This window comes from Streptomyces mayteni, assembly GCF_054783955.1.
The window spans coordinates 1-112750 of sequence record NZ_BAAGPR010000005.1 but is presented as its reverse complement, the minus strand read 5'-3'; the positions used below and the strand labels follow the sequence as shown (position 1 = coordinate 112750).

Annotated in this window: 101 protein-coding genes, 1 tRNA gene and 1 pseudogene (1 of these 103 cut by a window edge); 38 read left to right on the top strand and 65 right to left on the bottom strand. The window is 72.3% G+C overall.

The annotated features are described in order from the left end of the window. Positions 1–441, bottom strand: partial view of a TetR/AcrR family transcriptional regulator gene (locus tag ACYVPE_RS04100; RefSeq protein WP_461031982.1) — the 5' portion only. The gene continues 198 nt to the left of window position 1, outside the view; only the first 441 of its 639 coding nucleotides appear in the window; it begins with the start codon at positions 439–441; its stop codon lies off the left edge, out of view. A 139-nt stretch (positions 442–580) separates the two neighbouring features. On the opposite strand from ACYVPE_RS04100, the gene ACYVPE_RS04095 reads away from it, so the two are divergent. After that, positions 581–1669, top strand: coding sequence for a zinc-binding dehydrogenase (locus ACYVPE_RS04095; RefSeq protein ID WP_461031981.1), 1089 nt, complete (start codon positions 581–583; stop codon positions 1667–1669). A gap of 27 nt (positions 1670–1696) precedes the next feature. Here ACYVPE_RS04095 and ACYVPE_RS04090 read toward each other — a convergent pair whose 3' ends face one another. From ACYVPE_RS04090 to ACYVPE_RS04065, 6 genes are all read right to left on the bottom strand, one after another. After that, a complete protein-coding gene (locus ACYVPE_RS04090; RefSeq protein WP_461031980.1) occupies positions 1697–4078 on the bottom strand; it encodes an ATP-binding protein in 2382 nt (793 codons plus the stop codon). A 278-nt stretch (positions 4079–4356) separates the two neighbouring features. Next, a complete protein-coding gene (locus ACYVPE_RS04085; protein WP_132817095.1) occupies positions 4357–4650 on the bottom strand; it encodes an STAS domain-containing protein in 294 nt (97 codons plus the stop codon). Positions 4651–4930: 280 nt separating this feature from the next. Next, positions 4931–5779 carry a 3-hydroxyacyl-CoA dehydrogenase family protein gene (locus ACYVPE_RS04080; RefSeq protein WP_461031979.1) on the bottom strand — a complete coding sequence of 283 codons (849 nt, stop codon included), beginning with the start codon at positions 5777–5779 and terminating at the stop codon, positions 4931–4933. Positions 5780–5953: 174 nt separating this feature from the next. Then, entirely contained in the window at positions 5954–7495 is a 1542-nt protein-coding gene (locus tag ACYVPE_RS04075) for a cellulase family glycosylhydrolase (protein WP_461031978.1), read from the bottom strand. A gap of 127 nt (positions 7496–7622) precedes the next feature. Next, complete coding sequence (locus ACYVPE_RS04070) at positions 7623–9215, bottom strand: FAD-dependent oxidoreductase (RefSeq protein ID WP_461032037.1); 1593 nt, start codon at positions 9213–9215, stop codon at positions 7623–7625. 5 nt (positions 9216–9220) lie between these two features. Next, a complete protein-coding gene (locus tag ACYVPE_RS04065) occupies positions 9221–10369 on the bottom strand; it encodes a LacI family DNA-binding transcriptional regulator (protein WP_461031977.1) in 1149 nt (382 codons plus the stop codon). A gap of 241 nt (positions 10370–10610) precedes the next feature. On the opposite strand from ACYVPE_RS04065, the gene ACYVPE_RS04060 reads away from it, so the two are divergent. Beyond that, positions 10611–11651 carry an acetylxylan esterase gene (locus ACYVPE_RS04060; RefSeq protein WP_461031976.1) on the top strand — a complete coding sequence of 347 codons (1041 nt, stop codon included), beginning with the start codon at positions 10611–10613 and terminating at the stop codon, positions 11649–11651. On the opposite strand, the gene ACYVPE_RS04055 is transcribed toward ACYVPE_RS04060, so the two are convergent. Next, complete coding sequence (locus tag ACYVPE_RS04055; RefSeq protein WP_461031975.1) at positions 11624–12265, bottom strand: TetR/AcrR family transcriptional regulator; 642 nt, start codon at positions 12263–12265, stop codon at positions 11624–11626. The two genes, ACYVPE_RS04060 and ACYVPE_RS04055, sit on opposite strands and share 28 nt — an antisense overlap. Positions 12266–12345: 80 nt before the next feature. Between ACYVPE_RS04055 and ACYVPE_RS04050 the strand changes: the two genes are divergently transcribed. The 3 genes from ACYVPE_RS04050 (at position 12346) to ACYVPE_RS04040 (ending at position 14599) form a co-directional block, all read left to right on the top strand. After that, on the top strand, positions 12346–13131 hold the full coding sequence (locus tag ACYVPE_RS04050; protein ID WP_461031974.1) for an ABC transporter ATP-binding protein: 786 nt from the start codon (positions 12346–12348) through the stop codon (positions 13129–13131). Positions 13132–13170: 39 nt separating this feature from the next. After that, positions 13171–13923, top strand: coding sequence for an ABC transporter permease (locus ACYVPE_RS04045; protein WP_461031973.1), 753 nt, complete (start codon positions 13171–13173; stop codon positions 13921–13923). A gap of 103 nt (positions 13924–14026) precedes the next feature. Next, positions 14027–14599: a cob(I)yrinic acid a,c-diamide adenosyltransferase gene (locus ACYVPE_RS04040; protein WP_461031972.1), complete on the top strand. Its 573-nt coding sequence runs from the start codon at positions 14027–14029 to the stop codon at positions 14597–14599. A 2-nt stretch (positions 14600–14601) separates the two neighbouring features. Here the strand turns inward: ACYVPE_RS04040 and ACYVPE_RS04035 are convergent, their stop codons facing one another. Genes ACYVPE_RS04035 through ACYVPE_RS04020 form a run of 4 tightly spaced genes read right to left on the bottom strand, consistent with a single transcriptional unit; the run spans position 14602 to position 19811 of the window. Then, the gene (locus ACYVPE_RS04035) at positions 14602–15438 is read right to left on the bottom strand and encodes an energy-coupling factor transporter transmembrane component T family protein (protein ID WP_461031971.1); all 837 of its coding nucleotides are present in this window, start codon (positions 15436–15438) and stop codon (positions 14602–14604) included. Further along, positions 15428–17182, bottom strand: a complete 1755-nt coding sequence (locus ACYVPE_RS04030; RefSeq protein ID WP_461031970.1) for an ABC transporter ATP-binding protein — start codon at positions 17180–17182, stop codon at positions 15428–15430. Before ACYVPE_RS04030 ends, ACYVPE_RS04035 begins: the two co-directional genes overlap by 11 nt. Next, a complete protein-coding gene (locus ACYVPE_RS04025) occupies positions 17179–18096 on the bottom strand; it encodes a hypothetical protein (protein ID WP_461031969.1) in 918 nt (305 codons plus the stop codon). The genes ACYVPE_RS04030 and ACYVPE_RS04025 overlap by 4 nt, the downstream gene beginning before the upstream one ends. A gap of 44 nt (positions 18097–18140) precedes the next feature. Beyond that, positions 18141–19811: an HAD family hydrolase gene (locus ACYVPE_RS04020; RefSeq protein WP_461031968.1), complete on the bottom strand. Its 1671-nt coding sequence runs from the start codon at positions 19809–19811 to the stop codon at positions 18141–18143. Between the two features lie 195 nt (positions 19812–20006). Here ACYVPE_RS04020 and ACYVPE_RS04015 point away from each other — a divergent pair, with 195 nt between their 5' ends. Further along, positions 20007–21026 (top strand): LacI family DNA-binding transcriptional regulator, encoded by a 1020-nt coding sequence (locus tag ACYVPE_RS04015; protein WP_461031967.1) that lies wholly within the window; start codon positions 20007–20009, stop codon positions 21024–21026. Here the strand turns inward: ACYVPE_RS04015 and ACYVPE_RS04010 are convergent. Beyond that, positions 20986–21408 (bottom strand): hypothetical protein, encoded by a 423-nt coding sequence (locus tag ACYVPE_RS04010; RefSeq protein ID WP_461031966.1) that lies wholly within the window; start codon positions 21406–21408, stop codon positions 20986–20988. The two genes, ACYVPE_RS04015 and ACYVPE_RS04010, sit on opposite strands and share 41 nt — an antisense overlap. After that, on the bottom strand, positions 21405–21932 hold the full coding sequence (locus ACYVPE_RS04005; protein ID WP_461031965.1) for an ATP-binding protein: 528 nt from the start codon (positions 21930–21932) through the stop codon (positions 21405–21407). The genes ACYVPE_RS04010 and ACYVPE_RS04005 overlap by 4 nt, the downstream gene beginning before the upstream one ends. Before the next feature lie 89 nt (positions 21933–22021). Between ACYVPE_RS04005 and ACYVPE_RS04000 the strand changes: the two genes are divergently transcribed. Further along, positions 22022–22858, top strand: coding sequence for a helix-turn-helix domain-containing protein (locus ACYVPE_RS04000; RefSeq protein ID WP_461031964.1), 837 nt, complete (start codon positions 22022–22024; stop codon positions 22856–22858). Beyond that, positions 22855–23058 (top strand): DUF397 domain-containing protein, encoded by a 204-nt coding sequence (locus tag ACYVPE_RS03995; protein ID WP_461031963.1) that lies wholly within the window; start codon positions 22855–22857, stop codon positions 23056–23058. The genes ACYVPE_RS04000 and ACYVPE_RS03995 overlap by 4 nt, the downstream gene beginning before the upstream one ends. A 279-nt stretch (positions 23059–23337) precedes the next feature. Here ACYVPE_RS03995 and ACYVPE_RS03990 read toward each other — a convergent pair whose 3' ends face one another. Further along, complete coding sequence (locus ACYVPE_RS03990; RefSeq protein WP_461031962.1) at positions 23338–23910, bottom strand: hypothetical protein; 573 nt, start codon at positions 23908–23910, stop codon at positions 23338–23340. A gap of 155 nt (positions 23911–24065) precedes the next feature. Between ACYVPE_RS03990 and ACYVPE_RS03985 the strand changes: the two genes are divergently transcribed. From ACYVPE_RS03985 to ACYVPE_RS03975, 3 genes are all read left to right on the top strand, one after another. After that, a complete protein-coding gene (locus tag ACYVPE_RS03985; RefSeq protein WP_461031961.1) occupies positions 24066–25313 on the top strand; it encodes a sensor histidine kinase in 1248 nt (415 codons plus the stop codon). Then, on the top strand, positions 25310–25978 hold the full coding sequence (locus ACYVPE_RS03980; RefSeq protein ID WP_461031960.1) for a response regulator: 669 nt from the start codon (positions 25310–25312) through the stop codon (positions 25976–25978). Before ACYVPE_RS03985 ends, ACYVPE_RS03980 begins: the two co-directional genes overlap by 4 nt. A gap of 217 nt (positions 25979–26195) precedes the next feature. Continuing rightward, positions 26196–27803 (top strand): glycosyl hydrolase family 18 protein, encoded by a 1608-nt coding sequence (locus tag ACYVPE_RS03975; RefSeq protein WP_461031959.1) that lies wholly within the window; start codon positions 26196–26198, stop codon positions 27801–27803. A gap of 159 nt (positions 27804–27962) precedes the next feature. On the opposite strand, the gene ACYVPE_RS03970 is transcribed toward ACYVPE_RS03975, so the two are convergent. From ACYVPE_RS03970 to ACYVPE_RS03855, 24 genes are all read right to left on the bottom strand, one after another. Further along, entirely contained in the window at positions 27963–28409 is a 447-nt protein-coding gene (locus ACYVPE_RS03970; RefSeq protein ID WP_461031958.1) for a DUF2550 domain-containing protein, read from the bottom strand. A 108-nt stretch (positions 28410–28517) separates the two neighbouring features. Next, a complete protein-coding gene (locus ACYVPE_RS03965; RefSeq protein ID WP_132818115.1) occupies positions 28518–28901 on the bottom strand; it encodes a F0F1 ATP synthase subunit epsilon in 384 nt (127 codons plus the stop codon). A 281-nt stretch (positions 28902–29182) separates the two neighbouring features. Next, entirely contained in the window at positions 29183–30637 is a 1455-nt protein-coding gene (gene atpD, locus ACYVPE_RS03960; protein ID WP_461031957.1) for a F0F1 ATP synthase subunit beta, read from the bottom strand. Between the two features lie 2 nt (positions 30638–30639). After that, on the bottom strand, positions 30640–31569 hold the full coding sequence (locus tag ACYVPE_RS03955) for a F0F1 ATP synthase subunit gamma (RefSeq protein WP_461031956.1): 930 nt from the start codon (positions 31567–31569) through the stop codon (positions 30640–30642). Between the two features lie 3 nt (positions 31570–31572). After that, positions 31573–33144 (bottom strand): F0F1 ATP synthase subunit alpha, encoded by a 1572-nt coding sequence (atpA, locus tag ACYVPE_RS03950; protein WP_461031955.1) that lies wholly within the window; start codon positions 33142–33144, stop codon positions 31573–31575. A 165-nt stretch (positions 33145–33309) separates the two neighbouring features. Next, on the bottom strand, positions 33310–34134 hold the full coding sequence (locus tag ACYVPE_RS03945; protein ID WP_461031954.1) for a F0F1 ATP synthase subunit delta: 825 nt from the start codon (positions 34132–34134) through the stop codon (positions 33310–33312). A 177-nt stretch (positions 34135–34311) separates the two neighbouring features. Then, positions 34312–34872: a F0F1 ATP synthase subunit B gene (locus ACYVPE_RS03940; RefSeq protein WP_461032036.1), complete on the bottom strand. Its 561-nt coding sequence runs from the start codon at positions 34870–34872 to the stop codon at positions 34312–34314. 46 nt (positions 34873–34918) lie between these two features. Then, a complete protein-coding gene (gene atpE, locus ACYVPE_RS03935) occupies positions 34919–35164 on the bottom strand; it encodes an ATP synthase F0 subunit C (RefSeq protein WP_461031953.1) in 246 nt (81 codons plus the stop codon). Between the two features lie 68 nt (positions 35165–35232). Continuing rightward, positions 35233–36027, bottom strand: a complete 795-nt coding sequence (gene atpB / locus ACYVPE_RS03930; RefSeq protein WP_461032035.1) for a F0F1 ATP synthase subunit A — start codon at positions 36025–36027, stop codon at positions 35233–35235. 240 nt (positions 36028–36267) lie between these two features. Next, a complete protein-coding gene (locus tag ACYVPE_RS03925; RefSeq protein ID WP_461031952.1) occupies positions 36268–36693 on the bottom strand; it encodes a hypothetical protein in 426 nt (141 codons plus the stop codon). 200 nt (positions 36694–36893) lie between these two features. Continuing rightward, positions 36894–38465 carry an MraY family glycosyltransferase gene (locus ACYVPE_RS03920; protein WP_461032034.1) on the bottom strand — a complete coding sequence of 524 codons (1572 nt, stop codon included), beginning with the start codon at positions 38463–38465 and terminating at the stop codon, positions 36894–36896. 31 nt (positions 38466–38496) lie between these two features. Further along, complete coding sequence (locus ACYVPE_RS03915; protein ID WP_461032033.1) at positions 38497–39159, bottom strand: arsenate reductase/protein-tyrosine-phosphatase family protein; 663 nt, start codon at positions 39157–39159, stop codon at positions 38497–38499. A 41-nt stretch (positions 39160–39200) separates the two neighbouring features. Then, positions 39201–39848, bottom strand: a complete 648-nt coding sequence (locus tag ACYVPE_RS03910; protein WP_461031951.1) for an L-threonylcarbamoyladenylate synthase — start codon at positions 39846–39848, stop codon at positions 39201–39203. Positions 39849–39865: 17 nt separating this feature from the next. Next, a complete protein-coding gene (gene prmC, locus ACYVPE_RS03905) occupies positions 39866–40789 on the bottom strand; it encodes a peptide chain release factor N(5)-glutamine methyltransferase (RefSeq protein ID WP_461031950.1) in 924 nt (307 codons plus the stop codon). Between the two features lie 7 nt (positions 40790–40796). Further along, positions 40797–41867, bottom strand: coding sequence for a peptide chain release factor 1 (gene prfA / locus ACYVPE_RS03900; RefSeq protein ID WP_461031949.1), 1071 nt, complete (start codon positions 41865–41867; stop codon positions 40797–40799). A 131-nt stretch (positions 41868–41998) separates the two neighbouring features. Beyond that, positions 41999–42223, bottom strand: a complete 225-nt coding sequence (gene rpmE, locus ACYVPE_RS03895) for a 50S ribosomal protein L31 (RefSeq protein WP_461031948.1) — start codon at positions 42221–42223, stop codon at positions 41999–42001. Positions 42224–42368: 145 nt separating this feature from the next. Further along, a complete protein-coding gene (locus tag ACYVPE_RS03890; protein ID WP_461031947.1) occupies positions 42369–43445 on the bottom strand; it encodes an LCP family protein in 1077 nt (358 codons plus the stop codon). Positions 43446–44158: 713 nt separating this feature from the next. Continuing rightward, positions 44159–46216 carry a transcription termination factor Rho gene (gene rho / locus ACYVPE_RS03885; RefSeq protein WP_461031946.1) on the bottom strand — a complete coding sequence of 686 codons (2058 nt, stop codon included), beginning with the start codon at positions 46214–46216 and terminating at the stop codon, positions 44159–44161. A gap of 453 nt (positions 46217–46669) precedes the next feature. Beyond that, entirely contained in the window at positions 46670–47596 is a 927-nt protein-coding gene (thrB, locus tag ACYVPE_RS03880; RefSeq protein WP_461031945.1) for a homoserine kinase, read from the bottom strand. Between the two features lie 251 nt (positions 47597–47847). Beyond that, entirely contained in the window at positions 47848–48930 is a 1083-nt protein-coding gene (gene thrC / locus ACYVPE_RS03875) for a threonine synthase (RefSeq protein WP_461031944.1), read from the bottom strand. Positions 48931–48939: 9 nt separating this feature from the next. Beyond that, entirely contained in the window at positions 48940–50232 is a 1293-nt protein-coding gene (locus ACYVPE_RS03870; protein WP_461031943.1) for a homoserine dehydrogenase, read from the bottom strand. A 91-nt stretch (positions 50233–50323) separates the two neighbouring features. Continuing rightward, positions 50324–51715 (bottom strand): diaminopimelate decarboxylase, encoded by a 1392-nt coding sequence (lysA, locus tag ACYVPE_RS03865; RefSeq protein ID WP_461031942.1) that lies wholly within the window; start codon positions 51713–51715, stop codon positions 50324–50326. Positions 51716–51736: 21 nt separating this feature from the next. Further along, positions 51737–52459, bottom strand: coding sequence for a hypothetical protein (locus ACYVPE_RS03860; protein WP_461031941.1), 723 nt, complete (start codon positions 52457–52459; stop codon positions 51737–51739). A gap of 30 nt (positions 52460–52489) precedes the next feature. Continuing rightward, positions 52490–52897, bottom strand: a complete 408-nt coding sequence (locus ACYVPE_RS03855; RefSeq protein ID WP_461031940.1) for a response regulator — start codon at positions 52895–52897, stop codon at positions 52490–52492. A 135-nt stretch (positions 52898–53032) separates the two neighbouring features. Here ACYVPE_RS03855 and ACYVPE_RS03850 point away from each other — a divergent pair. After that, positions 53033–53104: transfer RNA gene (locus ACYVPE_RS03850), tRNA-Arg, on the top strand. 90 nt (positions 53105–53194) lie between these two features. Here ACYVPE_RS03850 and ACYVPE_RS03845 read toward each other — a convergent pair. From ACYVPE_RS03845 to ACYVPE_RS03835, 3 genes are all read right to left on the bottom strand, one after another. Continuing rightward, positions 53195–54427, bottom strand: a complete 1233-nt coding sequence (locus tag ACYVPE_RS03845; protein ID WP_461031939.1) for an MAB_1171c family putative transporter — start codon at positions 54425–54427, stop codon at positions 53195–53197. Positions 54428–54443: 16 nt separating this feature from the next. Further along, complete coding sequence (locus tag ACYVPE_RS03840; protein WP_461031938.1) at positions 54444–54998, bottom strand: toxin-antitoxin system, toxin component; 555 nt, start codon at positions 54996–54998, stop codon at positions 54444–54446. Positions 54999–55072: 74 nt separating this feature from the next. After that, complete coding sequence (locus tag ACYVPE_RS03835) at positions 55073–55525, bottom strand: helix-turn-helix domain-containing protein (RefSeq protein WP_461031937.1); 453 nt, start codon at positions 55523–55525, stop codon at positions 55073–55075. A gap of 193 nt (positions 55526–55718) precedes the next feature. Here ACYVPE_RS03835 and ACYVPE_RS03830 point away from each other — a divergent pair, with 193 nt between their 5' ends. Genes ACYVPE_RS03830 through ACYVPE_RS03820 form a run of 3 tightly spaced genes read left to right on the top strand, consistent with a single transcriptional unit; the run spans position 55719 to position 57708 of the window. Beyond that, positions 55719–56516, top strand: coding sequence for an AfsR/SARP family transcriptional regulator (locus tag ACYVPE_RS03830; RefSeq protein ID WP_461031936.1), 798 nt, complete (start codon positions 55719–55721; stop codon positions 56514–56516). Positions 56517–56545: 29 nt separating this feature from the next. After that, positions 56546–56944, top strand: a complete 399-nt coding sequence (locus ACYVPE_RS03825; protein ID WP_461031935.1) for a nuclear transport factor 2 family protein — start codon at positions 56546–56548, stop codon at positions 56942–56944. Next, on the top strand, positions 56941–57708 hold the full coding sequence (locus ACYVPE_RS03820) for an SGNH/GDSL hydrolase family protein (RefSeq protein ID WP_461031934.1): 768 nt from the start codon (positions 56941–56943) through the stop codon (positions 57706–57708). Before ACYVPE_RS03825 ends, ACYVPE_RS03820 begins: the two co-directional genes overlap by 4 nt. A gap of 79 nt (positions 57709–57787) precedes the next feature. On the opposite strand, the gene ACYVPE_RS03815 is transcribed toward ACYVPE_RS03820, so the two are convergent. Genes ACYVPE_RS03815 through ACYVPE_RS03805 form a run of 3 tightly spaced genes read right to left on the bottom strand, consistent with a single transcriptional unit; the run spans position 57788 to position 60581 of the window. Continuing rightward, the gene (locus tag ACYVPE_RS03815; protein ID WP_461031933.1) at positions 57788–58453 is read right to left on the bottom strand and encodes a GDSL-type esterase/lipase family protein; all 666 of its coding nucleotides are present in this window, start codon (positions 58451–58453) and stop codon (positions 57788–57790) included. Then, complete coding sequence (locus ACYVPE_RS03810; RefSeq protein WP_461031932.1) at positions 58450–58755, bottom strand: acyl carrier protein; 306 nt, start codon at positions 58753–58755, stop codon at positions 58450–58452. The genes ACYVPE_RS03815 and ACYVPE_RS03810 overlap by 4 nt, the downstream gene beginning before the upstream one ends. A 44-nt stretch (positions 58756–58799) precedes the next feature. Beyond that, positions 58800–60581 (bottom strand): fatty acyl-AMP ligase, encoded by a 1782-nt coding sequence (locus ACYVPE_RS03805; protein WP_461031931.1) that lies wholly within the window; start codon positions 60579–60581, stop codon positions 58800–58802. Between the two features lie 208 nt (positions 60582–60789). Here ACYVPE_RS03805 and ACYVPE_RS03800 point away from each other — a divergent pair, with 208 nt between their 5' ends. Next, the gene (locus tag ACYVPE_RS03800) at positions 60790–62670 is read left to right on the top strand and encodes an acyl-CoA dehydrogenase family protein (RefSeq protein ID WP_461031930.1); all 1881 of its coding nucleotides are present in this window, start codon (positions 60790–60792) and stop codon (positions 62668–62670) included. 3 nt (positions 62671–62673) lie between these two features. On the opposite strand, the pseudogene ACYVPE_RS03795 reads toward ACYVPE_RS03800, so the two are convergent. Together ACYVPE_RS03795 and ACYVPE_RS03790 are read right to left on the bottom strand one after the other, a co-directional pair. Beyond that, positions 62674–62736 (bottom strand): annotated as a pseudogene (locus tag ACYVPE_RS03795) (hypothetical protein); the annotation flags it as partial. A 105-nt stretch (positions 62737–62841) separates the two neighbouring features. Next, positions 62842–63435: a DUF6506 family protein gene (locus ACYVPE_RS03790; RefSeq protein WP_461031929.1), complete on the bottom strand. Its 594-nt coding sequence runs from the start codon at positions 63433–63435 to the stop codon at positions 62842–62844. A 104-nt stretch (positions 63436–63539) separates the two neighbouring features. Here ACYVPE_RS03790 and ACYVPE_RS03785 point away from each other — a divergent pair, with 104 nt between their 5' ends. The 3 genes from ACYVPE_RS03785 to ACYVPE_RS03775 all read left to right on the top strand — a co-directional run bounded on the left by ACYVPE_RS03785 (position 63540) and on the right by ACYVPE_RS03775 (position 68234). Further along, positions 63540–66476, top strand: a complete 2937-nt coding sequence (locus ACYVPE_RS03785) for a BTAD domain-containing putative transcriptional regulator (protein ID WP_461031928.1) — start codon at positions 63540–63542, stop codon at positions 66474–66476. Between the two features lie 277 nt (positions 66477–66753). Beyond that, entirely contained in the window at positions 66754–66894 is a 141-nt protein-coding gene (locus tag ACYVPE_RS03780; RefSeq protein ID WP_461031927.1) for a hypothetical protein, read from the top strand. Between the two features lie 224 nt (positions 66895–67118). Then, the gene (locus ACYVPE_RS03775; protein WP_461031926.1) at positions 67119–68234 is read left to right on the top strand and encodes a cytochrome P450; all 1116 of its coding nucleotides are present in this window, start codon (positions 67119–67121) and stop codon (positions 68232–68234) included. Positions 68235–68265: 31 nt separating this feature from the next. On the opposite strand, the gene ACYVPE_RS03770 is transcribed toward ACYVPE_RS03775, so the two are convergent. Continuing rightward, positions 68266–69459, bottom strand: coding sequence for a cytochrome P450 family protein (locus ACYVPE_RS03770; protein WP_461031925.1), 1194 nt, complete (start codon positions 69457–69459; stop codon positions 68266–68268). A 133-nt stretch (positions 69460–69592) separates the two neighbouring features. Further along, positions 69593–69826: a hypothetical protein gene (locus ACYVPE_RS03765; protein ID WP_461031924.1), complete on the bottom strand. Its 234-nt coding sequence runs from the start codon at positions 69824–69826 to the stop codon at positions 69593–69595. Positions 69827–70138: 312 nt separating this feature from the next. On the opposite strand from ACYVPE_RS03765, the gene ACYVPE_RS03760 reads away from it, so the two are divergent. From ACYVPE_RS03760 to ACYVPE_RS03740, 5 genes are all read left to right on the top strand, one after another. After that, positions 70139–71431 carry a hypothetical protein gene (locus ACYVPE_RS03760; protein ID WP_461031923.1) on the top strand — a complete coding sequence of 431 codons (1293 nt, stop codon included), beginning with the start codon at positions 70139–70141 and terminating at the stop codon, positions 71429–71431. A gap of 211 nt (positions 71432–71642) precedes the next feature. Next, positions 71643–72374, top strand: a complete 732-nt coding sequence (locus ACYVPE_RS03755; protein ID WP_461031922.1) for a hypothetical protein — start codon at positions 71643–71645, stop codon at positions 72372–72374. Between the two features lie 251 nt (positions 72375–72625). After that, entirely contained in the window at positions 72626–73930 is a 1305-nt protein-coding gene (locus tag ACYVPE_RS03750) for a YeeE/YedE family protein (RefSeq protein WP_461031921.1), read from the top strand. 104 nt (positions 73931–74034) lie between these two features. Continuing rightward, positions 74035–74502 (top strand): AfsR/SARP family transcriptional regulator, encoded by a 468-nt coding sequence (locus tag ACYVPE_RS03745; protein ID WP_461031920.1) that lies wholly within the window; start codon positions 74035–74037, stop codon positions 74500–74502. Further along, entirely contained in the window at positions 74442–74909 is a 468-nt protein-coding gene (locus ACYVPE_RS03740; RefSeq protein ID WP_461031919.1) for a hypothetical protein, read from the top strand. The genes ACYVPE_RS03745 and ACYVPE_RS03740 overlap by 61 nt, the downstream gene beginning before the upstream one ends. Before the next feature lie 31 nt (positions 74910–74940). On the opposite strand, the gene ACYVPE_RS03735 is transcribed toward ACYVPE_RS03740, so the two are convergent. Next, positions 74941–76119 carry a damage-control phosphatase ARMT1 family protein gene (locus tag ACYVPE_RS03735; protein ID WP_461031918.1) on the bottom strand — a complete coding sequence of 393 codons (1179 nt, stop codon included), beginning with the start codon at positions 76117–76119 and terminating at the stop codon, positions 74941–74943. Between the two features lie 222 nt (positions 76120–76341). On the opposite strand from ACYVPE_RS03735, the gene ACYVPE_RS03730 reads away from it, so the two are divergent. Then, a complete protein-coding gene (locus ACYVPE_RS03730) occupies positions 76342–79599 on the top strand; it encodes an AfsR/SARP family transcriptional regulator (protein WP_461031917.1) in 3258 nt (1085 codons plus the stop codon). Here the strand turns inward: ACYVPE_RS03730 and ACYVPE_RS03725 are convergent. Further along, on the bottom strand, positions 79596–80381 hold the full coding sequence (locus ACYVPE_RS03725; protein WP_461031916.1) for an AfsR/SARP family transcriptional regulator: 786 nt from the start codon (positions 80379–80381) through the stop codon (positions 79596–79598). The genes ACYVPE_RS03730 and ACYVPE_RS03725 overlap by 4 nt on opposite strands. A gap of 302 nt (positions 80382–80683) precedes the next feature. Between ACYVPE_RS03725 and ACYVPE_RS03720 the strand changes: the two genes are divergently transcribed. Further along, entirely contained in the window at positions 80684–81379 is a 696-nt protein-coding gene (locus ACYVPE_RS03720) for a hypothetical protein (protein ID WP_461031915.1), read from the top strand. Positions 81380–81693: 314 nt separating this feature from the next. Here ACYVPE_RS03720 and ACYVPE_RS03715 read toward each other — a convergent pair whose 3' ends face one another. Beyond that, positions 81694–82410, bottom strand: a complete 717-nt coding sequence (locus ACYVPE_RS03715; protein ID WP_461031914.1) for a hypothetical protein — start codon at positions 82408–82410, stop codon at positions 81694–81696. Between the two features lie 224 nt (positions 82411–82634). On the opposite strand from ACYVPE_RS03715, the gene ACYVPE_RS03710 reads away from it, so the two are divergent. After that, the gene (locus ACYVPE_RS03710; RefSeq protein WP_461031913.1) at positions 82635–84089 is read left to right on the top strand and encodes a prenyltransferase/squalene oxidase repeat-containing protein; all 1455 of its coding nucleotides are present in this window, start codon (positions 82635–82637) and stop codon (positions 84087–84089) included. 8 nt (positions 84090–84097) lie between these two features. On the opposite strand, the gene ACYVPE_RS03705 is transcribed toward ACYVPE_RS03710, so the two are convergent. Beyond that, the gene (locus ACYVPE_RS03705; RefSeq protein ID WP_461031912.1) at positions 84098–84619 is read right to left on the bottom strand and encodes an NUDIX hydrolase; all 522 of its coding nucleotides are present in this window, start codon (positions 84617–84619) and stop codon (positions 84098–84100) included. 215 nt (positions 84620–84834) lie between these two features. Between ACYVPE_RS03705 and ACYVPE_RS03700 the strand changes: the two genes are divergently transcribed. Further along, positions 84835–85470: a radical SAM protein gene (locus tag ACYVPE_RS03700; protein WP_461031911.1), complete on the top strand. Its 636-nt coding sequence runs from the start codon at positions 84835–84837 to the stop codon at positions 85468–85470. Positions 85471–85674: 204 nt separating this feature from the next. Here the strand turns inward: ACYVPE_RS03700 and ACYVPE_RS03695 are convergent, their stop codons facing one another. Continuing rightward, positions 85675–86133, bottom strand: a complete 459-nt coding sequence (locus tag ACYVPE_RS03695) for an ATP-binding protein (RefSeq protein ID WP_461031910.1) — start codon at positions 86131–86133, stop codon at positions 85675–85677. 224 nt (positions 86134–86357) lie between these two features. On the opposite strand from ACYVPE_RS03695, the gene ACYVPE_RS03690 reads away from it, so the two are divergent. Together ACYVPE_RS03690 and ACYVPE_RS03685 are read left to right on the top strand one after the other, a co-directional pair. After that, positions 86358–87206: a helix-turn-helix domain-containing protein gene (locus tag ACYVPE_RS03690; protein ID WP_461031909.1), complete on the top strand. Its 849-nt coding sequence runs from the start codon at positions 86358–86360 to the stop codon at positions 87204–87206. An 11-nt stretch (positions 87207–87217) separates the two neighbouring features. Beyond that, a complete protein-coding gene (locus ACYVPE_RS03685; RefSeq protein ID WP_461031908.1) occupies positions 87218–87409 on the top strand; it encodes a hypothetical protein in 192 nt (63 codons plus the stop codon). A 48-nt stretch (positions 87410–87457) separates the two neighbouring features. Here the strand turns inward: ACYVPE_RS03685 and ACYVPE_RS03680 are convergent, their stop codons facing one another. From ACYVPE_RS03680 to ACYVPE_RS03655, 6 genes are all read right to left on the bottom strand, one after another. Further along, on the bottom strand, positions 87458–88438 hold the full coding sequence (locus tag ACYVPE_RS03680; RefSeq protein ID WP_461031907.1) for a hypothetical protein: 981 nt from the start codon (positions 88436–88438) through the stop codon (positions 87458–87460). Next, positions 88416–89528 carry an AAA family ATPase gene (locus ACYVPE_RS03675; RefSeq protein WP_461031906.1) on the bottom strand — a complete coding sequence of 371 codons (1113 nt, stop codon included), beginning with the start codon at positions 89526–89528 and terminating at the stop codon, positions 88416–88418. Before ACYVPE_RS03675 ends, ACYVPE_RS03680 begins: the two co-directional genes overlap by 23 nt. After that, positions 89525–90706 (bottom strand): DUF262 domain-containing protein, encoded by a 1182-nt coding sequence (locus ACYVPE_RS03670; protein ID WP_461031905.1) that lies wholly within the window; start codon positions 90704–90706, stop codon positions 89525–89527. Before ACYVPE_RS03670 ends, ACYVPE_RS03675 begins: the two co-directional genes overlap by 4 nt. An 85-nt stretch (positions 90707–90791) precedes the next feature. Beyond that, positions 90792–91691 carry a carbohydrate ABC transporter permease gene (locus ACYVPE_RS03665; RefSeq protein ID WP_461031904.1) on the bottom strand — a complete coding sequence of 300 codons (900 nt, stop codon included), beginning with the start codon at positions 91689–91691 and terminating at the stop codon, positions 90792–90794. Continuing rightward, on the bottom strand, positions 91691–92590 hold the full coding sequence (locus tag ACYVPE_RS03660; RefSeq protein ID WP_461031903.1) for a carbohydrate ABC transporter permease: 900 nt from the start codon (positions 92588–92590) through the stop codon (positions 91691–91693). Before ACYVPE_RS03660 ends, ACYVPE_RS03665 begins: the two co-directional genes overlap by 1 nt. Before the next feature lie 97 nt (positions 92591–92687). After that, the gene (locus tag ACYVPE_RS03655) at positions 92688–93980 is read right to left on the bottom strand and encodes an ABC transporter substrate-binding protein (RefSeq protein WP_461031902.1); all 1293 of its coding nucleotides are present in this window, start codon (positions 93978–93980) and stop codon (positions 92688–92690) included. A gap of 247 nt (positions 93981–94227) precedes the next feature. Here ACYVPE_RS03655 and ACYVPE_RS03650 point away from each other — a divergent pair, with 247 nt between their 5' ends. The 5 genes from ACYVPE_RS03650 (at position 94228) to ACYVPE_RS03630 (ending at position 99452) form a co-directional block, all read left to right on the top strand. Beyond that, a complete protein-coding gene (locus tag ACYVPE_RS03650) occupies positions 94228–95346 on the top strand; it encodes an ROK family transcriptional regulator (protein WP_461031901.1) in 1119 nt (372 codons plus the stop codon). Then, entirely contained in the window at positions 95343–96482 is a 1140-nt protein-coding gene (locus tag ACYVPE_RS03645; RefSeq protein WP_461031900.1) for a sugar ABC transporter substrate-binding protein, read from the top strand. Before ACYVPE_RS03650 ends, ACYVPE_RS03645 begins: the two co-directional genes overlap by 4 nt. Continuing rightward, positions 96479–97237: an ATP-binding cassette domain-containing protein gene (locus ACYVPE_RS03640; protein ID WP_461031899.1), complete on the top strand. Its 759-nt coding sequence runs from the start codon at positions 96479–96481 to the stop codon at positions 97235–97237. Before ACYVPE_RS03645 ends, ACYVPE_RS03640 begins: the two co-directional genes overlap by 4 nt. Next, positions 97234–98484 carry a sugar ABC transporter permease gene (locus ACYVPE_RS03635; protein WP_461031898.1) on the top strand — a complete coding sequence of 417 codons (1251 nt, stop codon included), beginning with the start codon at positions 97234–97236 and terminating at the stop codon, positions 98482–98484. The genes ACYVPE_RS03640 and ACYVPE_RS03635 overlap by 4 nt, the downstream gene beginning before the upstream one ends. Before the next feature lie 110 nt (positions 98485–98594). Continuing rightward, the gene (locus tag ACYVPE_RS03630; RefSeq protein ID WP_461031897.1) at positions 98595–99452 is read left to right on the top strand and encodes an SAM-dependent methyltransferase; all 858 of its coding nucleotides are present in this window, start codon (positions 98595–98597) and stop codon (positions 99450–99452) included. A 27-nt stretch (positions 99453–99479) separates the two neighbouring features. Here ACYVPE_RS03630 and ACYVPE_RS03625 read toward each other — a convergent pair whose 3' ends face one another. After that, positions 99480–102308: an alpha/beta hydrolase gene (locus ACYVPE_RS03625; RefSeq protein ID WP_461031896.1), complete on the bottom strand. Its 2829-nt coding sequence runs from the start codon at positions 102306–102308 to the stop codon at positions 99480–99482. Between the two features lie 191 nt (positions 102309–102499). Between ACYVPE_RS03625 and ACYVPE_RS03620 the strand changes: the two genes are divergently transcribed. After that, a complete protein-coding gene (locus ACYVPE_RS03620; RefSeq protein WP_461031895.1) occupies positions 102500–102907 on the top strand; it encodes a hypothetical protein in 408 nt (135 codons plus the stop codon). Between the two features lie 3 nt (positions 102908–102910). Here ACYVPE_RS03620 and ACYVPE_RS03615 read toward each other — a convergent pair whose 3' ends face one another. The 3 genes from ACYVPE_RS03615 to ACYVPE_RS03605 all read right to left on the bottom strand — a co-directional run bounded on the left by ACYVPE_RS03615 (position 102911) and on the right by ACYVPE_RS03605 (position 106897). Continuing rightward, positions 102911–104791: a hypothetical protein gene (locus ACYVPE_RS03615; RefSeq protein ID WP_461031894.1), complete on the bottom strand. Its 1881-nt coding sequence runs from the start codon at positions 104789–104791 to the stop codon at positions 102911–102913. Further along, positions 104788–106122 carry a hypothetical protein gene (locus ACYVPE_RS03610; protein WP_461031893.1) on the bottom strand — a complete coding sequence of 445 codons (1335 nt, stop codon included), beginning with the start codon at positions 106120–106122 and terminating at the stop codon, positions 104788–104790. The genes ACYVPE_RS03615 and ACYVPE_RS03610 overlap by 4 nt, the downstream gene beginning before the upstream one ends. A 304-nt stretch (positions 106123–106426) precedes the next feature. Then, positions 106427–106897 (bottom strand): hypothetical protein, encoded by a 471-nt coding sequence (locus ACYVPE_RS03605; RefSeq protein WP_461031892.1) that lies wholly within the window; start codon positions 106895–106897, stop codon positions 106427–106429. A 399-nt stretch (positions 106898–107296) separates the two neighbouring features. Between ACYVPE_RS03605 and ACYVPE_RS03600 the strand changes: the two genes are divergently transcribed. Further along, complete coding sequence (locus tag ACYVPE_RS03600) at positions 107297–109471, top strand: NACHT domain-containing protein (protein WP_461031891.1); 2175 nt, start codon at positions 107297–107299, stop codon at positions 109469–109471. 134 nt (positions 109472–109605) lie between these two features. Here ACYVPE_RS03600 and ACYVPE_RS03595 read toward each other — a convergent pair whose 3' ends face one another. Beyond that, positions 109606–110829: a beta-1,3-glucanase family protein gene (locus tag ACYVPE_RS03595; RefSeq protein WP_461031890.1), complete on the bottom strand. Its 1224-nt coding sequence runs from the start codon at positions 110827–110829 to the stop codon at positions 109606–109608. Between the two features lie 541 nt (positions 110830–111370). Here ACYVPE_RS03595 and ACYVPE_RS03590 point away from each other — a divergent pair. Beyond that, positions 111371–112561, top strand: a complete 1191-nt coding sequence (locus ACYVPE_RS03590; protein WP_461031889.1) for an SLC13 family permease — start codon at positions 111371–111373, stop codon at positions 112559–112561. Positions 112562–112750: the final 189 nt, after the last annotated feature.

The following is a 112750-nucleotide window of genomic DNA, read 5'->3' as shown; positions in this document are numbered from 1 at the left end:
GTGGTCGAGGAGGGTGCGGACCGAGGCCGCGAAGTGGTCGACGAGCAGGTTGTGCAGGATGGCGCTGCGCCGACCCACCAGGCCGGTGGTGTAGACGGGGTCGTACCGCTCCAGATGGTCGAGCAACGCGTGGGACGCGCGCTCCCAGACGACGTCGACCGGCAGTTCCCCGGCCGTGACGTCGGCGAGCCAGCCGACCCGCACCTGGTCGAGCTCCGCGTACAGCACCTGCGCCAGGACCTCGGCCGGACTCGCGGCGTGCTTGTAGAAGGTGGTGCGGTTGATCCGGGCGGCGCGGACGAGGTCGGCGACCGAGATGTCCTCCACCCGCTGTTCCGACGCCAGGCGGACCACCGCCTCGAACAGCCGCGCGCGGGTGCGCAGCACGCGGACGTCGAGCTCCCTGGGTTCCGTGGGGGTCTGTTCCTCGCGTGCCGGCATGCCCAGATCGTAGCGCCGGGCCGGGGCGCAACCCCTGGAACAGCATTAATCAACACCTGTCTCTTTTCTTTCCGGGTGCTCGGTGCCACACTCGGCCTTACCGCCAAAGGGACAGAAAGCGACGAAAAGAGACAGCACCATGAAGGCATCGGTCACCAAGGGGCTCGGTCAGGGCTTCGTCATCGAGGACGTCGACCTCGCGGACCCGATCGGTCACGAGGTCCGCGTCGAGGTCAGAGCCTCCGGTCTCTGCCACTCGGACCTGAGCGTCGCGACGTTCATCGGCGGGGAGTTCCCCGTCGTCCTCGGCCACGAGGTGGCCGGCGTGGTCACCGCGGTCGGCCCCGAGGTCACGCGGACGAGCGTCGGCGACCACGTGGTCGGCAGCCTGATCCAGTTCTGCGGCGCCTGCGCGAACTGCCTCGGCGGCCGCACGCACATATGCCTCGCTCCCGAGCTGACCCTGCGGACCGAGGGGCAGCCCCCGAGGATCAGCTGGCACGGCGACCCGGTCGCCCAGGGCATGGGGCTCGGCGGCTTCGCCCAGGAGGCGTTGATCCACGAGAACCAGCTCGCCGTCGTCCCCGACGCCATGCCGTGGGCGCCGGCCGCGCTCATCGGCTGCGGCGTGCTGACCGGCGCCGGCGCCGTGCTCAACAGCGCGCGGGTCCGGCACGGCGAGAGCGTCGTCGTGATCGGCGCCGGCGGCGTCGGCATGAACGGCGTCAGCGGCGCCCTGATCGCCGGCGCGGAGAAGATCGTCGTCGTCGACATCGAGGACGCCAAACTGGAGCGCGCCAAGGCGTTCGGCGCCACCCACGTGATCAACTCCCGGGCCACCGACCCGGTCGAGGCGGTACGGGAGATCACCGGCGGCGGCGCCGACCACGTCTTCGACTTCGTCGGCGCCCGCCCCGTCACCGCCCAGGCGCTGCGGATGCTGGCCAAGGGCGGCGGGCTCTACCTGATCGGCGTCGGCGGCACCGACGCCGGCGTCGAGGTCGACGCGATCACGACGCTGACCGGCTCGCACCGGGTCCAGGGCGTCTACATGGGCTCGTCGAACCTCAAGCGGGACATCCCCTTCTACGCCTCCCTCTACCTCCAGGGGCGGATGAACCTCGACGACCTCGTCTCCCGGGAGATCGGCCTGGGCGAGATCGACGCCGGCTACGAGGCGCTCAAGGACGGCAGCACGGCACGCGTCGTGATCACCGACTTCTCCTGACGGGCGGGCACCGCCCGCCGCCGGTCGCTACGCGGTCGGCGTCCCGGTGGACGTCGGAGTCGGACTGATGGTCCCGGCGGCCGTGGTGCCACCGTCGGTGGCACCGCCGGTGTCGGTGCCGCCTTCGGCGGCTCCACCGTCGTCCGTGCCTCCGTCCGCCCCTCCCGGGTCGGCGCCGCCGTCCGACGTACCGCCGTCGGACGTGCCACCGTCGGACGCACCGCCGTCTGACGCCCCGCCGTCGGAGGTACCGCCGGTGGGGTCGCCGGTGGATCCGGTGGACCCGCCCGTGCTCGCGTCGCCGCCCGAGTCGCCGGTGCCCCCATCGGTCGGATCACCGGTGGTGCCCGGGGTGGTGGGCTCCTCCGTCGTCGGCTCGTTCGTGGTCGTCGGGTCGTCCGGCTGGTACGTCGGGTCGTACGTCGGCGTGTCCTCGGTCGGGAGGGGCGTCGGGTCGACGGTGGGTTCGGCGGGGGGTTCCGTCTCGGTCGGCGACGGCTCGTCGGTCGGCCGCTCCGTGGGGTCGGCCTCCGTCGTCAGCGGCAGGTCGTCGTCGGTGGGCGCCGGGTCGGGGCGGCCGCCGCCGTCAGGGGAGTCGCCGTCGGAGCCGAGGCCGAAGGCCACCACCGTGCCGAGCACGGCCGCCAGCGCGGCCGTCGCGCCGGCCACCACGACGTTGCGGCGGGCGCCGCGCGGGCGGCGGCGGGGCGGCGTGGCGGGCGGCTCGGTGCCGATCCGGTGCAGCGGGGTGGTCACCCGGTCGACGGCCGGCGCCGCCGGCTCGGCGACCGCCGGCAGCTGGGCCGTGGTGGCGGCCGGCGGCAGGGCAAGCGGCTGGGTGAGGTCCTGGCTGCCCGGCGGCAGCGCCAAGCTGCCAGGCGGCAGCGCCAACGGCCGGCTCAGGTCCTCGACCAGGGCCAGCGCCCGCCGGCCGGCGACCGCGCCGCCCGCGTCGGAGAGCACCCCGCGCAGCGCGGTCGCGGCCTCCAACTCGGCCCTGGCCCGGTCGAGGCGGCCCTGGCAGATGGCCAGCACGCCCAACTCGTGGTGGAAGTACGCCTGTTGCGCCACCGCCCCGGCGCCGCGCGCCGACTCGGCGCCGCTGCGCAGCACCCGCTCCCAGACGTTCCACCGCAGCGAGGCGGCGAGCTCCGGGGCGGCGACGCGGGCGAGGTCGGCGACGGCCGCCGCGTGGCCGGCGCGCTGCGCGGCCTGGATGACGCTCGGCAGCACCTCGGCCTCGGCGGCCACCTCGACGGCGTCGACGCCGCGCCGCCCGTACCAGGCGGCGTAGTGCTGGGCGGCGGCCAGCGACCTGGCCTCCGCGCCGTCCGCGTAGCCGGCCCCCAGCAGGTCGGCGAGGGCCGCCGAGGTCAGCCGGTGCCGGTCGCCGACCGGGCTGAGCAGGCCGCTGGCCACCAGGTCGGCGTGGTGCTCGGCCATCACCGGATCGGCCACGAGCCCGATCAGCCGGTCGGGACCCGGCACGACGTCGCCGAGGGCGACCGCCAGCCGCAGGATCTCCCGCGCGCCCTCCCGCAGGGACTCGGCGAGTGCCAGCACCAGACCCGTGGGGTCCGGCAGTTCGGTGTCCGGGTCGGCGCCGGCCCGCCGCCGCAACAGGGCGGCGGCCTGGACGAAGCGCTGGGGCAGGCCCTCGACCTGGTGCCAGAGGTCGCCGGCCCAGCTCGCCTCGGCCTCGGTCAGCGGGCGGGCGACGCCCAGTTCGAGCAGTTCCAGGGAGGCAGTGCGGCTGAGCCCGCCGATGGTGACCTCGCGCACCTCGGAGCGCTCGGCGGGCGCCGGCACACCGGGGCGCGCGGATATCAGGAAGGCGCACTCCGGGGTGGCCTCCAGGATCTCGTCGAGCGCCGTGCCGCCGAACTCGATGTCGTCGATCACCACCACGGCGCCGACCCCGCGCAGCTGGGCCACCAGCTCGGTGGGCCCGGGGCGGTAGCCGGGCGTGTGGTGGACGGCGGAGTAGAGCTCGTGGAGCAGGTCCTTGGGGCCGCGGCGGTAGCCGCTGAGCCGGATGACGCCGTAGGGGGCGAGGTCGGCGCAGTCGCGGGCGACGGCGGCCAGCAGCGCCGAACGGCCGCTGCCCGCGGGGCCGACGAGGCGGACGGAACGGCCGCGGGCGAGCAGCCGGTAGAGGCGGTGCCGCTCCTCCTCGCGCTCCAGGAGCGGCCCCTCCTGCGCGGGTGCCGGGTCGGCGCCGCCGGGGGCCCGGCGCGGGGCCAGCGGGCGGCGGCCCGGCGGGCAGGAGACGATCTCGCTGCCGTCGACCGGGTTGACCGTGAGAAGGAAGTCCCCCGCGACCAGCTCGACCATCGCGCGGGGACCTTCGTCCGTTCCGTCCGGATCCCGGCGCGGCTCACCGTAGGGTACGGGCAGGTTGAGGTCCATCAGTCTCCTAGCGAGGGAACCACCGGCTTCAGCCGGTGCGGGAATCGCTTCCCTGGCTCGTGATATTTTCCTTACGCCCCGAAAGGGGTCGGTTCGGGCTGGACCGCAACCTTCGGGTTGGAAGCCCCCCACCTACAGGCGGGGGAGCGGAGTCACGGTCAGTGTCTCTCAGACGCTGCCCTGGGGGTTTTGTGGTCCCCACGCTACCGCCGCCGGCCGTGGAGACGACCGGCGGCATCCGGCAACCGCGCCTGGACACCGGCGCGGTCACCGTCGGCTCACGGCGCGATGGTGAGGACCCGGTGCAGCCGGGTGGCCACCAACACCCGCCGCATCCGGGGCGGGACGTCGTGCAGGACCAGGCGCCGGCCGCAGCGGCCGGCCCGCCGGTGGGTGCCCATGATGACGCCGAGCCCGGTGGCGTCCCACGAGTCGAGCTGTGCCAGGTCGAGCACCAGGTCGCCGTCGCCGGTGTCCACCGCGCGGTGCAGGGCCGATCTGGCGTCGGCCGCGCTGCGCACGTCGAGGCGCCCGGCGACGACCAGCCTCGCGTGGTCGCCCCTGATGTGCATGGATGACTCCCCCGGTTCCGTGTGATGGCGGCGGGCTGAAGGTGCTGAGGTTCGAGAAGGTGCTGAGGGTGCTGGGGATGCTGAGGGTGCTGGGGTGTCCGCGGATGCCGACGGTGCGGCCGGTTCGCGCGGTGCTGACGGTGATTCAGAGTTCAAGGGATCAGACTTATACAGCAGACAGCGCCGCGGGCGGCGGGGTTCCTAGCCGTGCTCAAACCGATACCGAATCGGGGATCCGAATCACCCGGCCGAGTGAGCGCGCCAGTGAACGCTGGCGCCGTCAGTACTGGTAGAAGCCGCGGCCGGCCTTGCGGCCGAAGTCGCCGGCGTCGACCATGCGGCGCATCAGCTCGGGGGGCGCGAACTTCTCGTCCCTGGTCTCGGCGTAGATGTTCTCGGTGGCGTGCTGGAGGATCTCGACGCCGGTGAGGTCGGCGGTGGCCAGCGGCCCCATGGCGTGGCCGAAGCCCAGCTTGCAGGCGAGGTCGATGTCCTCGGCGGAGGCGACGCCCGCCTCGTAGAGCTTCACGGCCTCCACCACCAGCGCCGAGATCAGCCGGGTGGTGACGAAGCCGGCCACGTCCCGCTCGACGACGACGCAGGTCTTGCCGACGGACTCGGCGAACTCCCGGGCGGTGGCCAGCGTCTCGTCGCTGGTCCGCAGGCCGCGGACCAGCTCGCAGAGGGCCATCAGCGGCACCGGCGAGAAGAAGTGGGTGCCGACGACGCGCTCTGGGTGGCGGGTGGCGGCGGCGAGCTTGGTGATCGGGATGGCGGAGGTGTTGGAGGCGAGCACGGTGGTGTCCCTGACCAGGCCGTCCAGGGTGCGGAACAGCTCCCGCTTGACGTCCACCCGCTCGAAGACGGCCTCCACGACGAGGTCGGCGTCGGCGGCGGCGCCGAGGTCGGTGCTGGTGGTGATCCGGCCCAGCGCGGCGGTGGCCTCCTCGCCGGTGAGCCTGCCCTTCTCGACGAACTTGGCCCAGGACGCCTGGACGCCCTCGATGCCCTTCTTCAGCGCGTCCTCGGTGGTGTCGACCACGGTGACCTGCCAGCCCGCCTGCGCGGCGACCTGCGCGATGCCGGCACCCATCAGTCCTGCGCCGATGACGGCGAGCTCCCTGGCCACGTGATCTCCCTCGATCCGGTGCGTGTCGCGGCTTCGGCCACCGCGAGCCGCGGGGTCAACGACCCTACTACCCACCGGTAGCCGATCGGCACGGCGAACGGCCCGGAAGAGACACGCGTCACGCGCCGGCGCCCAGGTGCGGGCGCCGGCGCGTGAGTGCGGTCGGGAGCGGGATCAGCCGACGGGCTCGAAGAGCGCGGCGTCGGCGATGGTGTACCCGGCCGAGGCGGCCGAGAGTTCGAGCCTGGCGTTGGACCCGGCCGTCAGCTCGTAGGTGCCGAGCAGGTTCCACTGGCAGCCGTTGGTGCGCTGGTCGACGGTCACGCCGGCGCTGCCGCCGCTACCGTCGTGGATGGTCACCGGCGCGGCGGTGGCGCGGTTGGCGTTGGGCGTCCACCGCAGGTAGACGTTGTAGGTGCCGGTGGCGGGGAGGGTGGGCTGGAAGACGGCGGTCTTGGCCGGTGAGGCGTTGGCGCTGCCGCTGTGCGCGTAGTCGGTGCCGTAGAAGCCGGCGGTCGAGGTCGACCTCGGCCAGTCACCGGTGTCGGTGTAGCCGGCGCCGCCGTTGTCCACGATGACGCCCTCAGGACCGGGGTCGGAGCCGAGCGCGTCGTCCGCGCCGGGCGCGTTGTCGCGGCCGGCCTGGTTGTGGTCGGCGAGGTCGGCCAGCCAGTCCTGGACGAACTGGCCCTGGTGCTCGCCGCCGAGCAGGTTCCAGTCCTCGTCGAACATCTGGGGCTTCCAGTAGTTGTCGAAGGTCCAGGCGGTCCAGCTGATGTGCGGGCGGGCGTCCAGGTAGTCGCGCAGCGGGCTGCCCCAGCAGCCGGTGGTGCCCTGGGTGACGGTGGGGTCGGAGTACGGGCCGGCCGGGTTCCAACCGAACTCGGTGAGGATGACGGGGATCTGCTGCGCCGCGTTACCGAAGCGCTGGTCGAGGTTGGCGGCGGTGGCCGCGCCCTGGTTGGGGTAGAGGTGGTAGACGTAGGCGGTGTTGGCGTCGTCGATGGGGTCGGCGGCGGCCTGGTTGACCATCGTGGACCAGTTGGGGCCGCCCATCAGGAGCAGGTTGTTCGGGGCCACGGCGCGGATACCGTCCACGACGGGCTGGATGTAGCTCTTCCACTGGGGCCAGGAGGCCGGGTTGATGGGCTCGTTGTAGACCTCGTAGATCACGTTGGGTATGTCGGCGTAGCGGGGCGCGACGTACTCCCAGAACTCCTGGACGATCTCGCCGGGCACTCCCCCGTTCTCGGTGCCGAAGTTCTGCACCCGGTGGAAGTCGACGATGATGTAGACGCCGAGGTCGACGGCCTGCTGGACATAGGGGTCGACGTGCCGCTCGATGTTCTCGGCCAGGGTCAGTGAGTCGTTGGGGGCCCATTCAGTGACCGGGAGGCGCAGCACCCGGGAGTTCCAGCCGGCGGTCTCGTCCACCGCCTGGTCGATGAGCTCCGCGGTGCTCCTGGGGGTGCAGTCGGTGCATTCGGCGCGGTGCCGGGGGCCGCTGAGGGACACGCCGCGCAGCGTGACGGGCCGGCCAGCGGCGTCGCGGATCTGGTTGCCGTCGACGCTGAGCCAGTCGACGGCGGCGGCCGGTGCCGGCTCGGCCGCGGCGGGCAGGGCGGGGAGGGTGAACATGGCGAGGACGAGGGCGAGGAGCGCGAGCAGGGGTCGGGTCGGTGAGATGCGGGGTGGTTTTCTCCGTACGGTGAGCATGCGGCTCTCCCTGGTTTCGGTTCCGTGGGGGTGGCGCTGCGTGCGGGTGGTTCGGTGGTGCGTCGGTGGTGCCTGGGGGATGGGTGGGTTCGGGGGTCGGTCGGGTGGCCCACCTCCTCTCGGGTGGTCAGTAGCCCCTGACCTCCGGCCAGGAGAGTTCGACCCCGTGGTCGGTCAGTTCGGCCTGGTAGTCGGCGAGCCGGCGCTCGTCCTCCAGGACCTGGTGCGGGGTGGCGTCCCGGCGCAGGCAGTGGGCGGCGAGCAGCCCTGCGGCCTCGCCGACGTTCCACTCGACCGGGTGCAGCCGGTAGCAGCCGTTGGTGATGTGGGTGGTGCCGATGTTCTTGGCGGCCGGCAGCAGGTTGGTGACGCGCTCGGGCAGCAGCGCGCCGAGCGGGATGCGGAACGGGCAGGAGCCGATGTCGAGGTAGTTGTCGCCGCCGGTCGAGGGGTGCAGGTCGATCCGGTAGGAGCCGATGCCGACCGAGTCGGGGTAGCGCACGGCGCCGTGTTCGCCGCGCACCGCGAGCGACACGTCCTGCTCGGTGACGGTGTAACGGGCCCTGATCCGGCGGGACTCGCGCAGGTAGGGGCCCATGGCGAAGCCGTCGGCGGTACCCAGCACGTCGGGCCTGGTGCGCAGCCCCGGTAGCCCAGAGCCGCCGTCGGGGCGCGGGAGTTCGGTCTGTAGCCAGTAGAGGAAGCTGCGGCTCATTCGCCGGGCGCCGGCCAGGTGCAGCGCGTCCGTCTCGGGGTCGCCGCCGAAGACCGGGCCTTCCAGGTAGTCGATCATCGGCCAGTTGACGAGGGTGACGTCACTGTCCAGGGTGCCCGGCGTGAAGGTGGCGCGGGCCAGCAGCCGGCGGAACGTCCACAGGTCGAGGTCGCCGGCCAGGCCGGCCGAGCCGGGGTCGTTCGGCTCCGGGTTGGGCTCGAAGCGGCGCCAGGTCGCTTCGAGGGTCTGCGGCTTGGGGGCCAGCATGCTGAACATCCGGTCGGGCCAGTACGGCGGCCGGTAGTCGCGCCACTGGGCGTAGTCGTCCGGCTTGTCGATGGTGTGGTCCTCGCCGGCCCGGTGCTCGACGGCGAAGCACCAGGAGACGGCCTGCATGTTGAGCGGCGCGGCGGTCGCGGGGGCGCTCGGCTCGCCGGTCACGTCGCGGGACTCGAAGCCGGTGACGAACTCGGTGCCGGTGAGCGGCAGCAGCTCGCCGGTCTCGGTCGCGTCGAGGAAGTAGGGGGCGGTGACGGTGAGTTCGCCGCCCCCGGCCAGGTCGAGGAGGGTGACGGAGGTGACGGCGTCGCCGTCGGCGGTGGCCGCGACGGGGCGGTGCCCGGTGCGAAGGTCGAGCAGTCCGGCGGCCCGGTAGGGGGCGAGCATCGCCTGGAGCACGTCCTGCGCGACGCGCGGCTCGGCGCAGAGCGCGCTCACCCGGCCCTGGCCCGGGTTGAGCGCCCGGTCGGCGCGAGCGGCCGCGGTGAGCGGGTACCAGCGCCGGTAGTAGTCCCGGATGCCGTCCCTGAGCTCCCGATAGGAGGCGGTGCAGCCGAACCGCTCGATCCACGGGTGCTCGTCCGGCGGGGTGGCCTGCACGGTGAGTTGGCCGCCGAGCCAGTCGTACTCCTCGGTGAGCACCACCCGCAGCCCGCTGCGGGCCGCCGCGAGCGCGGCGGCCACCCCGCCGAGTCCGCCGCCGACGACGGCCACGTCGGCCCTGATCTCGTTCACCCGTTCCCCCTCGGCGGCGCCGCGATCGTGCCGGCGCCTGGCGGGGTGCAGGGCAGTAGGACTTGGCGGACGATGTCGCCGCCCGAGCCGCCGGCGGCGGCCTGCGGCGCCGAGGCCGCCTCGCCGGCGGGGGCGTCGGCGCGGGCCGTGGTCTGGCCCTGCCGGGGCTCCGGCGGAGGCTGGAGCATGCTGATGAGCAGGCGGACGGCACCGCGGCCGATGTCGTTGCGCGGGATGCCGAGGCAGCTCCACGGCGTCCCCGGGTAGGGGCCGTTCGCGGTGTCGCGGAGGGTGACGACCGACAGGTCGTCGGGGATGCCCATCGCCCGCCCGGCCGCGAACTCGACGAGCCGGCCGGCCAGTCCCTCGTCCTCGGTGACGAACGCGGTGATGCCGGTGCCGACGGCGAGGTCGAACCACTCGGGCGTCAGCTCGGCGGCGTCCATCAGCACGGGCAGCGCCGGGATCCCGGCGTCGGCGCAGGCGGCGCGGTAGCCGGCCTCGCGGTCCACCAGCGACTCGACCCGGTGCGGGATGCCGAGGTAGCCGACCCGGCGGTGGCCGAGGGCGACGAGCCCGGCGACCGCGTCCCTGGTGCCGGCCGCGTAGTCCGCGCCGACGTACGGGATCTCCGCGCCCGGCACCTCCCGGCGGCCGATGTGGACGAACGGGTAGCCGTCGCGGGCGAGTCGGGCGAGGTCCGAGTGGTCGTGCGCGACGCCGAGCAGCACGCTGCCGTCGGCGACCTTGAGCCGGTTGGAGCCGTCCGTCTGGTAGAGGCGGCGCTGCCCGTTGGGCCCCTCGGTCGAGGTGAAGAGCACCAGGTCGTAGCCCTCGGCCACCGCCTGCTCCTCGACCCCGATGAGAAACTCGTGGTAGAAGTCGCGGCTGCTGATCGGGAAGACCGCCTCGAAGGTGTGCACCCCGAGCAGGCGGTTGCCCTTGCCCCTGAGGCTGCGCGCGGCCGGGTTGGCCGCGTAGCCGAGGTCCCGGACGGCGTCCTTCACCAGGCGCTCGGTTTCGGCCGGTATCCGGTTGGCGGCGGCGCGACCGTTGACCACGGCCGAGACCGTGGCCTGCGACACCCCTGCCCGGCGCGCGACATCGGCCTGCGTCGGCGCTTGCCGGTGGCGTTTGACTGGCACCAAGAATCCCCTAGCTGTTTCGTATCAGCAACTCATAAGCAGCACTGATGTGTTGACTGCTGATTCGTTGCAGCGACCGTAGAGACGGCCGGTGCACTGGTCAAGGGAGTGGTACGAAAAAAGGTCGTCGGTGGCACGGGCGGACCGCGTCCGCACCCTGGCGGAACCACCGGGGGCCGTGGCTACACTGCCTGGCCGTCCAGGGTGAACCGGCCGCCCACGACCGTCGTTTGGAGCACGGATGCCGCCCATCGTCTTGGCGAACGCGAACCCCAGGAGCGGCGCCCCGACCGCCGCGCTCCGGCACGACTTCCCGTTCGATCCCCGGTACGGCCGGGACCTCGCGGCGCTGCTCGCGGTGGAACCGCCGCCGGCCCCGGCCGACTTCGTCGCGTTCTGGCGCGCCCGGTACGCGGCGGCACGATCCGTCGAGGTCAGGCCGCGGTGGGGGCCGCCCGCCGAGCGGGTCGGCGACGTGCTGGTGCACGACGTCAGCTACCTCTCGGTGGGCGGGCGGCGGATCGGCGGCTGGCTGACGCTGCCGGCGGACGGCGTGGTCACCAGGGGCTGCGTCGCCACCCACGGCTATGGCGGTCGCGAACGCCCGAACCCCGAGCTGCCGCCGCCGGGCGCGGCGACCATCTGGCCCTGCCTGCGCGGCCTCGGGGGCCGCGGTCGGTTCCCCGACCTGCCGTCAGGCAGCGACGCGCACGTGCTGCACGGGATCGGGTCGCGGGAGAGCTATCTGCACGGCGAGTGCGCGGCCGACGTGTGGTGCGCGGCCAGCGCGCTGCTCGAACTGGTGCCGGCGGCGGCCGGCCACCTCGACTACCTGGGCGACAGCTTCGGCGGCGGCATCGGCGCCCTGGCGCTGCCCTGGGACGACCGGTTCGCGGCGGCCGCGCTGACCGTGCCGAGCTTCGGCCACCATCCGCTGCGCCTCACGCTGCCCTGCGTCGGCAGCGGCGAGGCGGTGCGCCGGCTGCACGCCCGCGCCCCGGAGGTCGCCCGGGTGCTCGGCTACTTCGACGCGGCCGTGGCGGCCGGCCGGATCCGGATCCCGGTGCAGGTGGCGGCCGCGCTCTTCGACCCCGCGGTGCCGCCGCCCGGGCAGTTCGCGGTGTACAACGCGCTCGCCGGGCCACGGGAGTTGGTGGTGCTGACCGCGGGCCACTTCGACCACCCGGGCGCGGCCGCGGAGACGGCGGCGCTGCGGGACGCGCGGCACGCCTTCCTCACCCGGGGCGACCGGGCTCAGGAGTCGGCCGGCCGCCGGGCGTAGTCGAGGACGCGGTCGCTCAGCAGCCACTCGGCGTCGTCCAGCATCTCCAGCATCCGCTTGGCGGCCTCGGCCGGCGGCTCGTCGTTCAGCAGGCAGGCGCCACCGGCACGCATCAGGCTGGCCTGGAGCATGATCAGGTGGTCCGCGATGAGCTCCGGGATCCGGTCGTCGGGGGCGGCGCCGGCCTCCTCGCGCAGCACCTGGGCGAGCCGCTGCCCCGTCTGGAGCTGCATCTCGCGCATCCGGTGCAGCAGCGCGGGGGAGGCGAAGGCGGTGCGCATGAAGCGCGCGTAGCCCTCGTTGAGGCCGGCCCAGGGGTTCCGCTCCTCGATGTCCCTGCGCAGCCCTCCCAGGACCGCCTCGGCCGCCGACTGACCGGGAGCACGCTCCAGCACCCGCCGGGCGGGGCGGTCGATGGTGGCGGTGGCCCGGTCGAAGAACAGGTCCTCCTTGGCCGGGAAGTAGTTGTACACCGTGTTGACGGAGACCTCGGCGACCTCGGCGATCTCCGCCACGGTGACCGCGTCGAAGCCCCGCTCGATGAAGAGCCCGGTGGCGACATCGGAGATGTGCTGCCGAGTCTGTCGCTTCTTGCGCTCCCTGAGGCCCGTCATGCTCACATCGTAGCCATCCTTGACCAAGTTAAAACTTGGAGGCATTGCAATCTTTCAGCGCCCCTGCTTTTCTGGGGGCCATGGCTCCGATCCTCACGACCCATGGCCTCGCCCGAACCTTCGAGACCAAGCGCGGCACGGTGGAGGCCGTGCGCGGCATCGACATGTCCGTCGAACCCGGCGAGATCCTCGGCTTCCTCGGCCCCAACGGCGCCGGCAAGAGCACCACGCTGCGCATGCTCACCACCCTCCTCGCGCCCACCAGGGGCAGCGCCACCATCGCCGGCCACGACCTGGCCAGGGAGCCCGAGGCCGTCCGGCGGGTCATCGGCTACGTCGCCCAGTCCAGCGGCGTCGCCCCGGACGAGCTCGTCCGCCACGAGCTGGTCTTCCAGGGCCGCCTCTACCGGCTGCCGCGCGCCGAGGCCGAGGCCAGGGCCGGCGAGCTGGCCGCCGAGCTCGACCTGACCGACCTACTCGACCGCAAGTGCTCCGAGCTCTCCGGCGGCCAGAAGCGCCGCCTCGACATCGCGCTGGCGCTCATCCACCGCCCCGAGGTGCTCTTCCTCGACGAGCCCACCACCGGGCTCGACCCCGGCAGCCGCGCCGACCTGTGGGAACTGATCCGCCGGATCCGCGGCCAGCAGGGCACCACCGTCTTCCTCACCACGCACTACCTCGACGAGGCCGACGAGCTCTCCGACCGGCTGGTCATCGTCGACGGCGGCCGGATCGCCGCCGAGGGCACCCAGCGCGAGCTGAAGACCCGGTACGGCGGCGCCGAGGACGCCACCCTCCAGGACACGTTCATCGCCATCACCGGGCGCGGCCCGCGGAAGGACGACCTCGCCCCGGTCGCCCTCTGACAGCCCGACGACCACCCAGAGAAGGAATCGACGCCCTCCATGTCCCACCTGCTCGCCGACACCCGCGTGGTCTTCGGCCGCTACGTCCGGCAGACGCTGCGCTCCCGGATCAGCCTGGTCTTCGGGCTGCTCCAGCCCATGCTCTTCCTCGCCTTCTTCGGACCGCTGCTCGACGACGTCCCGCTGGGCGGCAGCGGCGACTCCTGGCAGACCCTCGTCCCCGGCCTGCTCGTCCAACTCGGCCTGTTCTCCGCCGCGTTCGCCGGCTTCGGCATCATCATGGAGAAGCAGCTCGGCATCGTGGAGCGGATGCGGGTGACGCCGGTCAGCCGGCTCGCCCTGCTGCTCGGCCGGGTACTGCGGGACGCCGCCCAGCTCCTCGTCCAGTCCCTGGTGCTGGTGCTGGCCGGCACCGCCTTCGGGCTGCGCGCCCCCGTCCTCGGGGTGCTGATCGGCTTCGCGTTCGTCAGCCTGCTCGGCATCTCGCTGGCCTCGCTGTCGTACGCCTTCGCGATGCGCGTCAACACCATCCAGGAGTTCGCCCCGGTCATCAACTCCATCAACCTGCCCGCGATGCTGCTCTCCGGGATCCTGCTGCCGATGGCCCTGGCGCCGGTGTGGCTGGACACCGTCTCGCACTTCGTGCCCTTCCGCTACGTGGTGGACGCGGTGCGGGCCGCCTTCGTCGGCGACTACGGAAGCGACGTCGCCGTCGGCGCCCTGGCCACGATCGCCCTGGCCGCCGTCTCCCTCACCCTCGGCACCCGCATCTTCGCCAAGGCCGGCGCGTAGCGCCCCGAAGGGGCGCGGGGAACTGCGCGACCAGCCACGACGGCGCCGCACCCGAAGGACGGCCCGCCGCGGCTCTTCCAGCGGAGCGCCTACGCTCGGGGCCATGGTGAATCTCACGCGGATCTACACCCGCACCGGGGACGACGGCACCACCGCGCTCGGCGACAACAGCCGGGTGCCCAAGACGGACGCCCGCATCGCCGCCTACGCCGACGCCAACGAGGCCAACGCCGTCATCGGGACGGCGTTGGCCCTCGGCAAACTACCGGCCGAGGTGCGCGCCGTGCTGACGCGGGTGCAGAACGACCTCTTCGACGTCGGCGCCGACCTGTGCACTCCCGTCGTCGCCGATCCCGAGCACCCGCCGCTGCGCGTCGAGCAGAGCTACATCGACCGTCTTGAGGCCGACTGCGACCTCTTCCTCGCCGACCTCGAGAAGCTGCGCAGCTTCATCCTCCCCGGCGGCACCGCGGGCGCCGCGCTGCTGCACCAGGCGTGCACGGTGGTCCGTCGCGCCGAGCGCAGCACCTGGGCGGCGCTCGAACTGCACGGCGACACCATGAACCCGCTGACCGCCACCTACCTCAACCGGCTCTCCGACCTGCTGTTCATCCTCGCCAGGACGGCCAACAAGGCGACCGGCGACGTCCTCTGGGTGCCGGGCGAGAACCGCTGACGCTACCGCTGGCCGCCCCCGTACAGCGGCCAGGCAGCGCCGGCCGTGAAGGCCGCCGCGATCAGCGCCACCGTCACCACGAGCAACGCCACGTCCCGCCCCCCGACGCGCAGGTGCGCCAGCCGGATGCGCCGGCCGTCGGGGTGCTCCATCGCGTAGGTGAAGCCCCGGGTCTCCAGCGCCTCCACGGTGGTCCTGGTGCGCTTGGCCGTGTTCAGCATCATCGGGTAGAACGCCGCGACCACCGTGGATGCCGTGCGCGCCACCAGCCGCCAGCCGAGGAAGCCCTTGGCGGTGAGCGGCGCCGAGCGCAGCCGGTGCCCGTCGACGATGGTGTGGAACTCCTCCATCAGGATCGGCAGCATCCGGTAGCCGTAGCTCACCCCGAAGCTGACCATCGCCGGCGCGTGCAGGCTCAGCAGCGCGTCCGACAGCTTCTCCGGATCGAGCGAGACGAACGCCGCCATGCTCGCCAGGCTGATGGTGCCCAGCTTCAGGGTGAGTTCGGCCAGCGCCAGCGCCGTGGACGTCCCGCCGCCGAACATCCACGACGCCAGCAGCACGTGGCCGCTCTCCAGCACGAAGCCGAACACGAACAGGCCGAGCACCAGCGGCCCGACCCGGCTGAGCACCACCGAGACCGCGGTGATCAGGAAGAGCCCGCCGAGCACCGTCAGGTTGTGGGTGAACCACGGCACCACCGCGAAGATCAGGTACCAGCCGATCACGCACCGCGGATCCATCCGGGCCAGCAGACCGCCCCGGGTGGCGTAGGCGGTGCGCACCAGCTCCAGCTTCACCCACTCCACGGACAGCCGGTCGCGTTCCTTACGCGCCATCGAGCGCTCCCTCCTGGGTGGTGACGAGCCGGGCCAGCAGCTCGGGCACGGACAGCGGCGGCGGCACCAGGCCGAGTTCGGCGCCGAGTTGGGTGATCTGCGGCGGCACCAGGCCGACCCTGGCCAGCAGCGGCGCGTCGGCGAAGAGCGCGGCCGGCCCGGTGTCGGCGACCAGCCGGCCGCCGTCCAGCACCAGCACCCGGTCCGCCCACTCGGCGACCAGGTGCATGTCGTGGGTGGCCACCACCGCGCACCGCACGCTGTCGGACAGCTCGTCCAGCATGCCGATCACCGCGTCCCTGCTGCCCACGTCCAGGCTGGAGGTGGGCTCGTCGAGCAGCAGCAGGGCCGGCCTGGTCGCCAGGCCGATGGCCAGGGTGGCCCGGCGCTGCTGGCCGCCGGAGAGCATCCGGCCGTCCCGCTCGGCGAGGCCGTCGAGCCGGGTGCGGCGCAGCACCGTCTCCACCAGCTCGGCGGCGTCCGGCACCTTCCGCCCGGTGGGGAACATCGCCACGTCCTCGCGCACGCTGTCCTTGAGGAACATCTGCTCGGGGCGCTGGTAGAGGTAGCAGACCCGGTCGGCGAGTTGGGCCGGGCCGGTGTCCCTGGTGTCGACGCCGCCGACCAGCACGGTGCCGGAGCGCGGCACCCGGATCCCGGTCAGCAGCCGCAGCAGCGTGGACTTGCCCGCGCCGTTGCCGCCGACCAGCGCGATCCGCTCGCCGTCGCGCAGCGCCACGCTCACGCCGTCGAGCACCGTCGACCGCTCGCCGCGCACCTGGCGGTAGCCGTGCGAGACGTCCCGCAGCTCGGCGACCACGCCGGCCACCGGCGTCCGTTCGGCGGCCGGCGTGGGGGCCGGCGCGCGGGCCGGCGCGGGGTCCTGGCCGGCCTCGTCGGCCCTCGCCCGCAGCAGCTCGGCCGCCTCGCCCACGGTCAGCGGCACCGGCGACGCCGGATCCACCGCCCGCACCGCCCGGATGATCCCCGGCGCCGGGATGCCGTGCGCGGCCAGCTCGTCGGCCCGGCCGAGCGCCTCCCGCGTCGGCAGGTGCCACACCGGAGCCCCGTCGGCCATCAGCACCACCGAGCGGGCGTAGCGGGCGACGTACTCGGCGTGGTGCTCGATCACCACCACGGTGGTGCCGAGCTCGGCGTTGAGCCGGGCGAGCCGCTCGTAGATCTCGCCGGCGCGGGCCGGGTCGAGCTCGGCGACCGGCTCGTCCACCACGACGATCCCGGGGCGCAGCGCCAACACCGCGGCCAGCGCCACCAGATGCTGCTGGCCGCCGGAGAGCTGCCAGACGAAACGGTCGGCCAGCTGCGCGACGCCGAGCAGCGCCATGGCCTCCTCGGTGCGCTCCCGGTGGTCGGGCTGGCCAAAGTTGATCGGGCCGAACGAGATCTCGTCGCGCACCGTGGGCCGGACGAGCTGGTTGCCGAAGTCCTGGTAGACGTAGCCGACCCGGTGCGAGAGCGCCGCCACCGACAGGTCCCTGGTGTCCTGGCCGAGTACCCGCACCGAGCCCTCGAAGGCGCCCGACCAGTAGTGCGGCACCAGTCCGTTGAAGGTCTTGCAGAGCGTCGTCTTGCCCGAGCCGTTGCCGCCGACGACGGCGACGAAGTCGCCCCGCTCGACGCGCAGATCGACCCCGCGCAGGCTCTCGGCCGCGGCCCCCGGATAACGGAACGAAAGACCCGCGACCTCGATCGCGGGACCGTCGCTCGACGGGTCTCCCGTCATCGGGCGGCCTCCTGGACGGCCCGCGCCCGCCGTGACCTGACCAGGGCGCGGGCCGCGACCCACACCCCGACCAGCACGATCAGCGTGGCCGCCACCCCGATCCACAGGAACCGCTGCCCGTACTCGTCGACGAAGCCGGGCTCCCAGACCCCGAAGTTGTCCACGATCTCGCCGAGGAAGGCGGCGATCATCGCGACGAAGGAGAGGAACACCGCGAGCAGCAGGAAGACCGCGTCACCGCGCTGCGCGAGCGGGATCGGCCGGGCGGGGTCGCGCGGCTCGAGGCCGAGCAGCGGCTCGATCTTCCCGTAGAGCCGCGGGGCCAGGATCCCGGCGGGCAGCGCGCCGAAGAGCACGCCGCTGATCAGCAGGTCGGTGCCGAAGCCGATCCCCTCCAGGAGCAGGATCGACTGCGGCAGACCCTCCACGTACTCGGCGTCGGCCACGCCGACCCAGACCTTCCCCAGGTCCACGACGGCCGAGAGCATCTTGTCGACGGCCACGGTGACGACGGCGGCCACGAAGATCGCCGGCCGGCGGCGCGGATCGCGGACCAGGCAGCCGCCGATGTAGAGGCCGAGGAACATCTGGAGGTAGCCCTCCAGCTCGCCGATCCCGGAGAAGTCGCCCATCAGCAGGTCGACGAAGACGATCTCGCCGAGCGGCGCGCCGAGCGCGGCGGGCAGCGGGTTGAACAGCGCGACCATCACGACGGGCACGAACGCGAGGTAGGAGACCGAGAGTTCGACCGGGCCGACGGCTATCTCCGGCAGCACCTCGGTGACGATGTTGGCGAGGCCGAACAGGGTCATGGAGAGGACGAAGACCATCAGGTTCTGGCTCGAGGTCACCTCGCCTGGGCGGTATCTGCGCCCGCTGGCGCGCGCGGTGAGCTGAGCGGTGGGCTCGGACATGGGACTGCCTTTCGCTGCCGAGGGAGGGGTGCGGCGTGAGGGGTTCAGGAGGTCGCGGAGGGGACGGTGGTGGGGGCAGGGGTCGGGTCGGCGGTCCTGGCCTCGACCAACAGGCCGAGCAGGTCCGTCATCTCGTCGATCACGTGGGTGGGGCGCTCCTCGGCCGGTCCTGTGGGGGCGGCGTCGACGGCGGCGTCGGAGGCCGAACCGCCACGCACCAGCACGGTCGTCGCGACGCCGGCGCGGCGGGCGGCCGCCATGTCGCGCCAGGGCTTGTCGCCGACGAACCAGCAGTCGGCGGCCGGCACGTCGAGCGCGGTGACGGCGGCGGTCACGGTGGCCGGGTCGGGCTTGCGGCGGCCGATCTCGTCGGAGTAGACGTGCGCGCCGATCAGGTGCGTGATCCCGTGGCGGTCGAGCTCCTCGCGGACCGCGCGGCCGCAGACGGTGTTGGAGACGACCGCCACCCGGACGCCGTGCTCGGCGCAGAACGCCAGGGCCTCGGCGACGCCCGGCCGCATCGTGGCGTGGCTCTTGCTGCGCGCGTACTCCAGGGTGAGCCTGGCCGACTCGGCCAGCAGGAACGCCCGGGCGTGCGGCGGCCAGTCGGGGCCGACCAGGTCGCACCAGAACGCGCGCGGCGTGATCTCCGGCACCACGGCGCCGTCCGACCGCTCCCGCTTCCACCGGCCGTACCGCTCCCGGCCGGCCTCGATCGCGGCCGCCACCTCGTCCGCGGTGAACGCGGCGCCGGCCCTGGCCAGTTGCTCGGCGAGCCGGGTGGCGAACGCCCGACGGGCGTCCGGGGTCCCGGTGGAGCGGGCGATCACCCCGCCGTGGTCGAGCAGCAGCGCGGCCGGCAACCGGCGGGCGGCGGCCGGGGGTTGGGGCTCGGCGGGGGCGGCCGCGGCCGCCGGGCGGCTGGCGCGCAGTGGTTCGACCAGGCCCTCGGGCGTGTCGAAGACGGCGTCGGCCGCCACGGCCACCGGGTAGGGCGGGTGGTCGGTGTGCCGGTGGCGGGTGAGCACCACCGCCGCCACCCCGGCCCGCCGGCCGGCCACCACGTCCCGGTCCTGGGTGTCGCCGACGTACCAGCAGCGTTCGGGGACGGTGCCGAGCGCGCGGGCCGCGAGCCCGATCATCTCCGGGTGCGGCTTGCGGATGCCGACCTCGTCCGAGTACACCTGCACGCCGAAGAACTCCTCGAGCCCGGCGGCCCGCAGCAGCTTCCGATGGGCGCGCCCGGAGTGCGCGTTGGACACCATCCCGACCCGGACCCCCAGATCGGCGGCGACCCGCAGCAGCTCGGGGATGCCGGGCCTGACCTCGTGCTCGGAGAGCAGCGGCGACATCTCGGCGAGCAGCAGCCCGGCGCTGCCGGCGAGCACCGCGCGCTGCGCCTCGGGCAGTTCGGAGGCGAGGAAGTCGGTCCAGATCGTCCGGTGGTCGAGCTCGGCGGGGGCGAGCCGGCGGCCGGCGGCGTTCTTCCAGTCCTTGAGCGCGGCGAGCCCGGCGTCCAGCGAGCGGCGCAGCGTCGCCTCGTCCGCCCGGTGGCCGGCGCGGGCCAGCTCCTCGGCCAGCCGACCGACCACCTCGGCGCGGCCCTCGGGCCGCCGGCGGGTCTGGAAGACCACCCCGCCGAAGTCGAGCAGCAGCGCGTCGGGACGGCCGCCGAGGGCGGGGGCGACTGGGTCCGGGAAATCCAGGGGGTCCAAGGGGGCCAAGGGGAAGTACCTCGCTCATGAGCGGCGTCGGGAAGGGGCGGTGCCATGTTCGCGGTGGACGTTAGGCGGCGGGGGCGGTCCCCAGGCCGGCGTCCGGGTGAACCCGCGGCAAACCGACCTGGAACGTTCCAGGCGCCGGCCCGGGGGCCCCGCCAGGCCCGGAACGTCGGGGGTCACAATGTCTGGGTGACGGAACGCCGGCGCACTCGACGCCCCACGATCGTGGACATCGCCGCCGCCGCCGGCGTCTCCAAGTCGCTGGTCTCGCTGGCCCTACGCGGCGACGAGGGGGTCAGCGACGCGACCCGCGCCCGGATCCTGGGCGTCGCCGACGAGCTCGGCTACCGCTCCAACACCCTGGCGCGCGGCCTGGTCCAGGGGCGCACCATGCTGCTCGGCGTGCTGCTCACCGACCTGGCCAACCCGTACCACACGGAGGTGGTGGCCGGCGTCGAGGAGGCGGCGGACGCCGAGGGCTTCACCGCGCTGCTCGCCCACGGGCGCAACGACCGCCGCCGACTCGAACAGCAGTTGGACGCCCTGCTCCAGCTCTCCGTCGACGGCGTGGTGGTGATCAGCTCCTGGCTCGACCCGCGGGTGCTGACGGAGGCGGCCCGCCGCGCCCCGGTGGTCATGGTGGGCCGGCCGGCCGAGCATCCGACGGGCGTGGACACCGTGGCCAACGACGACGCGGCCGGCGCCACGGCCGCCGTCGAGCACCTGACCGGTCTCGGCCACCGCAGGATCGCGCACCTCGCCGGCAGCCGGCGGCCGGCCGCCAGGGCCCGCCGGGACGGCTACCTCGCCGCGGTGCGGCGGGCCGGCGCGGCGGCCGAGGCCGCCGACCAGCCGATCGGCGACGACACGGGCCGCCGGGCGGCGGCCGCCGCCGAACTCCTCGACGCGGCGGCGCCGACGGCGGTCTTCGCCGTCAACGACCTGGCCGCGCTCGCCGTGCTCGACCGGGCCCACGCGCTGGGCATCCCCGTGCCCGACCGGCTGTCCGTCGTCGGCTACGACAACACCGGGCTCGCCGAGACCGTGCGGCCCCGGCTCACCAGCGTCGACCAGCCACGCGCCACGATGGGGCGGCTCGCGGTGACGCTGCTCCTCGAGCGACTCGGCGGCCGCACGGCGGACCGCCGCGAGGTGTTGCCGCCGACGCTCATCCCACGGGCGTCGACGGGGGCGGCTCCGACCGGGTGAGTCTCCCCACCCACCCGCCCCCTGTTCCGCGCGGCGCGCGTGTCGACGTCCCGCGGGTTTGGCCCCCACCCACCTGCCCTTCGGCGAGACTCGCCGTCGCCAAGCGCAGGAACCGGTCCCCAATCCCCAATGCCCGAGCGACGTTACGCAGCCGCACGACGGCGTATCCGCCAGCGGCCTCGCCCAGCAGGGGGAGCAGACGGTCCTTGATGTCACCGAACAGCGGAGCCGTATCCAGCTCGGTCCGGTAGCGCTCGATCGTGGAATGTGCCAGGAAGGTGCCCTCCACGCTCCAGGCAGGAAGCGTGTTGCCGATCGCGATCAGATCGTCTTCCAGCTCCTCTGGAAGGTCAATGAAGCTGTCCAACTCCGGGAAGCTCACCGCTCCACCTCTTTGTCGTTCGTCAACGGGCATGTGAACCAGACACACTTCACGCCCAGACCGGGCGGCGCGGTCTGCCAGCCGACCTGCGGGCACATCTCCCGGAGCAGCCACAGGCCTCGACCAGACTCGGCATCCCAGGCCGGCTCTCCAAGCACAGGCGGCGCCGGTGATCGGTCGAAGAGCTGGATGGAGACCTGCTCCCCGGTCCGGACCAAGCGGAGGCAACACCGCCGATCCCGGACGTGTTTGATCACGTTGGACAGCAACTCGGAGATACCGAACGCGGCCAGCTCGACGGCCTTCTCGTCAGCCCGCCAACCGCGCAGCACGCCAGCTACGGCATGACGCCAGGTCGGGATCTCGTCGGCTCGCGCAGTGAATGACCAGCTGCGGATGCCGCTGGGGGTTCGCTCGGTGACTTGCATCGGCACCTCCACGGCCATCGCACGCCGAGGTGTGGAGGTGGCGCACGAAGCTGACGCCCATGTTGCTTGCGGGCGCTCCTTGTCGTTGAACAGCATGCCGTTATTGAAGAGTTGAGCGCAATCCCACCTAAGGATGCAATTGCATCTGGATGTGGGAGTGCGCTCGGCAGTGGCAGACTGTGCCCATGACGACTGCGAGCCCGGTGGTCCGGCGCCGCCGACTTGGCCTCGAACTGAGGCGACTCCGCGAAGCCGCCGGCATGAAAGGGAGCGAGGCGTCGAGGAGTCTGAAGTGGTCGGCGTCGAAGCTGTCGCGGATCGAGGCTGGGCGCTCCACTCCAACGCCGGCTGACGTGACGCGACTCCTCGACCTCTACCGCGTGGATGACCCGGAGCAGCGCGAGAAGCTGGCCAAGCTAACGCGCGAGGCGCGCAAGAAGGGGTGGTGGCAGCTCTACAGCGACGTCCCCTACTCGACTTACATCGGGCTGGAGGCCGAGGCGGAGTCCATGCTCACGTACCAGAACGTCATCCCAGGGCTGTTCCAGACGAGCCGCTACGCCGAGGAGATCAACCGGGCGACCGTTCCCGGCCTGTCGGAAGAAGCTCTGGAACAGCGTCTGGATGTACGGATGCAGCGCCAGCAGGTACTCACCGGAGCCAACGCGCTTGAGGTGCGCGCCGTGCTCGACGAATCAGCATTGCGCAGACTGGTCGGCGGGGCCGAGGTGATGCGCGAGCAGCTTGATCGACTGCTGGAGCTGGCAGACCTGCCGAACGTCCTGCTCCAGGCCATTCCCTTCTCTTCCGGTGCCCATCCTGGGACACTGGAGGGGCCGTTCAATATCTTGCGGTTCCCGCATCAGGAAGATCCCGATGTGGTCTATGTCGAAGCCAACAGCGACCCCTACCCGGGCGACACTCAGCGGTACGAGGTCCTGTTCGACAACCTACGAGCGAACGCCATGAGCGTCCCGCAGACGCTGGCGATGATCCGGAACATGGTGAAGAAGGAGCTATGAACAGCCAAGAGGGCCGGGGCATGGACCTCGCCCGCGCCGCCTGGCGCAAGCCCCGGAGGAGCCAGGGCAACGGCGAGTGCGTCGAGGTCGTGGACGGCCTCCCCGGCGTCGTCCCCGTGCGGGACAGCAAAAACCCGCACACCGCCCTCGTCCTGCCCGAGGCAGCTTGGACAGCGTTCGTGGTGCAGCTCAAGGGCTGAGAGGTTCACGAACCACTGTTGAACCCCGCCGACCGCCCCAGGCGACAGGCGGGGTTCTTCGTTGCCTGGAGGGCCGCGCAGAGGCATCGAACGAAATCGCCCCGTTCGAGCGGCAGCCTGTCACCCCCCAGCGAAGGTAAGACACGGCCCCGGCACGAAGCCGTCAGCGTTGGCCCGGCGACGCAGCCGCCGCGGACCAGGCCCGCAGGGGCCGCCGCGCCCCCCTCCGCGCGGAGCGCGGAGGAGGGGCGGGTGGGTGGGAGACGCCCCCACCCGGGGTCACCGCGCCGGCGCCTCCGCGTCCGGCACGGCCTCGTTCGTCGGGGCCTTGCCCGGCCAGATTGTGTAGTAGAGCGCGACCGCCGCGTGGATGGCGATGGCGCGGAGGGCCGCGCCCTCCGTGCCCCGCAGGGGGGTCGTGCTGCTGGCGTCGTCGATGACGAGGATCATCGCCTCGATCACCAGGACCGCGATGACGCCGGCTATCAGCGTTCGTGTCCACAGGCGCCACTCGTACGCCGTGCGCTCCTTTCCGTACCGCTGGATCTTCGGCGGTTTGGGGGCGCCGCCGAAGCGGTGGGCGGCGTGGGCGTCGGCCCAGGCGATCATGGAGTGGCCGTAGGCGACCGTGAAGCCGAGATAGAGCGCGGCCAGGCCGTGCGCGTAGGACGGCTCGCCGCCGTTTCTGATGTCCCAGGCGGTCGCGGTGAGCAGCGCCACGTCGATCAGCGGCACCGCGAGCAGCAGCACCGTGCTGGTGCGCCGCCTGCGCAGCAGGTAGCGGACGGCCAGGCCGACCGCGAGAACCACCCAGAAGGCGATCTCGGCGGCCAGGATGAACGCGACGATCATGTGTACGGCTCCTCTCCCCCGTTGCTCCCATGTTCGGCCCCGGCGGCGCTCCCGCGCGTCCCCTCCGATGCGGATCCGGAGGGGGCCGTCTGCATCCTTCGATGTAGATCGCAGGGTGGTCCCGGTCACCCCGCCGACCGTGTTTCGATAGACGCATGCGCCGCCCACCCCGCCCCCACCACCACGACGTGTGGATCGCGGTGGCCGGCCTGGCCGGGGGGCTGTTCGGCGTCGTCTTCGGTCTGTACATGTTCCTGGGCCGGCCGCACGGTCCGCTGGTGCTGGTCGGGCTGCTCGCCATGTGCGGCGCCGAGTTGCTGCGCCGCACCAGGCCCGAGGTGGCGTTGCCGCTGGCCGTCGGCGCCCTCGTGGCCGATGTCGCCTTCGGTGGCCTGCTCGCCGTGCTGCTGATGTTCACCGACGTGGTCTACGCGGCCACGCTCTACGGCCGGCCGCGCTTCGGCAGGGTCGTCACGCACGGCAGCGTGGCGCTGAGCATCCTGGCCACCGTGGTCGCGGTGCTCTGGCTGCGCACCCCCGAGGCCGTCATCCTCGGCGTGGCGGTCTCCGCCGTCACCGCCACCCCCGCGTGGACGGGGTTGATGCTCCGCCACCACCAGGACACGGCGGCCGCCGAGCGGCTGCGCGCTGAGCAGACGGCGCTGCTCGCCGAGATGGACCGGGTGCAGGCGGTGGCCGGCGAGCGGTCCAGGATGGCCAGGGAGCTGCACGACATGGTGGCGAACCACCTGTCCGCGATCGCGATCCACGCCACCGCCGCCCTCACCCTCGACGAGCGGAAGGCGACCCGGCAGGCGCTGTCCGTGATCCGGGAGAACAGCACCCAGGGCCTCGCCGAGATGCGGCGGCTGATCGGCCTGCTGCGGGAGTCCGGCGCCGGCGGCGAGCCCGAGGCGACGCCGAGCCTCGACGGCCTGCCGGCGTTGCTCCGCCGCGCGGGGGACGGCGGCGCAGGCCGGCTCCGCTTCACCGCGCGGGACGAGCGCCCGGCGGGCGCCGAGTTGCCCACCCCGATCGAGCTCGCCGCGTACCGCATCGTCCAGGAGTCGCTGACCAACGCGGTCAAGCACGCGGCGCCCGGCGAGGTCGAGGTGGGCCTCGCGCAGGACGCGGCCGTGCTGACCGTCACCGTCACCAGCCCCTACGGGGCGGACGCGCCGAGCCGCGCGCCCGGCTCGGGCGCCGGCCTGATCGGGATGCGGGAGCGCGTGGAGCTGCTGGCCGGCGCGTTCGCGGCCGGTCCCGAGCCCGGCCTCGACGGCGCGCCCCGCTGGCGGGTGCACGCCCGGCTGCCGCTGCTCGACAACCCGGCCGCCGTCCCGGCGGGCGTCAGGCAGAGCACCCGCGAGAACACCAGGGAGAACACCAGGGAGAGCGCGTGACCGTGCGGGTGGTGGTCGCCGAGGACCAGGCGGCGGTGCGGCAGGGCCTGGTGCTGATCCTGGGCAGCGCGCCCGACATCCAGGTGGTCGGCGAGGCGGCCGACGGCGAGCAGGCGATCGCGCTCGCCCGGGAGCTGCGGCCCGACCTGGTGCTGATGGACATCCAGATGCCGGTGCTCGACGGGGTCTCGGCCACCGCGCGGATCGTCGCCGAGGAGTTGGCCGAGGTGCTGGTGCTGACCACCTTCGACTTCGACGAGTACGTGTTCGGGGCGCTCCGCGCCGGTGCCGGCGGCTTCCTGCTCAAGGACAGCGACGCCGCCTCGCTGCTCGCCGCCGTGCGCACGGTGGCGGCCGGCGAGGGCACCATCGCGCCCGCCGTCACCCGCCGGCTGATCGCCGAGTTCGCCCGCAACTCCCCGGCCCCGCAGGGCCCTTCACCGGACGCGGCCCGGCTCGCCTCGCTCACCCCCAGGGAGCGCGAGGTGCTGGCGCACGTGGGGGCCGGGCTCTCCAACGCGGGGATCGCGGAGCGCCTCGGGATGGCGGAGGCCACCGTGAAGACCCACGTCAGCCGGATCCTCAACAAGCTGGGGCTGCGCAGCCGGGTCCAGGCCGCGGTGCTGGCCCAGGAGACGGGCCTCGCCGGCGGCCGGGCGTCGTGAAGACCCCCTGAAGACCCTCTGAGGGCACCTGGGGATCCCCCAGGGCACGGCACCGGCCGGCCCCAAGTCGCCGGTGGTACAGACCTCTTGACCGTTGGTCTGGACCATTCTACTCTCACGGCTAATCGCACGCGGTCGATGCACCGCTCCACGGCACGGACCCGGCCCCCTCGGGGGCCTCCCCCACATCCTCACCGGCCGACCCAAGGAGCCTTCCTTGTCACGCGTCAGACGCCGAATCACCGCCGTCCTCGCGGTGTTCGCCCTTCCCCTCGCCTGGATCGTGGCCGTCGCGGGCCCCTCCCAGGCCGCCACCGCCACCGCGACCTATGCCAGGACCACCGACTGGGGCACCGGCTTCGAGGGCCGGTGGACCGTCAGCAACACCGGCACCGAGACCATGAACGGCTGGACGCTGGAGTGGGACTTCCCCGCCGGCACCGCCGTCTCCAGCTCCTGGGACGCCCGCGTCAGCAACAGCGGCACCCACTGGACCGCCCGTGACGCCGGCTGGAACGGCACCCTGGCCCCCGGCCAGACCGCCAGCTTCGGCTTCAACGGCAGCGGCGGCGGCGCTCCCGCCAACTGTCTCCTCAACGGCCAGCCCTGTGACGGCAGCGGCGGCGGGGACGACGGCGGTGGCGGCGACGACGGGGGCGACGGAGGTGACGGCGGCGGCGGTGACGACGGCGGCAGCGCCCCGCCCGACGGCCAGATCAACCTCGGCTACTTCGCCGAGTGGGGCGTCTACGGCCGCGACTACCACGTCAAGGACATCGTGGACTCCGGCACCGCCGACGAGATCACCCACATCAACTACGCCTTCGGCAACGTGACCAACGGCGAGTGCGCGATCGGCGACACCTACGCCGCCTACGACCGGGCCTACAGCGCCGCCGAGAGCGTCAGCGGCGTCGCCGACACCTGGGACACCGGCGCGCTCCGCGGCAACTTCAACCAGCTGCGGCAGCTCAAGGAGCGCTACCCGGACATCCAGATCCTGTGGTCCTTCGGCGGCTGGACCTGGTCGGGCGGCTTCACCGAGGCCATGCGCGACCCGCAGCGGTTCGCCCAGTCCTGCTACGACCTGGTCAACGACCCGCGCTGGGCCGGCGTCTTCGACGGCATCGACCTGGACTGGGAGTACCCCAACGGCTGCGGTCTGAGCTGTGACAGCAGCGGCCCGCGGGCCTTCGGCGACATGATGCGCGCCTTCCGCGACGTCTTCGGCGACCAGCTGGTCACCGCGGCCATCACCGCCGACGGCTCGCCCGGCGGCAAGATCTCCGCCTCCGACTACGCCTACGGCGCCCAGTACGCGGACTGGCTCAACGTGATGACCTACGACTTCTTCGGCGCCTGGGCAGGGACAGGACCCACCGCCCCGCACTCGCCGCTGACCTCGTACAACGGTCTTCCGACCCAGGGCTTCACCTCGCAGGCCGCCATCAGCGCGCTCCGTGCCCAGGGCGTGCCGGCCGAGAAACTGCTGCTCGGCATCGGCTTCTACGGCCGAGGCTGGACGGGCGTCAGCCAGGCCGCACCCGGCGGCAGCGCCACGGGACCGGCGCCCGGAACCTACGAACAGGGCATCGAGGACTACAAGGTCCTCGCCACCCGCTGCCCGGCGACCGGCACCGTGGCCGGCACCGCCTACGCGCACTGCGGCAACCAGTGGTGGAGCTACGACACGCCGGCGACCGTCGTCAGCAAGATGCAGTGGGCCCGCCAACAGGGCCTGGGTGGCGGCTTCTTCTGGGAGTTCTCGGGCGACAGCTCGAACGGCGCCCTGGCACACGCCATAAGCCAGGGGCTCGGCGGCTAGCACCGCCCCGATCCCCGACGCTCCCCGGCCGGCACGCCCCACTTGCCGGCCGGGGACCAAAAGACCGCGGCCGGGACGGCTGACCAACCGCCGTCCCGGCCGCACTCACGTTCCCACCGTCAGGACGCGATCACGCCCGTTCCCACCGTCAGGACACCGTCACGCCACGTTGACCCGTTGCCCGGGTGGCGCCGCCTCCAGCCAGGCCAGGAAGCCGGTGAGGGCGTCCTCGCTCATCGCCAGCTCCACGTCCCACTCGTCGTGCCGGCAGCTCAGCACCACCGCGCCCGGCAGCAGCGCCAGCTCCTCCTCGCCCACCGGCTGCCGCCGGTCCCGGACCTGGATGCGGTCCCGCTGGAGGGTGCGGCGCGGCCGCAGCGCGTAGGAGAAGACCCGGAACCACTCCACGTGGTCGCCGTTGTACCTGGCCACCCCGTAGAGCCAGCCCTTGCCCTGCGACTGGCCGGCGCGCGGCGGGGTGAAGCGCGCGCTGCAGTCGAAGGTGCCGCCCAGCCGCTGGATCAGCCGCCGGCGCATCCCGAAGCCGAAGAGCCCGAGCACCAGCAGCGCGAGCGCCGCACCCGACACAAGCAGAGCGAGGACCAATCCGATCGACCTCCTCGCCTCGTGCCGTGTCCCGTGCCGGCTGCCCCGATGACTCCCGCGAATACGCCTGCCGAAGATGATGGCCGGCCGCTGGCGGCCGGCCCCGCGTCAGCGGCTCGCCGCCACGGCCCGCAGCCGCACGTCGGCACGCCGCTCAGCGGGCGTGTCCGCCTCCGACCTCGCCCGTTCCAGGGCTCGCTCGGCTCGCTCGACGTCGATCTCCTCGGACAGCTCCGCGATCTCCGCGAGCAGCGACAGCTTACCGTCCGTGTAGGAGACGAAGCCGCCGTGCACGGCGGCCACCACGGTGCCCTGGCCGGTCTCGCCGGCCGTGCGGATGGTCACCGGGCCCGGCTGGAGCACCGCGAGCAGCGGCTGGTGGCCCGGCATGATGCCGATGTCGCCCGAGGTGGTGCGCGCCACGACCAGGCTGGCCTCGCCAGACCAGACCTGCCGGTCAGCGGCGACCAACTCGACGTGCAGCTCAGCCACGATGGCTCCCCTCTCTCCTTGCTAAAGAATAGTTGGCGCCCCCTGGCACCCGTGGGGCGGGGTGCCCACCCGGTCCTTCGAGGACCTGGGCCACCCCGCCCCTAGGCCCTACCCAGACGATCTTCTTCGGGCCCGCGACGCCAGCTACGGCACCTCGCTGCGTTACCGAATCGCGCGAATACGACAAGTATGAGCTGCGATCCGGCGCCTTGCGATGCACCGCATCTGACGCCGCGGGCTGATCCTCGAAGACCGTCCGGGCAGGACCTAGCGGACCAGGATCAGGAGACGCCCAGCTTCTTGGCCTTTTCCTTCAGGTCGTCCAGGCCACCGCACATGAAGAACGCCTGCTCGGGGAAGTGGTCGAACTCGCCGTCCGCGATGGCGTTGAACGCCGCGATCGACTCGTCGAGCGGCACGTCCGAGCCGTCCATACCGGTGAACTGCTTCGCCGCGTGGGTGTTCTGCGACAGGAAGCGCTCGATACGACGCGCCCGCTGGACGGTGAGCTTGTCCTCCTCGCTCAGCTCGTCCATGCCGAGGATCGCGATGATGTCCTGGAGGTCCTTGTACTTCTGCAGGATTCCCTTGACGCGGGAGGCGCAGTCGTAGTGGTCCTGCGAGACGTACCGCGGGTCCAGGATGCGGGAGGTGGAGTCCAGCGGGTCGACCGCCGGGTAGATGCCCTTCTCCGAGATCGGGCGGGAGAGCACCGTCGTCGCGTCCAGGTGGGCGAAGGTGGTCGCCGGCGCCGGGTCGGTCAGGTCGTCCGCCGGCACGTAGATCGCCTGCATCGAGGTGATCGAGTGACCGCGGGTCGAGGTGATGCGCTCCTGGAGCACGCCCATCTCGTCCGCCAGGTTCGGCTGGTAGCCCACCGCGGACGGCATGCGGCCGAGCAGCGTGGACACCTCGGAACCGGCCTGGGTGAAGCGGAAGATGTTGTCGATGAAGAACAGCACGTCCTGCTTCTGGACGTCGCGGAAGTACTCCGCCATGGTCAGGCCGGCGAGCGCCACCCGGAGGCGGGTGCCCGGCGGCTCGTCCATCTGGCCGAAGACGAGCGCGGTCTGCGGGAGCACACCGGACTCCTCCATCTCCGCGATCAGGTCGTTGCCCTCGCGGGTGCGCTCGCCGACGCCGGCGAACACGGAGACGCCCTCGTGCAGCTTCGCCACACGCATGATCATCTCCTGGATGAGCACGGTCTTGCCCACCCCGGCGCCGCCGAACAGGCCGATCTTGCCGCCCTTGACGTACGGGGTCAGCAGGTCGATGACCTTCAGACCGGTCTCGAACATCTCGGTCTTCGACTCGAGCTGGTCGAACGCCGGGGCCTTGCGGTGGATCTCCCACCGGTCGGTGACCTCGGACTCGGCCTCCGGGTCGTTCAGGATCTGGCCCAGGGTGTTGAACACCCGGCCCTTGGTCACGTCGCCCACCGGCACCGAGATGCCCCGGCCGGTGTCGGTGACCGGCGCCTGCCGGACGAGGCCGTCGTTGGGCTCCAGCGCGATGGTGCGCACCAGGCCCTCGCCCAGGTGCTGCGAGACCTCGAGGGTCAGCGTCCTGGTGGTGCCCTTCTCGGCCGGGTCCTCGACCTCGACCGTCAGGGCGTTGTAGATGTCCGGGATGGCGTCGACGGGGAACTCCACGTCGACGACCGGACCGATGACTCGGGCGATCCGGCCCGTGGCCGCGGCCTGGCTGGTGGCCGCCTCAGCAGCAGTGGTCATGGTTAGCGTTCACTTCCCGCGGTCGCGTCGGCCAAGGCGCTCGCGCCACCGACGATCTCGGTGATTTCCTGGGTGATTTCGGCCTGGCGGGCCGCGTTGGCAAGCCGGGTGAGCGACTTGATGAGCTCCTCGGCGTTGTCCGTCGCCGACTTCATCGCCCGGCGGGTCGCGGCGTGCTTGGAGGCGGCCGCCTGGAGCATGGCCGTGTAGATCCGGCTCTCCACGTACCCGGGCAGCAGCGCGTCGAGCACCTGCTCGGCCGACGGCTCGAAGTCGTACAGCGGACGCGGCGCGCCGCCGCGCTTGAAGACCTCGGCGGACTCCTCGGCGGTGTCCACGATCTCCATCGGCAGCAGCTGGCGCTCCACCGGCGTCTGGCTGATCATCGAGACGAACTCCGTGTACGCGATGTGGAGTTCGTCGATGCCGCCCTCGTCGGTGTCCTTCCGGATGCCCTCGATCAGCGGCGCCGCCACGTCCTTGGCGTCCGCGTACGTCGGGTTGTCCGTGAAGCCCGTCCAGGACTGCGTGATCGGCCGCTCACGGAACCCGTAGTACGCCACGCCCTTGCGGCCGACGATGTACGTGTCGACCTCCATGCCGGAGGCGACCAGCTCGCCCGTCAGGTGCTCGCCCGCCTTGATGGCGTTGGACGAGTACCCGCCGGCCAGGCCGCGGTCCGAGGTGATCAGCAGCACCGCGGCGCGCCGCGGCCGCTCGATCTTGGTGGTCAGCGGGTGCTTCACCTCGGAGCCGTACGCCACCGCGGTCACCGCGTTGGTGATCTCGTCGGCATACGGCGTGGCCGCGGCCACCCGGCGCTGCGCCTTGATGATGCGCGAGGCCGCGATCATCTCCATGGCGCGGGTGATCTTCTTGGTCGCCGAGACCGACTTGATCCGCCGCTTGTAGATCCGAAGCTGGGAGCCCATGGATCAGCCCTCGCCCAGCAGCTTGCCGTCCGCCGTCTCGAACTGCGACTTGAACTTGGTGACGGCGGCGCGGACGGCCTCGACGGTGTCGTCCGACATCTTGCCGCCCTCGCGGATCGACGTCATCAGGGCCTTGTGCTCACGGCCCAGGTAGTCGAGCAGCTCGCGCTCGAAGCGACGGATGTCGCCGACCGGGATGTCGTCCATCAGGCCGTTGGTGCCGGACCACACCGAGACCACCTGGTTCTCGGTCGGGAACGGACTGTACTGCTCCTGCTTCAGCAGCTCGACCATGCGCTGGCCACGGGCCAGGGCCGCCTTGGAGGCCGCGTCCAGGTCGGAACCGAAGGCGGCGAACGCCTCAAGCTCGCGGTACTGGGCCAGGTCGACGCGGAGCGAACCGGTGATCTGCCGGATCGCCCGGTGCTGCGCGGAGCCACCGACGCGGGAGACCGAGATGCCGACGTTCAGCGCCGGGCGCTGGCCCGCGTTGAACAGGTCGGACTCCAGGAAGCACTGACCGTCGGTGATCGAGATCACGTTGGTCGGGATGAACGCGGAGACGTCGTTGGCCTTGGTCTCGACGATCGGCAGGCCGGTCATCGAGCCGGCGCCCATGTCGTCGGAGAGCTTGGCACAGCGCTCCAGCAGCCGGGAGTGCAGGTAGAACACGTCACCCGGGTACGCCTCGCGGCCCGGCGGGCGGCGCAGCAGCAGGGAGACGGCGCGGTAGGCGTCGGCCTGCTTCGAGAGGTCGTCGAAGATGATCAGGACGTGCTTGCCCTCGTACATCCAGTGCTGGCCGATGGCCGAGCCGGTGTAGGGGGCGATGTACTTGAAGCCGGCCGGGTCGGACGCCGGAGCCGCCACGATGGTGGTGTACTCGAGCGCGCCGGCCTCCTCCAGGGCGCCACGCACCGAGGCGATGGTGGAGCCCTTCTGGCCGATCGCCACGTAGATGCAGCGGACCTGCTTGTTCGGGTCGCCGGAACGCCAGTTGTCGCGCTGGTTGATGATCGTGTCGACCGCGAGCGCCGTCTTGCCGGTCTGCCGGTCGCCGATGATCAGCTGACGCTGGCCACGGCCGATCGGGGTCATGGTGTCGACGGCCTTGTAGCCGGTCTCCATCGGCTCGTGCACCGACTTGCGCTGCATCACGCTGGGCGCGCGCAGCTCCAGGGCGCGACGGCCGGTGGTCTCGATCTCGCCGAGCCCGTCGATCGCGTTGCCCAGCGGGTCCACGACCCGGCCCAGGTAACCGTCGCCGACGGCCACCGAGAGGACCTCGCCGGTGCGGCGCACCGGCTGACCCTCCTCGATGCCGCTGAACTCACCGAGGACGACGACGCCGATCTCCCGCTCCTCGAGGTTGAGGGCGAGGCCGAGGGTGCCGTCCTCGAACTCGAGCAGCTCGTTCGCCATGGCCGAGGGCAGCCCCTCGACCTTCGCGATGCCGTCACCGGCAACGCTGACCGTCCCGACCTCTTCGCGCGAGGCCGCGTCCGGCGTGTACGACTGGACGAAGTTCTCCAGTGCGTCCCGGATCTCATCCGGCCGGATCGTGAGCTCCGCCATCTGGGTTCCCTGCTCTCCTTGTTGGGCCCGTAAGTACGTCCACTACGGCCCAACTCGGGCCGCGAGTACTGCTTCTTGAGTTGGTGGCGCCCGCAGGCGCGCCGGCTTCCCCCAGACTTCGTCCGGGTGGGGGTGCCCCCCTTGGGGGAGTGCCCCCAGGCCGGTTCAGCCGGCCATCCGCCGGTTGACCTCGTCCAGCCGGTCGGCGATGGTGCCGTGGATGATCTCGTCGCCCACCCGCACCGAGATCCCGCCGATGACCGCCGGGTCGACGTCCAGGTTCAGTTGGATCGGCCGGCCGTACAGCCGGGTCAGCGTGTCGCCGAGCCGCTGTCGCTGAGCGTCACTGAGCGGTACCGCCGAGGTGACGACGGCGACCGAGCGGCCTCGCCGCGCCGCGGCCAGCGAGCACAGGGCGTCCAGCCCACTGTCCAGGCTACGTCCCCTCGGCCGTTCCACCAGCCTCGTGACGAGCCGGATCGTGACCTCGTGGGCCCGGCCGCCCAGCAGCTCGCGGATCAGCCCGGCCCGGGCGGCGATTCGCGCCGAGTCGGTGTCCTTCGCGCTGAGGGCCGCGCTGAGCGCCGGCGAGGTGGCGACGATCCGGCCGAACCGGAACAGCTCGTCCTCCACCGTGTCCAGCGCGCCGGCCTCGTCGGCGGCGATCAGGTCGGCCGCCTCGGCCAGCTGCTCCACCGCGTCGACCAGGTTCCGGGAGGCGGTCCAGCGGGACCTGACCATGCCGGAGACCAGGTCGACGGCCTCGCCGCTCACCTGCCCGGTGAGCAGCCGGCCGACCAGCTCGGCCTTGCGCTCGCCCGACTGCGCCGGGTCGGTCAGCAGCCGCCGCAGCGCGGTCTCGCGATCGAGCAGCGCCGTGACCGCGGCCAGGTCGGAGGCCAGGTCGGCGGCGTCCACGCGGGTGTTGTCGGTCAGCGCGTCGAGCCGCTCACGCGCGGCCTCGACGGCCTCTCGGCTCGCGCCGATCATGCGGTCACGCTCCCCTTCTCACTCGCCTGAAAAGGGTGAGCCACGACGACGGCGCGGCTCGCTCGGCGGCTCGCCGTTCCGATCATCCGGTCTCTCCCTCTCCCTGTCGCACTCGCTGCTCACGGGCCGGACGCCGCCGGGCACCGGCCCGGCGGCTCGACCCGTTGCTGGTGGAACTCATCGACCGGCCTCGGTACGGCTCGGAACCGAGCCGTCGGCCTGCTCCTCGAGCTCGTCGAGGAAACGGTCGATGGTGCGGCTCTGCCGGGCGTGGTCCTCCAGGGACTCCCCGACCAGCCGGCCGGCGAGCTCGATCGCCAGCTGGCCCACGTCCTGCCGCAGCTGCTCGGTGGCCTGCCGGCGGTCGGCCGCGATCTGGGTGTGACCGGCGGCGATGATCTCCTCACGCTGCCGCTGCCCCTCCGCGCGCATCTCGGCGATGAGCGCGGCACCCTGCTCCTGCGCCTCCTGGCGCAGCCGCGCGGCCTCGTGCCTGGCCTCCGCGAGCAGCTCCTTGTAGCTGTCCAGCGTCTGCCGGGCCTCGGCCTGGATGGACTCGGCCTTCTCGATGCCGCCCTCGATGGACTCGCGGCGCTCGTCGAGGGTCTTGTTGATGTTCGGCAGCAGCTTCTTGTAGAAGGCGAAGAAGATGATGCCGAAGCAGATCAGACCGATACCGACCTCAGGCCACACGGGCAGCAGCGGGCTGTTGGGCTCCGATGCCGCCAGTTCGATCATCTCGATCATGTGGGTGGACCTCTCGTCTAAAGAGCGGCGGGCCGGATCACGGGTTGGCGAAGGCGAGCACGAAGCCCATCAGCGCCAGCGCCTCGATGACCGCGAAGCCGAGCAGCATGTTGGTACGGATCAGGCCGGCGGCCTCGGGCTGCCGAGCCATGGCCTGCACGCCGTTACCGAAGACGATGCCGACGCCGATGCCGGGGCCGATGGCGGCGAGGCCGAAGCCGATGGTGTTCAGGCTGCCCTTGATCCCGGAGGCGGCGGCGATGGTCTCGAAAGCTGCGGACATGTCCGTTCTATCCTTCTCTGTGGTGGGCCGGTGGGGTGAGCGCCCACCGGGGATGTTGCTTGGGGCTCTCAGTGCGCTTCTTCGAGCGCCTGGGAGAGGTAGTTGGCCGTCAGGACGACGAAGACGTAGGCCTGCAGAGCCTGGATGAAGAGCTCGAAGCCGGTCAGGATCAGCGCGAACACGAACGCGGGGATCGCGTAGAGCGTGCCGACGAAGCTGCCCAGCATGTACCAGGTGGCGGTGATGAAGAGCAGCAGCAGCAGGTGACCGGCGAACATGTTGGCGAAGAGCCGGACCGCCAGCGTGAAGGGCCGCAGCAGGACGTTCGAGAAGAACTCGATGGGCGTCAGGATCACGTAGATCGGCCTGGGCAGCCCGCTGGGGACGCAGAGGTTGCGGACGCCGCCGACGAAGCCGTTGGTCCTGAACGTCACCGTCATGTACACGACCCACACCACGACGGCGAGGACGGCGGGGAAGGCGATGGCCGAGGTCACCGGGAACTGGGCGAACGGAATGACCGCCCACACGTTCATGACCCAGACGAAGAAGAACAGCGAGACCAGGAACGGTACGAAGGGTTCACCCTTCTTTCCGATGATCTCGCGGGCGACACCGCGGCGGACGAAGTCGTAGCCGGCCTCGGCGACCATCTGCAGCTTGCCCGGCACGACCTTCGGGTTGGCGAACGCGGCCCAGAAGAAGGTGAGGATCGCCACCGTGCCGAGGAGCGCCAGCAGCATGATCTTGTTGAACTCGATCGGACCGATGGTCACGATCGGTTCGAAAAGGAACGACCACACCGACGGGGCGGGGAAGCCGCAGTCGTTGAACAGATGGCAATCGGTCTCGAAGGCGAGCACTTCCTCGTTACTCACCGTGAGCTCCCTCGGCGTGACGCATGAATACGGCAACCTCGATGTGTCGGCGTGGCGGCATGCCACGGAACGGCACTGGACTGGGTGTGGCGGGAGAAACGCCGGTCGGCACATGCACCGCTGTCCCGCACAGCACGCGCGCCTGCCTCGACTCGGCTCTCGGCGACGGACGATAGCAGCACGCGGCGAGGCTCGTTATACAGCCCCCGCTGTCACCACTGCCGCTCATGGCCGCCCACCAGGCGACGAACCCGTGGACTCTGGCACCACGTAGGGGGACTTGATGCGCACATGCGCCCGAACCTGGCCACCGAGCCAGGCGACGGTGCCGACGACCACGCCGATGATGAACGCGCGCGGGTTGAGGAACGAGGCGTCGCGCAGCAGGAGGAGCGCGACGACCAGCAGGACCATCTGCGTCGTGTACGTCATGAAGGCCGCGCCGAAGAACAGCTCAGGCCAGCGCCGGCCGACATACCCGAGGGTGAGCAGACCTCCGCCGAAGAAGAGGGCGGCGAGGAGCACCCCGAGGGCTACCCCGACGGCACCGTCGACCCCGGCCACGACCGCGCCGATGGCGACGGCGAGCACACCTACCGCGGCAGTGGGGATCGCGGCGCCACGGACGATCGCGGCGTCGTTGGACTGCATGGAAGTGTTTCTCCGACGGGCTTTGGGGACTGTCGTCGTTGACGAATTGACAAGCGTTTCGTGAACGCTATCACAAACTATTTGATGAGGTCTTTACCCAGTTCGTGTGCAGGGGCTCACACGGGAGAGGTAATCAAACCGTTGCGGAGCTGACGGGACGATCACCATCTGCTAAGCGCCCCGACGCCCGAACGTCACGCTCACGACCGACTGTCGATCTTCCGCCGCCGCGGCGACCGCTGCCGGTCCCCGATCGCCGTCGCCCCCTGTGGCCGCCGGTCGCCTGCGGCGGGCTTGACCGGCGAATCCACCGCCGGCTCCGCGACGGCCGTGGGCGCGGCCGGGGCCGCAGCCTCGCCATGCTCCGGTTCGGCGCCGGCAGGCGCCTCGGCCGCCGGCGGGGCCGCCACCTCCGGGCCCTTGGAACCGGTCGCGCCGGCAGACACAGCGGGCGCCACGGCGGCCGCGCGGCTGTCCGCCCCGGCGGACCTCGCTGGCGAAGCCGGCGGCTCGGCGGCCGCGGCCGCGTCACTCGCCGGCGGGGCGGCCACCTCCCGTTCCTTCGAGCCAGTCGCGCCGGCAGGCGTCCGCCGGTAGCGCGGTGGCACCAGACGCTCCGCCCACCGCGGGGCGCGCGGCGTGAAGCGCGGCATCAGCAGGACGACCAGGCCGACCGCGCTCAGCACCACCACCAACGGCACGATCCACGCGCTGGCCCACTCGTTCGCGGCCTGCGCCGAGTACGCCACCGCGCCGAACGAGATCAGCGCCGACCAGAAGTACATGATCAGCACGGCCCGGCTCTGCGAGTGGCCGATCTCCAGCAGCCGGTGGTGCAGGTGGCCGCGGTCCGCGCTGAACGGCGAGCGCCCGTTCCACGTGCGGCGCACGATCGCCAGCACCAGGTCCATGAACGGCACCACGATGATCGTCAGCGGCAGCAGCAGCGGAATGTACACCGGCACCTGCTGCACGGTGCGCTCCCGGCCGGTCAGGTCGAGGCCCATCGCGTCCGGGTCGACCTGGCCGGTGATGGACACCGCGCCGGCGGCCAGCACCAGGCCGAGCAGCATCGACCCCGAGTCGCCCATGAAGATCCGCGCCGGGTGCAGGTTGTGCGGCAGGAAGCCGATGCACATGCCCATCAGCACGGCCGCGAAGAGCGTCGCGGGGGCGGCCGCCTCGATCCCGTAGCCGTACCAGATGCGGTACGCGTACAGGAAGAACGCCGCCGCCGAGATGCAGACCATGCCGGCGGCCAGGCCGTCGAGGCCGTCCACGAAGTTCACCGCGTTGATGGTGACCACCACGATGGCCACCGTGAGCAGCGTGCCCTGGAGCGGGGTCAGCGCCACCATGCCCACCGTGGGCACCGGCAGCCACAGGATGGTCAGGCCCTGGAGCACCATCACGCCGGCCGCGATCATCTGGAGGCCCAGCTTGAGCAGCGCGTCCACGCCGTACCGGTCGTCGAGCACGCCGACGATCCAGATCAGCGCCGCCCCGGAGAGCAGCGCCCGCGGCTCGTCCGAGGTCAGGAACACCTCGCCGATGTTCTCCAGTTGGGCAGCCACCAGCAGGCCGGCGCACAACCCGCCGAACATCGCGATGCCGCCGAGCCGCGGGGTGGGCTCACGGTGGACGTCCCGCGCTCTGATCGCCGGCATCGCGCCCCAGGCGATCGCGAACTTCCGCACCGGACCCGTCAACAGATAGGTGACCGCGGCCGCGACACAGAGGGTCAACAGGTATTCGCGCACAAGATGCCCCAGTGGTCTCGCTGGACTACCGCCGAACACCCTCTCATGCCCGCGCCCCCCTCGACCGCCACGGAGCGCGCGACGGCACCCCGGTCAGCGCGGTGACGACGGGATCGAGCGCCACGCTGATCTCCTCGCCGATGCTGCGGAAATAGGGCAACGGGGCACCATAGGGATCCTGCACCTCGTCGGCCTCCGCGTTGGGCGCCAGCAGCCAGCCGCGCAGGGCGGCGGCCGCCCGGGAGAGCGCCCGCGCACGCTCCACCAGGCCCTCGGGCGAGGACGCGGCGGGCAGCGTGGCCATGTCGATGGCCCGCACCAGGCGGGTGAACTCCTTGAGCGTGAACGTGCGGAGGCCGGCCGAGTGCCCCATGGAGATCACCTGGGCCCGGTGGTCCCGGGTCGCGGTGAGCACCAGATCGGCCTGAATCACGTGCTCGTCGAGCAGTTCCCGGCCGAAGAAGTCACCGGCGTCGGCGCCGTACTCGGCGAGCAGCTCCGCCGCGTGCGCCTCCATCGGAGCTCCCTCGTGCCCCCAGGTGCCCGCGCTCTCCACCACGACACCGCCGGCGAAGCCACCGAGCCGGTCGCTGAGGGCGTGGCGGGTCAGCCGCTCGGTGATCGGCGACCGGCACACGTTGCCCGTGCTCACGTGCAGTATCCGGAAGACCTGCCGCGGAGCGCCGGGCGCCTCGGACGCCGGTATGCCGGTGCTTCCGGTGTCCGCGGGGCTGGCCGCGGGCGGGGTCAATGCGAGGTCTCCAGATCGGGGACGACCTTGCGCAGCTCCTCCTCGCTCACCGCCCCGGCGCGCAGCAGCACCGGAACCTCCCCGGTGACGTCGACGATCGAGGACGGCACGGTGTCGAGCGTCGGGCCGCCGTCGAGGTAGACGGCCACCGCGTCGCCCAGCATCTCCTTGGCGCCGTCGCAGTCGATGGGCGGCGCGTGGCCGCTGAGGTTGGCGCTGGAGACCGCCATCGGGCCGAAGTCCTTGAGGAGTTCGAGGGCGACGGGGTGCAGCGGCATCCGCACCGCGACCGTGCCGCGGGTCTCCCCCAGGTCCCAGGTGAGGGACGGCTGGTGCTTGGCGACGATGGTGAGCGCGCCGGGCCAGAAGGCGTCGACGAGCTCCCAGGCGCGCTCGGAGAAGTCGGTGACCAGCCCGTGCAGCGTGTTCGGCGAGCCGATCAGCACCGGCGACGGCATGCCGCGGCCGCGCCCCTTGGCCTCGAACAGGTCGCCCACCGCACTGGTGTTGAAGGCGTCGGCCCCGACCCCGTAGAGGGTGTCGGTGGGCAGCACGACCAGATCGCCGCGCCGCACGGCGGACGCCGCCTCCCGGAGCCCGTGCTTGCGGTCGACCGGGTCCGAGCAGTCGTAACGACGTGCCATGACTGAGGGTCCTCCTCTCACCGCGCGACCCGGCGGGCGGTGGCGAATCGTGGCCGGTTGTTGAGGTCGGGGTGGTCCGCGGCGTCGGCCCAGCCGCGGTCCTCGGTGAAGATCCAGGGCACCTGGCCGCCCTGGGTGTCCGCGTGCTCGATGACCACCATCCCACCGTGGCGCAGCAGCCGGTGCGCCGCCCGCTCCAGGCCCCTGATGGTGTCGAGGCCGTCCTCGCCCGAGAACAGCGCCAGTTCGGGATCGTGGTCCCTGGCCTCGGGCGCCACGTGCTCCCACTCGCCGAGCGGGATGTAGGGCGGGTTGGAGACCACCAGGTCGACCTGCCCGGTCAGCTCGGGCAGGGCGGTGCGGGCGTCCCCGTGGTGCAGGACCACCCGGGATCCCTCGGCGTTCCTTCTCGCCCACTCCAGTGCCCGTTCGTCGAGCTCGACGGCGTGCACCCGGGAGCGCGGCACCTCCTGGGCCAGTGCCAGCGCGATGGCGCCCGAGCCGGTGCACAGGTCGACGATCAGCGGCTCGGCCACGTCCATGGCGCGCACCGCGTCTATCGCCCAGCCCACCACCGACTCGGTCTCCGGGCGGGGCACGAAGACACCTGGCCCCACCTGGAGTTCGAGGTAGCGGAAGAACGCCCGGCCGGTGATGTGCTGGAGCGGCTCGCGCGCCTCGCGGCGGGCCACCGCCTCCCAGTAGCGGGCGTCGAAGTCGGCGTCGGCGACGGAGTGCAGCCTGCCGCGCTCGGTGCCGTGCACGAACGCGGCCAGCTCCTCGGCGTCGTACCGCGGCGATGGCACCCCGGCGTCGGCCAGCCGCTGGGTGGCCCTGGCCACCTCGGCGAGCAGCACGGAACGAGGCGCCCCACGCCCGCCGGTTGGCCGGACGTCGGGGGAAGGTCCGCTCGATGCAGTCACGTCGCCCACCCTACGCATCTCACGCTCACTGCGCCGCCGCGAGCTTGGCGGCGGAATCGGCGTCCACGCACGCCTGGATCACCGGATCGAGCTCGCCGTCGAGCACCTGGTCGAGGTTGTACGCCTTGAAGCCCACCCGGTGGTCCGAGATCCGGTTCTCCGGGAAGTTGTAGGTGCGCACCCGCTCCGAGCGGTCCACCGTCCGCACCTGGCTGCGGCGGGCGTCGGACGCCTCCCGGTCGGCCTCCTCGCGCGCGGCGGCCAGCAGCCGGGCGCGGAGGATCCGCAGCGCCTGCTCCTTGTTCTGGAGCTGGCTCTTCTCGTTCTGGCAGGAGACGACGATGCCGGTGGGCAGGTGCGTGATGCGGACCGCGGAGTCCGTGGTGTTGACGGACTGGCCGCCGGGCCCCGAGGAGCGGTAGACGTCGATGCGCAGGTCGTTCTGGTTGATCTCGACCTCGACGTCCTCGGCCTCCGGCAGCACCAGCACGCCGGCGGCCGAGGTGTGGATGCGGCCCTGGGACTCGGTGGCCGGCACCCGCTGCACCCGGTGCACGCCGCCCTCGTACTTGAGCCTGGCCCACACGCCCTGCCCGGGCTCGGGGGTGCCGCGGCTCTTCACGGCCACCGAGACGTCCTTGTAGCCGCCGAGGTCGGACTCGTTGCCGTCGATGACCTCGGTCCGCCAGCCGACGCGCTCCGCGTACCGCAGGTACATCCGCAGCAGGTCGCCGGCGAACAGCGCCGACTCGTCGCCGCCCTCGCCGGCCTTGATCTCCAGGATGACGTCCTTGTCGTCGCTCGGGTCGCGCGGGACGAGCAGCAGCCGCAGCTCGTCGGTCAACTCCTCGCGGCGGGCCTGGAGCTGCTTGACCTCGTCGGCGAACTCCGGGTCCTCCGCGGCGAGTTCGCGGGCGGTCTCGATATCGTCGCCGGTCCCCCGCCAGGCGCGGAAGGCGGTGATGATCGGGGTCAGCTCGGCGTACCGCTTGCCGAGCCGGCGCGCGGTCGCCTGGTCGGCGTGGATCGCGGGGTCGGCGAGCCGTCGCTCGAGGTCGGCGTGCTCGCCGACCAGTTCCTCGACCGCCTCGAACATCGTGGCTGCTCCTGAGCTCTGCGTAACGGGGGCTTGAGGGGACGCGCCCCTCTTACTGATACGAAAAGCGCCGGTCCGGCCACCGCCTGGTCTTCCAGGTCGGGCGGCCGGGCCCGGCGCCGTCGGGGTCGCTACTTCCGGTTCGACCCGGCGCTCTTGCCGAAGCGCGCCTCGAAGCGGGCCACGCGGCCACCGGTGTCCATGATCTTCTGCTTACCGGTGTAGAACGGGTGGCACTCCGAGCAGATGTCGGACCGGATCGTCCCGCTGCTCACGGTCGACCGGGTGGTGAACGACGCGCCACAGGTGCAGCTGACCTGGGTCTCGACGTACGCCGGGTGAATGTCGCGCTTCACGGTGTCTCCTAGGTTCGGGAGGGCGCCGGGTCGGCACGCGGGATGCGCGCCGTGAACCGGGGCCGACGCTCCAGTCTGCCAGCACTGGTGCGCACCCTCCAAAACGGCCCCCCTGCCCCCGCTATTCCCCCCGCTATTCCCCCCGCTACTCCCCCGCGATGACCTCCTGCTCGCGGGGCTGCGGCTCGGCCGCCGACCCCTCCGTGGCGCTCCTCGGCACCGGCCGGTCGTCACGCAGCGCGTTCCACACGTCACGCGACTGGCGCTTCAGCGGCACGACCCGGTTGCGGTCCTGCGGGTCGAGGGTGATGGGGAGCGTCAGCATGTTCATCTCGTCCGGGTCGATGCCCTTGAGGGTGCGGGCCAGGCCGACCAGCTTCGAGGCCGAGGCGAGTCCCGAGTCCGTGGTGACGGCGCGGGTCGTGGTGTCGGCGATGTCGTAGAGCCGGCGCGGGTCGCCGAACAGCCCGATCCCGTCGACCTGCCGGGCCAGGGCCCTGACGAACGAGTGCTGGAGCCGGATCCGCCCGAGGTCGCTGCCGTCGGCGAGCGCCTTCCTGGTGCGCACCAGGGCCAGCGCCTGCTCCCCGTCGAGGGTGTGGGTGCCGGCGCCCAGGTCGAGGTCGCTGTCCTCGTCCCTGACCGCCTGGGTGGTGGTGACCTCGACGCCACCGAGCGTGTCCACGACCTGCGAGAACCCCTTGAAGTCGACCTCGACGTAGTGGTCCATCCGTACCCCGGACAGCTCCTCGACCGTCTTCACGGCACAGGCGGGCCCGCCGACGCTGTACGACTCGTTGAACATCACCCGCTCCCGCGCCGGCTCGGTGCCCCCACCAGGACGCTCACAGGCGGGCCGGTCGACGAGGGTGTCCCGCGGGATCGAGACGACGGTGGCGGCGTCCCTGGCCTCGTTGAGGTGCACGATCATCGCGGTGTCGGCCCTGGCGCCCTTGTGCTGCCCGTACGCCCCGTGCGTGCCGGCCCGGGAGTCCGAGCCGAGCACCAGCATGTCGAGCGACCCGTTGGGACTGTCCGCCGGCCGGTCGCGGCCGAGGGCGCGGTCGATGTCGACGTGCGAGATGTTGCGGTCGAACTTGACGTACAGCGCGGTCAGCCCCGCCCCCGCCAGCAGCACCAGCAACGCGAGACACAACGCCCCCACCCGCACCACCCGCCACAGGCGCTGCCTCCCCGACCCGCCATCCACCTTTGGGGCCATCAACCCAGTGTGCGGGCTCCCCGCCGTCCCCGCCTCCCGACGCCCGCCGGCCGGTTCTCCCCCACCCTCCCCCAGCTAACGCTGGGAGGTGCCCCCACAAGCCCCGTGGTTCCGCGCTCCGCGCGGGGCCCGGGCCCTACCCGGGCCATGGCGGCGCCGGGGTTCGGCGCCGCTGCGCCGGGCTACGGCCCCGCCGCCGGCTCCCGCTTCGCGGGACAGCGCTGCGCGGGCCCGGCGGAGCGGGCCGCTGGGTTGTTCGCGTGGGGGGCCTACCCCGGGCCGCGGCGGCTCCGCCGCCGGGGGGGGCGGCGTCGTTCGACGCGGCGGGCCGCTGGCGTGTGCGCCAGCGTGGCCGCTGCGCGGGGTGGCGCCGCCCCACGCGGCCGCGGCGGCTCCGCCGCCCGGCTCTCGGGCTCGTGCCCTGGGCACACAGCCCAGGCCGTGGCCTGGGGCGGCGGAGCCGCCACCCCGCGCGGAGCGCAACAAAGAGGGCGGGCGGGTGGGGCAACACCCCCGGCCCGCGGCCAAACGCCAGCCGCACCGTCGCGGCGGCGCAGCCGCCACCCCGCGCGAAGCGCGGAACAAAGGGCTCGTGGGGGCACCTCCCAGCGTTAGCTGGGGGAGGGTGGGGAGGACCCCGCGCGGGAGCGCAAAGGGGCGGGCGGGTGGGGAAGAACCCCCCCCCCCCCCCCCCCCCCCCCGCCGCCCGGCCGTCAGTCGCCGTTCGGCCCCGGCGTCGTCTTCTGAATCTGCAGCAGGAACTCCGCGTTGGACTTCGTCTGCTTCATCTTGTCCAGCAGCAGCTCGATCGCCTGCTGCTGGTCGAGCGCGTGCAACACCCTCCGCAGTTTCCAGACGACGGCTAGCTCATCGCTGCCCATCAGGATCTCCTCCTTGCGCGTGCCGGACGCGTCCACGTCCACCGCCGGGAAGATCCGCTTGTCGGCCAGCTTGCGGTCGAGCTTGAGCTCCATGTTGCCGGTGCCCTTGAACTCCTCGAAGATCACCTCGTCCATCCGCGAGCCGGTCTCGACCAGCGCGGTGGCCAGGATGGTCAGCGAGCCGCCGTCCTCGATGTTGCGCGCCGCGCCGAAGAACTTCTTCGGCGGGTAGAGCGCGGCCGAGTCGACACCACCGGACAGGATGCGCCCGGAGGCCGGGGCCGCCAGGTTGTAGGCGCGGCCGAGGCGGGTGATGGAGTCGAGCAGCACGACCACGTCGTGGCCGAGCTCGACGAGCCGCTTGGCGCGCTCGATGGCCAGCTCGGCGACCGTGGTGTGGTCCTCGGACGGCCGGTCGAAGGTCGAGGAGATGACCTCGCCCTTCACCGAGCGCTGCATGTCGGTGACCTCTTCGGGACGCTCGTCGACGAGGACGACCATCAGGTGGCACTCGGGGTTGTTGCGGGTGATGGCGTTGGCCACCGCCTGCATGATCATGGTCTTGCCGGTCTTCGGCGGGGCCACGATCAGACCGCGCTGGCCCTTGCCGATGGGCGAGACGAGGTCGATGATCCGGGTGGTCAGCGCGCCCGGGTCGCACTCCAGGCGGAGCCGCTCCTGCGGGTAGAGGGGGGTCAGCTTGTTGAACTCCGCGCGGCCGCGGCCGGATTCGGCGGCCATGCCGTTGACGGAGTCCAGCCGGACCAGCGCGTTGAACTTCTCGCGCCGCTCCCCGTCGCGCGGCTGCCGGACGGCGCCGGTGACGTGGTCGCCCTTGCGCAGGCCGTTCTTGCGGACCTGGGCGAGCGAGACGTAGACGTCGTTGGGGCCGGGGAGGTAGCCGGAGGTGCGGACGAACGCGTAGTTGTCGAGGATGTCGAGGATGCCGGCGACGGGGATCAGCACGTCGTCGTCGGCGACCTGCGGCTCCACGACCTCGTCGCGGCCGCGCCGACCGCGACGGTCGCGGTAGCGGCCGCGCCGGCCGCGCCGGCCGCCGTCGAAGTCGTCGTCGCCGCCGCGATCACGGTCGCGGTCCCGGTCGCCACCCCGGTCGCGGTCACGGTCGCGGTCCCGGTCGCCGCCCCGGTCACGATCACGGTCGCGGCTCCGGCCCTGCCCCTGGCCGTCCTTGTTCTGGCCGTCCTTGCCCTGGCCCTGGCCCTGGTTCTGACCGCCCTGGCCGGCGCTCTGGCCCTGGCCGCCCTGCCCCTGGCCCTGGCCGGCGCCCTTGTCGCGGCGCCCGCGCTCCCGCTTGGGCCGTTCGGCGGACGATCCGTCACCCTTGCCGCCACGCTCGCCGGAAGCGGTGTCGGCGGCCGGGGCGGACGCCTCGCGCTCGGTCTCGGCGATCGACGCCGTGCCGTTGACGGCGGCCCTGGTCCTGCTCTCGCCCTTGCCTTCGGCCTTGGGCTCGGCCTTGGCCTCGGCGGCCTGGCCGGGAATCTCGATCTGCTGCTGAGCGGTGGCCTCGTCACCCGTGCGCGCCCGCGAAGTGGTACGCCGCTTGGGCTTCTCGGTGGCGGGCGCGGCCTCGGCGGACTTGCTGTCCGCGCTCGCGGCCGCGGAGCCGCCGGATCCGGCGGCCTGCTTCTCCTTGATGACCTCGATCAGCTGGCTCTTGCGCATCCGCGCCGTGCCCCTGATCCCCAGCTTGGCGGCGACCTGCTGCAACTCGGCCAGAACCATGCCGTCGAGGCCGGTACCGGAACGCCGGCGCTTGGGCGCGGCGGTGGCGGCAGGAGCGTCCGTGGCGGACGCGGTGGCAGCACCGGCAGACTTGTCGGCGGTGTCGGCACTCACGCCCATCAGATCGGTGGTGTCGCTCACTAAGGGTCCTTCCCTGGAGCGGACGTCGGCCTGTCTGGCTCGGCGACCGGTCGTGCTGTCCGGCTGCGGCCCTTGTGCGGCGGGCCGGCCGGTGCGGTAATCCCGCCTGTGATCGCGGCGGAAGATCAGTTGATGCTGGTGCGGGGGGATGTCACAGTGAACCGCCGCACCGTTCCGGAGCGGGCTCAACACCGCCAGGCAGGCTGCTCAGGCTGGTGATGGAGGCTCCCGGAAGAAAGAGGTGGCCCCAGGATGTGGGACCCCGGAATTCCGCACGACGCCCACCAGGGCGCTTCGTGCAGACATGAGATTAACACTACCGGATCCTGCCTTCATTCCCCCTCTCGCTGATCGATTCGGGATCTCCGGCGGTCCCGGCCGATCTGCGGCGATCGCGCGCGATCGCCTGGTCGACGGCGACCCGATCCGCCGCGTGGGCGGGGTCGGGTCGCGTCACTGAGCGGCCCCGGACAGCGGCAGCACACAGGCTCCCGCGGTGTCCAGCTCGAGCCGGTTCGCCGTCCAACCGTCGCCGGCCAGACGGGAGATCTTGTCCGCGGCACCCTCCTCCACGAGGGCGAGCACGGTCGGCCCCGCGCCGGAGATGACCGCCGGCACGCCGTCGGCGCGCAGCCGGTTCACCAGGTCCATGCTCTCCGGCATCGCCGACGCCCGGTACTCCTGGTGGAGCCGGTCCTCGGTGGCCGGCAGCAGCAGCTCGGGCCGCCTGGTCAGGGCCTCCACCAGCAGCGCGGCGCGCCCCGCGTTGCTGGCCGCGTCGACGTGCGGCACGCTGCGCGGCAGCAGGCCGCGCGCCGTCTCGGTGGCCAGCGGGCTGGCGGGCACGAAGACCACCGGCACGATCCCGGGCGACGGGTCCATCCGGATGGCCCGGACCGCGCCGCCCTCGCCCCAGGCGAGGGTGAAGCCGCCGAGCAGGCAGGCCGCGACGTTGTCCGGGTGGCCCTCGATCTCGGCGGCGAGCTCGAGCAGCGCCGCGTCGTCCAGTCGGGCCTCGCCGCCGGTGGTCACCGCGCGGGCGGCGACCAGGCCGGCGCAGATGGCCGCGGAAGAGGAGCCGAGCCCGCGGCCGTGCGGGATGCGGTTGGCGCAGACGACCTCCAGGCCGCGCGGCTGGCCACCCAGCGCGTCGAAGGCGGTGCGCAGCGTGCGGATCAGCAGGTTGCGCTCGTCGCGCGGCAGGGTGTCGGCGCCCTCGCCGGCGATGTCGACGTGCAGTCCCGTGTCCGCCACCCGGACCACGACGTCGTCGTAGAGCCCGAGGGCCAGACCGAGCGCGTCGAATCCAGGGCCCAGATTTGCGCTGGTCGCCGGGGTGCGAACCCGGACGGCGGCGGCGCGGAAGGCGGGATGGGCCATCGCTCGATGACTCTCCTTGGTGAGATGTGCGGCGTGTCCCCACAGACGTGTCCACACAGGATCTGCTCGCACCGCGCCGGTGGATGGTGCTGATTGTCCGGGGCGCTGACGTCTGGTGCGAGTGGCATCCCACTGCGGAGGACGAATACCAGCCTAGCGAAGGAAGGTTCAGACGCGATACAGGGCGGGGTGGTGTCGCCGCTCACCCCGCCGACCCCGCGCGACGCCCCTGACCTCGGGCGTCGCGCGCGTTACGCGAGACCCAGGCGCTCGGCCGCCGCGTCCGCGTCGACCGGCACGGTGACCGGGCGGGGCGCGCCGGCGACGGCCCAGTCCGGGTCCTTGAGGCCGTTGCCCGTGACCGTGCAGACGATCCGCTGGCCCGGGTCGACCAGGCCCTGCTCGGCGGCCTTCAGCAGCCCGGCCACGGACGCGGCGGAGGCGGGCTCGACGAAGACGCCCTCGCCGGCGGCCAACAGCCGGTAGGCGGCGAGGATCTGACGGTCGGTCACCTCGTCGATCCGGCCGCCGGAATCGTCCCTGGCGCGCTCCGCCTGCTCCCAGGAGGCCGGGTTGCCGATCCGGATGGCGGTGGCGATGGTGGACGGGTCCTTCACCGGCTCGCCGCGCACGATCGGGGCGGAGCCCGACGCCTGGTAGCCCCACATCCGCGGGGTGTGGGTGGCGGGCCCGTCGGCCGCGTACTCGCGGTAACCCTTCCAGTACGCGCTGATGTTGCCCGCGTTGCCGACCGGCAGCACGTGGATGTCAGGGGCGTCGCCGAGCATGTCGACGATCTCGAACGCCGCCGTCTTCTGGCCCTCGATGCGCACCGGGTTGACCGAATTCACCAGCGCAACCGGGTACTTCTCCGACAGGCCGCGGGCCAGCGTCAGGCAGTCGTCGAAGTTGCCGTCGACCTGGAGGATCCGGGAGCCGTGCACCAGCGCCTGGCCCATCTTGCCGAGCGCGATCTTGCCCTGCGGGACCAGCACCGCGCAGACCATCCCGGCCCGCACCGCGTAGGCGGCGGCGGAGGCGGAGGTGTTGCCCGTGGAGGCGCAGATGACGGCCTGCGCGCCCTCCTCCTTGGCCTTGGAGATGGCCATGGTCATGCCGCGGTCCTTGAAGGAGCCGGTCGGGTTGGCGCCCTCGACCTTGAGGTGGACCTCGCAGCCCACCCGCTCGGAGACCCGCTGGGCCAGCACCAGCGGGGTGCCGCCCTCGCGCAGCGACACCACGGGCGTCGCGTCGGTCACCGGCAGCCGGTCGCGGTACTCCTCGATCACGCCGCGCCACTGGCGGCTGGTGTTGCTGACGATGCTGCTGCTCATGCGGTGGTCCTACTCCCCTTCGACGCGCATGATGCTCGCGACGCCATGCACGGTGTCCATTCTGCGCAGCGCCTCGACGGTTCCGCTCAGCGCGGCGTCGGGTGCCCGGTGGGTGACGACGACGAGCTGCGCCTCGCCGTCCTTGCCGGTCTGGCGCACGGTGTCGATCGAGACCCCGTGGTCGGCGAAGACCGTGGCGCACTGGGCGAGCACGCCCGGTTTGTCAACGACGTCGAGGCTGATGTGGTAGCGGGTGACCACCTCACCCATCGGGCTGACCGGCAGCGCCGCGTACGCCGACTCGCCAGGGCCGCGGCCGCCGCCGAGCTTGTTGCGGCAGGCCGCGACGAGGTCGCCGAGCACCGCGGAGGCGGTGGGCGCGCCGCCGGCGCCCGGGCCGTAGAACATCAGCTGGCCGGCCGCGTCGGCCTCGACGAAGACCGCGTTGTACGCCTCGCGGACCGAGGCCAGCGGGTGGCCGAGCGGGATCATCGCCGGGTGCACCCTGGCGGTCACCGAGCGTCCGTCCTCGGCGCGCTCGCAGATCGCCAGCAGCTTCACGGTGCAGCCCATCTTGCGGGCGCTGGCGATGTCGGCCGCGGTCACCTCCGTGATGCCCTCGCGGTGCACGTCGTCGAGGCGCACCCGGGTGTGGAAGGCGATGCCGGCCAGGATCGCGGCCTTGGCGGCGGCGTCGAAGCCCTCGACGTCCGCCGTCGGGTCGGCCTCGGCGTAGCCGAGCGCCGTGGCCTCCTCCAGCGCCTCGCCGTAGCCGGCGCCGCTGGACTCCATGCGGTCCAGGATGAAGTTGGTGGTGCCGTTGACGATGCCGAGCACCCGGTTGACCTTGTCGCCGGCCAGCGACTCGCGCAGCGGTCGCAGCAGCGGGATGGCGCCGGCCACCGCGGCCTCGAAGTAGAGGTCGGCGCCGTGCTCCTCGGCGGCGGCGTGCAGCGCGGGGCCGTCCTGGGCGAGCAGCGCCTTGTTGGCGGTGACGACGCTGGCGCCCGCGTCGAACGCGGCGTTGATCAGGCTCCTGGCCGGCTCGATGCCGCCGATCAGCTCCACCACCACGTCGATGTCGCCGCGGGCCACGAGCCCCGCCGCGTCGGAGGTGACCAGGTGCGGGGCGACCCCGCCGCGCGCCTTGGCCGGCCGCCGCACGGCCACCCCGGCCAGCTCGACCGGGGCGCCGATCCGGGCGGCGAGGTCGTCGGCGTGCGTCGTCATCAGGCGGGCCACCTGGGAGCCCACGACTCCGCATCCGAGCAGCGCCACCTTCAACGGCCGATCGCTCACCATTCGACCTCGCCTCTCAGCTCTCGTGTCCTGTCCAGTCTCACGCACCCGGGAAAGATCCCCGCACCCCGGTTCACTATGCGGACGCTTCTCCTCAGCCCACGTCGAGCCGCAGGAGATCCTCCTCGGTCTCCCGCCGCACGATGACGCCGGCCCGGCCGTCCGCCACGGTGACGACGGGCGGGCGCGGGGTGTGGTTGTAGTTGCTGGCCATGGACCGGCAGTAGGCGCCGGTGGCCGGCACGGCGATCAGGTCGCCAGGCCCGGTGTCGGCGGGCAGGTAGGCGTCCCTGACCACGATGTCACCGCTCTCGCAGTGCTTGCCCACCACCCGCGCCAGCATCGGCGGGGCGTCCGAGCGGCGCGACGCGAGCGCCACCGAGTACTCGGCGTCGTACAGCGCCGTCCTGATGTTGTCGGACATCCCGCCGTCCACGCTGACGTACGTCCGCAGCCCGGGCAGCGGCTTGATCGTCCCCACCCGGTAGAGGGTGAACGCGGTCGGACCGACGATCGCCCGACCCGGCTCCACCGAGATCCGCGGCGTCGTCAACCGGGCCACCTCGCACTCCCGCGAGACGATCTCCCGCAGCGCCTTGGCGATCTCCGCGGGCCCCTGCGGGTCGTCCTCCGAGGTGTAGGCGATGCCGAGGCCGCCGCCGAGGTCGATCTCCGCCAGCTCGACGCCGTGCTCGTCCCGCACCTGCGCGAGCAGCGCGACCACCCGGCGCGCCGACACCTCGAAGCCCGACATGTCGAAGATCTGCGAGCCGATGTGCGAGTGCAGCCCGAGCAGTTCGAGGCTGTCCTCGGCGAGCGCCCGACGCACCGCCTCCGCCGCCGTCCCGCCCGCCAGCGACATGCCGAACTTCTGGTCCTCGTGCGCGGTGGCGATGAACTCGTGGGTGTGCGCCTCGACGCCGACGGTGACCCGGATCTGCACGCCCTGCCGCACCCCGGCCGCCCTGGCCGCGGCAGCGACCCGCTCGATCTCCTCGAACGAGTCGACCACGATCCGGCCGACCCCGGCCTCGACGGCGCGCTCGATCTCGGCCGCCGACTTGTTGTTGCCGTGGAACGCGATCCGGCCCGCCGGCATCCCGCCGGCCAGCGCGGTGCTCAGCTCGCCGCCCGAGCAGACGTCGAGGTTGAGACCCTCCTCGGTGAGCCAGCGCACCACGGCCCGCGAGAGGAACGCCTTGCCGGCGTAGAAGACGTCGGCCTCCGCCCCGAACGCCTCCCGCCAGGCCCGGCACCTGGCCCGGAAGTCGGACTCGTCGAGGAAGTACGCGGGCGTCCCGAACTCCTCGGCCAACGCCAGGACCCCGACGCCCCCGACCCGGATCTCCCCCTCCTCGTCACGTTCGACGGTCCTGGCCCAGACCTTCTCGTCCAGCACGTTGAGGTCGGCGGGCGGCGCCGCGTAGTGGCCCTCGGGCAGCACGTCGCCGTGCCTGGGACCGGCCGGGTGGGCGGAACGACTCATGGGACTCTCTGACTTTCTGTCTCAGACATGCTCGGGTGCACTGACGCCCAACCGGGTCAGGCCGTCGACCAGCACCACCCCGGCGGCCTGGGCGAGTGCCAGCCGGGACCGGTGGACGGCCAAGGGTTTCTCGTCCCCCCACGGCAGCGCCCGCCGCATGGCCTCGCTCCCCCCGAACGCGTCCGCGACCCGCACCAACGACCGCGCCACCCGGGTCGGCTCCCCGTCCCACGGGTGCTCCCCGAGCGCGCCCACGAGGGCCCCCTCGCCGGGGACGTGCCCCGGCTCGGGCGTCAGCCCCATCCGGCCCGCCTCCCGCACGAGCCCCCTGGCCCGCGCCTGCGCGTACCGCACCCGGAACAGCGGATTCCCCTCCCGCTGCACCAGCGCGTCCCGTCCCCCCACGACGGCGACCCACCGCCCGGCGTCCCGTGCCGGATCCTCCGCCACCGCCGCGGGCCGCGCCCGCCGGAGAATCTCCCCGACCAACGCCCGGTCCTCGAGCCCCACCTCGAGGAACCCACCCCCGCCGATCCCCACGCCGCGCACCCCCGGCACGGCCCGCAGCCGCTCCCCGAGCCGCTCCGCGACCTCCCGCGCCGGCAGCCCGGCGGGGCCCGCCAGCTTCATCGCGACGCCGGTCACCCACACCCCGTCCCGCCACCGCAGGGCGGGCCGAATCCCGGCCACCCCGAACTCGCGCGCCGCCTCACGCAGCACAGACGAGATCACTTCCGGGGTCACGGCGACCAGCGTACGAGAAGCGCTCCACCGCTACGCGAGCCGTTTTGCCAGCTGGACAACCCCGGGACGGCCCTCCTCGCACAGCCGCCGCACCAGCATCACCAGCTCGGCCGGCTCGAACGGCTTCGCCACCACCCCGTCGACCCCCTCGGGCAGCTCCCGCTCACCGCCGACGCTGGCGCTGACCACCACCAGCGGAATGTGCCACGTCCGCGGATCGAGCCGCAGCCGATCCACCGTCCGCGGCCCGTCGAGCCGCGGCATCACCAGGTCCAGCGTGATCACGTCGGGCCGGAACAGGTGCGCGACCTCGAGACACTGGGCGCCGTCGCACGCGGTCATGACCTCGAACCCGTCAAGCTCGAGGTTGACCCTGATCAACTGCCGGATGACCTGGCTGTCGTCGACGACGAGGACCCGACCGCAAGCGCCTGGCACACAGCCAGAGTAAGCGCGTACCACCCTCCCCGTCCGGCCTTTCGCCAACTTCTACCCGGGAGTAGCCCCTCCCGCACCCACGTACGGAAACCACGGTGCGGACCCCCTCCCTGAGCTGGTAATGTTCTTCCCGTCGCCCCCGTAGCTCAGGGGATAGAGCAACGGCCTCCGGAGCCGTGTGCGCAGGTTCGAATCCTGCCGGGGGCACCTCGCGTTCACGAGATGCAGGTGCCAACAAGCCCCGCGACCAGCCGAGTTGGTTGGTGCGGGGCTTTGGTGTGTGCGGGACGACCGCCGTCATCGAGACCGGCCGCTGCTCTGGGGCGTCGTGGCGCGTGCCGTGTCGGAGACGATGGGGGAGGCGGCGAAGGCGCGCGAGACGCGGGTCAGCCATTCCCGCTCGTCAAGACCGTCCACCGCGCGAGCCGTGCGGGCGGACTCCGGCACTGACTTCGGCCGGTCCTCGACCGCTCCCGGGCGCGGTTGGGCGGCGAGGCCCGCGAGTGCTCCCTTCACGAGCGCTGCCTCGACGACGGCCTCCAGGTCGACCGCGGTGAGACCTCTCTCGCGGCCCATCGCTCGGGCGGCCTCGGCGACTCGCTGGTCGGTCCGGGGCCACAGGGCGAGCCGCCCGTCGTTGATCTCGGTCAGACGCCGCGTCAGCCGCACATGAGGATCCCACCAGGGGATGCGGGCGGGGAGCACGATGGTGGGCACGGCCGTCCGTAGCGCGTTCCACAGCGGGTACACGGCGCGGTAGTCGCGGTATGACTCGAGCCAGTCCCGGAGGCGCGCCAGATGTCCGCCCCAGGCGGGGATCGCGAAGCCGAGCGCGCCGAGGGTGAGTCCCACCATGGCGCAGACGACGGACGCCACCGTGTTCAGGGCGTCCCAGTTGGTGCCGAACCAGCGCGCCGCCACGGCCGTGCCACGCAGCGTGCTGACGCCGAGTCCGCAGACCGAGCCGACGGTGATCAGCCACAGCCCGCGCCTGAGCCATGGATCGCCCGCGAGCCGGGCCCAGCCCCGGCAGCCACGAATGACGCTGACCAGCGCGACGGCCTGGGCGCCCAGGTAGAGCAGGACGAACGCGGCGATGAGTGGGGTGGTCGCGTAGTACGTCTCGAAGTCGGTGCGCCGCTCGACGGGGGCGTCGCCGGCCCAGAACAGGATGACCATGGCGAGCACCACGAGGCCGTACCCCAGGATCCAGCGCCGTGCGATGGTGTTCGCGTGTGCCGCGTCGCCCGGTTCCCGCCAGTAGACGATGAGGATCCGCACCGAGGCGGCGAGAACGACCACGAGCGAGAAGGAGACGACGAAGGACACGTTGGGCACGCCGGCGAGATCATCGAGGGCACCGAGCGTCGCCGGAGCGCTGGTGGTGAGGATCGCCGCGCAGGCGAAGACCGTCGCGCACACCGCCCAGCACATCCGGTCGCGGGGGGGCTTTCGCAGGCCGGCCAGCTTGGCGGCGAAGAGGATCCACAACGGCGCCGCGCACGCCCAGTAACCGAGGCTTCGTGCCATCAGCCGGCCCGTTCCGTCATGGGAACGTCCCGTCCGGCTGGCCGCGTAACGTCCGCTCCACCCGATGCATGGCCGCGTCGGGCGGGGTCGCGTCCGTGCCGGGCCGGTCCGGCCTGGAGCGGCGGCGGGTCAGCCGGGCGATGAGCAGTGAGGCGAAGAGGTCCGCCTCCCGCTCGGCCGCGTCGTCGAAGGAACCACGCGTGGCCAGGATGCGGCCGAGCGCGGTGTCGTCGAGCAGGGTCAGCTCCCTGCCCGTCAGCGTTGGCGTGCCGGCCGAACCCAGTCGGTGTCCCTCCACGATGTGCCAGAACTCGTGGCAGGTGATGAGGAGTTGGTGCCACGGGCTGGTGTTGCGCTCGCACAGGATGTGGTCGGCGCTGCCGGTGGCGACCCACAGGCCGCTGACCGTGTGTGGGGGAAAGGCGGCCAGCGTATGGCGCACCTCACGCCCCGTCATCTCTTCCAGCCGCCGACACAGGGCGCCCATCACCTGGTCGGGCTCTGCCGGCGGCCTGATCTCCAGGCCACCGACCAGCGATGCGCAGATCCGGCGCATGGTTCTCTGGTTCACAGCGCGTAGCCCCCCGTACGGCGCCTTCGGGTCACCCGCGCCGCGCCGACCGGGGCGGACAGCTCGGGTGGCGGCTAGGGTTCGGCCGTGTCACGGGCACCGGGAGACGGCGAGGCGCCGTCGCCCCGCAGCGCGGCGTCGACGATCTGGGTGACCGCGGCCAGGGTCTCGGGGGAGAGCTCGAGGGCTCGCAGCGCGAGGTTCCTGACGTCGTGGTTCCTGATGACCCTGGCGAGCGCGATCTCGGCATCCACATGCCTAGCGGTCCCTTCGTCGAGGAAGTAGGAGGCAGGCACTCCAAAGAAGTGTGCCAGAGCCCGTAGCAACTCGGTCGAGGGATTTCTCTTCGAGCCGCGGCGCAGGGCGGAGAGATAGGCACCGCTCACCCGGACGTCGGGCGACTCCTTCTTGACCGCGACCGCCACCTCTTCGTTGGTGTATCTGGGGCCGTGCAGGCCGGCGGGCCGGATGCTGTCGAACAGCCGCTCAAGGAGGTCGGACAGCGCTGGCCGTCCCCGGGAGTTCATCACCTGATCACCATCGTTCTCGCGCGCTGGACTCGCAGTCTCAGATCACATGTCGCCGTTCAACTGAGGGTTGACAAGGCCGCCGTAGCCCAGACTAGCCTCTCCCTTAGTGATTCAACTACCAGTTGACGAGTGCGAGATGCAGTCAACCGCGCACGCCTCGTAAGGGCAAGAACACCGGGGGGAGTTCACCTTGAGGTTTGGCCTGTTAGGTCCCGTCGCCCTGTACCGGGAGACCGGGGGCTCGATCACACCCAGCGCGTTGAAGCACCGCGAGCTTCTCGCGCTGCTGATGCTCAACGCCAACCACGTCGTCGTCACCGACCATCTCATCGAGCAGCTGTGGAACGCGGCGCCACCACGGACGGCCAGGACAGCGCTCCAGGTCTACGTGTCCAGGCTGCGCGGGCACCTTACTCGGCATCAGGAGGGCCAGCGGGGCCAGGGGGCGTACCCGCGACTGGTGACGGAGTCCTCCGGATACGCCCTCGTTCTCGAGGGTGACGAGCTCGACGCCACCCAGTTCGAAGCGCTGCGGCGCCGCGCGGCCATCGCCGAGGGCGCGGGGGATCTCACGCGCGCCGCCGCGTTGCTCGGGCAGGCGCTCGAGCTGTGGCGCGGGCCCGCACTGGCCGACGTCAGGGGCTTGCCCGAGATCGCGGCCGGAGCTGAACGCCTCAACGAGGACCGGATCCTCGCCCAGGAGTACCGCATCGCCCTCGAACTGCGGCTGGACCGCCACCAGGACGCCCTGCCGCGCCTCACCGAACTCGTCACACAGCACCCACTGCGCGAAGGTCTGTACGGCCACCTGATGCTGGCCCAGTACCGCTGCGGCCGGACCGTCGAGGCGCTCGCGACCTACATGAGGATCCGCAGCCTCCTGGTGTCGGAGATCGGCCTGGAGCCCGGCGCCAACCTGCGTTCCCTCCACCAGGCGATTCTCAACCGCGACCCTGCCCTGGAGACCAGCGACGCGCTGGCCTCGTGACGACGTGCTCTCGTGAAAGGACACCGCCCATGGACAGCAACGCCTTCCGCAAGGCCCTCGAGGCGCGCGACATGACCGCCTTGGAACGCACACTCGCGCCGGACGCCACGTTCTTCAGCCCGGTCATGGTCCATCCGTACCGCGGGCGCGAGAAGCTCGTCGCGTTCCTCAGCGTCCTGTCGGAGGTCTTCGAGGACTTCCGCTACACCCACGAGCTGCGCGGCGAGGCGCTGGCCCTCGACGAGCACGCCGCCGGGCTGGTCTTCACGGCACGGGTGGGGGGGAAGCGCCTTCAGGGCATTGACCTGCTGACCTTCGACGCCGCGGGTCTGGTGACCGATCTGACCGTCATGGTGCGCCCGCTGCCGGCGGCGATGACGCTGGCCCGGGTCGTCGGGGCCCGCGTCGAGGAGGCCACCGCCCGATGACGGATCACGCGCTGCGCGCCGCCCATCGCCTGTCGCTGCTCTTCCTGCCGGCGCTGCTGCCGCAGATGCTGTGGGTGAAGCGGCGGACCCCGCGCCTGCCCGAGGCACAGGGCGTCCACGGGGAGGTCCACGGTGAGGAGCCCGGCCTACGGCTGCTCGTGGTCGGGGACTCGATGGCCGCGGGGGTGGGCGTGCCGCACCACAGTGCCGCGCTGGCCGGCCAACTCGCCAAGCGTCTGGCGGCCGGGACGGCGCGGGCCGTGGCCTGGCGCGTGGTGGCGCGCAGCGGCGCGACCGCCGAGTCCACCGCGCGGAAGCTGGCCAAGGGGTCGATCGGCGTCACCGAGACCGACGACGGGCCGCCGGACCTGGTGGTCGTCGTGGTGGGAATCAACGACCTGCTCAGGTTCCGTGGGCTCGCCGCCTGGCGGCGGGACATCGAGGCCCTGGTCGCCACGATCCGCGATCAGTTGGGCACGGACGTTCCCGTGGGATTCTCCGGCATGCCGCCGGTGCGGCGTTTCCCCGCCCTCCCGCAGCCGCTGCGCGCGGTGCTCGGCCTGCGGGCCCGCCTCATGGACCGGGTGCTGCGGGAGAGCGCCGAGGACCGCGGCGCGTTCTACGTCGCGCTGCCGGTCGAGGCGATGGCGGACCGGCCGCACGCCTTCTTCGCCACGGACCGGTTCCACCCGTCGGCGCACGGATACGCCGAGGTGGCCGCCGCGTTCCTGACACCCGTTCTCGCCTCGTTGCGACACGGCTAGGTCCTGTCGACGCCCAGGCGATCGCCGGGCCCGGTCCACCGAGGTGGACCGGGCCCGGCACCTGGCGGCCGTCGCCGGATCAGGCCTCCATGCCAAGGCCCAGCGACAGGCGGCCGGACGTCTCCAGAGGCAGTCGCCGCCGCGCCAGCCGGGCGAACCCCTGAGCGACGGCCTCATGCCCCGAGGGCGACAGGTGAATGCCGTCGGCGGCCCACATCCCCGGGTCGGACACGCCAGGTAGCGTGGTCGGGTCGAGGCAGAGAACACCGTGGCGGGCGGCGGCGCGCGCCGCCAACTCCTCGTTGAACCGCGCGACGGCGCCTTCCAGACGTGCCCGCCGTATCCGGGAGATCCGCATCTTGGACCAGCACGGCAACAGGCCGGTGGTGAGCACGAGCGCGTCCGTTCCGGTCGCCCAGGTCAGGAGTGTCTCCATCGCGCGCGACACGACCTCCGGGTCGGTGCCCCCGGTGACGTCGTTCATCCCGCAGCTGAAGGCCACGAGGCGGGGCCTCACGTCCCGCACCAGGCGCACCTGGTCGTTGACGACGTCGACGGCCAGGGCGCCTTCGACGGCCGTGTTGGCCACCCGGTCCCGAGGGATGCCCAGGTGGCGGGCGAGGCGCGCGACCCATCCGTACCATCCGCCCGCCGGGTCCGGGTCCTCGCGACCGCACACCATGGAGTCGCCCAGTGCGACCAGGAGTGGGCTCCCGACCGGAAGACGGGGAGTCGGCGGTGTCACGACGAGGCCTCCGCGGACGGTGCCGGGCCCAGCGCGCCACCGGTAAGTCGCGCGAGGTGGTCGACCAGCGCGTCGACCGTGCGGTGCTGGCGTACCTCCTCCATGTCCAGTTCCTGGTGCAGCCGGTCCTCGATGTCGCTGATGACGCTGATGGCGTAGACGGAGTCCATCCCGTACTCGGCGAGTTCCACGGCGGGGTCGATGGTCTCGGGCGACTGGTCCAGGTAGAAGGCCACGCGCTCGATCAGCCACGACCTGAACTCGTCGACCTGCGCCGCAACCGTCTTGGTGTTGTCGTCCATGTTCGTGTGTGTCTCCTCAGACATTGATTCGGTCTTTCTCGGTCTCAGGCCGGCCCAGTCGGTCGGCGCGGGGGCCCGGGCAGGCGTTCCTGCTCGTAGCGCGCTCCGTCGATCGCGCCGTCGAGGTAGAGCTGCCTCATCAGCGAACGACGGACCTTTCCGCTCGTCGTCTTCCGCACCGTTCCTGGCCGGGTCAGGAGAACGGCCCGCGGCACGACGTCGAACTCCCGGGCCAGGGCGCGCCGGATCGCCCCCGCCACCTCGGCGGTGGCGTCCGCGCGGAAGAGCGTCGGCCTGGCTTCCTGAACCACCACGACGCCCTCGCTGCCGTCGGCGAGGGCGAAGACCACGCAGGCGCAGCCCCGCAGCCGCCCGTCGCACTCCTGCACGACGTGCTCCATGTCCTGCGGGTAGAGGTTGCGCCCACCGATGACCACCATGTCCTTGAGCCTTCCGCTCACGAACAGCTCCCCGTCCAGGAGAGCCCCGAGGTCGCCGGTGCGCAGCCAACCGTCCGGCGTTCCTGGCGCGGGGCCCGGCTGGCCGAACGTCTCCTCGGACAGCGCGTCGTGGCGCCAGTAGCCACGTGACACGGAGTCGCCGCGCAACCAGATCTCGCCGACGTGACCGTCGGGCAGGACGGCGTGGCCCTCGGGATCGACGATCAGCACCTCGCACCCCTGGGGTCGTCCGCTGCTGACCAGGCGTCGGCTCGGGCCGCCGTCCCCGGCCTCAGGTGCCACCCTGGTGAGCTCCCCCTTGGCCAACGCCTCGGTGTCGACCGCGACGGTGACCGGCGTGGCGAGCCGCGGGCTTGCCGAGACCAACAGGGTGGCCTCCGCCATGCCGTAGCACGGCGAGAAGGCCGCCGGGTCGAAGCCGGCCGGGGCGAAGCGCTCGGCGAAGGCGTCGAGCGTCGCGGCGCGTATCGGCTCCGCGCCGTTGAGGACGACCGACAGGCTGGACAGGTCAAGAGCGCTGACCTGTTCGTCGGTGACGCGCCGCAGGCACAGTTCGTAGGCGAAGTTCGGAGCGACCGTGTGGGTCGCGCGGACGTCGCTGACGAGGCTCAACCAGCGGTACGGGTGACGAAGGAACTCGTTCGGCGGCATGAACACCAGGTGGCCGCCGGCATAGAGGACGGACAGGAACTGTCCGACGAGCCCCATGTCGTGGATGCCGGGGAGCCAACCCACCGCGCTCATGTCGGGTGTGCTGTCGATCACGCGGTGGATCGACTCCAGGTTGGCCAGCAGGTTCCGGTGGGAGACCATCACGCCCTTGGGCTCACTCGTCGAGCCCGAGGTGTACTGGAGGAAGGCCAGGTCGTCGGGGCCCGTGCCGGTTTCCGGGGCCCGCCAGGCGGCCGCCGTATCGTCGACCAGCGCGCCGACGTCGTGACAGGCCACCGCTGTCATGTGCTGGGCGGCCAGCCAGTCGCCGACGAACGCGCGGTGCGCCCCGTCCGTGAGAACGGTCGTGACGTCCGCGTCCCGCAGGATGCCGGCCGTCCGGTCGATGCTCGCCGGGAAGCGGTCCGGCAGCGGTGCCGGCACGGCCACGGCGCCCGCGTAGAGACAGCCGGCGAAGGCCTTGACGAAGTCGAGGCCCTCCGGGAAGAGCAGCAGCACGCGTTGCCCGGGACCGCCGTTGGCGATGAGGTGGGCGGCGACCGCGCGCGCCGCGGTGTCCAGATTCCGGTAGGTGAGCGTCTCGTTGACGGTGCCGCTCCTGGCGTTCCGCACGAAGGAGAACGCCGTTCGGCTCGACGCCGTGGAGTGCCGTTGCACGATGTCGATGAAACTCGGTGTCCTCAGCAGGTACATCCATCCCCCCACTGGCGCTTTCGCAAGGCCAGATTCGAGTGCCGCAATGCCACGGAATCACGGTATCGGCGCACCAAAAAGGGTTGGATATCGACCACTAAAGCCAGAGCTGCACGCACCATAAGAAGCCCGGGAATGGGGTTACGACGACGTCTTCGGAAACCTAGGATGCCGTGCGTCGGAATCGGGCATACGTGAAAGGAAGCTCATGACAGGCACTGAAGACTCCCCGATGACGTCGGCTCGGGCCGCCGCCATGGAGCTGGACGCCTTTCTGGGAGATCCCTGGAAGCCGGGAACACCCTTCTCGTACCGGGAGGCCGTGACATGGGAGGAGAGCGGAGAGCTGCCGCCCGGCGCGGTGGAGGCCGTACGTTCCTGGGGCTTTCAGAAGTTCCTGGTGCCGGTTTCTCTCGGCGGCCGGTTCGGCACGCTTGAGGAGCTCTTCTCCGTCACGCGCACCATTTCGCAGCGGAATCTCACCGTCGCCGTCATGTTCGGCTCGGCCCTGCTGGGCGCTAATCCGGTCTGGCTGTGGGGAACCGACGTCCAGAAGAAGATGCTGGCCCACGAGATCCTGCGTGGCCGGCTCACCTGTTTCGGCGTCTCCGAGGCCGACCACGGAAGCGACGTGCTCGCCAACGAGACGACGGCCAGGCGCGATGACGACCAGCTGGTGCTCTCGGGCACCAAGTGGCCAGTGGGGAACGCGACCCGGGCACGCTTCGTCACCACCTTCGCGCGCATGGGCGATGAGCGAAAGTTCTCGCTTCTACTGGTCGACAAGGAGCAGCTGGCGCCGGGCTCCTGGTCAAACCTCCCGTTCGTGAAGACCGTCGGCCTGCGCGGCCACGATCTCAGCGGCATCGTCTATGACGGGGCCAGGCTGCCCGCCTCGTCGATCATCGGACGTGAGGGAATCGGCCTGGTCCAGACGTTGAAGGCACTTCAGATCACGCGGACCGCGATCGCCGCGCTCTCGGTCGGCACGATGGACGCCACCATCCGCATCGCCCTGAGGTACGCGCACGAACGGCGGCTGTACGGGCAGCCCGTCTACGCCCTGCCCATCATCCGGGACCACGTGCTCAAGGCCCACGTCGACCTGCTGATCGGGGAGTGCGTGGCCATCCCGGTCGCGCGGTCGCTCGGCGTCGCCCCCGGACGGCTGAGCCTGTGGTCCTCGGTCGTGAAGTATTTCGTGCCCGTGGTGGCGGAGGAGGTCGTCGCCAGCATGGCCACGGTCCTCGGCGCCCGCGGCTACCTCAGGGAGGGAGTGGCCGAGGGGGTCTTCCAGAAGCTCCAGCGGGATCACGCCATCGCCAGCATCTTCGAGGGCACCACCCACGTGAACCTGCACGTCGTCGCCGACCAGCTTCCGCATGTGCTGAAGCGGGCCTCCCGGCCTGTCGCGCCGGAGGCCGCGGCCGAGCGGCGCCGGCTGCTGGAGGTGGTCTTCGGCATGACGCGGGACGCGCCCACGTGGGATCCCCAGGGCTCGCTGCTCCAACTCACCAACGGCGGCCACGACGAGATCACGGGGAGCTGGGAGGAGATCGAGCGGCGGCTGAGCGACCTCACCGCCGAACCGGGCCCCGTCGCCGTCCCCACCGAACTGACGGATCTCCTCTCGGAGTTCCGGGAGCGCCGCGGGCGAAGCCACTCCCGCGTCACCAGCGCGGCGGAGTGGGACAGCAATTCCACTCTCGCGCAGTCGGCGGCCAGGGAACACGCGGTCTTCCATGCCGCCGCCTCCTGCCTGCTGACGTGGCTGGTCAACCGGACCGAGCTGGGCGGCGAGTTCGCGAGCGGCCACTGGCTGGTGCTCTGTCTGGAACGGCTCCTCCAGCGACTCGATCCCTCGTGGCAACTCTCCGAGCACCATCTGGTGCGGTTCGAACGGGTGGTCCTCGGCGCGCTGAAGCGGGACGAGCCGTTCTCCGTCATGGCGCTCGGCGGGGGCGCGCCGCGGCGGCTCGGGTCAGCAGGCGGCGCCGAGGAGCAGGGTGTCAAGGCTCCTGGCGAGGCCGACGCGGCCGGGGAGTGCGCGGATGGCGACGAGGGTGCCGGCGACGTAGGGCGCGGGTGAGGAGCCGGCGTCGTGGCGGATGGTCAGGCGCTCGTCGGGCAGGCCGAACACTACTTCCGTGGACACCACGAAGCTCGGCACGCGCGGCGAGTGGACCTGGACCCGGCCGATGGTGGCGCCGCGGGCCTCGGGTGGCCGTCCGGCGGGGGGTGTCCCGGCCCGGGCGGCGCCTCAGGCGCGGAGTGCCGCGGCGGCGTCCAGTTGGTCGATGCCGAAGACGACCGTGCCGACCGGAGCGCCGCCGGCGGCCGCGTGGACGCGGGCCGCGGCGTCGGCGCCGAAGCCTCCGTAGAGTTCGATCAGCCCTACCGCCTCCTGCGCGGCGACCCGTTCGGCGGCCTCGATGTCGGGTACCGCCACCGTCGTGAACCGGGCCCCGCCGCCGTGGTCCTTGACGACCCGGTCCCGTTCGGGGTCGGCGCCCGGCACCAGTACCAGGAAGAGCTCCGACTGGACCTCGCCGGCCAACCAGGCGAGGTGGAAGCGGGAGATGGCGGCCAGCGACTCGCCGGCGTAGCCGATCGCGCCGACCGGGGCCCGGTCGCCGACCTCGGCGATCACCTTCGCGGTGCGGGTCGGTCCGAAGCCGCCGCACAACTCGACCAGCCCGGCGCCCTCGTCGACCAGCCCGGCCACCACCGGCCCCGCCGTGTCCTCGTCAGGCACCGCGACGAGCGTCACCCGGTGCCCACCGCCCTCGAACACGATGCGGTCCTTCCCGGGGTCGGCGTCCGGCTGCGGGTAGATCACGACCGACTGCGACATGGCGTTCGCTCCTCGGAGTTCGGGTGGGTTCGGGTCGTTCCGAACACCAACGACGCTACGGGGGGCCGATGATGGTCGGCTGACGGTCTGCTTACGATCGCCGCATGCGATTCGGCGTGCTGGGGCCGCTGACCGTCCGGACCGACCCGGGGCGGGAAGTCGCCGTGCCGGGCGCCAAGGTGCGCGCCCTGCTGGTCGACCTGCTGGTCCACCACGGGCGTGCGGTGCCGGCGGAGACCCTGATCGAGGACCTCTGGGACGGCGCGCCACCGGCGCGGGCACTCGGCGCGCTCCAGTCGAAGGTGGCGCAGCTGAGACGCGTCCTCGAGGAGGCCGAGCCCGGTGCCCGCGCGCTGGTGGAGACCGCGCCGCACGGCTATCGCCTGCGGGCCGAGCCGTCCCGGGTCGACGCGGCGGCCTTCGGGGCGCTCGTCGCCGACGCGCGTTACGAGGAGGCCCTCGCCCTGTGGCGCGGCCCCGCGTTCGCCGGGTACGCCGAGGCGCCCTTCGCGCGGGCCGCGGCGGAACGCCTCGAGCAGCAGCGCGTCACGGCGTTCGAGGGACTCGCGGAGCAGCGTTTCGAACGCGGTGAGCACCGGGCGCTGGCCGACGAGCTCCAGGCGATGCTGGACGCCCACCCGCTGCGCGAACGCCTGCACGCCGTCCGGATCCGCGCGCTCTACCGGGACGGGCGGCAGGCCGAGGCGTTGGCGGCCTACCGCGAGATCAGGGACCTGCTGGCCGAGGAGCTTGGCGTGGACCCGGGCCCCGAGCTGGCCGCGCTCCACCAGGCCGTCCTCCGTCAGGACCCGGCGCTGGCCGCGCCGGAGCCGCCGTCCTCCAACCTGCCCGTGCCGCTCAACGCGCTCGTCGGGCGGGACGAGGAGGTCGCCGAGGTCCGGGCGCTGCTCCGCGGGCACCGGCTGGTCACGCTGACCGGTTCGGCCGGCGTGGGCAAGACCCGGCTGGCCCTGGAGGTCGCGGCCGCCGCCGAGGAGAGCGCGTGGCTGGTCGAGTTGGCCGGCGTCGACGCCGTCGGGGCGAGGGAGGACGCCGCCGTTCTGGCGGAACGGATCGCCACCACCCTCGGGGTGCGCGGCACGCTGGCCCAAGCCCTGCGTGACCGCCGGCTGTTGCTGGTCCTGGACACCGTCGAGCACCTGGCCGCGCCGGCGGCCAGGCTGGTCGTGGCGCTGTTGGGGAGCGTGCCGGGGCTGCGGATCCTGGCGACCGGGCGGCAGCCGCTCGAGGTGCCGGGCGAGCGGCTGTGGTCGGTGCCGGCGCTCGGGAGTGACGCGGCGGTGCGGCTCTTCAGGGAGCGGGTGTCGGACTCGGTGCCCGGCTTCGCCGCCGACGCGGCGGAGATCGCGGCGGTGTGCCGCAGGCTGGACGGGCTGCCGCTGGCGATCGAGCTGGCCGCCGCCCGGGTCCGGACGCTCGGCCTGCGTGAGGTGGCGGCCCGGCTCGACGACCGCTTCCACCTGCTGGGATCGGGCGCCCGCACGCTGCGCGCCGCGTTCGACTGGAGCTGGGACCTGCTGGACGGCCGCGAACGCGCCGTGCTGCGCCGCGTCTCGGTCTGCGCCGGCGGGTTCGATCTGGCCGCGGCGGAGGCCGTCGCCGTCGGCCCGGGGGTGGCGGCTGGTGAGATCGCGGGGACGGTGGCCGCCCTGGCCGACCGTTCCCTCCTCACTCCCCTCGCGGACGACGGAACGTCGCGCCGTTTCCGGCTGTTGGAGAGCGTCGCGGCGTACGCGCGCGAGCGGCTGGTCGAGGCGGGCGAGGCCGACGCGTGCGCGCGGCGCCACGCACGGCACTTCGCGGGGCTGGCGCGGGAGGGCGACCTGCGGCTGCGCGGCCCCGCGCAGCGGGAGTGGCTGCGCCGGCTCGACGCCGAGACCGCGAATCTGCGTGCCGCGCTCGACTGGGCTCTGGAGCGGGGTGAAGGGGACCTCGCGCTGCGGCAGTGCGGGGCGCTCGGCTGGTACTGGTTCCTGCGCGGCCGCTACCGCGAGGCGCACCGGTCCCTCGGCCTGGCTCTCGCCACCGAGGACCAGGCGGAGGACGGGGCGCGGTCGGACGCCCTGGTGTGGCGCGCCGCCCTGGAGGCGTGGGAGCGGATGCCGGTCGAGCCGGCGGAGCTCCCCGACGACCTGTCTCCCTGTCAGCGGTGGCTCCTGGGCTTCGCCCGTTCCGACGGCGGTGATCCCCCCGCCGCCATCGGCCTGGTGCGCGGCGCGCTGGAGCGGTTCCGGCGGCTCGGCGACCGCTGGGGCACGGCGGCGGCGCTCAGCGTGCTCGGCTGGGAGTCGCTGCGGCTCGGAGACCAGGAGGCCGCGCGCCGCGAGGCCGAGGAGGCGCTGGCGCTCTTCCGCGAGGTGGGCGACCGCTGGGGCGAGTCGCGCGCCCTCCAACTCCTCGGCGTGCTCGCGGAGGTGCGCGGGGAGTACGGTCACGCGGCCCGACTGCACGGCGCGGGCCTGGCGGCGGCCGAGGAGCTTCAACTCTGGCCCGTCGTGGTGGAGGAGATCTCGCAGCTCGGCAGGATCGCGGCGCTCGCCCGGGACTTCGGGCGCGCGGACGCCCTCTACGCCCGCGCGTTGCGGGTGGCGCGCGAACGCTCGTTCCACCACGGGGTCATCCACGCGCGCGTCGGTCTCGGCGCCTCGGCACGCAGACAGGGCCGACTCGACGCCGCCGAGGAACAGTTGCGCGAGGCCGAGCGGGCGCACCGGGCGGACGGCTACCGTTCGGGCCTCGCCTACGTGCTGGCGGAGCTGGGCTTCGTCGCGGAGCTGCGCGGTGACGCGGCCCGAGCCCGCGCGTACCACGAGGAGGCCCTGGCGCTGGCGCGCGACGCGGAAGACCGGCGGACGGTAGCGCTGGCGACCGAGGGGCTGGCGGGTGCGGCGTCCCTGGCCGGAGCCGCCGACGAGGCCGCGCGCCTGCTTCGGGAGGCGTCCGCCATCAGGGCGCTGCCGCCCGCCGAGCGCGCCGACGTCGAGCGGATCGCCGCGCGCATCGCCGCGAGCCGGCGGTAGGTGGCGCCCGTGTCGGGGACACGTCGGCGATGACGGGTCCTGACGAACGGGCGGGGCCCCGAGCGCGATGACGCACATGGCGACCGGTCAGGTCCCGGATCCACCGCCAGGTCGAGGAGTACGTGAACCCGCCGGACGTCCGCGGGCCTTCGCGGACGTGGTCGGTGTCGGGTCGCCCTCGCCGATCGGATGCCGGCCGTGCGATGGGGGGCGGAAGCTACCTCACGGCGGCGGAATGCTCAAGTCTGTTGGAAATAAGGTGAGTTGATTAGCCTCAATGCCAGCGGTGATCTTCCTGCCGCTGCTGGTGTGCTATCTGAAGGAGGGTTTCATGGCCAAGCGCATGCTCCTCAAGGTCGCGAGCAAGATGGGCTTCACCACGAAGGGCGCCGCCGGAGCGTACCCGTGGATCCCGTAACCAGTCCGGCAGCATGACGGCCCGGACCCGACCATGTCGGGTCCGGGCCTTGGTGATGAGGGTCCCGCTGCTGACGGAGTTGAGCAGAGCTGACAGAGCCCACAGAACACCTCGTTTCCCGGCCCCTGGCACGGACGGGGGCCTCCCCGGCCGAGTTCCTGGAACGCTACGAACGCGATCGGCTGACGTATCTGCTCGACGCCGCCAGGGAGTTCGGCCCGGCGGTGGAGCTGGCCGAGGGCACGGTGTTGCTCAACGACCCGCCCGCCGTCCACGACGCGCTGCGCCGCACCAACACCGACTTCCTCGTCACCAGCACCATCCGGCGGGACGCGGTGAGCGGGCTGCGCGGCGACCCGGCGACGGACGACTGGATGCGGGGACGCCGCGCAGTGCAGAAGGGGATGTCGCCGGCGGCGCTGCGCGAGCACCGGGAGTGGCTGGCCGGGGAGGCCGACCGGCTGGGGTCCGCGTGGCGCGAGCGCGGCACGGTCCAGGACCCGGTGCGCGAGCTCGAGGATCTCACCTCCCGCTCCTTCGCGCGGTTCTGCTTCGGCACCCGGGAGGTCGGCGCGGTCGCCCGGCGCACCGGTGACCTGCTCAACGCGATCACGCCCATCATCAGCAGCCCGTACCAGCTGCCCAGGCTGGTACGGCGGCTGCTCCCCCGCTACCGCAGGTCGGTCACGGCCCAGCAGGCGCTGGAGGAGGAGCTGCGGCGCGCGCTCGCCGCGCCGGGAGAGGGCGGGCTGGTCGAGAGTCTCGTCGACGCCGGCCTCGACACCGAGGCCACGGTGCGGATGCTCGTCGCCAGCGGTCTGGCGTCCTATCGGGTGCCGGCAGCCGCCCTGGCGTGGACCCTCGTCGCCCTGGCACGGCATCCCGAAGACGCCGACGCGTGCGCCGACGCGCCCGCCGAAGGCGGGATCGTGTCATGGGTGGTGGCGGAGTCGCTGCGGCTGTGGCCGCCCAACTGGCTGATCCTGCGCACCGCCAACGGTGAGCAGGAGTGTGACGGCTGGCGCGTCCCGGCCGGGTCCGCCGTGATCATCTCGCCGTACGTCGTGCACCGGACAGCGCCGACGTTCCTGGGCGACGACCCGCTGGCGTTCCGGCCGCGCCGCTGGGAGTCCCTCCAGCCCGCCCCCGGCGAGTACCTGCCCTACGGCATCGGCAGCCGCTGGTGTGTCGGCAGGTCGTTGGCCGACCTGGAGCTGACCACGATCCTGACGCGCCTGGTGACCGGGCTGCGCTTCACCGTCTGGCACCTGGGTGACCGCCCCGACGTGCGCACGACGCTCCTGCCCCGCGACCTGGTCCTCGGGACCGGGCCGCGCTGACTCCCGGGCGGTCTCCGGCCGCCGCCGCTCGTCACCAGCAGACCGGTATCCGGCGGACGCCTCTGGCCTGGGGCCCGGCGCCCGGGTCCGGGGCGAGGGCGGGACAGCGCCGCAGGAGCGTGCCGATGACGATGCGCCCCTCCATGCGGGCGAGCGGCGCGCCCATGCAGTAGTGCACCCCGTGGCCGAAGGCGAGATGGCCCCGGGTGTCGCGACGGATGTCGAAGCGGTCGGGCTCGGCGAAGCGGGCCGGGTCGCGGCCGGCGTCCGCCATGGCGATCAGCACCACGCCGCCGGTGGGGATGACCGTGCCCCCGATCTCGACGGGCTCGGTCGCGATCCTTGGCGGAGCGGTCTCCACCGGGCTGTCGTAGCGCATCATCTCCTCGACCGCACCGTCGATCAGCCCGTCGATGTCGGAGCGGAGCAGGGCGAGTTGATCGGGGTGGGCGAAGAGGGCGCGGACGCCGTTGCTGAGGAACCTGACCGTGGACTCGTGCCCGGCGAGCAGCAGCAGGAAGGCCATGGACAGGAGTTCGTCCTCGCTGAGCCGGTCACCTCCCTCGTCCACGGTGTGGATGAGGGCGCTGAGCAGGTCCTTGCCGGGTGCCGCCCGCTTGGCCTCGATGAGCCCGGTCAGATACGGCATCGCCTCGGCGTTGGCGGCGCGTGCGGCCTTGGCGCTGGTGGGGGCGGCGACCTCGTCGGACCAGCCGCGGAAGGCGTCGCGGTCCAGGTCGGGCACGCCGAGGAGTTCGCAGATGACGGTCAGCCGGAGGGGGAAGGCGAGCGCGTCGATCAGGTCGGCGCGGCGGTCGGGGGCGGCCAGCATGGTGTCGAGCAGGTCGTCGGCGAGCCGCTGGACGCGCGGGGCGATCGCGTCGACCCGGCCCGGGGTGAACTCGCGGAGGACCAGGCGGCGCAGCCGCGTGTGGTCGGGCGGGTCGCGCAGCAGCATGTGGGCGTTCCCCGGCCCGTCGACGGGAGGCGGCGCGGACAGGCCGGTGGCCAGGTGGCCGTTGCGGTGCCAGTCGCGGCTGAGCCCCGGGTGGGCGTAGGCCGCCCGGCACGCCTCGTATCCGACGACGAGCCAGAACAGTTCGTCGCCACCGCGCCGGACGAGGTGCACCGGCCCGCTGGCCCGCAGCTTCGCGTAGGCGGGGTAGGGGTTGGTGGCGAAGTTCGGGTCGAGCGCGGGGAGATCCACCACTGACGAATCCGGCATGATGATCACCCTAGCCGCGTCCTCGTCGAGCGGGACCGACGGCGGCAGACCATTCGCCAGCGGGTGCGGCTCTCGAACGGCGGTCGGGGCGAAGACGGCCGGGGACGGCCGCCAAGTCGCCGTTCATCAGGCACTACGGAGGGGACAGGCGCAGGAGTTCCGGGCCCGCGCGTCGAGCCGTCACGTTCAACACGTCGAGGCCGAAGGCGATCTCCACGCTGCGTTGGGCGTCTCGGGCCGCCGACGCCCCCGGGCCGTCAGAGACGGCGAGCCAGTAGTGACTGTCGGCTGGCCACGGGACGAGTTCGAGGCGTTCGGGCTGGTTGGAGAAACTGGCCCTGCCACCGGACAACTCCCGCGATTTCATCCGTGAGATCGCACATCGACTGTGCGGACGGGCGTGGGACGGCCAGCGACGGGTGAGGTCCTGGACGTCCCGCGCCCCTCCGCCGTGCGTCACAGGCCCTGTTGGCGAAACCACTCAAGCGTCTCGGCGAACCGGGCGAGGCCTTCCTCGCGTCGGGAACGGTCAGCTTCATGCCGGGAATCGAGCACCGAGGAGCCGAGGAAGTATCCGCCGGGTGACGGAGACACGGGGTGAATATTAATTCAACATTGAACAGATATGCGTTCGCGGTTAGTCTCCCCGGCAGTTCGAACTCAACGAGGAGTGGGCCGCATGAGAAGACGAACCATGCTCGGGGCAGCCGGACTCGTCGCGTCGGTGCCGGGGGTCATCGCGACCGCCGGGCAGGCGACGGCGGCGGAGCGGGGGGAACGTCACGGGCGTCGGGCGATCGACGCCACGGTCATCGCGGAGGTGGCGCCTGAGGGGTACCAGGTCACCGGCGTCGCGATCGAGTACGACGGGATCGTCGATCCCGGCCGGGTCGACCTCGACCCCGGCGCGTTCGAGGTCACGGCGACGCTCTCCCGGCCCGGCGCCGAGCCGCGCACCGGCCGCCGCACCGTCCTCGCCGCCTACCCCAACAACGCGGCGGAGTTCACGGATCGGCCACGGCCCGGCAGGTACGTCGTGCTCGAACTGGACGCGAACGACGAGCTCGCGGCCAGTGCCTACAACGACGGGTTCACGCGCTACTACGACCTGGCGGGCGCCTATCGCGTCCGGCAGGGCGGGGACGCCCCGGTGACCAACACCGGCGTGCGGACCCGGCTCGTCGACAACTACGCCGCGGCGACGCATCAGGCCGCGTCGGGCGTGACGGTGCCGTATCGGTTCTTCACCCCGGCGGTGCGGCCGGGCCGGCGGTATCCGCTCGTGGTGAGCCTGCACGGCCACGGGGAGAGCGGGAACGACAACTTCAGTCAGATCGCCGGCAACCAGATCTCGGTGGCGTTCGCGGACCCGGCGCGGCAGCGCCGGCATCCGGCCTTCGTGCTCTCGCCGCAGGCGCCCCAGGGATCGCCGGGTACCGGCGGGTGGTGGCGGCCCGATGTCCGGGCCGGCGTCCTCGAGTTGGTGCGGACGACGCTCGCGCGCAACCGGGCGATCGACCCGGGCCGGGTCTATCTGACCGGGCTCTCGATGGGTTCCTACGGTTCCTGGGCCCTGCTGCCAGAGCACCACGAGCTGTTCGCCGCCGCCGTGTTGGTGTGCGGCGCGGGGAACGAGGCGGCGGCCGTCGGCTCCCTCGGGGAGTTCCCGATCTGGGCCCTGCACTCGGCGGACGACGCGGTCGTGGCCTACGACGTCCCGGGTTCCGACTACCGGATCTTCCGGGCGCTGGAGGCGGCGGGCCGGCCGGTGACCTGGAGCGAGTGGGCCGGCAACGGTCCGGCGCGTGAGCAGCGGGCGCACGCCGACGACGCGCGCCGGCGCACCGCCGAGGCGGGCAGCCGGCACGTCTTCACCACCTTCCCCACCGGCACCACCCCGCTGTTCAGCCACGCGTCCTGGATCCCCACCTACACCAACGACGCCGTCCTCGACTGGCTGTTCGAGCAGTGACCGGCGCGTAGCGCCGCCCGGCGCGACGGCGACACCGTCGCCGCGCCGGGTGAGGGTGGTGAAAGCGCGGTTCGACGCGGTTAGGCGCGTTCGCGGCCGGGAACGAGCGGCACACGCGGCGGGCCCGCGTGGCCCGGACGGCGGCCTCGTATCCAGGCCGACCGCCGTTCGAACCGAACAACCACCGCTCGTACAGGGGGAGTCAGCACTCATGGCAGTACAGCAGCGTCGTCGGCGCCACGCGGTCGGTCCCGTCGTGGCCCTCGTCCTCGCCCTGTCCCTTACCGCCTGCGACTCCGGCGAGGACGACGGCGAGTCCATCGGCGACGCCGGCGCGTCCCAGGGGCAGGAGCAGGAGCAGGCCGCGGGAGGGGACGAGGCGGAGGACGAGGCGGAGGACGAGGCCGAGGACCAGGAGGAGAACGGCACGGGCGAGGAGGAGTTGCCGCCCGTCGACGCCAGTGAGCCCACGGGGGACGGCATCACCACCCACCCGCTGGGCGAGCCCTCGGGCCCTGTCGCGTTCCACGAGAACTCCTACGGCGACCGCTGGCACTTCGACGTCACGGTGAAGCGGGTCGAGGGGGGCGACTGGGACGCCATGGCAGGCACCGGCCTCGTCGCGACGGACTACCCGGGTCTCGATCCCCTCTACGTCCAGCTGTCCCTCACCAACACGAGCGGCCCGTACGAGGGGCCGGATCCGACCGGCGCCATCGCCGTCCTGGCCGACGACGGCGGGCCGTTCGAGCCGGTGGACGCCGCCGGGGCGGAGGGCCTGCCCGACTGGTGCGCCGCCCCGCTGGCTGACGGCGTGATCAGCGTCGAGGGGGACGAGACGCAGTCCAGGTGCCAGGTGGTGCTGGTCGGCCACGGCGTCGTCCTCACCTCGGTCGACTGGCAGCACCCGACGGGCGCCGAACGCTGGCTGCTCGGCTTCTGATCCGCCTCGGCATCCGCCTCGGCATCGGCCTCGGCATCGGCGCCGGACTCCCGCGCGGATCCGCTGCCGATGCCCGTTTTAGGATGGTGGGCATGTTCGCGCCCGCCCGTCTGCTCTGTCTCGCGCTCTTCGCGAGCTCGGCGTGGTGCGTCGACGACGGTCTCTGTCGTCGCTGAGCGCGCTCCGATCGCGCTTCCGCGGCTTTTTCTCCGCTCCCCCTCCCCTGCCCACGCACGTCCCGTGGAGACCCCGTGACCACCACCTCATCGCCGTCCCCTGCCCCCACCACCGTCGAACCCCGGCGGTGGGCCCCGCTCCTCTCCCCCGCCCCCACCAGCGCCCCGCCGCCCGAGGCGCCGCCGGCGCCGCCGGTGCGGCGGATACCACTCGCCGTCTCCGGGCTGCTCGGCGCCGGCCTCAGCGCCTACGTGTTCGCCGCGCACGGCGCCAAGCCCGGCGTCCTGCTGCTGCTCGGGCTGGGCCTCGGCTTCGCCCTCTTCCACTCCAGGTTCGGCTTCACCTCCGCCTGGCGGCAGCTCGTCGCCGTCGGCAACGGCACCGGGCTGCGCGCCCACGCGCTGCTGCTGGGCACGACGGCCACCCTCTTCGCCCTGATCATCGGCACAGGCACCGGTCTTTTCGGCTCCCAGCCGGCGCCGTCCGCCGGGCCGCTGGGCGTGAGCCTGCTGGTCGGCGCGTTCGTCTTCGCGATCGGCATGCAGCTCGGCGGGGCCTGCGCCTCAGGCACGCTGTTCGCGGTCGGCTCGGGACAGTCGTCGATCGTGCTCACCCTGGGCGGCTTCATCGTCGGCTCGACGCTCGCCGCCTGGCAGTTCGAGCTCTGGAGCGACCTGCCGTCCCTCGACCCCTACCTGCTCTCCGACCACGTCGGCTGGTTCGGTTCCTGGGCGGTGACGATCGCCGCGCTCGCGGTGATCGTGGTGATCTCCCGCGTCGTCCAGCGCCGCCGCACCCCGCCGCCGACCGGCGCCGTGCCGTCCAGCCGCGGCGGCGCCGCGGCCCGGGCGCTGCGCGGCTCGTGGCCGGTGGCCGCCGGCGCCGTGGTGCTGCCCGTGCTGGGCGCCGGGGTGCTGCTGGTCTCCGGCGGCGCGTGGGGCGTGACCAGCGCGTTCGCGCTGTGGGGCAGCAAGCTGCTGGGCGTCGTCGGCGTCCAGCCGGAGAGCTGGGCCTTCTGGCAGCAGCCGAACAACGCCGACATGCTGGCCGGGCCGATCCTCGCCGACAAGAACAGCCTGACCGACATCGGCATCATGGTCGGCGCCGCGGTCGCCGCCTCGCTCGGCGGCACCTGGGCCCTGCACCGCGGCATCCCCTGGCGCACCGCCGTCGCCGCCGTCCTCGGCGGCGTCCTCATGGGCATCGGCGCCCGCCTCGCCGGCGGCTGCAACATCGGCGCCTACCTCGCCGGCATCGCCTCCGGCAGCCTGCACGGCTGGATCTGGGGCGCCACCGCCCTCCTCGGCACCTGGGCGGGCCTCCGGCTCCGCCCCCTGTTCGGCCTGGCCAACCCCAAGCCGAGCGACGGCGTCTGCTGACCGGCCGTCGTTCCCGGGTGTGGCGGGCCGCCCCGCCACACCCGCACCCCCACCCGCGATGACGCGGGCGGGAGGAGCATCACCCCGACACTGTGATGACCGCCATGCCACCAGCCGAGGTCGGGTTTCTGCTGCTCGGCTCGCTGGAAGTGCACGTCGGGGGGCGCGCTGTCGCCCTCACGGGCAGGCAGCGTCAACTGCTCGCCGTCCTGCTGCTGGAGGCGAACCGGGTGGTCTCGGTGGATCGTCTGGCGGACGGGCTCTGGGGCGAGGCCCAGCCGGCCAGTCCGGCCGCCCGGGTTCTCGCGGCCCTGGCGCCGCCGCCCAACAGGATCCGGCCCGCACGCGGCGTCCTCCGGCCGGAGCGAAAGCGCCCAGAGATCGGCAGCGGGCTTCCCGCCTCGTGGGAACGGGTCGTGCATCGGTCGGCGGCCGCGCCGCGCCGCCGCCAGTCACGGCTCCTGGCGGCCGTCGGCTGGGCTCCCGGGCGAACCTGTGATGTCCTGCTGCCGTGGCCGGTGTTCTCTCAGCCCTCATCGCGGTTCTCGGAACGCTGCTCGGCGTCGCCCTGACCCAGCGGTCCCAGCGTCAGGCGGCCGCGCGCGACCAGGCGTTCGCGACCCAGCAGCAGCTCCGCTCCGAACGCATGGCCGTCTACAGCGACTTCGCGGGCGCGGTGACCGAGTTCCGGCGAGGCCAGCAGGACCGCTGGCACCGCAGGCACGAGGACCCGGAGGGCTCCGCCCACTTCGAGGCTCGCATCGAGGCCTACCGCCTTCGCGGGGTCGCCCTCCACGTGCTGTTCCGCGTGCACCTCATCGCGAGCGGCCAACCGCTCATCGACGCCGCCCGACAGGCGTACGAACTGACGAGCGCCACGCACAAGGCGTCCGACCAGACGGAGCTCAGCACGCTGAGCGGCCAGGCACGAGAGGCCCTGGAACACTTCGTGAAGCTCGCCGCCGCCGACGTGCGATGACGTCGCGGCGGAAGACTCACCGTGATCCCCGTCAGCACCGCACCTGGATCAGGGCGTGGGCGCCGCTGGTGCGCCAACTGTCGCCCGCGGCGTCGAGCGCGGCGGCGCGGGCGGCCGTGAGGCCCGTGACGACGTCGGACTTCAGCGTGCGGAGCGCGGCGACCGGGGTGGGGAAGTAGCTCGTCACCCGGTCGAAGCCGGTGGTGGGCGGCCACATCCGGTCGCCCACCAGGCGCCGGTAGTTCAGGTCGCCCTTCAGGATCGTGAGGGTGGCCGTGGCCAGTTCCCGGCGGAGGTCGTCCGGCATGGCCGCGTAGGGCAGCGGGGCGCAGAAGAAGGGGTGCACCGAAGGGCGAAGGCCACCGGTCGTCACGGCCTCCCAGAGCCGGGCGCCGATCTCGCCGGCGTGGCCCGGGGCTTCGGTCAGGCGGCGCAGCGCGTCGACGAGGTCGGTGGGGGTGGCGTCGGAGACGTAGTAGGGGTGCGGCTTGAGGTGGAGGACGACGGTCCTGGCGTGGCCGTGACGCAGCAGGTGGTCGATGAGGACGAGGTCGGGGATCAGTTCGCGCCCGGCGTTGTCGGCGATCACGGCCACGGTGCCCGCCGGTCGGGCGGCGAGGTGGGCCCACAGCGCGGCGGAGTCGTCGGCGACCAGGTCCCCGGCGGGGTCGGCGCGGTCGGCCGCGGTGGTGAGGAAGCCGAGGTCGGCGCGGTTGCCCCACACGGCGGCGCCGAGCAGCGCCGCCGCCCGCTCGGCCGGGGAGAGGTCGGGCAGGGCGTCGAGCGCGTGGAGTTCCTCGTCGACGGCCGCGCTGTGGAGTTCGGCCCGTTTGGCCGGGGCGAACGGGTCGAGGCCCTGATAGGGGCCGGGGGTGAAGTGGTCCACGGCGCCGAGGAGTCGGCGGTAGAAGTAGCTCTCGGCCCACAGGAACGGTGCGTCGAACCAGGAGCGGCCGACGTGGTCCGCCATGCCCCACCCCGCCCAGGCGGCGTGGTCGTGGGCGTCGGCCGGCAGCGGGCGGAGGACGCTGTCCCTGGTCTCGGCCAACAGCGTGTCCAGCGCGCGGTGTTGGGCGGGGGTGTGCGGGTGCGCGTCGCGGACCTGCCGGATCAGGGCCGGGTGCCGGGTGGCCAGCACGTCCCGGGCGAAACTGCCGGGCTCGTCGCACCTGATGACCGGCGCGGCGTCCTCCAGGGGAGTCTCCGTCACGATGCCCTCTCTCCGTCCCCGATGTGCTGACCCACCACGACCGCACGGTACCGCCCGCGCGGCCGGGGTACCGGGCAGCGCCACCTCGGACGGCGGGGCGCGAGCACGCCGTCGCACGCGGGCCACCGTCACCGGGATCCGACGGGCGGCTCGCGGTCGACCGAAGGAGCCGGACGCCGTTGCCAGCCGGGCCCGCGCACGGTTCGCACTATGATGATCGGCATGCCGCCAGCCGACGTCGGGTTTCTGCTACTCGGCCCGTTGGAGGCGCACGTCGGCGGCCGTGCCGTCGCCCTGACGGGCCGGCAGCGTCAACTGCTGGTCATCCTCCTCCTGGCGGCGAACCGGGTGGTCTCGGTCGACCGCCTCGCCGACGGGCTCTGGGGCGAGGCCCAACCGGCCAGCCCGGCTCCCCGGATCCGCGCCCTGGTCGCCGAGATCCGCCGGGCCACCGGCAACGCGGAGTTCATCCTCACCCGGAGCCCCGGCTATCTGCTCCCCGTGCGGCCCGGGCAGACCGACATCGACGACTTCGATCGGCTCGCCGGTCGGGGAGCGGAAGCGGCCAGGGACGGAGACCTCGACGCCGCCGCCGAACTGTACGGCAGGGCGCTGGCGCTGTGGCGCGGCCAGCCGTTGGCCGACGTTCCCGACGCGCACGCCCACGAGGTCGCCGCGCTGGCGGAACGCCGATGGTCGGCCCTCGAGGAGCAGGCGGACGTCCTGCTCACGCTCGGCCGGCACGAACGGGTGACGGCCGAGCTCGCCTCGGCGGTCGCCGAGGATCCGCTCCGTGAACGGTTCCGCGCCCAACTCATGCGCGGCCTCTTCCTCGGCGGCCGCAAGGCCGCGGCGCTGCGCGTGTACCGCGACTACGAAGAGCGGCTGGCCGAGGAACTCGGGGCCGAGCCGAGCAGGGAACTCCAGCGGCTGCGCGCACGCGTCCAGGCGGACGAGCCGGACCTCGACCTGGGGCGCGGCCACGGCCGGGGCGAGGCCGCACAGCCGCGACCCGCCTCGGTGCCGCGTCATCTACCCCGGGACATCGGCCGACTCATCGGTCGAGACGCGGAGTTGGCCTGGCTCGACGGGCTGCGCGACGACGGCGTCGGAGTCCTGGTGGGCCCGGCCGGGGTGGGGAAGACGGCGCTCGCCGTGCACTGGGCGCACCGCGTCGCGCCCCTCTTCCCGGACGGCCAACTCTTCGTCGACATGCGGGGCTTCGCACCGGGGCCGACGATGTCCGCCGGCGAGGCACTCGTCAGGATGCTGCGAGCCCTGGGTGTGACCGCGCGGTCGGTGCCCTCCGATCTCGACGACCAGGTCGCGCTCTACCGGTCGCTGCTGGCCGGCCGCCGGGTGCTGATCCTGCTGGACAACGTGGCGGAGGCCGCGCACGTCCGGCCGTTGATCCCCGGAGAACGCGGCTGCCTGCTGCTGGTCAGCAGCAGACACCGGCTCGGCGGCCTGGTGGCCCTCGACGGCGCCCGGCGTCGCTCCGTCGAGCCGCTGGGCCGCGCCGCCGCGGTCGAGTTGATCGCCCAGCGGGCCGGTGCCCCCCACCTGACGACCGAGCGCGCGGCGCTGACGGAACTGGCGGGGATGGTCGGCGATCTGCCACTCGCGCTGTGCGTGGCCGGGGCGCAGCTCTCCGAGCGGCCCCAGCGGGGCGTCGCGGACTACCTCGCCGACCTCGCCAGGCACGACCTGCTGGAGAGGCTGCGGCTCCCCGACGACGAGGGCACCTTCGTGCGCGCCACCCTCGAACTCTCCTACGCCACGCTTCCGCCGGAGGCACGCCGGGTGTACCGGCTGCTCGGACGGGTGCCCGGTCCCGATGTGAGCGTCGCGGCGGCCGCCGCGTTGGCCGCTCTCGCTCCCGCCGACGCGGAGAAGGCGCTGGAGACCGTAGCCCAGGTCCATCTCGCCACGGAGTCCGGCGATCGGCGCTTCAGCCTGCACGACCTGTTGCGGGAGTTCGCCGCCCGGCTCTCCGAGGAGACCGACACGCCGGCGGCCCGCGAGGCGGCGTTCCGCGCGCTGCTCGACCACTACCTCATGGCCATGATGGCCGCCGCCGGCACGACGGGCTACTCCCTGCTGTTCGTCCCCGAGCGGTCGGCCGCGGAGCGGCGGCACCCCGGGCCGTTCCCGGACGCGGCCGCCGCGGCGGCCTGGGTGGAAGCCGAGTGGGACAACGTGACCGCCGCCATCACGCGTGCCGCGGGGAGCGGCCCCCACGACCTGGCCTGGCAGTTGGTCGCGGTGAGCCACCCCTTCCTCGTGCACCGCTCCGTGTCGGAGTCCCTGCGCGTCGCCGAACTCGGCCTGGACGCGGCGCGCCGGGCGGGCTCCGAGATCGGCGAGGCGGTGACCCTGAACATCCTGGGGCAGCTGAACTGGCGTGCCGGCAAACCAGACGTCGGCGCAGGGCACGCGCGCCGGGCCACGGCGCTGGCCCGGAGCGCGGGATCGCCACGGATCGAGGCGAGGTCCCTCCTGTCGCAGGGGGTGTTGGCCAGCGCCCGTGGGCGGAAACGGCAGGCCATGCGCCACTATCAGCAGGCCCTCGTCGTCTTCGGGCACGCCGAGGACCCCAAGGCCGAGATCGCGTGCCGTTCGAGTCTGGCGACGCTTCATATCGCGCTCGGTCGGCTCGACACGGCGGGTGAGATGTTGAGCTCCCTGCTGCCCCTGCTCGCCGCCGACGGGGACGGCGTCGTGCTGTCCTACGCGCTGCTCAACCAGGCCGTGGTCCGCCGGGAACAGGGTCGGCTCGACGAGGCGCTGCTGCTGCTCGACCGGGCCCACGCCGCGGCCCGCGCCACGACACGCGGCGGCAGCGCGCGCTTCGCGGAGGCGACGGTCGACGAGATGCTGGGCCGGGTCCACACCTCGGGCGGCCGCTACCGGGAGGCGATCGGCGTCTTCGAACGGGCCCTGCGCGGCGCTCGGCACGAGGAACACGACAACTGCCAGCTCTACGCCCTGAACGGGATGTCCACCGCCGAACTGCGACTTGGGGAGTTGGACTCGGCCGAGGCGCACCTGGCGGAAGCCTTCGCCATCGCGGAGCGGACGAGCTATGTCCCGGGGCGTTACGAGGCGTTGCTCCGTCTCGCGGACGCGGCCCGGCTCCGCGGTGACCACCAGCGCGCGGTCGACCGCGCCTCCGAACTCCTGGCCGCCCCGAAGGACTCCGTGGGAACCCTCCTCCCCCGGGCACATCACCTGCTCGCCGCCGTCCTGCTGGACCGCGGCGACTTCGACGGCTGCGTGAGCCACTGCGAACGAGGGCTGGTGATCTGCCGGAGAACGGGCCAGCACCTGGTGCGTGGCCGCCTGCTGCTGGTGCTGGGGCACGCCCGCCGGCGCCAGGCGAACGAGCGGGGCGCCCGCGCGTCCTGGCGTGCCGCGCGGGCGGTGCTGGCCGAGATGCCGGTGCCGGAACGCGCGGAGGTCGCCGCGTTGCTCGGTTAACGGCTCACCCCGGCGCCCACCAGCGGGACGAGCCCGGGGTCCTGGCGGAGTATCCGCTGGTGGAGCGTCCTGAGGCGGTCCCCCGGCTCGTTGCCGAGCCGCTCGACCAACGCACGGCGGATCCGGTTGAAGCACGTCAGGGCGTCGCTCTGGCGACCGCTTCGGTAGAGCGCGAGCATGAGGAGTTCGGCCAGGGACTCGTCCAGCGGATGCCGCTCGACCAACTCCCGCAGGCCGGGGACCTCCTCCGTGTGGTGCCCGAGACGCAGCCGGATTCCGACCCGTGCCTGGAGGGCGGCACACCATTCGTCCTCCAGGGTGGCGCGGGCCCTGGTGGCCCAGGCGGACCCCAGGTCGGACAGTGGCGTGCCGGTCCGCAGCGCCAGGGCTCGGTCGTACAGCGAGACGGCGCCGGTGTCATCGTTCCGCCAAGCGGCCGTCCGGGCCCGGCTGACGAGGCGTCGGAAGCGATGGACGTCGACGGCGGACGGATCGACGGCGAGCTCGTATCCGCCCCTGCGCCGGATCAACGGGTGCTCGGCCCCCGCCGGTAGGGCCGGGGCGAGGGTCCTCCGCAGGCGGTTGGCGCAGGTGTAGAGCGCGTCGCGCGGGTGTTGGGGAGGCTCGCTCCCCCAGAGCTGGTCGATCACGGCCCCGTCGGGCAGGAACTCGCCGGGGTCCCAGGCCAGCAGCGCCAACAGCTGACGGGCTCTCTCGGACGCGGGCGCGATGCCCCGTCCCCCCGTGCGCAGTCGCACCGAGCCCAGCAAGCGGATGTCCACGGAACACCAGTCCAGTCCCTCGTCGTGCGCGAACGACGACACTCTGGCCGAGGCCCGCATGGATTCCGCATGGGCCGCCGCCGCTGCCCCCGATCTGTCGCCGATCCGTCGCCGCGACGGGCGTCCGCCGGCGGGGAATGGGTGGCGAAATCGCAGCTCAGCGCGGTGTCGGCGCGTTCGCGGCCGGGAACGCGCGCCGCATGAGGCGAGCCGGTACGGCTCCGATGGTGACCGGTCTGGATCTAGGCTGACCGACGTTCCATCGCAACAACCACCGCTCGAACACGGGGAAATCAACACTCATGTCAGTACACAAGCGCAGTTGGCGCTACGCGGTCGGCCCCCTCCTGGCCCTTGCCCTGACCCTTACCGCCTGCAACTCCGACGAGGAGGAGCCCACCGGCGACGCGAGCGCACCCCAGGAGCAGGAGGGCCAGGAGGAGACTTCGGAAGGGGACGAAGCGGCCCCGGCGGACGGGGAAGGCGGGTCCGACGAGCAACTGTCCGGGGGCGACGGCGGCGGCGAACCGATAGACGACTTCATCACGGTCGCGGTGGGCGAGTCCCCCGGCCCGGTGATGTTCGAGGACACCGAAGGCGACGACGTGTACTTCGACGCCACGGTGGAACGCGTCGAGTCGGGAAGTTGGGAGGACCTGGCGGGCAGCGGACTCGTCGCGGAGGACTACCCGGGCTTCGACCCCCTCTATGTCGAGATGTCCCTCACCAACGAGAACGACCCGTACGAGGGCCCCGACCCCTCCTTCCTCCTCCAGGTGCGGTCCGACGACGGCGGCCCCTTCGACCCGGTGGACGCCGCCATGGCGGAGAACCTCCCGGAGTGGTGCCTCGCTCCGCCCACCGAGACGCTGTGGGACTTCCAGAGCGGCGACACGAGGACCACGTGCCAGGTGTTCCTGGTCGGCCACGGCCTCACCGTCACCTCCGTGGACTGGCCGCTCGCGTTCGGCGCCGTGCGCTGGCTGACGCAGTCCTGACCCACGCCGGTCTCGGCGACCAGGCGTTCGTCGGCTCGCCGGGAGGGGCGAGGTGGACGTGACGCACCTCGGCCGCCGCCGTCGGAACTGAAGGCGGCGGCCGGGGCGAGGCGTCGATGTGCTGCCGCAACAGCGCGATCGCTGGGCGGTGGCCATAGTGTTCGGCGATCTCCATGGGTGTCGGGCCGCCGGGGGCCGCGAATCGGGGGTCCGCGCCGAAGCGCAGCAGGAGCGCCGTGGTGCGCACGGTCAACGGCCCCCCGGTCTGCACGGCCCCGTCCCCCTCGACGTCGATCGCGTGGGTCAGCGGTCACTCATGACGCCCCCCATCGGCCGAAGGCGAACGCCGACACGTCCTTCGTGAACTCCGCGCGGTGGTGCTCGTAGGTCGCGATGCCGGAGACCCTGATCAGCACGCAGAAGCGTTCGGTCGAGGCCAGCCTCCTGGCGACCGCCGCGTACTCGCGTCGTAGGAAGTGGATGGCGGCCAGGTTGGTCATCGAGGTCTGGCCGCACACCAGGAAGACGGGGCGGCTGGAACCGGCGGGGGTGAACTTCGCGACCATGGCGTACTCCTGGTCGCCGCGGTCGAACAGGTACTTCTCTCCCCCGACCTCGATGGCCACCGAGTCCCGACGGCCGACGTCGTAGGGGTGGAACGTGACTCCGGGCAGGTAAGCGGCGACGTGACCGGTGGAACGGACGTTGACGTCCGCCAGCGGGCCTCCGACGCAGAACTCGGTGCGGTCGCCATTGCTCCCCCGGAAGTCACCCGACTCCACCGACACCTGGCAGCCCAACTCGCCCGCCAGCAGAGCCAGCTCGACGACGGCCCGCACATCCCGGTAGTGCGGGCTGCCGGGCACGTCGTGCTGGCCGCCCAACACGACGAGGCAGGTCTCCTCCGGGCGCACCCCGAAGAAGGCCGCCCGCCTGTTCACCGCCCGGCTTCGTTTGGCCCGCTCCCAAAGCCAGACGAACCCACCGCCGAGCAGGCTGGTCACCAGACCGATCGCGACGTTCGCGAACACCGACTGCACCGCATCCCCCGACCGCACTCGCCCAACTCCCGTTCATTCTCGCAGGGGAAGCCACGCGACGACGGACGTGCCTCGGAGGTCACGAGGACGGACGGCCCAGGCCGCGGCGAGCCGGACCACGAGCCGTGGCGTCTCCGGCCTGAACACGCGTCAGCGGTAAGTGGGTTGGGTACGGTCCGGCCGGGCGATCTGGGGTTCGGGGGCGGAGGCGGATCATGAAGAGTGCGCATTCGGGGCTCGCGGCATTCCAGTCCAGAGCGGCCGGGGCCGCCCGGACCCTGTTGGGCAGTCAGGGGTACGACGGTGGGTGGGGACTCACGCTGACCTCGGTCTCCTCGATCGTCAACACCAGCGAGGTCCTGCCGATCCTGCGGGCCGCCGGCATCGCCGGACAGCCGGTCCGGCGGGCGCTCGACTTCCTCACCGTCGCCATCGCGGAGCACTGCCGGCCCCGCCACAAGGGCGGCCGTGGCGAGCACACCCGGTTCGTCGCGTTCGGCCTGGCCGGGCTGCTCTCCCACTCGCGCTTCTTCCACCACACCGGTGTCGCGGAGACCGCGGCCTGGTGCGTCAGCTGGTTGGAGGACCATCAGGTCGACCACGGTTGGCCCGAGGTGCTCGGGCTCGACGACACCTCGCTGCACCAGACAGCCCTGGTGGTGCACGGGCTCGCCGTGCTGCGAGACGCGCTCCACGAGTTCGGCCCGGGGCTCGTCCTGCCCGGCGGGGTGGAGACCAGCAGCCTGCTGGAGCGAGTCGAGCCGCTCATCGAGCACGGTGTGCACGGCCTGCTGTACCACCGGCGGCCCGGCGGCGCCTGGGGGTGGCGGACCTACGTCGACACCGACCCAAGTCCGAGCAAGACCGCGCTGTGTCTGCTCGGGCTGTCGGCCGTCTGTTCCGGAACGGGGCCCGGTGGCGAACCCGCATACCGCGACATCCCGCGCGAGGCGGGCGGGGTGCACGGCCCGGTGCAGTACAAGCAGCTGTCCGAAGTGGTCGTCGAGGCGGGCCAGTGGCTGCTGCACAACCACCACCGCTGGGAGACCTTCGTCGAGGATGACAAGGACGTGCAGGGCACCGCGTGGGAGCACATGGCGTATGCGCTGTGCACCCAGGGCGCCGTCCGGGCCGGTGCCAACCCGCGCGATCCCCGGCTCACCAAGGCGTGGAGGTTGATGAACGACCTGTGGGATCCAGAGGTCGGACTGTGGAACGAGCCGGGCGCCTCGGGCAAGCGCGCGACCATCCGGGCCGCGTACTACACGGTGTCGGCCTACGAGGAAGCGGTTCAGCGCCTGTCCCGGATGAGTCTTGCCGGCGGAACCTCAGAAGACGTGAGCGAGGCGTCCGCCCAGGTGGTCATCATCCGCGTCGCACTCGGTCCTGGCCGGACGGTCCTCGTCGAAGCACGCGACAGCGAGGGAAGCGTGAGATGTGAGCTGTCGGAGCGTTTGTTCGATGTGGTGAAGGCCGTGCACGACGCTCCCGAGGCAGCGCTGTCGACGGAGCGGATCGCGGCGACGCTCTGCGTCGCCCCGTCCTCGGTGCCCAAGTACGTTCAGCGCCTCAACCAGGCCGTCTCCGCGGCCTTCGGCGGCGCCCCGGCCCGGCTGCTGCTGGCCAGCACGGTGGACGGGGCCAGCGGGTATCGCCTCGCGGGACGGTAGGGCCGCTCCTACGACGCGGCGCGCTCCCGGGCTACCGGATAGTTCAGCAGGGCGAACCGGGCCAGGGAGCGCACCTGGTCGAAGGTCCTGAGGCTGTCGAGGTCTTCAAGCCCGAACCAGGCCGCGCCGTGTACCTCGTCGAGCTCCGCCTCCACGACCCGGTCGCGGGTGCCGGGCTGACGCTGGACGTAGAAGAACTGGACCAGGGCCGGGGTGGGGAAGCCTTCACGCTCGATGTCGACGTAGAAGGGCACGGGCTCAGGGGTGGCGTTGTGGTCGGCTGGATGGATGCCCGGCTGACTGGAGATCGCCTCCACCACAAGGCCCGTCTCCTCCTTGAACTCGCGCACCGCGGTGCCGGCGAACGACTCTCCGGGCTCGATGTGCCCTCCCGGTGGAACCCACTTGTCGAAGCGGTTGTGGTGCACGAGCAGCACCTTGCGATCCTCGACCAGGTAGCCGGAGCAGCAGTACACCAGACCGATATCGCGGGCGGACTCACCGTCGTGGATCAGAATCGAGCGCGGCACGCTGGCCACGATAGCCCACCGCCCCTTTCTCGAACTCTCGTGCGTCGAAGGCGACTTCGTGCACTGTCATCGCCGCCGCGATGACATGTCATCGGCAATGACAACGCGATGTCATCGCGTACCCGTCATCGCGGGTCCGATGGTGGTGGCATCCCGAATCCGGGCCCGCGCCGGGATACGGCGATGGCCTGTCCGTCGAGGAGAGGACCCCTCTGATGCGCACTCGCCCCTGGCGTGCCCTGTACGAACAGCGGTTCACGGCACCGGGGACCGTGGTCGTGCAACCCACGACCTGGTGCAACCTGGACTGCCGGTACTGCTATCTGCCGTTTCGCAAGCTCAGGCATCACATGTCGGTGGAGGTCGCCGCCGCCTTGGCGAAGGCGGCGGCCCAGTTCGAGGACAGCGGGCACCCGATCGGGATCGTCTGGCACAGCGGTGAGCCGCTGGCGGTGGGGCCCAAGAAGTTCGCGGCCCTGCTCGCCCTCTTCGAGCCTCTGCGCCGTGCCGGCCGAGTCCAGCACTACGTGCAGACCAACGCGACGCTGATCAGCGATGCGTCGTGTGACCTGCTGGCCGCGTACGACGTCCGCGTCGGGGTGAGCATCGACGGGCCGGCCGCCGCGAACATTGAGCGGGTCGATCTGCGGGGCAAGCCCGCCTTCGACCGGATCCTGCGCGGGATCACCCGACTGCGCGAGCGGGACATCCCGTTCTCCGTCATCTCGGTGGTCGGTACCGCCGGAATCGAGATTCCCGAGGAGCTGTTGGACTTCCTCACCCTGCTGGGGGGGGGCCACTCGGTGGGCTTCAACATCGAGGAGATAGAAGGGGCCAATACCGACCGGTGACGGGCGACGGACAGCCCTGGGGAAATCACCGCGGCGCTTCCTGGCCCCCTGGCATGATCTCGGCAGAGCTGTCTGCACCAAGGGCTTCCCCCTTGCCCGGGGCCAGGGCCGAACCAGCGGCAAGACCACCTCACGGAACGTCACCACTCGCTGCTGTCAACAGCTCACTCTTACAGAGATCGCGTCAACGTCGACGCGCCGCAGTCATCCGTCCCGGCGCAGCGGGAGGCCCGCGACGACGGACGTGCCCCGGACGGGACGGGGCCGGACGGTCCAGGCGGCGGCGAGGCGGTCGACGAGCAGCAGGCCGCGGCCCGTCTCGCCGTCTTTGTTCGGGTTCCTCGGTGTGGGCACGCCGAGGCCGGCCGCCCTACCCGGGTCGGAGACGGCGATCCAGTAGTGGCCATCGGCGGGCCACAGGACGAGTTCCACCCGTTCGTCCTGCTGGCGCGCCCCGTGGCGGATGGCGTTGGTGACCAGTTCGGAGGTGAGCAGGCTCAGGTCATCGCCCAGGCACCGCCGCAGTCCAGGCGGCAGCGCCTGGGCGACGGCGTGCCGGGCGCGTCCGACGGACGCGGGGCTGGCGGGGAAGTGCCAGTGGGCGGGCACGAGCGGGATGTCGGGCATGGTGAACTCCAATGCGGTGACGTGGTTTTGGTTCATACGTCGGCCGGTGGCTCGCCGCCGTGGGGCGGGCACACCCGCCCCACGGCGGACGGGCACGCTCACGCGGCGCACTTCCGGCTGCCGCCGTGTGTGACTTAGGCGTGACTCCAAGCTAGCGTGGGGCGATGCAATTGTCTTCACGATGATGGCATTTACCCCCCAACGAGTGTGGACGGGGGCACCCGATGACAGATTCGGCAAAGGCCAACGGAGGAAATCGCATGTCAACGCGACGCACGCCGACCGAGCGGCAGAAGCGTCTGGGAGCCGAGCTACGCAAGCTTCGCCTCGCTGCGGACATCACAACCGACTATGCGGCGGGCCTGCTCGGCATGGACCGGACGCGCATCGCCAACATGGAGTCGGGCACCCGCACCATCAACGCGGAACGTGTTCGCAAGCTGGCGACCAACTACCTCTGCGGCGACACCGCGTACGTGGAAGCCCTCGTGGCCATGGCCGACACAGGGGCCGGGTGGTGGGAGCGATATCGGGGCAGTCTCCCGCAAGGAATGCTGGACATCGCCGAGTTGGAATCATCTGCGGCGCGGATGCGGGTCGCCAACACGGTGCACATCCCTGGCCTGCTACAGACCTCCGAACACGCGACAGCCGTCTTCCGAGTCGTGGTTCCCCGCCTCCCCGAGCACGAAATCGCGCTCAGGCTGGCACTCCGCTCCGAACGTCAACAGGTGGTCACGGGAGACAGGGAGACCCCTTACGTCGCCATCATCCACGAGGCCGCTCTGCGCATGCGCTTCGGTGGGCCCGAGGTCACTCGCTTTCAGTTGGAGCGCCTGGTGGAGACGTCCGAGCGGGACAACGTGACCGTACTGATCCTGCCGTTCGAACGCGGCGCCTTCCCCGGTGCTGGGCAGAACGCGCTGTACGCCGAGGGCGCCGTTCCGCAACTCGATACGGTGCAGGTGGACAGCATGCACGGGCCCGCTTTCCTGCACGCTGATGGCCAACTCGCAAAGTATCGGGAGCAGTTCGACTGGCTGACGGAGCTGGCCCTGCCTCCGGACAGCTCCCGTGAGTTCGTCCGCAAGATCGCGCATCAACTGTGAGGATGGATCCCATGCCCGACATCACCTGGGAAGCGCCCTTCTGCGGCGAAGGCAACTCCTGCTTCCGGCTCGGCACCGACGCCGACGGCAACGCCTACATAGCAGTCAACGGCCAGGAGGAGAAGTACCTCACCGACACCCTCGAAGCCCTCCGCACCCTCATCACCGACATCAAGGCCGGCAGGGCCGACCACCTCCTGTAGCCGGCGACTGGCGACGGTGGAGATCGCCGGCCACCTTGCCCACCTCGCTCATTCAGTGGGGAGGTGGTCGGTGAAGATGCCGATGAGGAGGCGGCCTTCCAGGCGCTGGTCCGGCAGGCTGAAGTGCACCCGGTTGCGGTGGCGCTCCTTCTTCGCGTGCCACTCGCACGAGTAGACCTCTCCCTCGTGCGTGACCTCGCGTTGCTTCATGAGCTTCCCGCTGGCTCGGGTCTTCGAGCTCTCGGGGGAGACGTCCATTCCGTGTTGTCCGAGCACGGCCTGCACCTGATGGGGGATGCCCACCTGCCCGCGCAGAGCGTCGGCGAAGTGGTCGTGGATCACGGACAGCGCCTGGACGACCCAGTCACGCAGGTCCTGGTAGGTGCCGTCGAACTTGCGGAAGGTCAGGGAGTCGGCGAAGGCCAGGCCGGGGAACGCCTCTCGCGCTCGGACCAGGAAGTCCTGTTCGGTCACGTCTTCCCGGCTGAAGAGGGAGCGCCAGAACTCGCCGTAGGCCGAGTGCGCGGCCAAGAAGTGCACGTCGGCGACGACCGGCGTCGGTGGCTCCCCGGTCGTCGCCGTGACCGGCTGCCAGCCGCGCGGGCCTGGCCTCGGGAAGACGAGGCAGCAGATGTGGTGGCCGTCCCGGGAGTGCCGCCAGGCGTAGCCGATGGACCAGGCCATATCCCGGGCGTTGCCCGCCAGTTCCACCCGGTCCGGTAGCCCGATGAGATCCGGGCTCCATTCAGGACAGCGGTCCATCAGCCGAACCATCCGCAGCCGGGCGTCCCGGCCGGGCCTCGGCACGCCGTTCTCGTAGAGCACCTCGAAGAGCGGCTGCCCGTCGGTGCACTCGGTCTCGGTCCACCACGAGGAGACGGCGATGACCCAGCGCTCGCCTAACTCCTCCAGGGTGTCGCAGAAGTCGTCCAGCAGATCCGTCAGGCGTTCCTCGTCAAGATCGCGGAAGTCGAAGGACGACTCGTCGACGACGAAGCGCGGTCGGTCATCGCCTGCTGCGCCTGGCACGCGCCAACCTCCCCAGGTCTCGCTCGATCTGGTCGAAGAATCCCTCCGGCCACTCGGAGAGTTCGCCGGATGCGGTCAGCTCGATCGGTATGGCGCCGGCCTGCTCGGTGCCGTAGTACTGGACAAGTGCGGACTCCGGGTCCAGGGTGCCGTCTTCCGCCACGGCCAGCCGCGCGCCGTTGAGCACGTGGTCGCTGTGGGTCTCGACGACGACCTGTGTCCCCGCACCGGCCACCCGGGCCAGGAAGCGGGCGAGCCGGGACTGCCCGCCGGGGTGGAGGTGGGCCTCGGGGTTCTCCACGATGAGGAGGTCACCGGGGCGGGTGAGCAGCCCGGCCACGATCACCGGCAGGGCGTAGGAGAAGCCGAAGCCCATGTTGCCTGGGCGGATGGCCTCGCCGAGCAGCCCCGGTTCGCGGAAGCGGATGGTGCTGGCGGTGATGCCCGGCGGCCACTGCGCCTGGATCTCGACGGGCCGGATGATGTCCGACGCCCACATCTCGACCTGGGTGCGCAGGACGGTGACGCCGTGCGTCGTGGCGGTGTCGGGATGGAGCAGTTCCGGCCGTACCTGCCGGCTCTCGTGCAGGGCGAGCAGTTGCGCCGTGTACTCGCCACGCACGCCCACCCCGAGGAGGTCGGGGTGTTCCGCTGAGACGCCGAGTTGGTCTCGGGGGCCGAGGCGTTCGGCGCACAGGTAGGTGAAGGAGCAGCCCTGGCCTGAGAGTTCCGGCAGCGGATCTCCCCGCTGTTCGGCCACGTCCAGGTAGAGGGCTTGTTCGTCGGGGACGGCCAAGCGGACGAAGCTGGGGGCCGGTGCGTGGTCGCTGCCCAACTCCAGGGTGATGGACGAGTCGGGGGCGTCGGGGTGCAGCACCTCGTGGGCTTCGCCCAGGGCGAGGCCGTAGGGTCCGTTGAGCTGCACCGAGCGGGTGTTCGGTGAGTCCGCGAGCTGCCGAGCGAGTAGCAGGGCCTGGATGGTGGTGCTCTTGCCGGTGCCGTTGAGTCCGGTCAGGACGGTGAGCCGGCGCAGGGGAAAGTCCGCTTCGGCGAACCGCTTGAAGTGGCGGATACGCAGCGAGGTGATCACTGTCCGGCCTCCGCCGCGCTCGCCGTCGCCTCAAACCGGTAGAACACCTTGCTGGTACCACCGGTGGACGTGGTGATGGCGTCCAGGTACCTGTAGTCCTCCGTCATCAGCTTTCTCGCGGCGTCGACGATGGCCGGCGTGCGGCGCTGGAGGGCGGCCGGTTCGTAGCGGGCCAGGGTGATCGCCCATACCTCGAAGAGCGCCCGGTTGATCGGCGACCGCCAGTCCCCTTGCGTCAAGGACCACTTGCGGAAGGCGTGGTCACCGAAGACGAGACGGGCGTTGCGCATGGCCTTGGTGAAGTCGGCCTGGAGCGCCGCTACGCGTGCGTCGTCCACTTCCTCCGGGGAGTCGAGCTTGGCCGTCGCCTTTTGAAGGAACGGATCCATAGCAGCGACCCTGCGGTACTCCTCGGGGCCGTCCAGCCAGAACGCGGCGAAGCGGAGAGCCATTTCCCGGTCGTTCATGCGCCGGTGACCACCCATCTTGTTGGTCGCCTCGTTGAACGCGTCCGTCGAAGTCATCTCCTTGAGGATGCGGCGGCTGCGGTCCCTGCTCATGCAGTGCCGGATCTCCTGGGCATTGAGCGGTGTCCCGCCGGTGTTGATCCGCTTGAAGATGTCGTACATGACATCGGGCGGAGTCGTCGGGTCGATCACATGAGTAGAGATCTGGGTGTTGTGAATCCGACGCTTCCAGGGGGCCGGAAGGTCTTCGAAACGCTTCCCCTCCACGGCTTCGTCAAGATATTCCAGCCCTTTGAGGTGGAAGCCCGATTTCGACCCGCCGCGTACGAAGTGATGGATTGTGGAGAGCCGCTGAAGGCCGTCCACCACGCGCATCCTGCCGTCGGTGTCTTCCGCGAAGTAGAAGGCAGGCAGCGGAATCTGGAGCAGTACCGACTCGATCAGTCGAGATTTCTGCCAGGGGTTCCAGACCTGGTTCCGTTGGAAGTCCGGTGCGAGTTCGAGAGAGTCGTCATCGATCATGTCCAGGATGTTGCGCAGGGAGAACTGCTTGGTGTTGACCCTGATCTGCTCCGGGTTCCACGGACGCGCGATATCCGGGTTCTCTTCGTCGGCCTCCTTCTCGACCTCGATGCCCATCGGCTCGTTGTTGAAGTACTCCTCACGGACCTCAGGCGGCTCGGTGGGCTCCGGGGGCGTCGGGCTCGTCATGCGGGAAATCCTAGCCGCCGCCTCAGTGGTGCGTCGGGTCCACCGCGACGGGGGTGCGGTGGACCCGACGGTCTCGGAGGGGGCGTCAGCTCTTGACGGACCCCGACATCAGGCCGCCGACGAAGTAGCGGCCGAGGACGATGTAGACGAGCAGCGTCGGGAGGGAGGCGAAGAGCGCGCCGGCCATCGAGACGCCGTAGTCCTGGAGGAGGGCGCCGTTGGCCAGGTTGTTCAGGGCCAGCGTCACCGGGCCGTTCTGGCTGGAGGAGAAGAAGACCGCGAACAGGAAGTCGTTCCAGGCCGAGGTGAACTGCCAGATGAGCACGACCACGAAGCTGGGGATCGAGATCGGCAGGATGACCGACCAGTAGGTCCGCAGCATGCCGGCGCCGTCGATGCGGGCGGCCTCGACCAGTTCGTGGGGGACGGTCTGGTAGTAGTTGCGGAAGATCAGCGTCGTGATCGGGATGCCGAACACCACGTGGAGCAGGATCAGCGTGGGCACGCCGCTCGGCAGGTCCAGGTCGAGGACCAGCTCGTTGAGCGGGATGATCACCGCCTGGTACGGGATGAACATCCCGAACAGGATGAGCGTGAACACGATGTTGGCGCCGCGGAAGGACCAGCGGGAGAGCACGAAGCCGTTGATCGAGCCGAGGAACGCCGCGATGATCGCCGACGGGATCACCATCTGGAGGGTGCGCCAGATCGCCGGGGTCAACGTGTCAGCGGCGGTGCGCCAGTTGTCGAGCGTCCAGGTCGACGGCAGGTTCCAGGCGCGGGCCGGTGCCGCGTCGCCCGGGCCCTTGAAGCTGGTGATCAGCAGCACGTAGACCGGGATCAGGACAATGAGGAGGAAGAAGAGGAGGGCGGCGTAGCGCAGGGTGCGGGCCAGGGTGAAGCCGCCGGGGCGCCGGGGGCGCGAGGAGGGCGTCGCGGGGCGCGCCGTGGTCGGCGGGGTGGTGGTGGTCGAGAGCGTGGCCATTACCGCTCCCTGCGGTTGGTACGGACGAGGTAGGGCACGACCACGACGGCCACCAGGACCAGCAGGATCGAGCCGATGGCGGCCGCGTTGGCGTAGTCGAAGCTGGACTTGAAGACGTACATGTCCACCGCGGGGACCTTCGTCTGGTAGTTCGCCGGCTTCGAGATGGACATGATCAGGTCGAAGGACTTCAGCGACATGTGGCCGATGATGATCAGCGCCGACAGGGCGACCGGGGAGAGCTGGGGGAACAGCACGTGGCGGTAGAGCTGCCAGGTGGTGGCGCCGTCCATCCGGGCCGCCTCGCGCAGCTCGTCGGGGATGCCGCGGAAGCCGGCGAGGAACAACGCCATGACGTAGCCGGAGAGTTGCCAGATGGCGGGGATCGCGATGGCGGTGATGCCGTAGTCGACGTTGTTCCACCAGTTGTTCTGGAGGAAGTCGAGGCCGGTCATCTGGAAGAGCCGGTTGAGGCCCGTGGCCGATTCGTCCTGGCCGGAGTTGAGGAGCCATCGCCACACCACGCCGGAAGCGACGAAGGACACCGCCATCGGGAACAGGTAGATGGAGCGGAAGATCCCCTCGCCCCTGATCGGCCGCTCCAGCAGCCAGGCCCACAGGAAGCCCATGACCAGGGTGCCGCACAGGAAGACCGCGGTGTAGAGCAGCAGGTTCCGCAGCGAGTGCTGGAACGCGTCGTTGCCGAGGAGGTCGAGGTAGTTGTCGAACCAGACGGTGTTCGACGGCTCCTGGCCCGTGGCCTGGGCCGCGGTGTGGATGTCGGTCGTCGACGTCCCGAAGTTCACGGCGATGAGCCCGTAGACGAAGACGCCCACGAGGATCAGCGAGGGGGCGAGCAGCAGCAGCGGCGGCCCGACGCGTTTCAGGGTGTGTGTCATCGGTGTCTCGTGTCTCTCCCTTGGGGCGTCACGGCGCGCCGTCGGCGGGGAAGGGCCGGCGGCGCACCGTGACGTGATCCCGGGTCGGCGCTGGAGATCAGCTGGTGGCCACCGCGGCGGCGAGCTCCGACTGGAACGTCGAGAGGTCGGCGGCGCCGGAGGTGAACCTGCTGGTGGCGTCCGTGACGGCGTTCAGCCCGGCCACCGGGGCGGCGGCGCCGTGCGCCAGGGAGGGGACGATGGTGTCCTGGCCGTACGACTCCATGGCCGACTGCTGGTACGCGGAGAAGTCCGCCGGGTCGGCGTCGACGCGGGCCGGGATGGAGCCCTTCGCCACGTTGAACGCGGTCTGGCCCTCGGCGGAGGAGACCGTCTCCAGCCAGGCCCTGGCGCCCTCCTCGTCGGGGGCGCCCACCGGCAGGGTGAAGGAGTCGGCGAGGAAGTCGAAGACGCCGTCGGTGCCGGGGACCGGGTTCGCGGTGAAGTCGGTGCCGAGCTCCTGGCCCTGCTCCTCGAAGGCGGCGACGGCCCAGTCGCCCATCACGTTGAAGGCGGCGTTGCCGTCGATGACCATCTGGGTGGCCTCGGGCCAGTCAAGGCCGTCGCGGTCGGTGTTGGTGTAGCTCATGGCCTGCTCGAAGTCCTCGAGGGCGGCGGTGACGTCGGCGCCCTCCCAGTCCGTCGAGCCGTCCCAGAGACCGTTGTAGGCGTCGGCTCCCAGGTCGGCGAGGAGGATCGTCTCCAGCAGGTGCACCTGGGTCCAGGCGGTGGCCACCGAGAGGGGGGTGACGCCGGCCTCCTGGAGGGCGTCCAGGTCGGCGAACCAGTCGTCGAGCGAGGCGTAGGTGGCGTTGGGGTCGATGCCGTTCTCCTCCAGCACGCCGGAGTTGGCCCACAGCACGTTCGCCCGGTGGACGTTGGAGGGTATCGAGTAGATCTGCCCGTCGTGGGTGAGCAGCTCCATCAGGTCGGCCGGGAAGGCGTCCCGCAGGTCGAACTCGTCGTACAGCGGCGAGACGTCCTGCAGCTGCGCGGCGTTGATGTAGTCGAGCAGCTCCATGCCGGCGTGCGCCTGGAAGGTGTCCGGCGGGTCGTTGGCCTGGAGCCTGGACTGCAGGAGGTCCTTGGCGGCCGAGCCGGCGCCGCCGGCCACGGCCCCGTTGACGAACTCGATGTCGGGGTGCTGTTCCTCGAACACGTTCACCAGGGCGTCGAGGCCGGCCTTCTCGGAGCCGGCGGCCCACCAGGTGAAGACCTCGACCTGCTCGCCGGCGCCGCCGCCGCTCGAGTCGCCGCCGCTGTCGTTGCTTGAACCGCTGCACGCCCCGAGCGTCAGGGCGGCGACGGCGACGCCGGCCACCATCGAGCCGGTCTTGTGAGTGACACGCATCAGTGAATCCCTACGCCTTCATTGCCGTACCAGGGGTGTCCCCGGTCATCAAAGGCCCAGCCCTCCTTGAAGTCAAGAAGTAAATCCAAAGATGGGTTCAGTCGTTATTTGCGGCCGGTTCATGTACGCAAGGGAACGTGCCCTCTGCCCCGACGGGGGTGCGGACGGTAGGCTGCCCGTCGTGCGCACTGACCGGGTGACTCCCGGCTCGCAGACTTCACTACGTGAGGCCAACCGAGCCCGGATCGTGAGCGCCGTTCAGCGGCACGGCTCGCTCACGCAGATAGAACTGGCCGGTGTCACAGGGCTGTCGCCGGCCACCGTCTCCAACATCGTCAAGGAGCTCGCGGCGAGCGGTGTGCTGCACACCTCCCCCTCCACCCGCAGCGGCCGGCGCGCGCTCCAGGTCACCCTCGCCAGGGGCCTCGGCCTGGTGGCCGGGGTCCACTTCGGCAGCCGGTCCATGCGGGTCGCGCTCGCCGACGCCGCGATGCAGCTGCTCGCCGACCAGCGGATGCCGCTGGCGCCCGACCACCGCGCCGACGCCGGGCTGCGCCGCGCGGCGCTGCTCGTCGTGGAGATGCTGGAGTCCCTCGACGCGCGGCCAGAGGAACTGCTCGCCGTGGGCGTCTGCCTCCCGGCCCCCGTCGACCGCGCCACCGGGCGCATCACGACGGTCGGCATGCTGCGCGGCTGGGACGGGATATCCGTGCCCGAGGTGATCGGGCGCGAGCTGGCCGTGCCGGTGGCCGTCGACAACGACGCCAACCTCGGGGCGCTCGCCGAGACCAGGCTCGGCGCCGCCGTCGGCCACGAGAACGTCGCCTATCTGCGGGTCTCCCACGGGGTCGGCGGCGGCCTGGTCATGGGCGGGCAGCTGGTGCACGGCCGGTCGGGCGGCGCCGGCGAGATCGGGCACGTGACGATCGACGAGAACGGCCCGATCTGCCGCTGCGGCAACCGCGGTTGCCTGGAGACGTTCGTCGGCGCCCCGGCCCTGCTCGGGATGCTCACCGCGAGCCACGGCCACCTCACGCTGCGGGACGTCATCCTCCGCGCCGAGGAGGGCGACCCCGGCTGCCGCCGCGTGCTCTCCGACGCCGGGCAGCACCTGGGCGTGGCCGCCGCGAACCTGTGCAACCTGGTGGACCCGGAGATCGTCGTGGTCGGCGGCCAACTCGCGGAGGCCGGCGAGATCCTGCTCGGCCCGATGCGCACCGTCGTGGAGCAGCGCACCATGCCGAGCACCGGCGGCCCGGCCAGGGTGGTCGCCTCCGGGCTCGGCGCGGCTGCCGAGGTGCGCGGCGCGCTGGCCGTCGCCCTCGACACGGCCCGGGTCCGCGGGGCGCTCGGGGTGACCCCGTGATCGAGGGAAGTGCGGTCGGCCGGAGAGCGGTCGGGCGAAGAACGGTCGGCCGGAGAACCTGGGCCGGCTGCCTCGCGGCGCTGCTGCTGGCGGCGGCGGCCGGCTGCGTGCCGGGTGCCTCGGCCGCCCCGGCGGAGGGCGCGATCGGGCTGCTGCTGCCCGAGGTGAAGACGGCGCGCTACGAGACCACCGACCGCCCCACCTTCGTCGGCGTCGTGGAGCAGCGCTGCGCCGGCTGCGAGGTGTACTACGCCAACGCCGACCAGGACGCGGCGATCCAGCAGCAGCAGGCGGAGTCGATGCTCGCCAGGGGGGCCGACGTCCTCGTCCTGGACGCCGTGGACACGATGGCCGCCGTCAGCATCGTCCGGGAGGCGGACCGGCACGGTGTCCCCGTCATCGCCTACGATCGATTCATCGCCGGCGGTGGCGTCGACTACTACGTCTCGTTCGACAGCGAGCTCATCGGCTACCTCCAGGGAACCTCGCTGGTGACCGCCGTCGAGGAGGCCGCGAGAGCGAACGGTCCGCGTGCGGACGGCCGTCCCCCCGGGGTGCTCCTCGTGCGCGGCTCGGGCACGGACCCGAACGCCGCCGCGCTCGCCGCCGGCGTCGACCGTGCCCTCGAAGGAGAGGACATCGAGGTGCTCGCCGAGTACGACACCCCGGACTGGAGCCCGGACGAGGCCACCGACTGGGTCGAGAGCCAGGTCACCAGGTTCGGCGACCGGATCGACGGCGTCTACGCCGCCAACGACGGCATCGCGGGCGGCGCGGTCGCCGCGATGAAGGCCGCCGGCTTCGACCCGGTGCCGCCCGTCACCGGGCAGGACGGCGAGCTGGCGGCGGCCCAGCGCATCATCTCGGGCGACCAGTACATGACGGTCTTCAAGGCAACCACCGAGCAGGCCAGGACGGCGGCCGAGCTGGCCGTGCGCGTCCTGCGCGGCGAGTCGCCCCGCACCACCGCGACCATCGAGGGGGTGCCGAGCATGCTCCTCGCGCCCCGGGCGGTCGGCGTCGACGACGTGGAGCGGGTGCTGGTCGACGGCGGGGTGCACACGGTGGAGGAGATCTGCACCCGCTACTACGCGGCGGCGTGCGCGGCCGCGGGGCTGACCGGGGAGGCGTCGTGAACGACGCGCAGCCCGTGCTGTCGCTGCGCGGCGTCTCGAAGAACTTCGGCGGCGTGCGCGCCCTCATCGACGTCGACCTCGACATCCGCCAGCACGAGGTGCTGGCCGTCGTCGGCGACAACGCCGCCGGCAAGTCGACGCTGGCCGGCGTGATCGCCGGCGTCTACCGGCCGGACGCCGGCCAGGTGCTGCTCGACGGCGCGCCCGTGGTGCTCGACTCCCCCGCCGTGGCCCGCGGCCTGGGGATCGCCGCCGTCTTCCAGGAGCTGGCGCTCTGCGACAACCTGGACGTCGTCGAGAACCTCTTCCTCGCCCACGAGCCCACCCGCGGCGGCTTCCTCGACGAGGTCGAGATGGAGCGGCGGGCCTGGGAGCTGCTCGGCCAGCTGGCCACCAACATCCCGTCGGTCCGGCTGCCGGTGCGGGCGCTGTCCGGCGGGCAGCGGCAGGTCGTCGCCGTGGCCAGGGCGCTGCTCGGCTCGCCCCGGGTCGTCGTCCTCGACGAGCCGACCGCCGCGCTCGGCGTCCGGCAGACCGCCGAGGTGCTGAACCTCGTCGAGCGGCTGCGGGAGCGCGGGCACGCCGTCGTCCTCATCAGCCACCAGGCCGCCGACCTGCAGGCCGTCGCCGACCGGTTCGCCGTGCTGCGGCTCGGCCGGATCGACGACGAACTTGACGCCGCCAGCGTGGGGTACGAGGATCTGCTCGCCGCGATGACCGGGGTGAGCCGCCCCAGCGGCAGGAAGCCCCGATGACCCCAGCCACCGCACCACCGTCGCAGCGCACGCTCGTCGCCGTCCTCGCGCGCGAGGACCCGTGGCCGCGCCTGCTGCGCCACATCCCCGACCGCGAGCTCGGCCTGCTGCCGGTGATCGGCGCCCTGGTGCTGCTGTGGGCCGTGTTCGGGCTGATCGAGCCGGCGTTCCTGTCGGCCGAGAACCTGGTCAACCTGACCCTGCAGTCCGTGCCCACCGGGGTGATCGCCCTCGGCGTCGTCCTGGTGCTGCTGGTCGGCCAGATCGACCTGTCGGTCGGCTCGGTCAGCGGGCTCGCGGCGGCCGTCGTGGGGGTCACCACCGTCCTGGCGGACTGGCCGATCGCGCTCGGCATCGCGCTGGCGCTCGCCGTGGGCGTCGCCGTCGGCCTCGGCTACGGGCTGCTCGCCACCCGGCTCGGGTTGCCGAGCTTCGTGCTGACGCTGGCCGGGCTGCTCGTCCTCGCCGGCGTGCAGTTGCGGGTGCTCGGCCCGCAGGGCTCGATCAACCTGCCCTTCGAGTCGTGGCTGGTGCGGTTCGCCCAGGAGAGCTTCCTCTCCCCGCTCGCCGCCTGGGGCCTGGTGGCGGCCGCGGTCGCCGTGGTCACCGTGGTCCAGCTCGTTGAGCGCGCCAGGCGGGCGCGGGCCGGGCTGCCGCGGATCTCGATGGGCCGGCTGGTGCTCCGCGTCGCCGCGCTTGCCGCGCTGCTCTGCGCGACCGTCGCCTACCTGGGCACCGAACGCGGCATCGGCTACCCGGTGGTGCTGCTGGTGGCGCTCGTCCTCGTGGTCGACGTGCTGCTGCGCCGCACCCGTTGGGGCCGGGCGGTGCGCGCGGTGGGCGGCGACCCGAGGGCGGCGCTGCTCGCCGGGGTCGCGGTCCGGCGCACGACGATCTCCTGCTTCGTGGCCTGCTCGGCGCTGGCCGCGCTCGGCGGCGTCCTCGCGGCGGGCCGGCTGGCCGCCGCGAACCAGGGCACCGGCGGCACGGAGACCTTCCTGATGGCCATCGCCGCGGCCGTGATCGGCGGCACCAGCCTCTTCGGCGGGCGGGGCAGCGCCTGGTCGGCGCTGGTCGGCGTCCTCGTCATCACGTCCATCTCCAGCGGCCTCACCCTGCTGAATCTGGACACCGCCACCCGCTACGTGGTCACCGGCCTCGTCCTGCTGCTGGCGCTCACCGCCGACACCCTCATCCGCGGCCGCCGCACCCCGGCCGCCGTCCCGGCGGCCCGCCGGCTGCCCTGACGGGCGGGCACGCCGAAGAACTCGCTTGATCCACAAGGAAGTTGGCGCGCCGCCACGGGCCGCACGCGGTTACCATGGGACGGCTGGGAACGTTGGGACGAAGGGGAGTCATGGACGGCCAAGAACAAGGCACCGCCGCCGTCCCGGAGGTCGGCATCGAGGATCTCCGCCTCGGCCAGCCGCACTCCGCGCGGATGTACGACTTCTTCCTGGGCGGCAAGGACAACTACGAGCCCGATCGCCAGGCCGCCATCAGGGCGTTGACGGTCTATCCCGGGATCATCACGCTCGCCAGGGAGAACCGGTCGTTCATGCACCGGGCGATCCGGATGCTCGCGGAGGCCGGCATCCGGCAGTTCCTCGACATCGGCACCGGCATCCCGACCTCGCCCAACCTGCACGAGGTCGCGCAGAGCGTCGCCCCCGAGTCGCGGGTGGTCTACGTCGACAACGACCCGCTGGTGCTGGCCCACGCCCAGGCCCTGTTGGACAGTTCGCCTGAGGGCCGCACCGCCTATCTGCGGGCGGACGCCACCGACCCGGAGGCGATCCTGTCCGCCCCCGAGCTGACGGAGACCCTGGACCTCAGCCAGCCGGTGGCGCTCAGCGCCTGCGCCGTGCTGCACTTCATGCCGGACGACCGGGACCCGTTCCGCGTGGTCAGGACACTGCTCGACGCGTTCCCCGCCGGCTCGGCGCTGACGGTCAGCCACGCCACGCCCGACTACGACCCGGTGGCGACGGAGAAGGCCGTGGGGGTCTACCGGGCCAGCGGCACGCCGGCCCAGGTGCGCAGCCGCGCCGAGGTGGCGCGCTTCTTCGCCGGGCTCGACCTGGTCGAGCCCGGCATCGAAGTCGCCCACCGCTGGCGCCCCTACGAGGTCAGCTCGCGGCTGCCGGCGCCGGCCAGGCAGACCCTGACCGACGCCGAGGTGAGCCTGTTGGCCGGCGTCGCCTTCAAGCCCTGAGCTCCTGGCCGGCCTGCACTCCGGGAATCACCGCCTGATCCGCACCTGGGCCTCCGTCGTGTGCCCCGAGCCGGCGCCGGTCGCGGTGAGGGTGGCGCGGCCGGCGGGGGCGTCGGCCGGGACGGGCGCCTCGAACGACACCGTGCCGCGGCGGTCCGCGACGGCCCGGCCGAGGGACGTGTCGCCGAGCGTGAACTCCACGCTCTCGCCCGCGCGGTAGCCCCGCGCGCCGACCTCGACGGTCTCGCCGGCGCGGACCTGGCCGGCGACCCGCAGCGCGCCTGGGCGCCCGGCGGCCGCCGCGTACTCGGCGCAGACGTCGCCCTGTGCGCCGACCTCGGGCGCCGGCGAGCCGCCGGTGACGCCGTCGTCCTCGCGGACCGTCAGCGTGCCGAAGCCGGCGTCGCCCATCACGGCGCCGGAGACGTTGGTCGCCGAGACCTTGAACGCGGTGGTCGCGGCCGCGCCGGGCAGCGTGTCCCCGTAGGTGGGGACCGCCACCGGCACGCACACCTGCCCCGGGGCGAAGGTGACCTCGCGCATGGTGACCCCGGCCCGGCCCTGGGCGGCGCCGAAGACGCTGACGTACGCCGTCACCGGGTGCCGCACCCGCTCCGAGAGCACGGCCGCCACCTGGGCGGTGCCGGGGCCCGAGCCCTCCTCGACGCGGGTCGAGGCGATGTCGACGGTCGCCTGCCTGGCGGGGCGCCGGCCGCCGACCGCCGGGTTCTCGACGGCGAGGTCGGAGAGGAAGACGCCGCCTGACGGGGTGCCGTCGGCGCCGGTGGCCGGGGTGAACCGCACCTCGCGCACGTCGGTGAGGTCGAGGCCGGTCAGGGCCGAGGTGGGGACGGTGACCTGCTGGAGGACGATCTTGCGCAGCCAGGGGTGTTCCCGGCCCGGCAGGCGGCTGACCGCGCCGGGGTTGAGCTCCGAGACGGGCGCGGACCAGGTCCTTCCCGCGCCGTCGACGACGCTGATCACCACGTCGGTGCCGGTGACGACGGACGCGTCGGCCGCCATCCGCACCGAGAGCCGCTCGTGGTCGGCGATGTCGCGCCGGCCGCGCGGCAGGCTCACCCGGACGTCGCCTTCCGCGGAGTCCCACGCCATGTGGAGCATCGGCGCGGCCGGCACGTTGGGCGCCCACAGCGCCGGCGACCAGTGCGGCAGCGCCGCCTGGTCGACGGTGGTGGCGCAGAACGGCCGCGGCTGCGGCAGGGTGACGCCGCCCGCGCCGCCCATGCTGGCGCACGCCTCGGCGGTGACGTCGCCGGTGGCGCGCACCGCGTCGCTCGCCCGCTCGAAGGTGGCGAGGTCGGTGCGGGAACGGGCGGGTTGGGTGGCGGCGACGGTGATGGACGCGAACGACGCCGTCGAGGGCGCGACCACGTTCGAGCCGTCGAAGAGCGGCCGGAACTCGGTCTCGTCGCCCAGCGTCAGCCGGAAGAAGCCGGCCAGGTACGCGACGCCGACCGCCCGTTGCTCGGCCGCGGTCAGCCGGGTGGTGGCGTCGGCCGAGGGGTCGCACGTCGGGTCGTCGCTGTCCGGCGCGAAGGAGGCCCAGTCGTCGGCGGTGGCCGCGGGGAAGAGCCCGGGGGTCCAGACGGTGTTGAAGTAGTTGTGGTTGGCGCCCATCACCAGGACCGCGGAGCGCAGCACGTCGTCGTCGAAGGCGTGCCGCGAGTCGTCGACGATGTGCTGGCCCATCAGGTTCTCCACGTCGCCGTCGCAGTACGGCAGGATCGTCGCGGTCACCGTGTTGGGCAGCGTGATCCGGTCGTAGGCGACGGGGGCCAGCGGCAGCACGGCGTCGATCCCGTACTGCCGGGACACCGGCCGGGCGTCGTTGAGGGTGGCGGCCGCGACCACGCCCTCGCCGCCGCGCGAGTGGCCCATCAGCCCGACGTCGTCCAGGTCGAGCCGGCGGACCAGGTCGGCCGGCCGCAGGTCGCCGGTGAGCGCCTGGTCGAGGCCGACGTCCCGGTCGGTGAACGCGTCGTGGAAGACGACCCGTTCACCCCGGTCGGCCTGCTCCAGCATCCGCAGGGTGTCGAGGACGAGTTGGCCCCTGGCCTGGGCGCCGTGGTCGGCGGAGAGCTGGTTGTCGTTGGCGTTGATCGCGTTGGCGGATATCGATATGACGGCGTATCCGTTGCTCGCGAGGGCGCGGGCGGGTTCCTCGTAGCCGAGGTGGCTGGGTATGGGGAGGCGCTGCTGGGTGCTGTCGGGCGAGGCCAGGCAGGGCCAGCGCGCCGGGTTGGCGGCGCCCGAGCCGTAGCAGGAGGTGTGGCGGCCGTGCAGGAAGACGACGACGGGCGCCTCGCCCCGGCCGTCCGGGAGGTAGATCTTGCCGGTCATCTCGCCGCGGATGCCGCCGATGTTGAGCAGCGGGACGGCCTGGTCGCCGAAGTCGTACTCGGCCTCGTACACCTCGTGGTCGCCGTGGCTTGACGGGTCGGCGGCCAGCACGCTCTGGTCGCCGGCCGGGACGGTCGACGGTACCTGGACGTCCGTGTCGGCGGCCGGCGCCCCGAAGGCGTCGGTCGTCACCTCGGTGGCGTCCACCACCGACGGGTCGCTGGTCACCAGGGACAGCGAACGCCCGTCGGCGGACTCGGTGGCGGGCCCGAGGACCCGGCCGTCGACCGCCAGGGTGGGCGCGCCGGCGGCGACCGGGAGCCGACGGTCGAGTTCGAGCTCGACCTCGAAGCCGCCCGCGACACGGGTGACGGACCAGGAGGAGCCGGAGGCCACCTCGGGATCCGGCTCGCGCGGGGCCGCCGAGGCGGCGGGGGCGGAGAGGGCGGTACCTGCGCAGGCGGCGAGCGCCAGCGCCAGGGCGAGACGTTTCACACGCCGGGGGAATGTCGTCACGTGGGGCCTTACGTCATGAGGTGCGGAACATGCCCGCCTCTCACCCGATTTCGGGGCGAGTGTCGAGCAGCGGCACCGTACGTCCCACGCGTAACGGACGTACCGGGGAATTGTTGCGTCCGCTTTACGCCGCCGGCCGCTCTCCCCGGCCGGGTCGGTAGGTTGGCGGCATGAGCGCGGACGACGCGCCGCCCGGGGGCGGCGGGCCAGGGGCCATCCGGATCACGGTGGACCGGACCAGCGTCGCCGCGGGCGACGACGCCCTCCCCCACGCCGAGACCCTCGACCTGCCGGCCGACGCCACGCTGGCCGCCGTCGTCTCGGGCCTGCTGGCCAGGCACTTCCTCGCCACGATCGCCGGCGGCCAGGCCACCTGGATCCTGACCGGCGCCGACCGCCCCCTGGCCGTCGTCGCCCAGCAGTGGGCCGAACCCCGCTACCTCGTCGAACCGACACTCCCGATCGGCTCGTTGGCGGTGACTGGGCGGGGCGTCACGCTCCTCTTCAGGTACTGGAAGCAGCACGACCCCGAGCGGGTCCTCGCCGACCTCGCGGCCGGCCGCACGCCGCGCCGTTGAGGTCTATGCCACGCCCGGCTCCGCCCCGAAGTAGACCACCTGCTCCCTGGCGGCCCGCAGCCCCTCGTACGTGGCGGTGAACAGCTCGAAGTAGTCGCGCAGCGAGGCGCCCGAGGTCTCGGTGCGGCCGGGGACCGGGCGTTCGAACTGGTAGCCGACGCCGCCGGTGAAGGCGCGCCAGCCGAGGGTCTCGCGGCGGGCGGCGTCGTCGACGATCCGGAACGTGTCGCCGGTGCTGAAGTCGAGGCCGTAGAGGTTCTCGGCGGGGAAGTGCGGGATGTTCTGGAGGGTGTATGACCGGCCGGGGGTGGCGCCGCCGGTCTCGGAGACGACCCCGGGCGGGCCGATGTCCTGCTGCGCCGGCTTCTGGAAGTCCTCGATGGGCTTCTTCTCACCGTAGTAGCCGTCGATGTCGGTGTAGTCGTGCTGCCGGTCCTTGACGCCGCCGAAGAGCTTGTTCTGCACCAGGGCCGCCAGCCAGGCGATCAGGCTGATCAGAATGAGGATGAGGATCGCGATGACCGCCCCGGCCGCCGCGCCGATCGCGGTGCCGACCCCCGGGGCCACCAAACTGCCGACGAACGCGCCGATGCCGGCGCCGCCGATCGCGAACACCGGCAGGGCGGCGCCGATCCCGGCCCAGAACTCCCGGTCGCCCGGGTCGTAGGTGGCGACGCCCGCGCCGCCCTCGGCGATGGTGTCGTAGCTGACCTGGTTCGCCAGGCCCTGGACGGCGAGGAGGTTGGCGAAGACCACCGGGTGCAGCCCGTCCGGGCTCTCGGCGCCCGTGTCGTCCACGAGGGTCACCGAGGGGTGGTCGAGCGGGATCACGGTGGCGGTGGTGGGGCTGGTGCTCAGGAAGAGCAGCCCGCTGAGCCGCTCGGCCGCGCGGGCCCTGAGCGCCGGCCCGCCGCCACAGCCGCCGTCTCCGGTCGGGAAGCGGTCCATCAGCAGGCCGACGGCGAGGTGGTGGAACTCCCGGTTGGTGCCGCCGCCATCCCCCTCGCGCCGGGCGCCGTCGTCCGCCGGATAGAAGGCGTGGTACAGGAACATCAGCGGCTCACCGCCGTTGCGCGGGAAGGCCACCTCGCGCAGCGGATCCAGGTGGATCCGGTTGTTGCGCAGCTCGGCGAAGCGCCCGCCGCGGGCCGCCGTCGCCGCGTAGTGCCGGTTCAGCCGGGAAGCCGCCTCGGGCGACTTGATCTCGGAGAACAGCGTGGGCGTGAGGCGGCCGGGGGTGAGCCGGGCGTCGCTCGCCGGCAGGTTGAGGTGCCCGGCGGTGAGCGGCGAGTCGGGGTACGGCTCCACTCCGGCATCGATGCCGATGGTGGCGGTGAACGGCCGCCGCCCACCCTGCGGAACGTCCTCCGGCGCGGGGCCCTGCCAGGCGTCCGGGTTGTCGAAGAGCACGCCGAACGCGTCCCGCCCGACCGGCCGGGTGCCGCCCTCGGTGTAGAGCCGGCCGCGCAGCACGCCGTCGTCGAACCCGAGGTAGCGGAGGACGTCGACCGGCCAGTACGTCTGGCTGTCGGGGTGCCGCACGACGGGCGCGCAGCGCTCGGCCACCGCCACGAACTCGGCCGCGCTGTCCCGGTCGTCGGCGGCGAGCAGGCCGAAGAGCTCGGCGAGCGTGAGCTCCAGGATGTAGCGGAAGCGCTCGAGCTGCTCCCGCCGCTCGGGGTCCGTGGTGCCCGCGATGCGGGCGTCGAGCGCGGTCGTGGTGGGGATCCGGACGAAGCCGGCCGGGGTGGCGGGCACGGTGAACCGGCCGTCGGCGTCGAACAGTTCGGCCGGCTCGGTGAGCCCGGCGAAGTCCGGGTTGGTGGTGAGGACCTCGAAGAACCGCTCGATGAGGTAGGTGCGGACGGTGTCGAGCCTGCTCATGACGTCTCCCCCCGATCGCGGTCGTGATCGTGGTCGTGGTGATGGCGGTGCTGATCGCAGTGGATGTGGACGTGCGTCGCGCCCCGGTCGGCGTCTCCTCGGCCGCCGCAACCACAGCGACCGCCGGGCCCTCCTGGACGGCCTGCCCCGCCCCCGTTCCCGCCCCCGTTCCCGCCCCCGTTCCCGCCCCCGCCGCACCAGCGCTGTAGCCACTGCACCAGCCAGTCGTACGCGCTCGGATCGCCGCCGGGAAAGACCGGCGGGAACGTGCTCACGCACCACTCGGGGTGGGCGCGCCGGATCTGTTCCCAGCGCTCGGGCGACAGCGGGTCGGCGGCGAGCAGCCGCAGCGCTTCCCAGCCGAACGCCTGCTCGGCCGCCGCGTTGCCCTCGCAGGCCGTGGTCACGTACCGCTGCAGCAGGCCGGCCAGCGCCGGGTCCTTGAACAGGTCGGTGCCTGCCTGCTCGTGGCGCTGGGTCAGCTCGGCGATCTCGACGGCGACCGGCATGAGCGCGTCCAACGTGGCCGCCGGGTCGGCGGCCTGGCCCACGATGACGGCGGACAGCCGCTTCACCCCGGCCGCGACGTCGGCGCCGTAGGCGCGCAGCGCCTGCTGCTCCGCGCCGGTCAACTCCCGCCGCAGCGCGGCGTCCCACTCCTCGAGCCGACTGGTGCCGTCCGAGCCGGTGCAGAGCAGCTTCACGAGGTTGGTGACCATCTCCTCCCGCTCGTCCAGCGTGTCCACCCAGACGGGGCCGATCAGCCCCCGGAACGTGTAGCGGGAGTCGCCGCCCGGCCAGTAGCCGATGCGGATGCCGTTCTCCGCGACCGGCCGGATCGGCAGCCCGGCGGTGATCCGGGCGCCGAGCAGCTGGCCGTCGACGCTGAGCGTGAGCACCTGCCCGGCGTCGTACAGCAGCTCCGCGAGGTGCCACTGCCCGACCCGCAGCCGCCCGGCCCGGCTGGAGAGGCCCCACCACTCGGGCGAACCGTCGTTGATGGTGCCGGACAGCACGCCGCCTGGCTCGGTGAAGAGCGCGAACGAGCCGTCCCCCTCCACCAGGTTGAGCCGCCGGGAGCCGAGGGCGTCCTCGGCCCTGAAGTACGCGCGGACCCGCAGCCCCCGCCACCCGGCGAAGTCCGGCCGCGGGCCGGTGACGATCTTGGACTCCGGATGGTCGTACCGCACGGCGGTCGCGATCCCCTCGACCGGCCGATCCACCCACCGATCGGCCGCGGGCAGCTCCACCCGCCCATGAAACCCGTGCCCGGTCTCGTCGAGCGCGGCGTGATTGACGAAGTCGTAGTGCAACAACGGCGTCCATGACATGGGCACAGCCCCCTTGTCACCCACATCCCCCGGGCACGGCTCGGCCCGTGACTACCCGCAATATGCGCCGCGCAGGACACCCACATGCCACCCACGTGGCAGCGTCCGGTTGCACGAGCCGGCGCGCGGGCCGGCGCGCTACGCGGGGTCGGCGTCCGGTCGTCGCCTCGAAGTGCGGCTCGTCGTCGAAGAATCGGTGTCGCGAGCCTTCCGCCGGAGCGGACGGTAGCGCATCGGCGGACGGCTCCCGGCCCCCCGCCGCGGCCGTCGGCGGGGGGCCGGGGGTCGTCGTCGGTGGCGCGGATCAGAACACGAAGGGCCCGGGTGACTGCGGTGAGGTGGCCGTGCAGTTGACCGTGATGAAGCCGAAGACGGTGAACTCCAGTGACACCGCCTCCAGTACGTCGCCCGCGGCGACCGTCCCGCTCAGCGGGCCGGTCGTCACGTCGTCGCCGGCCGCCATCGCCGGGTTGTCGCTGCCGGTGAACGTCGCCGTGTCGCCGCCGTTCTTGGTGAGGGTGAGCGTGGAGTCGACCGAGCCCGCCGGGATGGCGATGGGCGCGGTCACGGCGGACGAGCTCAGGGTGATGGTCGCCGACGTGCCGTCCTGGGTGGCCACGAGTCGCGCCTCCCCTGAGCCGTAGCTGCCGCAGTCGGCCGACACCGTGGCGTTCGTCGGCTCGACCGCGCCGGCGGCCGGCGCCAGCGCGAACGCGCCGGCGGCCAGCGTGGCCGTGGACATCACGAGACCGATCCCGAGCTTGCTGCGTCGCATGGAAACTACCTTTCGGTGTGGGGGAGTTACCTGACACGCTCCACACCGCCGCGGCCGTGCGCACGCCGAGGAGGCGTGCGAGATGGGGGACCACGAGGGGCGTGGAATGCGATGCGGTGCGGTGCGCTCACGGCGGCCGGCGGGTGCGCACGGGGCCGCGGCTCGGTCCCGTACCGGCCCCCGCTGCGAACGGGCTGACGGTCCATCAGCCCCTGCGGTACTCATTTACTCGCGGGTAGGAAGGGAGCGCAAGAGCGGTACCCATGATTTTTACGCGCGAGTAAGTTCCGCGGCGAGTGAGAGTGGTCCGGTGGCCGTCCAGCCGGGCCCGCTTCCCCCGCCCTCACCCCTGTGCCACCATGGTGCGCCGGCCGGGCAGTGGCGGGGAGACGGGGCGGAATGCGACGCGGGCTGACGTTCACCTGTGTGCTGCTGGTCCTGCTCGGTCTCGTCCTCGTGGGCTGGGGTCTGGCCACGGGAGCCGATCTCAGCGCCGTCAACAACGCCCTCGGAGTGCTGAGCGCGCTGCTCGGCACGCTGGGCGTACTGGCCACGTGGCTACGGCCCGTCCCCGCCGAGGCGGACGTCCTCGACGGCAAGGCGGACAGCCTCGCGCAGCTGGTGCTCGCCCAGCAGCGCAAGCGGCGCAGTCAGTTGCTCGGTCGGGACTTTCGCGCCATCGACATCGCCTTCCGCCACGTCCCGGAACCGGGCCGGAACGCCGATCACGCGGCGGCGCGGGGGACGTTCACCCATATCGCCGCGTACTTCGCCAGGCTCCGCCCGCGCCGCCTGGTCATCACGGGCGAACCCGGGGCGGGAAAGACCCTGCTGGCGACCGAGTTGATGATCCAGTTACTCGAAGCGCGGCAGCACGGCGGGCACGAGCCGTTGCCGTTCCTCGTCTCGCTGCCCGCGTGGGACACCTCGTCTCCCTTCGTCGACTGGCTGGCCGGGGAACTCGCCGCCGCGTACCAGCAATCGCCTTCGCTCGCGGCCGCGTTGGTGGAACAGGAGCGCATCGTCCCGGTCCTCGACGGTCTGGACGAGATGGACGCCCCAGGTCAACCACCCCAGCGTGCCCAGCAGGCGCTCGATCAACTCAACGCCTACCACGGCCCGCTGGTGCTGACCTGCCGCGCGGACGAGTACGCCACGCTCAGGTCGAGCCGCCGATGGCTGTGGGACTCGGCACCGATCGAGATCACGGAGCTCACCGCCTCCCAGGCACATGGCTACCTGCTGAGCCGGGCCCCCGACCCGGGGCAGTGGCAGGACATCCTCGACGACATGCGACGTGCCGGGAACGGGGCACTGGCCACCACGCTCACCACGCCCTGGCTGCTCACGCTGGCCGCCACCGTCTCCCTGGCCGACGGCGCGCCGCGCCTGCTGGCCGACTTCGTCGGGGTACCGGCTCCGACCGCCACCGACCCGGGGACACTGGAACAGCGCCTGCTGGCCCGGGCCCTCCCTTCGCTGACCGCCCTCCACGCACGACCGGGACGCGGCACCTATGTCAGCGACGACGTCGTCCGCTGGTGTTCACGGCTCGCGGTGTTCCTGCGCGACACCGGAGGGAGGCGCATAGCCGGCCGGGTCATGCCGAGCACGGACGTCGTGCCCCACGAGATGTGGCCGATCGCCGGAAACCTCGGGCCACGTCTGCTCGCGGCCGGGCTCACCGTCGCCCTGTGGTCTCCGTTCCTCCTGCTGTTCACGCTTCTCATGGTGGCCAACGGGTATCTCCCCTCCCCCGGGATGTGGGCGGTGACGCTGGTGTCCACCCTCCCGGTGGCCGGCGCGTGGGGCGCGTTTCGGCCGTGGCTCCAGCCCCGGCAGATCATCGTCGGCCGGTTGTTCACCGGTAAGGGCCTCGCCCGCTTCGCCCTCAGCGCGCTCGTCGGCCTGGTGCTGGGATGGAACGCGAGCCTGGTCTTCTCCACCGCTTTCGGCGTGCCCTTCGGCTCCGGCTTCGCCGCTGTCTTCGGCCTCGGTATCGGCATGGCCGTACGCTGGGACATTCATCTGAACGCGACGTTCGCCACCGCCGTGCTCACCGCCGCGGTCTTCGGCGCGCTGGCGGGCGCCCTGGGGAACGACTACGGCCGCTATGCCGGGCTCGTGGCCGGACTCGCGGCCGGCGCGGTGTCGCTGTTCGTGGCGGTGAGCGTCGGCATCTCGGTCGCCCGCCGACACGGCGGGGGCGCACCCGACGAGCCCGAGGAGGCCCCGACCCCTCGCACCGCGCTGCGGGACGATCTCGTCGCCGGCCTCATCGCCGGGCTGATCGCCGGAGCGGTGGCCTTCGTCGTCACCTGGCGAGCCCCCTGGCTGGACGCCCCCTTACCACTCGCCGCCGGACTCGGCGTGTCGGCCGCTCTGGCGGCCGGCCCCGGCTTCGTCGCCGAGACCTCCCGCCGCTACCTGGCGATGCTGCTGCTCACCCGGGGCCAACTACCGTGGCGACTCTCCCGATTCCTCGACTGGGCCTATGACGCGGGAATCCTGCGCATGGCCGCCTCCACCTACCAGTTCCGACACAACCGCCTCCAACAGTGGCTGGCCCGCTAGCGGCGTCACAGGCGTCGCTCGGCACAGCCCGCTTCCCTGGCACGGGCTGGGTGTCGGGGCGGAGTCGGATTCGGTGGCGCCGGGGCGGCCGGCGGCGGGAGCTCCCACCGCCGGCCGCCCCAGCGGGCCACAGGTCAGAACGGGGTGAGGGTCAGGGTGAACGAACTCGGCGCGTTGTCCTGGATGTAGGAGGCGAAGCCGGCCACGTCGTCGAAGGCGAAGGCGTAGGCGCGGCCGTCGGCGCTGACCTCGTGGAGGACGCGGGCGTAGTGGTGGGCCGGGTCCGCGCGGTAGAAGGCGGCCGGGTCGGTGGTGGGTTGGCTGGCGTGGCTGATCGCCGTGCCGCGGTTGAGGGCGGCGGCCAGGATGGCGGCAACCGGGCCGGTGATGGGGTCGTTGGGCGCGTGCAGCGCGCCGTCGCAGAAGAGGACGTCGCGGGTGGCGGGGCGGGCGAAGGACACCTGGCCCGGGCCGTTGAAGACGAGCCGGTCGCCGCTGACCCGGCCGGTGAAGGTGCCGGCGTTGGTGGTGACGGTCAGGTCGCGGCCGGCGTACTCGGACCAGACGTGGTCGACGTAGGGCGCGAGGTAGTCGCGCGGGAAGAGGCCGGCGTCCAGGCCGTGGCCCGGCGCCAGGACGCGGCGGTCGCCGAGGACCAGCGGGGCGAACGTGGGGTTCGCGGCGAGGTCGGCGAAGACGCGGGCGCGGGCGCCGTCCCGGAGGGCGCCGGCGGTCTGGTCGGCGTTGCCGGTGAGGCGGATGGCCATCGGCACGCTGAACATGTCGACCGCCGTGGTGTTGCAGTACATGCCGTCCGGGCGGTAGGTGAACTCCGCGCAGTCGTGGATCACCTGGTAGTTGGGGTCACTCGGCACCCAGCCGGCCGGGTAGGCCAGGGCCGGGTTGCCTGCGCCGTCCGGGACGGCGCGGAAGCGCAGCTTCTCGCCCAGCGCCACGTAGATCCGGCCGGAGAGGTAGGGCAGCGGGATGGTGGTGTCGCCGCTCGCCGCGAGCGGGATGGCGTAGTCGGTGTAGCCGTCCGGGCCGTTGTCGGAGAGGGCGACCGGGAGGAGCCGACCGTCCGGCGTGACGCGGACCTGGCGGGTGCCGTCGTTGCCGACGATGTAGATCCACACCGAGCCGTTGGCGAACTGGCCGGTGCGGTTGACGACGGTCACCGGGAGCGGGGCGGCGGCCGCCCCGGCGGCGGCCTGGGCGGCCCCGGGCCGGAACGCCAGGGCCGACGCGCCGAGGGCCGTTCCGAGCGCCGCGCCCCGCAGGAGGTTGCGGCGGGAGAGCCGGGAGGCCGTGGTGGAGGGGGTGGGCGGGATGGACGGGATGGACGGTTCGGAGAGCATGGGGGACTCCTTCCAGCCCTGCGGGCGCACGGGAGGTACGCGACGCCGGGCAGCGTTGAGAGCGCTCTCAGGTCGTTGCTCCCGCACACTGCCCGCGCCGGCCCGCGACGTCAAGGTCCAGACCAATCACGATGCGTTCCAACGACGGCCCCCGCGACGCGAGTTGTGGCGCACGGCAGACTCCCCGGCAGGCCCTCGCGGTGGTCAGTGGGGTGTGCGGGGGCCAGCGCGCCCCGCAGCGGGCGGGGGCCCCGGGGTGGACGACGGTACGCACGGCGGCTGTGCCGGTCGTCGCTCGTGATCCGCCACTGCCTCCACTCCTCCCCCGGCCGGCACGCCGAGTGGGAGGTGCTCGTCGTCGACGCCGGGGCCAGCGACGGCACGCGGGACGCCCTCCGGGCCGCGGTCCGCGGCGGCCGTCGAGCCGCGGATCCACCACCCGCGCCGAGGGCCGCCGGCACCCCTCCGGCGCCGCCCGAGACGGCCGCGCCACGGGATGCGCGATGCGCCGCCGCCCGCCGCGGGTGCGATTCTTCTGCTCGTGCGTTCCTTCCTCCGCCCGCGTCCGCTGGACTGGCTCGCCGGCGCCCTCCTCGCGCTCGGCCTGGTGTTCCTGGCCACCGGCCTGCTGCCGGCCCACGCGGCCGGCGACGCGATGGCGCGCGTCGGGCCGCTGCTCGCGTTCCTCGGCACCGTCATCGTGCTGGCCGAACTCGTCAGCCGCGCCGAGGTCTTCGACGTCGTCGCGGCCGGCGTGGCAAGGGCCGGCCGCGGCGGGTACGGGCGGCTGTTCCTGCTGTGCGTCGCGTTCGCGTCGGTCACCACCGTCGCCCTCAACCTCGACACCACGGCCGTGCTGCTGACGCCCGTCATGCTGGCGCTGGCCGCCCGCGTCGGGATCGCGGCGTTGCCGCTCGCCATGACGACGGTGTGGCTGGCCAACACGGCGAGCCTGCTGCTGCCCGTCTCCAACCTGACGAACCTGCTCGCCGCCGACCGCGTCGCGCTCTCCTCGGTCGGTCTCGCCGGCCGGATGTGGGCGCCGCAGGTGGCGGCGATCGCGGTCACGGCGGCCTGCCTGTGGGCCTTCTTCTGGCGCCGGGGCCGCCGCGGGGCCGACACGTACGACGTCCCCGCGCCGCACCGGCCGGCGGATCCGGTGCTGTTCCGGGTCTGCGGCCTCGCCTGCGCCGGCTTCCTGCTGGCGATCCTGCTGGCGGACGCCCCGCTCTGGATCGCGTCGAGCGCGGCGGCGGCCGTCGCGGTGGCCGCGTTCGCGGCGCGGCGGCCCGCGGTGCTCAGGATCTCGCTCGTGCCGTGGCGGCTTCTGGTGCTGGTGCCGGGGATGTTCCTGGTGGTCGAGACGGTCAACGCGCGCGGCCTGCACGACCTGTTGGCCTCGGCGATGGGCACGGCCGACGACCTCGGCGGCATGCTGCGCGCGGCGGGGATCGGCGCCGGACTCTCCAACGCGCTCAACAACCTCCCCGTCTACCTGGCCGGCGAGGCGGCGGTGCCGGTCGGCAACGAGGACCAGCTCCTCGCCCTCCTGATCGGCACCAACGTGGGCCCGCTGATCACCCCGTGGGCGTCACTCGCCACCCTGCTGTGGTTCGAACGCTGCCGCGCGGGCGGACTGCGGGTGCCGCTGCGGACGTTCGTCGCCACGGGTGCGGTACTCGCGGTTGGTGGGGTGTTGGCGTCGGTGCTGGCGCTGGCGGCGCTCGGCTGATCCGGCATGATGGATACCGGGTTCTCCCCGATCCGCCGCCCCGTCCCCGGACCAGCCAGAGAAATTGCACCGAAGATTGAGTTGTGATAGTTCCGCGAGCCGCGAGCCGCGAGCCGCGAGCCGCGAGCCGCGAGCCGCGAGCCGCGAGCCGCGAGCCGCGAGCCGCGAGCCGCGAGCCGCGAGCCGCGA

Bases quoted from the DNA above. Each gene is read 5' to 3' on its own strand.
- ACYVPE_RS04095 (WP_461031981.1), top strand. From the start codon at position 581: ATGAAGGCATCGGTCACCAAGGGGCTCGGTCAGGGCTTCGTCATCGAG.
- ACYVPE_RS04090 (WP_461031980.1), bottom strand. From the start codon at position 4,078: ATGGACCTCAACCTGCCCGTACCCTACGGTGAGCCGCGCCGGGATCCG.
- ACYVPE_RS04085 (WP_132817095.1), bottom strand. From the start codon at position 4,650: ATGCACATCAGGGGCGACCACGCGAGGCTGGTCGTCGCCGGGCGCCTC.
- ACYVPE_RS04075 (WP_461031978.1), bottom strand. From the start codon at position 7,495: ATGCTCACCGTACGGAGAAAACCACCCCGCATCTCACCGACCCGACCC.
- ACYVPE_RS04060 (WP_461031976.1), top strand. From the start codon at position 10,611: ATGCCGCCCATCGTCTTGGCGAACGCGAACCCCAGGAGCGGCGCCCCG.
- ACYVPE_RS04055 (WP_461031975.1), bottom strand. From the start codon at position 12,265: ATGACGGGCCTCAGGGAGCGCAAGAAGCGACAGACTCGGCAGCACATC.
- ACYVPE_RS04050 (WP_461031974.1), top strand. From the start codon at position 12,346: ATGGCTCCGATCCTCACGACCCATGGCCTCGCCCGAACCTTCGAGACC.
- ACYVPE_RS04045 (WP_461031973.1), top strand. From the start codon at position 13,171: ATGTCCCACCTGCTCGCCGACACCCGCGTGGTCTTCGGCCGCTACGTC.
- ACYVPE_RS04040 (WP_461031972.1), top strand. From the start codon at position 14,027: ATGGTGAATCTCACGCGGATCTACACCCGCACCGGGGACGACGGCACC.
- ACYVPE_RS04035 (WP_461031971.1), bottom strand. From the start codon at position 15,438: ATGGCGCGTAAGGAACGCGACCGGCTGTCCGTGGAGTGGGTGAAGCTG.
- ACYVPE_RS04030 (WP_461031970.1), bottom strand. From the start codon at position 17,182: ATGACGGGAGACCCGTCGAGCGACGGTCCCGCGATCGAGGTCGCGGGT.
- ACYVPE_RS04025 (WP_461031969.1), bottom strand. From the start codon at position 18,096: ATGTCCGAGCCCACCGCTCAGCTCACCGCGCGCGCCAGCGGGCGCAGA.
- ACYVPE_RS04005 (WP_461031965.1), bottom strand. From the start codon at position 21,932: ATGCTGTTCAACGACAAGGAGCGCCCGCAAGCAACATGGGCGTCAGCT.
- ACYVPE_RS04000 (WP_461031964.1), top strand. From the start codon at position 22,022: ATGACGACTGCGAGCCCGGTGGTCCGGCGCCGCCGACTTGGCCTCGAA.
- ACYVPE_RS03995 (WP_461031963.1), top strand. From the start codon at position 22,855: ATGAACAGCCAAGAGGGCCGGGGCATGGACCTCGCCCGCGCCGCCTGG.
- ACYVPE_RS03990 (WP_461031962.1), bottom strand. From the start codon at position 23,910: ATGATCGTCGCGTTCATCCTGGCCGCCGAGATCGCCTTCTGGGTGGTT.
- ACYVPE_RS03985 (WP_461031961.1), top strand. From the start codon at position 24,066: ATGCGCCGCCCACCCCGCCCCCACCACCACGACGTGTGGATCGCGGTG.
- atpD (WP_461031957.1), bottom strand. From the start codon at position 30,637: ATGACCACTGCTGCTGAGGCGGCCACCAGCCAGGCCGCGGCCACGGGC.
- ACYVPE_RS03955 (WP_461031956.1), bottom strand. From the start codon at position 31,569: ATGGGCTCCCAGCTTCGGATCTACAAGCGGCGGATCAAGTCGGTCTCG.
- atpA (WP_461031955.1), bottom strand. From the start codon at position 33,144: ATGGCGGAGCTCACGATCCGGCCGGATGAGATCCGGGACGCACTGGAG.
- ACYVPE_RS03945 (WP_461031954.1), bottom strand. From the start codon at position 34,134: ATGATCGGCGCGAGCCGAGAGGCCGTCGAGGCCGCGCGTGAGCGGCTC.
- ACYVPE_RS03940 (WP_461032036.1), bottom strand. From the start codon at position 34,872: ATGATCGAACTGGCGGCATCGGAGCCCAACAGCCCGCTGCTGCCCGTG.
- atpE (WP_461031953.1), bottom strand. From the start codon at position 35,164: ATGTCCGCAGCTTTCGAGACCATCGCCGCCGCCTCCGGGATCAAGGGC.
- ACYVPE_RS03925 (WP_461031952.1), bottom strand. From the start codon at position 36,693: ATGCAGTCCAACGACGCCGCGATCGTCCGTGGCGCCGCGATCCCCACT.
- ACYVPE_RS03910 (WP_461031951.1), bottom strand. From the start codon at position 39,848: ATGGCACGTCGTTACGACTGCTCGGACCCGGTCGACCGCAAGCACGGG.
- prmC (WP_461031950.1), bottom strand. From the start codon at position 40,789: ATGCGTAGGGTGGGCGACGTGACTGCATCGAGCGGACCTTCCCCCGAC.
- prfA (WP_461031949.1), bottom strand. From the start codon at position 41,867: ATGTTCGAGGCGGTCGAGGAACTGGTCGGCGAGCACGCCGACCTCGAG.
- ACYVPE_RS03890 (WP_461031947.1), bottom strand. From the start codon at position 43,445: ATGGCCCCAAAGGTGGATGGCGGGTCGGGGAGGCAGCGCCTGTGGCGG.
- thrB (WP_461031945.1), bottom strand. From the start codon at position 47,596: ATGGCCCATCCCGCCTTCCGCGCCGCCGCCGTCCGGGTTCGCACCCCG.
- thrC (WP_461031944.1), bottom strand. From the start codon at position 48,930: ATGAGCAGCAGCATCGTCAGCAACACCAGCCGCCAGTGGCGCGGCGTG.
- ACYVPE_RS03870 (WP_461031943.1), bottom strand. From the start codon at position 50,232: ATGGTGAGCGATCGGCCGTTGAAGGTGGCGCTGCTCGGATGCGGAGTC.
- lysA (WP_461031942.1), bottom strand. From the start codon at position 51,715: ATGAGTCGTTCCGCCCACCCGGCCGGTCCCAGGCACGGCGACGTGCTG.
- ACYVPE_RS03845 (WP_461031939.1), bottom strand. From the start codon at position 54,427: ATGGCACGAAGCCTCGGTTACTGGGCGTGCGCGGCGCCGTTGTGGATC.
- ACYVPE_RS03835 (WP_461031937.1), bottom strand. From the start codon at position 55,525: ATGAACTCCCGGGGACGGCCAGCGCTGTCCGACCTCCTTGAGCGGCTG.
- ACYVPE_RS03825 (WP_461031935.1), top strand. From the start codon at position 56,546: ATGGACAGCAACGCCTTCCGCAAGGCCCTCGAGGCGCGCGACATGACC.
- ACYVPE_RS03820 (WP_461031934.1), top strand. From the start codon at position 56,941: ATGACGGATCACGCGCTGCGCGCCGCCCATCGCCTGTCGCTGCTCTTC.
- ACYVPE_RS03810 (WP_461031932.1), bottom strand. From the start codon at position 58,755: ATGGACGACAACACCAAGACGGTTGCGGCGCAGGTCGACGAGTTCAGG.
- ACYVPE_RS03805 (WP_461031931.1), bottom strand. From the start codon at position 60,581: ATGTACCTGCTGAGGACACCGAGTTTCATCGACATCGTGCAACGGCAC.
- ACYVPE_RS03800 (WP_461031930.1), top strand. From the start codon at position 60,790: ATGACAGGCACTGAAGACTCCCCGATGACGTCGGCTCGGGCCGCCGCC.
- ACYVPE_RS03790 (WP_461031929.1), bottom strand. From the start codon at position 63,435: ATGTCGCAGTCGGTCGTGATCTACCCGCAGCCGGACGCCGACCCCGGG.
- ACYVPE_RS03785 (WP_461031928.1), top strand. From the start codon at position 63,540: ATGCGATTCGGCGTGCTGGGGCCGCTGACCGTCCGGACCGACCCGGGG.
- ACYVPE_RS03780 (WP_461031927.1), top strand. From the start codon at position 66,754: ATGCCAGCGGTGATCTTCCTGCCGCTGCTGGTGTGCTATCTGAAGGAG.
- ACYVPE_RS03770 (WP_461031925.1), bottom strand. From the start codon at position 69,459: ATGCCGGATTCGTCAGTGGTGGATCTCCCCGCGCTCGACCCGAACTTC.
- ACYVPE_RS03765 (WP_461031924.1), bottom strand. From the start codon at position 69,826: ATGAAATCGCGGGAGTTGTCCGGTGGCAGGGCCAGTTTCTCCAACCAG.
- ACYVPE_RS03760 (WP_461031923.1), top strand. From the start codon at position 70,139: ATGAGAAGACGAACCATGCTCGGGGCAGCCGGACTCGTCGCGTCGGTG.
- ACYVPE_RS03755 (WP_461031922.1), top strand. From the start codon at position 71,643: ATGGCAGTACAGCAGCGTCGTCGGCGCCACGCGGTCGGTCCCGTCGTG.
- ACYVPE_RS03745 (WP_461031920.1), top strand. From the start codon at position 74,035: ATGCCACCAGCCGAGGTCGGGTTTCTGCTGCTCGGCTCGCTGGAAGTG.
- ACYVPE_RS03730 (WP_461031917.1), top strand. From the start codon at position 76,342: ATGCCGCCAGCCGACGTCGGGTTTCTGCTACTCGGCCCGTTGGAGGCG.
- ACYVPE_RS03720 (WP_461031915.1), top strand. From the start codon at position 80,684: ATGTCAGTACACAAGCGCAGTTGGCGCTACGCGGTCGGCCCCCTCCTG.
- ACYVPE_RS03710 (WP_461031913.1), top strand. From the start codon at position 82,635: ATGAAGAGTGCGCATTCGGGGCTCGCGGCATTCCAGTCCAGAGCGGCC.
- ACYVPE_RS03700 (WP_461031911.1), top strand. From the start codon at position 84,835: ATGCGCACTCGCCCCTGGCGTGCCCTGTACGAACAGCGGTTCACGGCA.
- ACYVPE_RS03695 (WP_461031910.1), bottom strand. From the start codon at position 86,133: ATGAACCAAAACCACGTCACCGCATTGGAGTTCACCATGCCCGACATC.
- ACYVPE_RS03690 (WP_461031909.1), top strand. From the start codon at position 86,358: ATGTCAACGCGACGCACGCCGACCGAGCGGCAGAAGCGTCTGGGAGCC.
- ACYVPE_RS03685 (WP_461031908.1), top strand. From the start codon at position 87,218: ATGCCCGACATCACCTGGGAAGCGCCCTTCTGCGGCGAAGGCAACTCC.
- ACYVPE_RS03670 (WP_461031905.1), bottom strand. From the start codon at position 90,706: ATGACGAGCCCGACGCCCCCGGAGCCCACCGAGCCGCCTGAGGTCCGT.
- ACYVPE_RS03665 (WP_461031904.1), bottom strand. From the start codon at position 91,691: ATGGCCACGCTCTCGACCACCACCACCCCGCCGACCACGGCGCGCCCC.
- ACYVPE_RS03660 (WP_461031903.1), bottom strand. From the start codon at position 92,590: ATGACACACACCCTGAAACGCGTCGGGCCGCCGCTGCTGCTGCTCGCC.
- ACYVPE_RS03655 (WP_461031902.1), bottom strand. From the start codon at position 93,980: ATGCGTGTCACTCACAAGACCGGCTCGATGGTGGCCGGCGTCGCCGTC.
- ACYVPE_RS03635 (WP_461031898.1), top strand. From the start codon at position 97,234: ATGACCCCAGCCACCGCACCACCGTCGCAGCGCACGCTCGTCGCCGTC.
- ACYVPE_RS03630 (WP_461031897.1), top strand. From the start codon at position 98,595: ATGGACGGCCAAGAACAAGGCACCGCCGCCGTCCCGGAGGTCGGCATC.
- ACYVPE_RS03620 (WP_461031895.1), top strand. From the start codon at position 102,500: ATGAGCGCGGACGACGCGCCGCCCGGGGGCGGCGGGCCAGGGGCCATC.
- ACYVPE_RS03615 (WP_461031894.1), bottom strand. From the start codon at position 104,791: ATGAGCAGGCTCGACACCGTCCGCACCTACCTCATCGAGCGGTTCTTC.
- ACYVPE_RS03610 (WP_461031893.1), bottom strand. From the start codon at position 106,122: ATGTCATGGACGCCGTTGTTGCACTACGACTTCGTCAATCACGCCGCG.
- ACYVPE_RS03605 (WP_461031892.1), bottom strand. From the start codon at position 106,897: ATGCGACGCAGCAAGCTCGGGATCGGTCTCGTGATGTCCACGGCCACG.
- ACYVPE_RS03600 (WP_461031891.1), top strand. From the start codon at position 107,297: ATGCGACGCGGGCTGACGTTCACCTGTGTGCTGCTGGTCCTGCTCGGT.
- ACYVPE_RS03595 (WP_461031890.1), bottom strand. From the start codon at position 110,829: ATGCTCTCCGAACCGTCCATCCCGTCCATCCCGCCCACCCCCTCCACC.